At 67.3% G+C, this 112,210-nt stretch carries 108 protein-coding genes, 1 tRNA gene and 1 pseudogene (2 of these 110 only partly in view); 89 read left to right on the forward strand and 21 right to left on the reverse strand.

Features of this window, described 5'->3' with window-relative positions; translation table 11 throughout:
• Positions 1-269: the 3' portion of a GFA family protein gene (locus FHW79_RS07975; protein ID WP_183178420.1), read on the forward strand. It extends 148 nt beyond the left edge of the window; the window shows 269 of its 417 coding nt (coding positions 149-417); the start codon falls outside the window, past its left edge; its stop codon occupies positions 267-269.
• Positions 270-415: 146 nt separating this feature from the next.
• Positions 416-1,162, forward strand: a complete 747-nt coding sequence (locus FHW79_RS07980) for a class I SAM-dependent methyltransferase (protein WP_183178421.1) — start codon at positions 416-418, stop codon at positions 1,160-1,162.
• 456 nt (positions 1,163-1,618) lie between these two features.
• On the opposite strand, the gene FHW79_RS07985 is transcribed toward FHW79_RS07980, so the two are convergent.
• Both FHW79_RS07985 and ruvX read right to left on the reverse strand, forming a co-directional pair.
• Positions 1,619-2,548 (reverse strand): AEC family transporter, encoded by a 930-nt coding sequence (locus tag FHW79_RS07985; RefSeq protein WP_183178422.1) that lies wholly within the window; start codon positions 2,546-2,548, stop codon positions 1,619-1,621.
• 10 nt (positions 2,549-2,558) lie between these two features.
• Positions 2,559-3,116, reverse strand: a complete 558-nt coding sequence (gene ruvX / locus FHW79_RS07990; protein ID WP_183178423.1) for a Holliday junction resolvase RuvX — start codon at positions 3,114-3,116, stop codon at positions 2,559-2,561.
• A 138-nt stretch (positions 3,117-3,254) separates the two neighbouring features.
• Here ruvX and FHW79_RS07995 point away from each other — a divergent pair, with 138 nt between their 5' ends.
• The 13 genes from FHW79_RS07995 to FHW79_RS08055 all read left to right on the forward strand — a co-directional run bounded on the left by FHW79_RS07995 (position 3,255) and on the right by FHW79_RS08055 (position 18,929).
• A complete protein-coding gene (locus tag FHW79_RS07995) occupies positions 3,255-3,791 on the forward strand; it encodes a GNAT family N-acetyltransferase (protein ID WP_183178424.1) in 537 nt (178 codons plus the stop codon).
• Between the two features lie 154 nt (positions 3,792-3,945).
• Positions 3,946-4,233 (forward strand): Asp-tRNA(Asn)/Glu-tRNA(Gln) amidotransferase subunit GatC, encoded by a 288-nt coding sequence (gatC, locus tag FHW79_RS08000; RefSeq protein WP_014198426.1) that lies wholly within the window; start codon positions 3,946-3,948, stop codon positions 4,231-4,233.
• Entirely contained in the window at positions 4,233-5,714 is a 1,482-nt protein-coding gene (gene gatA / locus FHW79_RS08005; protein WP_183178425.1) for an Asp-tRNA(Asn)/Glu-tRNA(Gln) amidotransferase subunit GatA, read from the forward strand. Before gatC ends, gatA begins: the two co-directional genes overlap by 1 nt.
• A gap of 21 nt (positions 5,715-5,735) precedes the next feature.
• On the forward strand, positions 5,736-7,187 hold the full coding sequence (gene gatB / locus FHW79_RS08010) for an Asp-tRNA(Asn)/Glu-tRNA(Gln) amidotransferase subunit GatB (protein ID WP_183178426.1): 1,452 nt from the start codon (positions 5,736-5,738) through the stop codon (positions 7,185-7,187).
• Between the two features lie 99 nt (positions 7,188-7,286).
• Positions 7,287-9,401 (forward strand): PAS domain S-box protein, encoded by a 2,115-nt coding sequence (locus tag FHW79_RS08015; protein WP_183178427.1) that lies wholly within the window; start codon positions 7,287-7,289, stop codon positions 9,399-9,401.
• A 347-nt stretch (positions 9,402-9,748) separates the two neighbouring features.
• Complete coding sequence (locus FHW79_RS08020) at positions 9,749-11,353, forward strand: ABC transporter substrate-binding protein (RefSeq protein WP_247884230.1); 1,605 nt, start codon at positions 9,749-9,751, stop codon at positions 11,351-11,353.
• Between the two features lie 6 nt (positions 11,354-11,359).
• The gene (locus FHW79_RS08025; RefSeq protein ID WP_040133967.1) at positions 11,360-12,328 is read left to right on the forward strand and encodes an ABC transporter permease; all 969 of its coding nucleotides are present in this window, start codon (positions 11,360-11,362) and stop codon (positions 12,326-12,328) included.
• A 3-nt stretch (positions 12,329-12,331) separates the two neighbouring features.
• Positions 12,332-13,213 (forward strand): ABC transporter permease, encoded by an 882-nt coding sequence (locus FHW79_RS08030; protein WP_183178429.1) that lies wholly within the window; start codon positions 12,332-12,334, stop codon positions 13,211-13,213.
• Positions 13,210-14,217, forward strand: a complete 1,008-nt coding sequence (locus tag FHW79_RS08035) for an ABC transporter ATP-binding protein (protein WP_183178430.1) — start codon at positions 13,210-13,212, stop codon at positions 14,215-14,217. The genes FHW79_RS08030 and FHW79_RS08035 overlap by 4 nt, the downstream gene beginning before the upstream one ends.
• Positions 14,207-15,223: an oligopeptide/dipeptide ABC transporter ATP-binding protein gene (locus FHW79_RS08040; RefSeq protein WP_183178431.1), complete on the forward strand. Its 1,017-nt coding sequence runs from the start codon at positions 14,207-14,209 to the stop codon at positions 15,221-15,223. The genes FHW79_RS08035 and FHW79_RS08040 overlap by 11 nt, the downstream gene beginning before the upstream one ends.
• Positions 15,224-15,389: 166 nt before the next feature.
• A complete protein-coding gene (locus FHW79_RS08045; RefSeq protein ID WP_183178432.1) occupies positions 15,390-16,427 on the forward strand; it encodes an aliphatic amidase in 1,038 nt (345 codons plus the stop codon).
• A gap of 33 nt (positions 16,428-16,460) precedes the next feature.
• Positions 16,461-17,258 carry a CbbQ/NirQ/NorQ/GpvN family protein gene (locus tag FHW79_RS08050; RefSeq protein ID WP_183178433.1) on the forward strand — a complete coding sequence of 266 codons (798 nt, stop codon included), beginning with the start codon at positions 16,461-16,463 and terminating at the stop codon, positions 17,256-17,258.
• A gap of 6 nt (positions 17,259-17,264) precedes the next feature.
• Positions 17,265-18,929: a VWA domain-containing protein gene (locus FHW79_RS08055; protein ID WP_183178434.1), complete on the forward strand. Its 1,665-nt coding sequence runs from the start codon at positions 17,265-17,267 to the stop codon at positions 18,927-18,929.
• Between the two features lie 12 nt (positions 18,930-18,941).
• Here the strand turns inward: FHW79_RS08055 and FHW79_RS08060 are convergent, their stop codons facing one another.
• Entirely contained in the window at positions 18,942-19,892 is a 951-nt protein-coding gene (locus tag FHW79_RS08060) for a response regulator transcription factor (RefSeq protein WP_247884231.1), read from the reverse strand.
• Positions 19,861-23,340: an ATP-binding protein gene (locus FHW79_RS08065; RefSeq protein ID WP_247884232.1), complete on the reverse strand. Its 3,480-nt coding sequence runs from the start codon at positions 23,338-23,340 to the stop codon at positions 19,861-19,863. Before FHW79_RS08065 ends, FHW79_RS08060 begins: the two co-directional genes overlap by 32 nt.
• A 405-nt stretch (positions 23,341-23,745) precedes the next feature.
• On the opposite strand from FHW79_RS08065, the gene urtA (FHW79_RS08070) reads away from it, so the two are divergent.
• The 23 genes and pseudogenes from urtA (FHW79_RS08070) to leuD all read left to right on the forward strand — a co-directional run bounded on the left by urtA (FHW79_RS08070) (position 23,746) and on the right by leuD (position 48,935).
• Complete coding sequence (gene urtA / locus FHW79_RS08070) at positions 23,746-25,020, forward strand: urea ABC transporter substrate-binding protein (protein ID WP_183178435.1); 1,275 nt, start codon at positions 23,746-23,748, stop codon at positions 25,018-25,020.
• Between the two features lie 156 nt (positions 25,021-25,176).
• Positions 25,177-26,103: an urea ABC transporter permease subunit UrtB gene (gene urtB, locus FHW79_RS08075; protein ID WP_183178436.1), complete on the forward strand. Its 927-nt coding sequence runs from the start codon at positions 25,177-25,179 to the stop codon at positions 26,101-26,103.
• 13 nt (positions 26,104-26,116) lie between these two features.
• Positions 26,117-27,271 carry an urea ABC transporter permease subunit UrtC gene (gene urtC / locus FHW79_RS08080; protein WP_183178437.1) on the forward strand — a complete coding sequence of 385 codons (1,155 nt, stop codon included), beginning with the start codon at positions 26,117-26,119 and terminating at the stop codon, positions 27,269-27,271.
• Between the two features lie 13 nt (positions 27,272-27,284).
• Positions 27,285-28,031: an urea ABC transporter ATP-binding protein UrtD gene (gene urtD / locus FHW79_RS08085; RefSeq protein ID WP_183178438.1), complete on the forward strand. Its 747-nt coding sequence runs from the start codon at positions 27,285-27,287 to the stop codon at positions 28,029-28,031.
• A gap of 33 nt (positions 28,032-28,064) precedes the next feature.
• A complete protein-coding gene (gene urtE / locus FHW79_RS08090; protein ID WP_145671610.1) occupies positions 28,065-28,754 on the forward strand; it encodes an urea ABC transporter ATP-binding subunit UrtE in 690 nt (229 codons plus the stop codon).
• Between the two features lie 678 nt (positions 28,755-29,432).
• Positions 29,433-29,975, forward strand: a pseudogene (locus FHW79_RS32580) (methyl-accepting chemotaxis protein); the annotation flags it as partial.
• Between the two features lie 165 nt (positions 29,976-30,140).
• Complete coding sequence (urtA, locus tag FHW79_RS32365) at positions 30,141-31,343, forward strand: urea ABC transporter substrate-binding protein (protein ID WP_211108188.1); 1,203 nt, start codon at positions 30,141-30,143, stop codon at positions 31,341-31,343.
• A gap of 54 nt (positions 31,344-31,397) precedes the next feature.
• Positions 31,398-32,630 (forward strand): formamidase, encoded by a 1,233-nt coding sequence (gene fmdA, locus FHW79_RS08100; RefSeq protein WP_094302374.1) that lies wholly within the window; start codon positions 31,398-31,400, stop codon positions 32,628-32,630.
• 21 nt (positions 32,631-32,651) lie between these two features.
• Entirely contained in the window at positions 32,652-32,996 is a 345-nt protein-coding gene (locus FHW79_RS08105) for a zinc ribbon domain-containing protein (protein ID WP_183178440.1), read from the forward strand.
• Positions 32,997-33,201: 205 nt separating this feature from the next.
• Entirely contained in the window at positions 33,202-34,056 is an 855-nt protein-coding gene (locus tag FHW79_RS08110) for a GntR family transcriptional regulator (protein WP_183178441.1), read from the forward strand.
• Between the two features lie 5 nt (positions 34,057-34,061).
• Positions 34,062-35,297: an ABC transporter substrate-binding protein gene (locus tag FHW79_RS08115; protein WP_183178442.1), complete on the forward strand. Its 1,236-nt coding sequence runs from the start codon at positions 34,062-34,064 to the stop codon at positions 35,295-35,297.
• Between the two features lie 109 nt (positions 35,298-35,406).
• Positions 35,407-36,279, forward strand: coding sequence for a branched-chain amino acid ABC transporter permease (locus FHW79_RS08120; protein WP_014197324.1), 873 nt, complete (start codon positions 35,407-35,409; stop codon positions 36,277-36,279).
• Positions 36,276-37,274 (forward strand): branched-chain amino acid ABC transporter permease, encoded by a 999-nt coding sequence (locus FHW79_RS08125; protein WP_183178443.1) that lies wholly within the window; start codon positions 36,276-36,278, stop codon positions 37,272-37,274. Before FHW79_RS08120 ends, FHW79_RS08125 begins: the two co-directional genes overlap by 4 nt.
• Positions 37,261-38,007 carry an ABC transporter ATP-binding protein gene (locus FHW79_RS08130; protein ID WP_183178444.1) on the forward strand — a complete coding sequence of 249 codons (747 nt, stop codon included), beginning with the start codon at positions 37,261-37,263 and terminating at the stop codon, positions 38,005-38,007. The genes FHW79_RS08125 and FHW79_RS08130 overlap by 14 nt, the downstream gene beginning before the upstream one ends.
• Positions 38,000-38,713, forward strand: a complete 714-nt coding sequence (locus tag FHW79_RS08135) for an ABC transporter ATP-binding protein (protein ID WP_183178445.1) — start codon at positions 38,000-38,002, stop codon at positions 38,711-38,713. Before FHW79_RS08130 ends, FHW79_RS08135 begins: the two co-directional genes overlap by 8 nt.
• A 25-nt stretch (positions 38,714-38,738) precedes the next feature.
• The gene (locus FHW79_RS08140; protein WP_183178446.1) at positions 38,739-40,166 is read left to right on the forward strand and encodes an MmgE/PrpD family protein; all 1,428 of its coding nucleotides are present in this window, start codon (positions 38,739-38,741) and stop codon (positions 40,164-40,166) included.
• A 1-nt stretch (position 40,167) separates the two neighbouring features.
• Positions 40,168-41,070 (forward strand): isocitrate lyase/phosphoenolpyruvate mutase family protein, encoded by a 903-nt coding sequence (locus FHW79_RS08145; RefSeq protein ID WP_183178447.1) that lies wholly within the window; start codon positions 40,168-40,170, stop codon positions 41,068-41,070.
• Entirely contained in the window at positions 41,067-42,824 is a 1,758-nt protein-coding gene (locus tag FHW79_RS08150; RefSeq protein ID WP_183178448.1) for a hydantoinase B/oxoprolinase family protein, read from the forward strand. Before FHW79_RS08145 ends, FHW79_RS08150 begins: the two co-directional genes overlap by 4 nt.
• 19 nt (positions 42,825-42,843) lie before the next feature.
• A complete protein-coding gene (locus FHW79_RS08155; protein WP_183178449.1) occupies positions 42,844-44,916 on the forward strand; it encodes a hydantoinase/oxoprolinase family protein in 2,073 nt (690 codons plus the stop codon).
• Positions 44,913-45,527, forward strand: coding sequence for a cysteine hydrolase (locus tag FHW79_RS08160; RefSeq protein ID WP_183178450.1), 615 nt, complete (start codon positions 44,913-44,915; stop codon positions 45,525-45,527). Before FHW79_RS08155 ends, FHW79_RS08160 begins: the two co-directional genes overlap by 4 nt.
• On the forward strand, positions 45,524-46,933 hold the full coding sequence (locus FHW79_RS08165) for an FAD-dependent oxidoreductase (protein ID WP_183178451.1): 1,410 nt from the start codon (positions 45,524-45,526) through the stop codon (positions 46,931-46,933). The genes FHW79_RS08160 and FHW79_RS08165 overlap by 4 nt, the downstream gene beginning before the upstream one ends.
• Positions 46,930-48,336: a 3-isopropylmalate dehydratase large subunit gene (gene leuC / locus FHW79_RS08170; RefSeq protein WP_183178452.1), complete on the forward strand. Its 1,407-nt coding sequence runs from the start codon at positions 46,930-46,932 to the stop codon at positions 48,334-48,336. Before FHW79_RS08165 ends, leuC begins: the two co-directional genes overlap by 4 nt.
• Positions 48,337-48,338: 2 nt before the next feature.
• Positions 48,339-48,935 carry a 3-isopropylmalate dehydratase small subunit gene (leuD, locus tag FHW79_RS08175; RefSeq protein WP_183178453.1) on the forward strand — a complete coding sequence of 199 codons (597 nt, stop codon included), beginning with the start codon at positions 48,339-48,341 and terminating at the stop codon, positions 48,933-48,935.
• Between the two features lie 18 nt (positions 48,936-48,953).
• Here the strand turns inward: leuD and FHW79_RS08180 are convergent, their stop codons facing one another.
• Positions 48,954-49,820, reverse strand: coding sequence for a diguanylate cyclase (locus FHW79_RS08180; protein ID WP_247884233.1), 867 nt, complete (start codon positions 49,818-49,820; stop codon positions 48,954-48,956).
• A 732-nt stretch (positions 49,821-50,552) separates the two neighbouring features.
• Here FHW79_RS08180 and FHW79_RS08185 point away from each other — a divergent pair.
• The 5 genes from FHW79_RS08185 (at position 50,553) to FHW79_RS08205 (ending at position 54,954) form a co-directional block, all read left to right on the forward strand.
• Complete coding sequence (locus FHW79_RS08185; protein WP_211102405.1) at positions 50,553-50,744, forward strand: helix-turn-helix domain-containing protein; 192 nt, start codon at positions 50,553-50,555, stop codon at positions 50,742-50,744.
• 16 nt (positions 50,745-50,760) lie between these two features.
• Positions 50,761-50,997 carry a transcriptional coactivator p15/PC4 family protein gene (locus FHW79_RS32585; protein ID WP_149167088.1) on the forward strand — a complete coding sequence of 79 codons (237 nt, stop codon included), beginning with the start codon at positions 50,761-50,763 and terminating at the stop codon, positions 50,995-50,997.
• A 172-nt stretch (positions 50,998-51,169) separates the two neighbouring features.
• On the forward strand, positions 51,170-52,165 hold the full coding sequence (locus FHW79_RS08195; RefSeq protein WP_183178456.1) for a hypothetical protein: 996 nt from the start codon (positions 51,170-51,172) through the stop codon (positions 52,163-52,165).
• A gap of 781 nt (positions 52,166-52,946) precedes the next feature.
• Complete coding sequence (locus tag FHW79_RS08200) at positions 52,947-54,527, forward strand: hypothetical protein (RefSeq protein WP_183178457.1); 1,581 nt, start codon at positions 52,947-52,949, stop codon at positions 54,525-54,527.
• A 106-nt stretch (positions 54,528-54,633) separates the two neighbouring features.
• A complete protein-coding gene (locus FHW79_RS08205) occupies positions 54,634-54,954 on the forward strand; it encodes a hypothetical protein (RefSeq protein ID WP_183178458.1) in 321 nt (106 codons plus the stop codon).
• A 376-nt stretch (positions 54,955-55,330) separates the two neighbouring features.
• Here the strand turns inward: FHW79_RS08205 and FHW79_RS08215 are convergent, their stop codons facing one another.
• Positions 55,331-55,525: a hypothetical protein gene (locus FHW79_RS08215; RefSeq protein ID WP_183178460.1), complete on the reverse strand. Its 195-nt coding sequence runs from the start codon at positions 55,523-55,525 to the stop codon at positions 55,331-55,333.
• 125 nt (positions 55,526-55,650) lie between these two features.
• Here FHW79_RS08215 and FHW79_RS08220 point away from each other — a divergent pair, with 125 nt between their 5' ends.
• The 24 genes from FHW79_RS08220 to FHW79_RS08335 all read left to right on the forward strand — a co-directional run bounded on the left by FHW79_RS08220 (position 55,651) and on the right by FHW79_RS08335 (position 76,509).
• On the forward strand, positions 55,651-55,986 hold the full coding sequence (locus FHW79_RS08220) for an HNH endonuclease signature motif containing protein (RefSeq protein ID WP_183178461.1): 336 nt from the start codon (positions 55,651-55,653) through the stop codon (positions 55,984-55,986).
• Positions 55,987-56,223: 237 nt separating this feature from the next.
• Positions 56,224-56,676, forward strand: coding sequence for a P27 family phage terminase small subunit (locus FHW79_RS08225; RefSeq protein WP_183178462.1), 453 nt, complete (start codon positions 56,224-56,226; stop codon positions 56,674-56,676).
• A 166-nt stretch (positions 56,677-56,842) separates the two neighbouring features.
• Positions 56,843-58,453 carry a terminase TerL endonuclease subunit gene (locus tag FHW79_RS08230; protein ID WP_247884234.1) on the forward strand — a complete coding sequence of 537 codons (1,611 nt, stop codon included), beginning with the start codon at positions 56,843-56,845 and terminating at the stop codon, positions 58,451-58,453.
• A gap of 141 nt (positions 58,454-58,594) precedes the next feature.
• The gene (locus FHW79_RS08235) at positions 58,595-59,812 is read left to right on the forward strand and encodes a phage portal protein (RefSeq protein ID WP_183178464.1); all 1,218 of its coding nucleotides are present in this window, start codon (positions 58,595-58,597) and stop codon (positions 59,810-59,812) included.
• Positions 59,813-59,820: 8 nt separating this feature from the next.
• Complete coding sequence (locus FHW79_RS08240) at positions 59,821-60,495, forward strand: HK97 family phage prohead protease (RefSeq protein ID WP_183178465.1); 675 nt, start codon at positions 59,821-59,823, stop codon at positions 60,493-60,495.
• An 11-nt stretch (positions 60,496-60,506) separates the two neighbouring features.
• Positions 60,507-61,886: a phage major capsid protein gene (locus FHW79_RS08245; RefSeq protein WP_183178466.1), complete on the forward strand. Its 1,380-nt coding sequence runs from the start codon at positions 60,507-60,509 to the stop codon at positions 61,884-61,886.
• Positions 61,887-61,968: 82 nt separating this feature from the next.
• Positions 61,969-62,394: a hypothetical protein gene (locus FHW79_RS08250; protein WP_183178467.1), complete on the forward strand. Its 426-nt coding sequence runs from the start codon at positions 61,969-61,971 to the stop codon at positions 62,392-62,394.
• A 58-nt stretch (positions 62,395-62,452) separates the two neighbouring features.
• Positions 62,453-63,025: a hypothetical protein gene (locus FHW79_RS08255; protein WP_183178468.1), complete on the forward strand. Its 573-nt coding sequence runs from the start codon at positions 62,453-62,455 to the stop codon at positions 63,023-63,025.
• Complete coding sequence (locus FHW79_RS08260; RefSeq protein ID WP_183178469.1) at positions 63,022-63,342, forward strand: hypothetical protein; 321 nt, start codon at positions 63,022-63,024, stop codon at positions 63,340-63,342. Before FHW79_RS08255 ends, FHW79_RS08260 begins: the two co-directional genes overlap by 4 nt.
• Before the next feature lie 3 nt (positions 63,343-63,345).
• Entirely contained in the window at positions 63,346-63,762 is a 417-nt protein-coding gene (locus FHW79_RS08265) for a phage tail terminator-like protein (RefSeq protein ID WP_183178470.1), read from the forward strand.
• Between the two features lie 78 nt (positions 63,763-63,840).
• A complete protein-coding gene (locus FHW79_RS08270) occupies positions 63,841-65,007 on the forward strand; it encodes a phage tail tube protein (RefSeq protein ID WP_183178471.1) in 1,167 nt (388 codons plus the stop codon).
• A 166-nt stretch (positions 65,008-65,173) separates the two neighbouring features.
• On the forward strand, positions 65,174-65,632 hold the full coding sequence (locus FHW79_RS08275; protein ID WP_183178472.1) for a hypothetical protein: 459 nt from the start codon (positions 65,174-65,176) through the stop codon (positions 65,630-65,632).
• A 113-nt stretch (positions 65,633-65,745) separates the two neighbouring features.
• On the forward strand, positions 65,746-65,913 hold the full coding sequence (locus FHW79_RS08280; protein WP_183178473.1) for a hypothetical protein: 168 nt from the start codon (positions 65,746-65,748) through the stop codon (positions 65,911-65,913).
• Positions 65,914-65,959: 46 nt separating this feature from the next.
• Complete coding sequence (locus FHW79_RS08285; protein WP_183178474.1) at positions 65,960-66,643, forward strand: hypothetical protein; 684 nt, start codon at positions 65,960-65,962, stop codon at positions 66,641-66,643.
• Between the two features lie 75 nt (positions 66,644-66,718).
• On the forward strand, positions 66,719-70,132 hold the full coding sequence (locus tag FHW79_RS08290; RefSeq protein ID WP_183178475.1) for a phage tail length tape measure family protein: 3,414 nt from the start codon (positions 66,719-66,721) through the stop codon (positions 70,130-70,132).
• Positions 70,129-70,791, forward strand: coding sequence for a hypothetical protein (locus FHW79_RS08295; RefSeq protein WP_183178476.1), 663 nt, complete (start codon positions 70,129-70,131; stop codon positions 70,789-70,791). The genes FHW79_RS08290 and FHW79_RS08295 overlap by 4 nt, the downstream gene beginning before the upstream one ends.
• Positions 70,788-71,156 carry a hypothetical protein gene (locus FHW79_RS08300; RefSeq protein ID WP_183178477.1) on the forward strand — a complete coding sequence of 123 codons (369 nt, stop codon included), beginning with the start codon at positions 70,788-70,790 and terminating at the stop codon, positions 71,154-71,156. The genes FHW79_RS08295 and FHW79_RS08300 overlap by 4 nt, the downstream gene beginning before the upstream one ends.
• 325 nt (positions 71,157-71,481) lie before the next feature.
• Complete coding sequence (locus tag FHW79_RS08305) at positions 71,482-71,856, forward strand: hypothetical protein (protein WP_183178478.1); 375 nt, start codon at positions 71,482-71,484, stop codon at positions 71,854-71,856.
• 1,033 nt (positions 71,857-72,889) lie between these two features.
• Entirely contained in the window at positions 72,890-72,985 is a 96-nt protein-coding gene (locus FHW79_RS08310; protein WP_183178479.1) for a peptidoglycan-binding domain-containing protein, read from the forward strand.
• Positions 72,986-73,365: 380 nt separating this feature from the next.
• Positions 73,366-73,695: a hypothetical protein gene (locus FHW79_RS08315; protein WP_183178480.1), complete on the forward strand. Its 330-nt coding sequence runs from the start codon at positions 73,366-73,368 to the stop codon at positions 73,693-73,695.
• 54 nt (positions 73,696-73,749) lie between these two features.
• Positions 73,750-74,208: a helix-turn-helix domain-containing protein gene (locus FHW79_RS08320; RefSeq protein ID WP_183178481.1), complete on the forward strand. Its 459-nt coding sequence runs from the start codon at positions 73,750-73,752 to the stop codon at positions 74,206-74,208.
• 105 nt (positions 74,209-74,313) lie between these two features.
• Positions 74,314-74,670 carry a DUF6527 family protein gene (locus FHW79_RS08325; protein WP_183178482.1) on the forward strand — a complete coding sequence of 119 codons (357 nt, stop codon included), beginning with the start codon at positions 74,314-74,316 and terminating at the stop codon, positions 74,668-74,670.
• A gap of 637 nt (positions 74,671-75,307) precedes the next feature.
• Positions 75,308-76,039 carry a hypothetical protein gene (locus FHW79_RS08330; RefSeq protein ID WP_183178828.1) on the forward strand — a complete coding sequence of 244 codons (732 nt, stop codon included), beginning with the start codon at positions 75,308-75,310 and terminating at the stop codon, positions 76,037-76,039.
• Between the two features lie 149 nt (positions 76,040-76,188).
• Positions 76,189-76,509, forward strand: a complete 321-nt coding sequence (locus tag FHW79_RS08335) for a hypothetical protein (RefSeq protein WP_247884236.1) — start codon at positions 76,189-76,191, stop codon at positions 76,507-76,509.
• A gap of 19 nt (positions 76,510-76,528) precedes the next feature.
• On the opposite strand, the gene FHW79_RS08340 is transcribed toward FHW79_RS08335, so the two are convergent.
• Both FHW79_RS08340 and FHW79_RS08345 read right to left on the reverse strand, forming a co-directional pair.
• A complete protein-coding gene (locus FHW79_RS08340; protein WP_183178483.1) occupies positions 76,529-77,032 on the reverse strand; it encodes a hypothetical protein in 504 nt (167 codons plus the stop codon).
• A complete protein-coding gene (locus FHW79_RS08345; RefSeq protein ID WP_183178484.1) occupies positions 77,032-78,948 on the reverse strand; it encodes a hypothetical protein in 1,917 nt (638 codons plus the stop codon). Before FHW79_RS08345 ends, FHW79_RS08340 begins: the two co-directional genes overlap by 1 nt.
• A gap of 262 nt (positions 78,949-79,210) precedes the next feature.
• On the opposite strand from FHW79_RS08345, the gene FHW79_RS08350 reads away from it, so the two are divergent.
• Together FHW79_RS08350 and FHW79_RS08355 are read left to right on the forward strand one after the other, a co-directional pair.
• Complete coding sequence (locus FHW79_RS08350) at positions 79,211-79,450, forward strand: helix-turn-helix transcriptional regulator (RefSeq protein ID WP_211108168.1); 240 nt, start codon at positions 79,211-79,213, stop codon at positions 79,448-79,450.
• A 103-nt stretch (positions 79,451-79,553) separates the two neighbouring features.
• Complete coding sequence (locus FHW79_RS08355; protein ID WP_183178486.1) at positions 79,554-79,910, forward strand: hypothetical protein; 357 nt, start codon at positions 79,554-79,556, stop codon at positions 79,908-79,910.
• A gap of 95 nt (positions 79,911-80,005) precedes the next feature.
• Here the strand turns inward: FHW79_RS08355 and FHW79_RS08360 are convergent, their stop codons facing one another.
• The 9 genes from FHW79_RS08360 to erpA all read right to left on the reverse strand — a co-directional run bounded on the left by FHW79_RS08360 (position 80,006) and on the right by erpA (position 89,249).
• Positions 80,006-80,491 (reverse strand): hypothetical protein, encoded by a 486-nt coding sequence (locus FHW79_RS08360; protein WP_183178487.1) that lies wholly within the window; start codon positions 80,489-80,491, stop codon positions 80,006-80,008.
• Between the two features lie 524 nt (positions 80,492-81,015).
• Complete coding sequence (locus FHW79_RS08365) at positions 81,016-83,037, reverse strand: DUF3732 domain-containing protein (RefSeq protein WP_183178488.1); 2,022 nt, start codon at positions 83,035-83,037, stop codon at positions 81,016-81,018.
• A 3-nt stretch (positions 83,038-83,040) separates the two neighbouring features.
• A complete protein-coding gene (locus FHW79_RS08370; RefSeq protein ID WP_183178489.1) occupies positions 83,041-83,535 on the reverse strand; it encodes a three component ABC system middle component in 495 nt (164 codons plus the stop codon).
• Between the two features lies 1 nt (position 83,536).
• On the reverse strand, positions 83,537-84,556 hold the full coding sequence (locus tag FHW79_RS08375) for an ABC-three component system protein (protein WP_211108169.1): 1,020 nt from the start codon (positions 84,554-84,556) through the stop codon (positions 83,537-83,539).
• Positions 84,557-85,660: 1,104 nt separating this feature from the next.
• Positions 85,661-86,878, reverse strand: a complete 1,218-nt coding sequence (locus FHW79_RS08380) for a site-specific integrase (RefSeq protein WP_183178490.1) — start codon at positions 86,876-86,878, stop codon at positions 85,661-85,663.
• A gap of 231 nt (positions 86,879-87,109) precedes the next feature.
• Positions 87,110-87,199, reverse strand: a tRNA-Ser gene (locus tag FHW79_RS08385).
• A 205-nt stretch (positions 87,200-87,404) separates the two neighbouring features.
• Complete coding sequence (locus tag FHW79_RS08390) at positions 87,405-87,977, reverse strand: hypothetical protein (RefSeq protein WP_183178491.1); 573 nt, start codon at positions 87,975-87,977, stop codon at positions 87,405-87,407.
• 73 nt (positions 87,978-88,050) lie between these two features.
• Positions 88,051-88,836, reverse strand: a complete 786-nt coding sequence (locus FHW79_RS08395; protein ID WP_183178492.1) for an exodeoxyribonuclease III — start codon at positions 88,834-88,836, stop codon at positions 88,051-88,053.
• 44 nt (positions 88,837-88,880) lie between these two features.
• Positions 88,881-89,249: an iron-sulfur cluster insertion protein ErpA gene (erpA, locus tag FHW79_RS08400; protein WP_040134010.1), complete on the reverse strand. Its 369-nt coding sequence runs from the start codon at positions 89,247-89,249 to the stop codon at positions 88,881-88,883.
• Between the two features lie 204 nt (positions 89,250-89,453).
• Here erpA and FHW79_RS08405 point away from each other — a divergent pair, with 204 nt between their 5' ends.
• The 11 genes from FHW79_RS08405 (at position 89,454) to tatC (ending at position 99,883) form a co-directional block, all read left to right on the forward strand.
• Complete coding sequence (locus FHW79_RS08405; protein ID WP_183178493.1) at positions 89,454-90,653, forward strand: deoxyguanosinetriphosphate triphosphohydrolase; 1,200 nt, start codon at positions 89,454-89,456, stop codon at positions 90,651-90,653.
• A gap of 31 nt (positions 90,654-90,684) precedes the next feature.
• Positions 90,685-92,445: an arginine--tRNA ligase gene (gene argS / locus FHW79_RS08410; protein WP_183178494.1), complete on the forward strand. Its 1,761-nt coding sequence runs from the start codon at positions 90,685-90,687 to the stop codon at positions 92,443-92,445.
• Positions 92,442-93,389 (forward strand): SPOR domain-containing protein, encoded by a 948-nt coding sequence (locus tag FHW79_RS08415; RefSeq protein ID WP_183178495.1) that lies wholly within the window; start codon positions 92,442-92,444, stop codon positions 93,387-93,389. Before argS ends, FHW79_RS08415 begins: the two co-directional genes overlap by 4 nt.
• Positions 93,390-93,462: 73 nt before the next feature.
• On the forward strand, positions 93,463-94,467 hold the full coding sequence (nagZ, locus tag FHW79_RS08420; RefSeq protein ID WP_348984087.1) for a beta-N-acetylhexosaminidase: 1,005 nt from the start codon (positions 93,463-93,465) through the stop codon (positions 94,465-94,467).
• 54 nt (positions 94,468-94,521) lie between these two features.
• Positions 94,522-95,208: a site-2 protease family protein gene (locus tag FHW79_RS08425; RefSeq protein ID WP_348984088.1), complete on the forward strand. Its 687-nt coding sequence runs from the start codon at positions 94,522-94,524 to the stop codon at positions 95,206-95,208.
• A 4-nt stretch (positions 95,209-95,212) separates the two neighbouring features.
• Positions 95,213-96,019, forward strand: a complete 807-nt coding sequence (locus tag FHW79_RS08430; protein WP_183178497.1) for a ScpA family protein — start codon at positions 95,213-95,215, stop codon at positions 96,017-96,019.
• 14 nt (positions 96,020-96,033) lie between these two features.
• Positions 96,034-96,669 carry an SMC-Scp complex subunit ScpB gene (scpB, locus tag FHW79_RS08435; protein WP_183178832.1) on the forward strand — a complete coding sequence of 212 codons (636 nt, stop codon included), beginning with the start codon at positions 96,034-96,036 and terminating at the stop codon, positions 96,667-96,669.
• A 108-nt stretch (positions 96,670-96,777) separates the two neighbouring features.
• Complete coding sequence (locus tag FHW79_RS08440; protein ID WP_183178498.1) at positions 96,778-98,091, forward strand: ABC transporter ATP-binding protein; 1,314 nt, start codon at positions 96,778-96,780, stop codon at positions 98,089-98,091.
• Positions 98,092-98,190: 99 nt separating this feature from the next.
• Positions 98,191-98,484 carry a twin-arginine translocase TatA/TatE family subunit gene (locus FHW79_RS08445; RefSeq protein ID WP_183178499.1) on the forward strand — a complete coding sequence of 98 codons (294 nt, stop codon included), beginning with the start codon at positions 98,191-98,193 and terminating at the stop codon, positions 98,482-98,484.
• Between the two features lie 48 nt (positions 98,485-98,532).
• Complete coding sequence (gene tatB, locus FHW79_RS08450; RefSeq protein ID WP_183178500.1) at positions 98,533-99,057, forward strand: Sec-independent protein translocase protein TatB; 525 nt, start codon at positions 98,533-98,535, stop codon at positions 99,055-99,057.
• 22 nt (positions 99,058-99,079) lie between these two features.
• Positions 99,080-99,883, forward strand: coding sequence for a twin-arginine translocase subunit TatC (gene tatC / locus FHW79_RS08455; RefSeq protein ID WP_183178501.1), 804 nt, complete (start codon positions 99,080-99,082; stop codon positions 99,881-99,883).
• Positions 99,884-99,895: 12 nt separating this feature from the next.
• Here tatC and FHW79_RS08460 read toward each other — a convergent pair whose 3' ends face one another.
• Positions 99,896-101,059 carry a GGDEF domain-containing protein gene (locus FHW79_RS08460; protein ID WP_183178502.1) on the reverse strand — a complete coding sequence of 388 codons (1,164 nt, stop codon included), beginning with the start codon at positions 101,057-101,059 and terminating at the stop codon, positions 99,896-99,898.
• A 185-nt stretch (positions 101,060-101,244) separates the two neighbouring features.
• Between FHW79_RS08460 and serS the strand changes: the two genes are divergently transcribed.
• Genes serS through FHW79_RS08480 form a run of 4 tightly spaced genes read left to right on the forward strand, consistent with a single transcriptional unit; the run spans position 101,245 to position 105,272 of the window.
• A complete protein-coding gene (serS, locus tag FHW79_RS08465) occupies positions 101,245-102,510 on the forward strand; it encodes a serine--tRNA ligase (RefSeq protein ID WP_183178503.1) in 1,266 nt (421 codons plus the stop codon).
• Entirely contained in the window at positions 102,510-103,292 is a 783-nt protein-coding gene (surE, locus tag FHW79_RS08470) for a 5'/3'-nucleotidase SurE (RefSeq protein ID WP_183178504.1), read from the forward strand. The genes serS and surE overlap by 1 nt, the downstream gene beginning before the upstream one ends.
• 28 nt (positions 103,293-103,320) lie before the next feature.
• Positions 103,321-103,974, forward strand: coding sequence for a protein-L-isoaspartate(D-aspartate) O-methyltransferase (locus tag FHW79_RS08475; protein WP_183178505.1), 654 nt, complete (start codon positions 103,321-103,323; stop codon positions 103,972-103,974).
• A 26-nt stretch (positions 103,975-104,000) separates the two neighbouring features.
• On the forward strand, positions 104,001-105,272 hold the full coding sequence (locus tag FHW79_RS08480; protein WP_348984089.1) for a LysM peptidoglycan-binding domain-containing M23 family metallopeptidase: 1,272 nt from the start codon (positions 104,001-104,003) through the stop codon (positions 105,270-105,272).
• Here FHW79_RS08480 and FHW79_RS08485 read toward each other — a convergent pair.
• On the reverse strand, positions 105,229-106,086 hold the full coding sequence (locus FHW79_RS08485; protein WP_183178507.1) for an ATP-binding protein: 858 nt from the start codon (positions 106,084-106,086) through the stop codon (positions 105,229-105,231). The two genes, FHW79_RS08480 and FHW79_RS08485, sit on opposite strands and share 44 nt — an antisense overlap.
• 138 nt (positions 106,087-106,224) lie before the next feature.
• On the opposite strand from FHW79_RS08485, the gene FHW79_RS08490 reads away from it, so the two are divergent.
• The 5 genes from FHW79_RS08490 to FHW79_RS08510 all read left to right on the forward strand — a co-directional run bounded on the left by FHW79_RS08490 (position 106,225) and on the right by FHW79_RS08510 (position 110,454).
• Complete coding sequence (locus FHW79_RS08490; RefSeq protein ID WP_183178508.1) at positions 106,225-106,965, forward strand: hypothetical protein; 741 nt, start codon at positions 106,225-106,227, stop codon at positions 106,963-106,965.
• Between the two features lie 111 nt (positions 106,966-107,076).
• Positions 107,077-107,448 carry a preprotein translocase subunit YajC gene (gene yajC / locus FHW79_RS08495; RefSeq protein ID WP_183178509.1) on the forward strand — a complete coding sequence of 124 codons (372 nt, stop codon included), beginning with the start codon at positions 107,077-107,079 and terminating at the stop codon, positions 107,446-107,448.
• A gap of 36 nt (positions 107,449-107,484) precedes the next feature.
• Positions 107,485-109,083, forward strand: a complete 1,599-nt coding sequence (secD, locus tag FHW79_RS08500) for a protein translocase subunit SecD (protein ID WP_183178510.1) — start codon at positions 107,485-107,487, stop codon at positions 109,081-109,083.
• Between the two features lie 12 nt (positions 109,084-109,095).
• The gene (secF, locus tag FHW79_RS08505) at positions 109,096-110,049 is read left to right on the forward strand and encodes a protein translocase subunit SecF (RefSeq protein WP_183178511.1); all 954 of its coding nucleotides are present in this window, start codon (positions 109,096-109,098) and stop codon (positions 110,047-110,049) included.
• A gap of 27 nt (positions 110,050-110,076) precedes the next feature.
• Positions 110,077-110,454, forward strand: coding sequence for an Mth938-like domain-containing protein (locus tag FHW79_RS08510; protein ID WP_183178512.1), 378 nt, complete (start codon positions 110,077-110,079; stop codon positions 110,452-110,454).
• Between the two features lie 88 nt (positions 110,455-110,542).
• Here the strand turns inward: FHW79_RS08510 and FHW79_RS08515 are convergent, their stop codons facing one another.
• Positions 110,543-111,148: a superoxide dismutase gene (locus FHW79_RS08515; protein WP_183178513.1), complete on the reverse strand. Its 606-nt coding sequence runs from the start codon at positions 111,146-111,148 to the stop codon at positions 110,543-110,545.
• Between the two features lie 68 nt (positions 111,149-111,216).
• A protein-coding gene (gene hpnE / locus FHW79_RS08520; RefSeq protein WP_183178514.1) for a hydroxysqualene dehydroxylase HpnE crosses the window boundary here: on the reverse strand, positions 111,217-112,210 show its 3' portion. It continues 317 nt past the right edge of the window; 994 of the gene's 1,311 nt are visible here — the last part of the coding sequence; its start codon lies beyond the right edge, outside the window; its stop codon occupies positions 111,217-111,219.

A 112,210-nucleotide genomic window follows, 5' to 3' on the forward strand; every position in this document is an offset into this window, starting at 1 on the left:
GCGAGACGGTGGCGGTGTCCGACGCCGACGGTGCCCTGTCCTGGTATCGCTCCTCGGCGAAGGCGCGGCGCGGGTTCTGCTCACGCTGCGGGTCGTCGCTGTTCTGGAGCGGCGACGAGTCCGACCTGCTCGACGTGGCCGCCGGCAGCCTGGACCAGCCGACCGGGCTCGCCACGCTGCGGCACATCCATGTGGCGGACAAGGCGGACTATTACATGATCGACGACGGGCTGGAGCGCTTTCCCCAGGGCGCTCCCGAGCCGCCTTAAGCCGTTGGACACGTCGTCGCAGGTCGTTGCTGCAGTTCGGGAGCCCGGCTGTGGGAAATAGAACCATGGTAACCTGACCCCACTCGGATATTCTCAGCCGGATTGTTCGGGTTGCAAAAGGAATTGCTCGCGTCATTGGGGGGGCCATGGACATTCCGCGGATCTTCAACATCACGGAAAGCGCCCATCGCATCCACAACCCGATCACACCCGAGAAGCTCGCCACGCTCGGCGCGGCGCTGCGCCTGGAAGCGGGGACGCGCGTGCTCGACCTCGGCAGCGGTTCGGGCGAGATGCTGTGCAGTTGGGCGCGCGATCACGGCATCGTTGGCACCGGCATCGACATGAGCCAGCTGTTCACCGCGCAGGCGAAACTGCGTGCGGTGGAACTCGGTGTCGCCGACCGGGTCGAGTTCATCCACGGCGATGCCGCGGGCTATGTGTCGGACGAGAAAGCCAGGGTGGCGGCCTGCGTCGGCGCCACCTGGATCGGCGGTGGCGTCGCCGGCACGATCGCCTTGCTGGAGCGTAGCCTGTGCGACGGCGGGATCACCCTCATCGGCGAACCTTTCTGGCGGCGCCTGCCGCCGACGGACGAAGTCGCCAAGGGGTGTCTTGCCAACGCGATCTCCGACTTCATGATGCTTCCGGACCTTCTCGCGTCCTTTCGCCGGCTCGGCTGCGACGTCGTTGAAATGGTGCTGGCCGACCAGGACGGTTGGGACCGCTACGAGGCGGCGAAGTGGCTCACCATGCGGCGGTGGCTCGACGCCAATCCCGACGACGAACTCGCGCCGGATGTCCGGGACAAGCTGACCTCGGAGCCCGAGCGCTATGCCACCTACACGCGTGATTGCCTGGGTTGGGGTGTGTTCGCGCTGATGAAGCGCTGACCGGCTGTCGTGTGTTTTTGAATTACGGGATGAGCCCCTGAAGAGTTCGGAGTATGTTTGCGGAACTCTCTTCGGCGTCATCATCCACACCGTTTGCGATGACTATGCCAACGACGCCGTGTCCATCCTTGCCGTTCGTTATGACGTAGGCGTTGGCCGCATTGCCCGGACTCCAACCGCCCACGCTGTCCAACGACGCACCGAGGGCCGAGGCCCTGATGTTGGACAGGGCGGTTTGAACGTTCGTGCCGCCCGTCTTCAAAACCACCAAAGACGCGGAGGCGGGGGCTTCCGTCGGTGTGGAGACCACTGCAGTGGTGGTGTTCCCTATGCCTTTTCCCTGGGCCACCGATGACTGTGTTTTGCTGTTGGCCAATGCAGGTGCAAAACCCTATTGAAAACCACCAGGGGTGGTTTTGCGGGGGCGCCTAACGAATCCTTTAAGGCGACGGGCCGTCAGCCCGCCAAGGCGACGACCAGCGGCAGCGTCGCGGCGGAGGCGAGAGTCTGGACGGTGATGATGCCGGCCACGAGAGCGTGGTCGCCGCCCATCTGGCGCGCCAGGACATAGGAACTGGCCGAACAGGGCAGGGCGTTGAACAGCACCGCGATGGTCAGCGGCAGCCCGTCCACCCCCAGCCACAGCCCGGCGAGCGCCGTTGCGGCGGGAACCAGAAGCAGCTTCAGGACGCTGGACAGCGCCACGCCAAGCCCGGCGCCGCGTGCCGCAGTGAGATCCAGACCGGCGCCGACCGAGAGCAGCCCCATGGGCAGGGCGGCCCGCGCCAGAATGGCCACCACATCCCCGACCACCGGAATGCGGCCGATCCCCACCAGGTTCAGGGTGGCGCCGATGGCGACGGCGATGATGATCGGGTTGCGCAGGATGCCGGCGGCGATCGCGCCGACGCCGCTGCGCTGCGGCGTGCCGTCCGACACGCGCCCATAGCGCACCATCGCCGTGACGCAGAGCAGATTGACCAGCGGCACCACCACGGCGATGCCCACCGCCGTCAGCGTCAGCCCGGCGGACCCATAGAGCGCGCTGGCCCCCGCCAGACCCACATAGGTGTTGGGCCGGATCGCCCCCTGGAAAATCGAGGTGAAGGCCGGACCGTCCAGCCCGATCGGGCGACGGATGGCGAGCGCCAGGGCGGCGCCGGCGAAAATCCCAGCCGCCATCGTTCCGCCCATCGACCCCATGGACAGCGCGCCCAGGTCGGTCCGCGTCAGCTCGTCCACGATCAGGCAGGGAAAGAACAACAGATAGGTCAGCCGGTCGAGCGACGGCCAGGCGGACTCGGGGATCACGGCGCGGCGGCGCAGCCCCTGTCCGAACAGGATCAGCAGGAAGATCGGGGCCAGCGCCCCGGCGATGGGCAGCATGGTGCGGCGGTCAGGCGTCCCCGCCGTCGTTGTCGTCGCCTAGGTCGTTCTCGTCCTCATCGCGCTCTCGCTGCTCCCGCTCCATGCGGCGGATGTGGGCCAGCGCGTCGAGCGCGCCCTGCAGGATGTAGGCGGCGGCCATCTTGTCCACCACCTCGTCCCGGCGCTTGCGGGTCATGTCGGCTTCGCCGATCATGAAACGCTCGACGGCGGAAGTCGACAGCCGCTCGTCCCAGAAAGCGATCTCGGCATCCCAGCCCAGCAGGTCGGACCGTTCCATCAGGTTCTTGGCGAAGGCGCGGGTGGATTCGGCGCGCGGCCCCTCCGACCCGTCCATGTTCAGCGGCAGACCGATCACCAGCCCGCCGATCCCGTAATCGCGCAGCGTCCGCGACAGCTCGCGGGCGTCTTGGGTGAACTTCGTGCGCTTCAGCGTGCCGATCGGCGAGGCGACGACGAAGTTCGGGTCGGACACGGCCATGCCGACGGTCTTGGTGCCGACATCCAGGCCGAGCAGGCGCTGGCCCCGGCCCAGGCGGGCGGCCAGTTCGGGAAGCGTGTGGATCATGCCGCGAACCATAGAAGCCGCAAGCCGGAACGGCAAGCCCGGCGGCGATGTCGGGCGATGCACTGCCGCCGGCCTATGGCGGCTTGTGTCCCTTTCCCGCACCCTTATCCTGTTGCGTACAAATTCCGGAGTTCATCCATGCCCAGCGCCGCCCCCGTTCCGGGTCCCGCCGCACTCAGCCACCGCCCCTTGGCGGATTCCGACATCCCGCACATCTGCCGCTTCGCCCGCGACCGGGAGGAGCTGTATTTTCTGTTTCCCCGCGCGACGTGGCCGCTGACTCCGGAGCAGGTGCGCGACTCCCTGGCCGTGCGCCGCGATCCCACGGTGGTGCTGCGCGGCGGCGAGGTGGTCGGCTACGCGAACTTCGCGATTTTCGAGTCGGGGCGAACCGCCAGCCTGGGCAACGTCAGCGTGGCGCCCTGGGCGCGCCGGACGGGCGTGGCGAAGCATCTCGTGTCCGCCATGATGGACCGTGCCTTCGTCCATCACGGCTTGCCGGAACTTCGGCTGCGCTGCTTCAACACCAACACGCCGGGACTTCTTCTCTACGCCGCGCTGGGATTCGCCCCGATCGCCGTTGACGGGCACACGGCGCCCTGGGGCGACCGGCTTGCCCTGTTCACCCTGCGCCTCGACCGGGAAGGCTGGGCCGCGGGGCGCGGCAACGGGTGAGCGGCCCGACGCCTCCCCATCCACCGGCGCGTCTCCGCCGCCGCTCGGCGGGCGCGCACCGCTGGAAGGGATATCCCTGAATCATTGCGGTAATAGAATTCGGGTGATAGCTTCCAAGCCGTTTTTCCAGACGTTTCGGAAGAGAGTGGAAGGCATGTCGCTCGACAAGGCCACCGTGGCCAAGATCGCGCATCTGGCCCGCATCAAGGTGCCGGACGATGAACTGGATCACCTGGCGGGTGAGCTGAGCCAAATCCTGACCTTCGTCGAACAGTTGGGCGAGGTCGACACGCAGGACGTGCCGCCGATGACCAGCGTGGCCGCGCAAACGCTGCGCCGCCGCAAGGACGAGGTGACCGATGGCGGTTACCGCGACGCCGTCCTCTCCAACGGCCCGGAGACGGCCGAAGGCTTCTACGTCGTTCCGAAGGTGGTCGAGTGATGACCGGTCTTACGCATCTGACCATGGCGGCGGCCCTCGACGGCCTCGCCAAGAAGGAGTTCACCGCGGTCGAGCTGACCGAGGCCCACGTCAAGGCGGTGGAGACGATCCGCCCCCTGAACGCCTTCATCACCGAGACGCCGGAGCAGGCGCTGGCGATGGCCAAGGCGTCGGACGCCCGTCGCGCCAAGGGCGAGGCCGGCCCGATGGAAGGCCTGCCCATCGCGGTGAAGGACCTGTTCTGCACCAAGGGCGTGCCGACCACCGCGGCCAGCCACATCCTCGACGGCTTCAAGCCGGAGTATGAGTCCACCGTCACCAGCAACCTGTGGCGCGACGGCGCCGTCATGCTGGGCAAGGTGAACCTGGACGAGTTCGCCATGGGCTCGGCCAACATCACCTCCCACCACGGCAACGTGATCAGCCCGTGGAGCCCGGGCGAGGTCGGCAACTGGTCGCGCCAGCTTGTCCCCGGCGGCTCGTCGGGCGGCTCGGCCGCGGCGGTGGCCGCGCGCGCCGCGCTGGGCGCCACGGGGACGGACACCGGCGGCTCGATCCGCCAGCCCGCCGCCTTCACCGGCATCGTCGGCATCAAGCCGACCTACGGCCGCTGCTCGCGCTGGGGCGTGGTCGCCTTCGCCTCCTCGCTGGATCAGGCCGGCCCAATGACCCGCACGGTCGAGGACGCGGCGATCATGCTGCGCTCGATGTGCGGCTTCGACCCGAAGGACTCGACCTCGGTCGACATGGCGGTGCCGGACTTCCGCGCCGCGCTGACCGGCGACATCCGCGGCCTGAAGGTCGGCATTCCCAAGGAATACCGGGTGGAGGGCATGCCCGCCGAGATCGCCGCGATCTGGGACCAGGGCATCGAATGGCTGAAGCAGGCCGGCGCCGAGCCGGTGGAGATCAGCCTGCCGCACACCAAGTACGCTCTGGCCACCTACTACATCGTCGCTCCGGCCGAGGCGTCGTCGAACCTCGCGCGCTACGACGGCCTGCGCTACGGCCTGCGGGTCGAAGGCGCCAGCCTGAAGGACATGTACGAGAACACCCGCGGCGCCGGCTTCGGCAAGGAGGTCCGCCGCCGCATCCTGATCGGCACCTACGTGCTGTCGGCGGGCTATTACGACGCCTACTACAACAAGGCCCGTCAGGTGCGCACGCGCATCAAGTGGGACTTCGACGAGGCGTTCAAGACGTGCGACGTCATCCTGACGCCGACCGCGCCGAGCACCGCCTTCGCCATCGGCGAGAAGATGGACGATCCGATCCAGATGTACCTGAACGATGTGTTTACGGTTCCGGCCTCGCTGGCCGGCCTGCCGGGCATGTCGGTTCCGGCGGGCGTCGGGTCGGACGGGCTGCCGCTGGGACTCCAGCTCCTGGGCCGGCCCTTCGATGAGGAGACCATCCTGCGCGTCGGTCAGGTTATCGAGAAGGCCGCCGCCGTCACCGCCACCCCGCCGTTCATGGCCTGAGCCGGACGAGAGAAGAGACCGATGTCGTACATTCAGGGCGAAACGGGCGATTGGGAAATCGTGATCGGGCTGGAGGTCCACGCCCAGGTCATCTCGAACGCCAAGCTGTTCTCCGGCGCCGCCACAGCCTTCGGCGCGGAGCCGAACAGCCAGGTCAGCTTCGTCGACGCCGCCTTTCCCGGCATGCTGCCCGTCATCAACGAGCGTTGCATCGAGCAGGCGGTGCGCACCGGCCTGGGGCTGAAGGCGCAGATCAACCTGCACTCGGTGTTCGACCGCAAGAACTACTTCTACGCCGACCTGCCGCAGGGCTATCAGATCAGCCAGTATCTGCAGCCCATCGTCGGCAAGGGCGAGATCGTTCTGGACCTGCCGGACGGCTCCTCCCGCACGGTCGGCGTCACGCGCCTGCATCTGGAGCAGGACGCCGGCAAGTCGCTGCACGACCAGCACCCCGCCAAGACCTACATCGACCTGAACCGGTCGGGCGTGGCGCTGATGGAGATCGTGTCGGAGCCGGACATGCGCACGGCCGAGGAGGCCGGCGCCTATGTGCGCAAGCTGCGCTCCATCCTGCGTTACCTCGGCACCTGTGACGGCAACATGGAGGAAGGCTCCATGCGCTGCGACGTCAACGTGTCGGTGCGCAAGCCGGGCGCGCCCTTCGGCACGCGCTGCGAGATCAAGAACGTCAACTCGATCCGCTTCGTCATGCAGGCGATCGAGTACGAGGCGCGCCGCCAGATCGAGATCATCGAGGAGGGCGGCAAGATCGACCAGGAGACGCGTCTGTGGGACACGACCAAGTTCGTGACCCGCTCCATGCGCTCCAAGGAAGAGGCGCACGACTACCGCTACTTCCCCGATCCGGACCTGCTGCCGCTGGAGCTGGACGCGGCGTGGGTGGAGGACATCAAGCGCACCCTGCCGGAGCTGCCGGACGACAAGAAGGCCCGCTTCATAGCCGAGTACAAGCTGTCGCCCTACGACGCCAACGTGCTGGTGTCGGAAAAGGCCCGTGCCGACTTCTTCGAGGCGGTGGCCAAGGGCCGCGACCCGAAGCTGGCCGCCAACTGGGTCACCGGCGAGCTGTTCGGCTATCTGAACAAGGCCGGCAAGGAGATCGAGGAGAGCCCCGTCTCGGCGGAGAATCTCGGCGGCCTGATCGACCTGATCGCCGACAACACCATCTCCGGCCGAATCGCCAAGGAGGTGTTCGAGGCGATGTTCGAAACGGGTGAGAAGCCTGCGGACATCGTCGAGAAGAAGGGATTGCGCCAGGTCACCGACACCGGGGCCATCGAGGCGTCCATCGACTCCGTTCTGGCCGCCAACGCCGACAAGGTGGCGGAGTTCCGGTCGGGCAAGGATAAGCTGTTCGGCTTCTTCGTCGGTCAGGTCATGAAGGCGACCCAGGGCAAGGCCAACCCGGCCCTGGTCAACGAAATCCTGATGACCAAGCTGAAGGGCTGATCGGAAAGGTTTGTGACGCCGTACCAAAGCATGGTGCGGCGTCATAGCCATTGATTTTGTTCTCCCGTCGGTTTCAAGTGGGGGTCGGCGGGAGGCCCAATGATTGCAGATTCGCTGACGGTGGCGCTGTTTGCGCTGTTCGCCGGTCTCCTGGCCGGATTTCTCGCCGGCTTGCTGGCGGCGCGGCGCATGGGGCCAAAGTCCCCAGCGGAACGGTCCTCAAACGCCTCCGTCGCGACGGAAAAACGGCTGCGCGCCATCCTGGACACCGCTCCCATCGGTGTTCTCATCAACACGCGCGACGGCACGAATCTCTACCACAGCCCCAGCGCCGCCACATGTTTCAAAATCAGCGGCGAGCAGCTCCAGCGCGACGGCATGTGGCCGCTCTATCATGACCCGCTGGACCGCCGGACGGCCATCGATCGCCTCTACGCCGAAGGCCTTTTCGATGGGCAGGAGGTGCTGCTGCGCCGCGGCGATGGCGAGACCTGCATGGGCTCGCTGAGTTCGACCGTCATCGACTTTGAAGGGCAGCGCTGCCACATCAGTTGGTTCTACGACCTGACCGAGCAGAAGAAGGCCGACGCGGTGCGCCGCGATCTGGCCGACCGGTTGGAAATGGCGCTGGACGCCACCGGTGCCGCGGTGTGGGACACCGACATTCCGCGCGGGACCTGCTGGTGGTCCGACAGCTTTCCGCGCATGCTGGGCTACGCCGAGCCTCCGGAGATGCCCGCCGACTTTTGGGACGTGCGCCTGCATCCCGACGACCGGCAGCGCGTGCTGACCACCATCGATGCCCACCTGCGGGGCGAGACCGCGGCCTACGCCTACGATTACCGGCTGCGCCGCGCCGATGGCGGCTGGATCTGGATCGCGGCTCAGGGACGGGCGATCCGCGATGCCTCCGGGCAGGCGGTGCGCTATGTCGGCATCATGACCGACATCACCGAGCGCCGCCGCCAGGAAGAGGAAGTTCGCGCCGGTAAGGAGCGGCTGCTGCGCATCCTGGAGGCCAGCCCCATCGCCGTGAACATCACGCGCCGCGACGGCCTGCTGGTGTTCTGCAACACGCAGTCGGAGGTCATCCTGGGCCGGTCGCGCGACGACCTGCTGCCGATGCCCGCCGAGCGGCTGTACGCCGATCCGGCGGACCGCCAGGCGCTGATCGACCGCTTCGAACGGGAAGGCCCCTTCCGCGACGCCGAGGTGCGCTTCCGCAAGCCGGACGGAACGATGGTCTGGGTGCTGTCGAGCTGGGGCGAGATCGAGATGGACGGGGAGCCGGCGCTGCTGACATGGCTCTACGACATCAACGACCGCAAGGCGGCGGAGGCCGCAATGGCGGCGGCCCGCGACGAGGCGGAGCGCGCGCTTGCCGAGTTGCGCGCGGCCCAGGAGAGCCTGATCCAGGCGGAGGCCATGGCGTCCCTGGGGCAGCTGGTGGCCGGGGTGGCGCACGAGATCAACACGCCCATCGGCATCGGCCTCACCGCCGCCAGCCACATCGCGGAGCAGGCCCGCGACCTGCGCCTTCGTTTCGATTCGGGAACCCTGAAGAAGACCATCCTGGCCGAGTATCTGGACGCGGTGACGGAGGCCGCGCGCCTGCTGGTCTCGAATATGAACCGGGCGGCGGCGTTGGTGCAGAGCTTCAAACAGGTGGCGGTGGACCAGACCTCCGGCGAGCGGCGCTCCTTCGATCTGCGCACCTATGTCGACGAGGTGCTGTTCTCTCTGCGGCCCCGGCTGAAGCGCACGCAGGTGACGGTCGAGGTGGACTGTCCGGAGGGGCTGGAGATGGACAGCTTCCCAGGCGCGCTGAGCCAGGTTCTGACCAATCTTGTGATCAACGCGCTGATCCATGCGTATGGGGAGAACCAACGGGGAACCATCCGGATCACGATCCGTACCGACGGCGACGATGATGTCGTCATTTCATTTTCCGATGACGGATCCGGCATCCCCGAAGACCATCTGCCGAAAGTCTTCGACCCCTTCTTCACGACCAAACGCGGGGAGGGAGGTTCGGGGCTCGGGCTGCATATCGTGCACAGCACAGTGACAGGCGTGCTTGGCGGTACGGTGGCGGTTCGATCGGTGGCCGGGCAGGGCACGGGCTTCACCCTGCGTTTGCCGCGCCGCATTGCGCGGGATCCTGGTGCGAAGGCGGTTTCGGCGCCCGAACCAGGGGCGGTGGTCACGGGCTGACGAGAGGAGCGGCGCACGACCGGGCGGAGGTGCTCGCCATGGTGGTTGCCGAAGCGTCGCGGCATTTCCGGCTTCTTGAAAACGTCGAGAGAATCCCGCCAACGCCGATGGCCCACGGTTTTCGACGCGTTCCATTGCCGATTCACAACCAAGACAGGAATTCCAAGTTTAGTATTTACTGATATTATAGTTGTTTTTCTGGCATGCCAGAAATGCTTTTATGTGAAATCATGTTGACCTCCAGATGGTCGCTGGGCTTAATCGGGCGCCTTACACAGTTCGCGCCGGAGAGCAGCATGATGGGACGGGATCGGCAGGTTGGAACCGGTATTCGCCGGAGGTTGGTGATGGCCGCGGCGGCGGCGATGACAGCCGCGGTGGTGGTCGGTGTTCTTCCCGGCCCGCAGGGGAGCGCCGTTGCGCAGGAGGCGCGCCAGGGCGGCACCCTCAGCATCATCCTGCAGCCCGAGCCGGTCACCCTCACCCCGTCCACCAACATGGCGCAGCCGACCCAGGTGGTCGCCGGCAACATCTTCGACGGTCTGGTCACCTACGATTTCGAACTGAAGCCGAAGCCGGCTCTCGCCGAACGCTGGGAAGTGGCGCCCGACGGGCTGACCATCACGTTCCACCTGCGCGGTGGTGTGAAATGGCATGACGGCCAGCCCTTCTCCGCCGCCGATGTGAAATGGTCGCTGGAGAATGTCTGGAAGACCATCCACCCGCGCAACAAGTCGCTGTTCGAGAACGTCACCCAGGTCGACACCCCGGACGACGCCACCGTCATCCTGCGCCTGTCCAAGCCCTCGCTGCCGATCCTGTCGGTGCTGAACGGCGTCGGCGCCCCGATCCTGCCCAAGCACCTCTACGAAGGCACCGACGTTCTCAACAACCCCTACAACAACAAGCCGGTTGGCACCGGCCCCTTCGTCTTCAAGGAGTGGAAGCGCGGCGAGTATGTCAAGCTGACCCGCAACCCGGATTATTGGGAGGCCGGCAAGCCGCATCTCGACCGGCTGCTGTTCCGCATGATCCCCGACGCCGCCGCCCGCGCCGCCGCCATCGAGAAGGGGGAGATCCAGTACGCCCCCTACAACCCGGTGCCCTTCCGCGACGCCGAGCGGCTGGCCAAGCTGCCGCGCCTGAAGGTCGATACCCGCGGCTACGAGTGGCTGTCGCCGCTGCTCTATCTCGATTTCAACGTCGAGAATCAGCATCTCAAGGACGTCCGGGTGCGCCGGGCCATCGCCCACGCCATCGACCGCGCCGCCCTGGCGAAGATCGTCTGGTTCGGCTACGCCAAGCCGGCGATCAGCCCGGTGCCGTCGTCGCTCGTCACCTTCCACAACGCCAAGCTGCCGCAGTATCCCTTCGACGTGAAGAAGGCCGAGGCGCTGCTGGACGAGGCCGGCTTCAAGCGCGACGCCAACGGCGTGCGCTTCACGCTGACCCATGACTTCCTGCCCTACGGCGACGATTACCGACGCACCGGCGAGTTCCTCAAGCAGGCGCTGAAGCGCGTCGGCATCGAGGTGACCATCCGCTCGCAGGACAGCGCCGCCTTCATCAAGCGCGTCTATGTCGACCGCGATTTCGACTTCGCCATCTCCTACAACAACGCCTTCCCCGATCCGCAGATCGGCGTGGTGCGGGCCTTCTGGTCGGGCTGGCTCGGCACCGGCACGCCCTGGACCAACGGTTCGGGCTACCGCAACGCCAAGGCTGACGCGCTGATCCAGGAAGCCGGCGTCGAGGGCGATCCGGCCAAGCGCATCGCCCAGTTCAACGAGTTCCAGGACATCGTGCTGGGCGACGTGCCGTCGCTGCCGCTGCTGGAGCTGAACTTCTTCTCGGTCTATTCGGCCGACCTCGAGGGCATCGTCGAACAGGGCGATCAGGTCTATTCCTCGCTGAAGAACGCCCGCTTCGTCGACGCGCCGAAGGGGAACTGACGCGCCGTGCTGACCTATCTCAGGCGCAGCGCCGCCCAGGTGGTCTTCGTCCTCCTGGGCATCGCGCTGATCAACTTCTTCCTGCTGCATCTGGCGCCCGGCGACGCGGCCCAGGTGCTGGCGGGGGAGTCCGGGGCGGCGACGCCGGAGTATATGGAGGCGCTGCGGCGGCAGTTCGGGCTCGATCAGCCGCTCTACGTCCAGTTCCTGCGCTATCTCGGCAATCTGGTGACCTTCGACCTTGGCTATTCCTTCCGCCAGTCGCTGCCGGTGTCGGAGCTGATCCTGCAACGCCTGCCGGCGACGCTGCTGCTGATGGGAACTGCCATCGGCTTCGCGCTGGTCGCCGGCTGCGCGCTTGGCTTCCTCGCCGCCCGGCGGGCGGGGAAGTTGACCGACACGGTGATCTCCATCGTGGCGCTGCTCTTCTACGCCACCCCGGTCTTCTGGGTCGGCATCATGCTGATCGTCGTCTTCTCCGTCATGCTGGACTGGCTGCCGGTCGGCGGCATGACCAGCGTCGAGGCCAACCTGAGCGGCCTCGCCCTGGTCGGCGACGTGGCGCTGCATCTGGTGCTGCCGGCGGTGACGCTCGGGCTGTTCTACCTCGCCATCTACGCCCGGCTGATGCGGGCGGCGATGCTGGAGGTCTACGGCCAGGACTTCGTCCGCACCGCGCGGGCCAAGGGGGTGCGGCCCCGCCGCATCGCCTGGCGCCATGTGCTGCGCAACGCCCTGCTGCCGATCGTCACCACGCTCGGCGTCCAGCTCGGCTCCATCCTCGGCGGGGCGGTTCTGGTCGAGACGGTGTTCTCCTGGCCGGGGCTGGGCCGGCTGGCCTTCGCGGCACTCTTCCAGCGCGACCTCAACCTGCTGCTCGGCATCCTCTTCTGCTCGTCGGTGGTCGTGGTCCTCGTCAACATCGCGGTCGATCTCGTCTACACGCTGCTCGACCCCCGCATTGAACTCAACTGACCGATGGCGCTTCCCGAGACCGTTTCCCTCCCGCCGGCGCGGGCGAACTTCCGCGACACCACCGTCGGACGCCTGCTGCGCCGCCCGTCGGCGCTGCTGGGGCTGATCCTGCTGGCCGGCATCCTGGCCATGGCGGCCTTCGCCGACATCGCCTTCACCGGCGACCCGCTGGACATGGCGGGGATGCCGCTGCTGCGCCCGGGCGAGGACGCCGCGTTCCCGCTCGGCACCGACATGATGGGCCGCGATCTGGCGTCGGGCATCTTCCACGGCGCCCGCGTCTCGCTGCTGATCGGCGGGGTGGCGGCGCTGGTGTCGCTGGTGATCGGCATCGGCATCGGCGCGCTGTCCGGCTATTACGGCGGGCGGATCGACCGGGCGCTGATGCGGGTGACCGAGCTGTTCCAGACCATCCCGCCCTTCCTGTTCACGCTGGCGCTGGTCGCCATCCTGCAGCCCTCCATCGCCACCATCACCGCGGCCATCGGCATCACCTCCTGGTCGGGGCTGGCGCGGCTGGTGCGGGCGGAGGTGCTGCGTCTGCGCAACAGCGAACTGGCCCAGGCCTCGATCATCCTCGGCGCGTCCGACGCCCGGATCATCGTCCGGCACATCCTGCCGAACGCGCTGGCGCCGGTGATCGTGTCGGCATCGATCCTGGTGGCGACCGCCATCCTCACCGAATCCTCGCTGTCCTTCCTCGGCCTCGGCGATCCCAACGTCGTCAGCTGGGGCGGCATGGTCGGTGCGGGGCGCGAGACGATCCGCACCGATCCGCACGTCGCCGCGATCCCCGGCGTGGCCATCGTCATCGCCGTTCTGGCGCTGAACCTGCTGGGCGACGGGCTGAACGACGTGCTGAGCAGCAAGGGGGAGCGGCGATGAGTCCCTCTGTGCCAAACGAGCCGGTCCTGGCCGTCGACGGCCTGTCGATCGGCTTCCAGAACCGCCACGGCCTGCTGCCCGCCGTGCGCGAGCTGTCCTTTTCGGTCAAGAGCGGCGAGATGCTCGCCATCGTCGGCGAGAGCGGCTGCGGCAAGTCGCTGACCGCGTTGGCGCTGCTCGGCCTCATCCCACCGCCCGGCCGGGTGACCGGCGGCACGGTGCGGCTCGAGGGCCGTGACCTGCTGGCGCTCGACGAGGCGGCGTTGCGGCGCGTGCGCGGGGCCCGCATCGCGATGATCTTCCAGGAGCCGATGACCGCGCTCAACCCGGTGCTGACCGTGGGCGAGCAGATCATGGAGGCGATCCTCGAACACGAGACGGTCAGCCGCAAGGCGGCGCGCGAGCGGACGCTGGCGCTGCTGGAGCGGGTGCGCATCCCCGATCCGGAGCGCCGCTTCGCCGAGTATCCGCACCGCCTGTCGGGCGGCATGCGCCAGCGGGTGATGATCGCCATGGCGCTGGCCGGCGCCCCTGCCGTTCTGGTCGCCGACGAGCCGACGACCGCGCTCGACGTCACCATCCAGGCGCAGATCCTGTCGCTGATTGACGAGCTGCGGCGCGAGCAGGGCACCGCCGTGGTCTTCATCACCCACGATCTCGGCGTGGTGTCGCGCTACGTCGACCGCGTGCTGGTGATGTATGCCGGCCGCAAGGTGGAGGAGCGCGACACCCGCGACCTCTTCGCCGATCCCCTGCATCCCTACACCCGTGGCCTCATCGCCGCGCAGCCGCGCGCCGGGGCCGGAGCGGCCGGCGCGGTGCGGGAGCGTCTGGCCGAGATTCCCGGCACCGTGCCGGCGCTGGCGGCGATGCCGGCCGGCTGCGCCTTCGCGCCGCGCTGCCCGCTGGCCGACGCCCGCTGCGCCCAGGCCGTTCCGCCGCCGCGCCGGGCCGGAAGCGGCCTCGTCGCCTGCCATCACGCGGGAGAGACCCATGCCCTCTGACGCCGCCCTCGCCGCGCCCACGGTTTCCGCCGCCGTCGCCGCCACCCCGGTGCTGCGGGTGAGCGGGCTGTCCGTCGAGTACCGGACGGCGCGCGGCGTCGTCCACGCGCTGGACGACGTGTCCTTCGAACTGGCGCCCGGCGAGACGCTGGGCATCGTCGGCGAATCCGGCTGCGGGAAATCGACGCTGGCGCGGGCGGTGGTCCGGCTGCTCGACCCCAGCGCCGGGACCATCCGGCTGGGGGACACGGACATCACCCACGCCTCGCGGCGTCGCATGCGCGCGGCGCGGCGCGACCTCCAGATGGTCCTGCAGGACCCGGCGGCCTCGCTCGACCCGCGCTGGACGGTCGGCGACCTGCTGGCCGAGCCGCTGGAGATCCACGGCATCGGAAGCCGGGCCGAGCGGCGCGCGCGCGTCGCCGACCTGTTGGGGAAGGTCGGGCTGCCGCCCGAGGCGGCGCAGCGCCGGCCGCACGAGTTCTCCGGCGGCCAGCGCCAGCGCATCGGCATCGCCCGCGCGCTGGCGCTGGAACCGAAGGTCGTGGTTCTCGACGAACCCGTCTCGGCGCTCGACGTCTCGGTCCAGGCGCAGATCCTCAATCTGCTGACCGACCTGCAGAGCACGCTGGGCGTCAGCTTTCTGTTCATCGGCCATGACCTGTCGGTGGTCGAGTATGTCTCCGACCGGGTGGCGGTGATGTATCTCGGCCGGATCGTCGAACTGGGCGGCCGCGACAGCCTGTGGCGCCGCCCCGCCCATCCCTACACCCGCGCCCTGCTCGACGCCGCGCCGAGGATCGAAGGCCCCGCCGCTCCCGCCGGGCCGGCATTGACCGGCGACACGCCCAGCCCCTACGACCTGCCGTCGGGCTGCCGCTTCCACACCCGTTGCCCGATCGCCGCCGGCGTCTGCCGGCGCTTGGCGCCGGTCATGCAAACGTTGTCGCCGGGCCACCATGTCGCCTGCCATTTCCCGGTGGGTGGGACGCCGCCGTCGGATTGACCCGAGGAGGGATCGGCCATACGGGGAATCGCGTATTCCCGCGAAACAGCTGCTCCCCGATGATCGGTCGGGACAAAGAAGCGTGCGAAAACAATGCGGAAGCCGGATGCTCAACCCGCTTCCCGCGCGCGCCGCCCCATGCCCCGGTCACGCGAGGGAGATCGAGATGATCCACGGCGATATCACCAGCAGCAACGACACCGTCGGCGTCGCCGTCGTCAATTACAAGATGCCGCGCCTTCACACCAAGGCGGAGGTGCTGGAGAACGCGCAAAAGATCGCCGACATGCTGGTCGGCATGAAGACGGGCCTGCCCGGCCTCGACCTCGTGATCTTCCCCGAATACTCGACCCACGGAATCATGTACGATTCCAAGGAGATGTACGAGACCGCCGCGACCATCCCCGGCGACGAGACGGAAATCTTCGCCGCCGCCTGCCGCAAGGCGAAGGTGTGGGGCGTCTTCTCCCTGACCGGCGAGCGGCACGAGGAGCATCCCCACAAGGCGCCCTACAACACCCTGATACTGATGAACGACCAGGGCGAGATCGTGCAGAAATACCGCAAGATCATGCCCTGGGTGCCGATCGAGGGCTGGTACCCCGGCACCTGCACCTATGTGTCAGAGGGGCCGAAGGGACTGAAGGTCAGCCTGATCATCTGCGACGACGGCAATTATCCCGAGATCTGGCGCGACTGCGCCATGAAGGGGGCGGAGCTGATCGTCCGCTGCCAGGGCTACATGTACCCGGCCAAGGACCAGCAGGTGCTGATGGCCAAGGCGATGGCCTGGGCCAACAACACCTATGTCGCGGTGGCCAACGCCGCCGGTTTCGACGGCGTCTATTCCTATTTCGGCCATTCCGCCATCGTCGGCTTCGACGGCCGCACGCTCGGCGAATGCGGCGAGGAGGAGTACGGCATCCAGTACGCCCAGCTCTCCAAGTCACTGATCCGCGACTTCCGCAAGCACGGGCAGTCGGAGAACCATCTCTTCAAGCTGGTCCACCGCGGCTACACCGGCATGATCAACAGCCACGACGGGGTAAAGGGCGAAGCGGCCTGCCCCTACGACTTCTACCGGCAGTGGGTGAACGACCCCGAGGGCACGCGGGCCATGGTGGAATCCTTCACCCGCCCGACGGTCGGCACGCCCGAATGCCCGATCGACGGCATCCCGTCGGACGAGCCGGCGCACCGCTGACCCCCGGCAAGCGCATCGCGAAAGGCGGACGGCATGGCGCTCCACAGCTACCGGATCGCGCGGGAACCCTACTATCGCCCGGCCGGTGACGAGATCGCCCTGTTCGAGGCGGCCCACGCCGACCGCCTGCCGGTGATGCTGAAGGGGCCGACCGGTTGCGGCAAGACCCGCTTCATCGAGCATATGGCGTGGCGGCTCGGCCGGCCGCTCATCACCGTGGCCTGCAACGAGGATCTGACCGCCGCCGACCTCGTCGGCCGCTATCTGCTGGAGGCGGAGGGGACGGTGTGGCAGGACGGCCCGCTGACCCTGGCGGTGCGCCATGGCGCCATCTGCTACCTCGACGAGGTCGTGGAGGCGCGGGCCGACACCACGGTCGTCATCCATCCCCTGGCTGACGACCGGCGGGCGCTGCCGCTCGACAAGCGGAACGAGCTGCTGACCGCCCACCCCGACTTCCAGCTCGTCGTCGCTTACAACCCCGGTTACCAGAGCGTGGCGAAGGATTTGAAGGAATCCACCAAGCAGCGCTTCGCCGCGCTGGAGTTTGGCTATCCGACGGCCGCCACAGAGGCCGCGATCGTCGCGCACGAGGCCGGGATCGAACCGGCGATGGCGCGGCGCGTGGTGGCGGTGGCGGAGCGCAGCCGCAACCTGCGCGGCCGTGGGCTGGAAGAGGGCGCCTCGACCCGCATGCTGGTCCACGCCGGCCGGCTGATCGCCCGCGGCGTCGCGCCCGAGGCCGCCTGCCGGATGGCCATCGTCCTGCCCCTGACCGACGACCCCGATTTGCGCGACGCGCTGGCGGCGGCGGTCGGCGCCTGCTTCTGACCGGCGATGGACGGTGTTGACGGAAACATCACCCTGGCCGATGTCGAACGCCGGCTGAGGGCCTACGGGACGGCGCTGTGGGGAGTCGATCCGCCCTTGCGGCCCCTGGTCGGGGAGGGCGATCCGGCGGCGTTGCGGCCCCGTTTCGACGCCGACCTCGTCCGGCTGCCTGTGGTATGGCCGTCCCTGGACCTTTACCGGGCGGCGCTGGCGCATGTCGGGGCGCACCGCATGTTCTCGCGCCCCTGGCCGGCCAAGGGGCTGAAGCCGCTGCTGATCATCGTCGTCTCGCTGGTCGAGGACGCGCGGGTCGAGCATCTGGCGATGCGGCGCCTTCCCGGCCTGCGGCGGTTGTGGGCGCCGTTCCACCGCGTCGAACCCTCGCCGTCGCTGATGGCGGCGGACCTGCTGGAACGGCTGGCGCGCGCCCTGTTCGACGCCGGATACCGGGACGGCAACGCCTGGGTCGACAAGGGGCAGCGCCTGTTCTTCGAACGGCCGGAGCGGTGGGACGATCCGGAGTTCAGCCTGCGGCTCGGCGGCGATCTCGCCGGCGACCTCGGCAAGACGCGGGTCCAGATCAACGCCCGGGGGCACCGCGTCGATCCCGCCTACCGCGACGACAACGGCGGCCTCTGGCTCCACGACACCCCGCCGGAACCGCCGCGCGACACCGACGACCCGCTGGAGGCGGTTCGGCCGGAACCGATGGAGGGCGAAGGGACCCGCCGGACCGGACCGCCGCAGGGCTCCCCGTCGCCGCCCCCACTCGCCGTTGCCGAAAACACCGCGCTGCGGCCGGTGGCGCGCCACCCGGAGTGGGACCACCGCATCGGCCTGCACCGGCCCGACTTCGTCCAGGTGATCGAGGCCGTCCCGGAGCATGCACCGCCGCTGAGCACGCCCGCCGATGCCCGGCTCGCCCAGCGTGTCCGCGCTTTGGTCCGTCACGCGGTGGTGGCGCGGCCAGAGCGTCTGCGGCGGCAGCGCGAGGGCGACGCCCTCGACCTCGACGCCTGCATCGCGGCGAGCGCGGCCCGGCGCCATGGCCACGTCCCGGACCTGCGGGTCTACCGGCGGGTGCGGCGGCGGGGTCGCGACCTGTCGGTCCTGCTGCTGCTCGACGCCTCGCAGTCCACCAACGATCCGGCGGGGGACGGCACGGTGCTGGACCTCGAACGCCGGTCGGCCGACCTGTTGGCCGGTGCGCTGGCCGCGGTCGGCGACCGCTTCGCCCTGGCCGCCTTCCGTTCCGACGGGCGGGAGGCCGTGCACTGGCTGCCGGTCAAGCGCTTCGACGACGCCTACGACGCGGCGGCGCGCGGGCGCCTCGCCGGGCTGGACGGGCGCTGGTCGACGCGGATGGGGGCGGCGATCCGCCACGCCGGCGCGACGCTCGCCACCCAGCCGACGCTGCGCCGCCTGCTGCTTCTGGTCACCGACGGCGAGCCGTCCGACATCGACTGCCCCGACCCGCGCCATCTGGTCGAGGACGCCCGCAAGGCGGTGCGGGAGCTGGCCGGGCGCGGCATCGACGTGGTCTGCGTGGCGCTGGGCGGCGATCCGCGAACGCACCACCGCATCTTCGGCCGGCGCAACGTGCTGCCGGTCGACCGGGTGGAGCGGCTGCCCGAGATCCTGCCGGCCGTCTATGTCCGGCTGACCGGCTGAACCTGCGGGATTTTAGCGGTCGTTCAGCGCCCGCACCGCCATCGCGGCGGCGGCGGCGCGGTTCTCGACGCCAAGCTTCGCATAGATCTGCTCCAGATGCTTGTCGACGGTGCGCGGGCTGAGGCCGAGGATTTCGGCGATGTCCCGGTTGGGCTTGCCGTTGGCGACCCACATCAGCACCTCCGCCTCGCGCGGGGTCAGGGACAGCTTGTCCTTCAGCCGCGTGTCCTCGCCGGCGCCCGTTTCCTCGGCCAGTTGAAGGAGGATTTCGTCGGGACCGGTCTGGCCGACCGGGCTGAGGCGCAGACGGCGGCCGTCCGCGCCGGTGGCGATCACCACGCTGTCGGGCTTGCGCCCATGGCCGCCGGCCTGACGGTCGGCCAGCCAGCGTCGCGCCTCCTCCGGCAAAGAAACGCCGGTCGAGACGCCGTCCCCACCGGCGGTGCCGAAGGCCGCCTCCAGCATGCGGGTGGTCTGCGGCGTGCACCACAGCACCTCGCCCCGGTGGTTGGCGGCGAGCAGGGTGCGGCCGGTGACGTCCAGCGCCGCCCGCGTGCTCTGAGCGACGCGGGCGTTGGCGAGATGGGCGTACATGCGGGCGATCAGGGTCTCGGCGACGATGGGCTTGGTGACGTAATCGACCCCGCCGGCGGCGAAGCCCTTCAGGATGTGCTCCGTCTCGGTCAGGCCGGTCATGAAGATGACTGGGACATGGGCGACCTGGCTGCTGCGCTTGAGGTGACGGCAGGTTTCGAAGCCGTCCAGCCCAGGCATGATGGCGTCCATCAGGATCACGTCGGGGGTCACCTGCTCCAGCAGGGCCAGCGCCTTGCGGCCGTCCAGCGCCACCAGGACGGTTACCCCGGCCTCTTCCAGCGCGTCGGTCAGGAAGCTGAGGGCTTCGGGCGAGTCATCGACGACGAGGACGACATCACGCGGTCTGGTTACGGGTTTCATCGTCATGGCTGGACTCGTCATGGCGGGGTTTGTCATGGCGGGGCTTGGCGGGGCAGGGCTTGTCATGGCTGTCATCGCGGTACACCGCCTCCAGCGCGGCCATATACTGGTTGAGGTCGTAATTGCTGACGAGCGTGCGCATGCGGCCGACGAAGCGCTCCAGCTCCGGATGGGCAGCGGCGATCTCGGCGAGCTTGGCTTGCATGCCGCGCACGTAGCCGATGCGGCCGAGATGGATCAGTTCGGCAATGTGGTGCTGCGGCGGCAACTCCGCCGCGGCGAAGACCGGCGGCCCGGCGTCGGTGTCGGCCGGCGCCTCGTACTCCCATTCGATGCCGCGCAGCCGGCCGATGCAGGCCAGCAGCTTCGAGATGGACACCGGCTTGGCGGCGAACCCGTCGTGGGGCTGATCGCCGTCGGCGCCGGAGCGGTCCTCCCGTGTGTCGGCGGACACGAGAATGATGGTGGTGTCGCCGTGGCCGGTGGCGCGCAGCCGCCGCGCCACCTCCAGCCCGTTCATGCCGGGCATGGAGATGTCGAGCAGCAGGATGTCCGGCCGGTGCAACTCCGCCATGGCGAGGCAGGTCGGCCCGTCGGTCGCCTTGAACACGGTGAAGCCCAGCTCCGCCAGCAGATCGGCCAGCAGGTTGCGGTGGGCGAGGTCGTCGTCGGTGACCAGCACGGTCAGACGCGGGCCGCGATAGCCGCGGATCGGGTGGTCGGGCTGGCTGGCGGTGGTGGACAGCATCGCCGCCGACATCATCAGCCGCACCCGGAACAGGCTGCCCTTGCCGGGCGTGCTGGTCACGGTGATCTCGCCGCCCATCACCTCGGTCAGCAGCTTGGTGATGGTCAGGCCGAGGCCCATGCCGGGCACCATCGGGTTGGCGGCCGACCCGCGCTCGAACGGTTCGAAGATGCGCTCGCGGTCGGCTTCGGCGATGCCGGGTCCGGTGTCCTCCACCTCGAACTCGGCGATCTGGCTGCGGTGGCGCACGCGCAGGCAGACCGAGCCGGAATCGGTGAACTTGATGGCGTTGGACAGCAGGTTGATGAGGATCTGGCGGATGCGCCCCTCGTCGGTGAAGACGACCGGGGGCAGGTCCTCCGGCGCGTCGAAGCGGAAGGCGATGCCCTTGGCTTCCGCCTGCAGGTGGAACATGCCGACGAGCTGGTCGAGCAGGTCGCCGAAGCGCACCTCCCCGCGGTTCAGCTGCAGCCGGCCGCTCTCGATCTTCGACACGTCGAGCAGCCCGTCGAGCAGGCCGGCCAGATGCTCGGCGCTGCGCCGGATGACGCGGACGGCGTCGACCCGGTGCGGCGGCATTGCGGGGTCGCGCTCCAGGATTTGCGCATAGCCGAAGATGGCGCTGAGCGGCGTGCGGAACTCGTGGCCGATGCCGACCAGATAACGGCTCTTGGCGAGGTTGGCCGCCTCCGCCGCCTCCTTGGCCTTCTGGAGCTGGGCGTCGGTGCGCTCGTGGGCCTCGATCTCCCGGATCAGCAGGGCGGTCTGCTTCTGCGTCTCCTCCTGCGCCACCTTGCGGCTCTCGCGCGCCAGGACGAACAGCCAGGTAGCGACGCCGGCGACGATCATCAGGATGAAGAAGACCTTCCACAGCGTGCTGCCGATCAGCGCCTGCGCCTCGGCGTTGACCGAGGCGACCTCGACATAGACCAGCGACAGCACCGCGCCGACCGCCAGCGCCAGCATCAGCAGGACGCCCAGATAATGGCCGAGCCGCGCCTTCAGCGCCGTCGCCGCCCGCGGCGGCAGCACGGCGTCCAGCGCGCGGCGCAGCTGCACGCCCAGACGCGCGTCGGTCTTGCAGCCGTCGCCGCAGCGGGCGTCCAGCGAGCAGCAGAGCGAGCAGATCGCCCCCGCATAGACCGGGCAGTGGGCCATGTCCTCCGGTTCGAAGGCGTGCTGGCAGATGCAGCAGCGGATCGCCTCCTCGCCGTTCCAGTCGTCGAAGGGGCGGCGCGCGATGTAGGTGCCGCCGCGGGTCGCCCAGGCGATGGCCGGGGCCGCGACGAAGGCCGTGCCGAAGGCGAGGAAGGGCGCGCAGACCTTCAGCGTCGGCCCCAGCGCGTCGAGGAAGGCCAGCATCGACAGCACCGTCGCCAGCAGCATGGCGCCGACGCCCACCGGGTTGATGTCGTAGAGGTGGGCGCGCTTGAACTCGACGTGGCGCGGGCTGAGGCCCAGCGGCTTGTTCACCACCAGATCGGCGACCAGCGCGCCGATCCAGGAGGCGGCGACGCTGGAATAGAGCCCGAGCACCGGCTCCAGCGTCTTATAGATGCCCAGCTCCATCAGCATCAGGCCGATGACGACGTTGAACACCACCCACACCACCCGGCCGGGATGGCTGTGGGTCAGGCGGGAGAAGAAGTTCGACCAGGCGATGGAGCCGGCGTAGGTGTTGGTGACGTTGATCTTGAGCTGCGACAGCACGACGAACAGGCCGGTCAGGCCGAGGGCGAGCTGCGGCGACGGCGTCACGTACTGGAAGGCGACGAGGTACATTTGCGTCGGCTCCGCCGCCATCTCCAGCGGCACGGCGTTCTGCAGCGCCAGCACCACCAGGAAGGAGCCGAGCAACAGCTTGATCGTGCCGATGACGATCCAGCCCGGCCCGGCGGCGACCAGCGCCGCCCACCAGCGCAGCCGCTTGGCGCCGGTGGCGGCGGGGTCGTAGGGCAGGAAGCGGATGAAGTCCACCTGCTCGCCGATCTGCGCCAGCAGCGAGAACACCACCGACGCCGCGGCGCCGAACAGCATCAGGTCGAAGGCGCCGCCCGCGTCGGCCGCCTGACCGGTGAAGCTGGTCCAGGCGCTGAAGGCCTCGCGGTCCTGGACGGCGATGAACAGGAAGGGCAGGGCGTGCAGCGCCAGCCACAGCGGCTGGGTCCACAGCTGGAGGCGGCTGATGACGGTGAAGCCGTAGGCAACCAGCGGGATGACCAGAAGCGAGCTGACGACGTAGCCGGCGGCCAGCGGCAGGCCGAAGACCATCTCCAACGCCGTCGCCATGATCGCCGCCTCGATGGCGAAGAAGATGAAGGTGAAGGAGGCGTAGATCAGCGACGTGATGGTCGAGCCGATGTAGCCGAAGCCGGCACCGCGCGTCAGCAGGTCCATGTCCACGCCATAGCGGCTGGCGTAGTAGCTGATGGGCAGGGCGCTGGCGAAGATCAGGACGGCGGCGGCCAGGATGGCGAGGGCCGCGTTGGTGAATCCGTAGCTCAGCGTGATCGCCCCGCCGATGGCCTCCAGCGCCAGGAAGGAGATCGAGCCGAGGGCCGTGTTGGCGACCCGCAACGGTGACCACCGCCGCGCCTTCCGCGCGGTGAAGCGCAGCGCGTAATCCTCCAGCGTCTGGTTGGCGACCCACCGGTTATAGGTCCGCCGGATCGCGACCACCCTCTGGCGCCCCGCCATCGGCCCCATTCACCCTCCTGAGGATATGTTTGTATTACTGATTGTTTCTTGGGCCTGTTTCCAGGCATTTTCGCTAATAAAGCCTGCGTTCCCGCCAGTCTGTCAGGAACAGAACGGCCAGACAACAGAGTTGAATCACGTCGTTTCTTGCGAGTGAAGGCAACTGTTCCACTCGCTTCCGGGTGGTTGCGGCTGCTTGGGCGGTTGCAGCCTCCCGCGATTTTATAACGATTTGCCGATCGGCACCCCTATACGCAAATCCACGTATTGCTGCGATGCACTGTTCGGCCAACCATCGGGCTGTCCTAACGCGGAACGTTCCGCCCACCCCCCAAAAAACACCGCCTTTCCGACGGCCGCGCCCGGTTGCGCGCCGCCGTTGCAAGGCGACAACGGCGAACATCAGGAGGTTTCATGTCCTCAGACAAGTTTGATGCGGGCAAGCCCGTTGGCGGGCTGCCGTCGCCGCTCCGCCGCAAGCTCCTCCTCGGCATGGCGGCGCTGCCGGCCGTCGGGCTGCTGCCGCGCGGCGCGCTGGCCCAGGCGCTGCCGACCGACGCCGTCAACACGACGAAGCTGGCGGTCACCGACAGCACGGTGAAGGTCGGCATCCTGCATTCCACCACCGGCACCATGGCGATCTCGGAGACCGGCTCGGTGCAGGCCGAAAAGCTGGCCATCGCCCAGATCAACGAGATGGGCGGCGTGCTCGGCCGCAAGATCGAGGTGATCCAGGAGGACGGCGCCAGCGACTGGCCGACCTTCGCCGAAAAGGCGCGCAAGCTTCTGGTCGAGGACAAGGTGGCGGCGGTGTTCGGCTGCTGGACCTCGGCCTCGCGCAAGGCGGTGCTGCCGGTGTTCGAGCAGTACAACGGCATGCTCTACTACCCGACCTTCTACGAAGGGCTGGAGCAGTCGAAGAACGTCATCTACACCGGGCAGGAGGCGACGCAGCAGATCCTCGCCGGGCTGGACTGGGTGACGAAGGAGAAGGGCGCCAAGAGCTTCTTCCTCATCGGCTCCGACTACATCTGGCCGCGCACCTCCAACAAGATCGCCCGCAAGCACATCGAGATGAAGGGCCAGAAGGTGGTGGGCGAGGAGTATTTCCCGCTCGGCCACACCCAGTTCAACTCGGTCATCAACAAGATCAAGCTGACCAAGCCGGACGTCATCTACGCCTCGGTGGTCGGCGGCTCGAACGTTGCCTTCTACAAGCAGATGAAGGCGGCGGGCATCGACCTGAACAAGCAGGTGCTGATGACCATCTCGGTCACCGAGGACGAGATGCTCGGCATCGGCGGCGAGAACATCGCCGGCGCCTACGCTTGCATGAAGTACTTCCAGTCGCTGCAGAATCCCAACAACGAGAAGTTCGTCGCCGCCTTCAAGAAGATGTGGGGCGCCAACAGCGTCATCGGCGACGTGACCCAGGCCGGCTATCTCGGCCCCTGGCTGTGGAAGCTGACGGTGGAGAAGGCCCAGAGCTTCGACATCGACAAGATCGCCGTCGCGTCGGAGGGCATCGAGTTCACCGGCGCGCCGGAAGGCTATGTCCGCGTCCACGGCAACCATCACCTGTGGAGCAAGACCCGCGTCGGCCGCGCCCGTCCGGACGGCCAGTTCGACGTCGTCTACGAGACGGCGGACCTGATCGAGCCGAACCCGTTCCCGAAGGGCTACCAGTAAGGGGCGGGGGCATCGGCTTCGGTTGCCCCCTCCCTAACCCTCCCCCGCTGCGCAGGGGAGGGGATTCAGCCAGAGCGGCGACGAGGCTCCCGCCTCCCTCCCCTGCAAAAGCGGGGGAGGGCCGGGGTGGGGGCAAGTGTGACGGGAGTTCCCATCATGTTCGAGGGCTACAGCCTGGCCGAGCTCGGGTCGATCTTTGCCATGCAGGGATTCGCGGGGCTCATTCTCTTTTCCGTTTTCGTGCTGATGGCGCTGGGCCTCGCCATCATCTTCGGGCAGATGGGCGTCATCAACATGGCGCACGGGGAGTTCATGATCCTCGGCGCCTACGTGACCTACCTCTGTTCGAACTTCATCTCCAGCACCGTGCCGGCGCTGTTTCCGGCCTATTTCTTCATCGCCATGATCCTGGCCTTCTTCGCCAGCGGGGCGCTGGGGATGCTGGTGGAATGGGGGATGATCCGCTTCCTCTACCGGCGCCCGCTCGACACGCTGCTGGCGACCTGGGGGCTGAGCCTGATCCTGCAACAGGTTTTCCGCTCGGTCTTCGGCGCGCGCGAGGTCGGCGTGGTCCTGCCGGACTGGCTGATGGGCTCGGTCGCCGTCACCGACACCATCGAGGTTCCGATCAACGGCCTGTTCGTCATGGGCCTGACCATGGCCATCACCGTCGTCATCTACGCCGTGATGTTCCGCTCGCGCTGGGGCCAGGGCGTGCGGGCGGTGATGCAGAACCGCACGATGGCCGGCGCCGTCGGCATCAACACCGAGAAGGTCGACCGCTACACCTTCGGGCTCGGCTGCGGCATCGCCGGGGTGGCGGGCAGCGCCTTCACCATGGTCGGCTCGACCGGTCCCACCTCGGGCCAGCTCTACATCGTCGACACCTTCCTGGTGGTGGTGTTCGGCGGCGCCCAGAGCCTGATCGGCACCATCGCGTCGGCCTTCACCATCAGCCAGGCCCAATCGACGATGGAGTTCTTCCTCAGCGGCTCGACCGCCAAGGTGCTGACGCTGCTGACCGTCGTCGTGATCCTGATGCTGCGCCCGCAGGGCCTGTTCGTCCTCAAAGTCCGCCGCTGAGGAGTCCTTCACCATGACGCGCAACCCTCAAAACGGCCTTCTCGGGCGCATCGACGGTGACGTCGCCGGCATCCTGCTGCTGGCCGCCCTGCTGGTGATCGTGCTGCCGCTGGGGCTCGACATCTTCCGGCTGAACATGGTCGGCAAGTACCTGACCTACGCCTTCGTGGCGCTCGGCCTCGTGCTGTGCTGGGGCAGCGCCGGCATCCTGTCGCTGGGGCAGGGCATCTTCTTCGGCATCGGCGGCTACTGCATGGCGATGTTCCTGAAGCTGGAGGCCTCCAGCCCCGAGGCGACCAAGATCCAGTCCACCCCCGGCATCCCGGACTTCATGGACTGGAACCAGCTGACGGCGCTGCCCTGGTTCTGGGAGCCGTTCCACAGCCTGACCTTCTCCATCGTCGCGGTGGTGGCGGTTCCGGCGCTGCTCGCCTTCATCGTCGGGCTGGCGATGTTCAAGCGGCGGGTCGGCGGCGTCTATTTCGCCATCATCACCCAAGCCTTCGCCGCCATCCTGACCATCCTGATCGTCGGCCAGCAGGGCTACACCGGCGGCATCAACGGCATCACCGACCTGCGCACGCTGAAGGGCTGGGACATCCGCACCGACGAGGCGAAGCTGGTGCTCTACTTCGTCAACGCGGCGCTGCTGATCGGCTGCATCCTGCTCTGCCTGTATGTCCGCCGCTCCAAGCTCGGGCGCATCCTGGTGGCGCTGCGCGACAAGGAGGACCGGGTCCGTTTCTCCGGCTACGACGTCGCCAACTTCAAGATCTTCGTCTTCTGCTTCGCCGCGGCGCTGTCGGCGGTGGGCGGCGCGATGTTCACGCTGCAGGTCGGCTTCATGTCGCCGTCCTTCGTCGGCATCGTGCCGTCGATCGAGATGGTCATCTACTGCGCGGTCGGCGGCCGGCTGTCGCTGCTCGGCGCGGTCTACGGCACGCTGCTGGTCAACTGGGCCAAGACGATGCTGTCGGAGAGCTTCCCGGAGCTGTGGCTGTTCGCCATGGGCACCCTGTTCATCGGGGTTGTGATGGTGTTCCCCAACGGGCTGGCCGGTCTCTATCAGCAATACATCGCCCCGCGGCTGCGCCGCCCGATCGTCGGCCGGGCCAAGATGCCGGCCGCCGCGGCGCCGATCATCCCGCCCCACACCGCCGCCGACTGAGGAGGGACGGACCATGGCCAACAACACCGATTACCTGCTGGCGGTCGAAGGGCTGACCGTGTCCTTCGACGGGTTCAAGGCGGTCAACGACCTGTCCTTCTACGTCGACAGCAACGAGATCCACGTCATCATCGGCCCCAACGGCGCCGGCAAGACCACGGTGCTCGACCTGATCTGCGGGCGGACCAAGGCGTCCGGCGGCTCCATCAAGTTCCGCAACCGGGAACTGACCGCGATGAAGGAGCACCAGATCGTCACGGCCGGCGTCGGGCGCAAGTTCCAGAACCCGTCGATCTACGACGACCTGACGGTGTTCGAGAATCTGGAGATCTCCTACCCCCGCGGTCGCAGCGTGTTCGGCGCGCTCGCCTTCAAGCGCGACGCCGCGGTGCGCGAGCGGGTGGCGGAGATCGCCGAGATGATCTTCCTCTCCGACCATCTCGACCAGCGCGCCGAGTATCTCAGCCACGGGCAGAAGCAATGGCTGGAGATCGGCATGCTGCTGATCCAGGACCCCGAGCTGCTGATGCTCGACGAGCCGGTCGCCGGCATGAGCGTGAACGAGCGCAAGAAGACCGCCGAACTGCTGAACCGCATCATCCAGAACCGCTCGGTGCTGGTGATCGAGCACGACATGAAGTTCGTTGAGGACATCGCCCACCGCGTCACCGTCCTGCACCAGGGCAGGATCCTGTCGGAAGGCAGCATGGAGCGGGTGAAGAACGATCCCAAGGTCGTCGAAGTCTATCTGGGCCATTGAGTCTATCCAGGCCATTCAGCGGGGGATCAAGAGATGCTGTCCGTCAATCAACTCCGCGTGTCCTACGGCGAGAGCGAGGTCCTGCACGGGCTGGACTTCACCGTGGCGCCCAACGAGATCGTCGCCATCATGGGCCGCAACGGCATGGGCAAGACGACCCTGATGAAGTCGCTGATGGGGATCGTGCCGACGCGTTCCGGCGCCGTCCGCATCGGCGGCGACGAGATCACCGGGCTGAAGAGCTACGAACGGGTGGCCAAGGGCGTGGCCTATGTCCCGCAGGGCCGCATGATCTTTCCGACCATGACCGTGCAGGAGAACATCGAGACGGGGCTGAGCGTCCATGGCGGGCGCAGCGTGCCGGGCGACCTCTACGAGCTGTTCCCGGTGCTGCTCGAGATGAAGGGCCGGCGCGGCGGCAACCTGTCGGGCGGGCAGCAGCAGCAGCTCGCCATCGCCCGCGCGCTCGCCACCAAGCCGAAGGTGCTGCTGCTGGACGAGCCGACGGAGGGCATCCAGCCGTCGATCATCCGCGAGATGGCCCGCACCCTGCGCCGCATCCGCGACGAGAAGGGCCTCAGCATCATCGTGTCGGAGCAGGTGCTGAGCTTCGCGCTCGACATCGCCGACCGCGTGCTGGTGATCGAGAACGGCGAGATCGTCCACGAGGACAGCCGCGACCAGGTCGACGAGGCGAAGGTCGCGCGGCTGCTCTCGGTCTAGGTCGCGGCGGGGATTGCCCCCTCCCTTAGCGGGGATTGCCCCCACCCTAACCCTCCCCCGCTGGGCGGGGGAGGGGACTTGGTTCTCCCTCCCCTGCGTAGGCGGGGGAGGGCCGGGGTGGGGGCAAGCGCCTCCCGCACCCCACCTCCCACCACAGAAGGAAGCGCCATGACTTCCGCCAAGTCCGCCTCCACCGCCGGGGCCGTGGTCGCCCTGCTGACCGCCGTGGCGACTCCGCTGGTCGGGTCGCCCGCGGTGCCGACCGCCGGCCTCGTCCTCTCGGCCGCGTTGGCCGCCGCCGCCGCCGCGCTGGCCCACCGCCAGGGAGCCGGGCTGCGTCGGCTCGGCGAGCGGGCCGCCGCGCTGGCCGGTGACGCGGCGGGCGCGGGCAACGATCCGCAACGCGACCTCGCCGCCGCGCTCGACCGCATCGCCGCCGCCGCCGAGGCCCGCGCCGCCCACGAGGCGCAGCGCGACGCCGAGCGCACGGCGACCGAGGAGCGCGCCGCCCGGCTGGAGGCGCTGACCCGCGACTTCGAAGGCAAGGTCGGCCGGCTGGTGCAGACCGTCTCCTCGGCGGCCGGCGAGATGACCGACACCGCCACCGCGATGAGCGGCACCGCCGAGCGCAGCAACCGGCTGTCGGCGGCGATGTCGCAGTCCTCGGCCCAGGCGTCGATGAACGTGCAGACCGTGGCGACGGCGACCGAGGAGCTGTCGGCCTCGATCCAGGAGATCGGGCGGCAGGTCGCCTCCTCGGCGGCCATCGCCGGCAAGGCGGTCGCCGACACCCGCCGCACCGACGCGGTGGTGCAGAGCCTCGCCGACAGCGCGGCGCGGATCGGGCAGGTGATCGGGCTGATCCAGGGAATCGCCGGGCAGACCAACCTGCTGGCGCTGAACGCGACCATCGAGGCGGCGCGGGCGGGGGAGGCCGGCAAGGGCTTCGCCGTCGTCGCCAGCGAGGTCAAGACCTTGGCCAACCAGACCGCCAAGGCGACGGAGGACATCGCCACCCAGGTCGGAGCCATCCAGTCGGCGACGGGCGAAGCGGTCGAGGCCATCCGCGCCATCGCCGGCACCATCGCCGAGATCAACGAGATCGCCTCGGCCATCGCCGCCGCCGTCGAGCAGCAGGGAGCCGCCACCCGCGAGATCGCCCGCAATGTCCAGGAAGCGGCGCGCGGCACCGAGAGCGTGGCCTCCAACATCGTCGGCGTGTCGGACGCCGCATCCGACACCGGTATGGCGGCCGGGCAGGTGCTCGGCGCCGCCTCGCAGGTCGCCGGCCACGCCGACGAGCTGAGCCGCGAGGTCAACAACTTCCTGGCGGAGGTCAGCCTGCAATCGGCACTGCGCCGCCGCGCGTCGGTGGCCGGGCGCCTGATGGCGGCGGGCACGGCGCGGCGCGTCCAGGGCTTGGCGCCGGGCGCGCCGGCAACCGCGGCGGTGAACAAGAGCGGCATCGCGGTCACCGACGAGGCGGTGAAGGTCGGCATCCTCCATTCCGCCACCGGCACCATGGCGCTGAGCGAGGGCGGGTCGATCCAGGCGGAGATGCTGGCGATCCAGCAGATCAACGAGGCCGGCGGCGTGCTGGGCCGGCGGATCGAGATCGTGCAGGAGGACGGCGCCAGCGACTGGCCGACCTTCGCCGCCCGCGCCGACAAACTGCTGGGGCAGGACAAGGTGGCGGCGATCTTCGGCTGCTGGACCTCGGCCTCGCGCAAGGAGGTGCTGCCGGTGCTGGAGAAGCGCGACGGCCTGCTCTACTACCCGACCTTCTACGAGGGGCTGGAGCAGTCCCGCCACGTCATCTACACCGGGCAGGAGGCGACCCAGCAGATCCTCGCCGGGCTGGACTGGGTGATGCGCGAGAAGGGGGCGAAGAGCTTCTTCCTCGTCGGGTCGGACTACATCTGGCCGCGCGCGTCGAACGCCATCGCGCGCCGCCACATCGAGGCCAAGGGCTGCCGCGTCGTCGGCGAGGACTACGCCGAACTCGGTGACACCCGTTTCGAGAGCATCGTCGCGCGGATCAAGGCGGCCAAGCCCGACGTCGTCTACGCCATCGTCGTCGGCGGCTCGAACGTCGCCTTCTACAAGCAGCTCAAGGCCGCCGGGATCGAGCTGGACCGCCAGATCCTGATGACCAACAGCGTCACCGAGGACGAGATGATGGGCATCGGCGGCGACTACATCGCCGGCGCCTTCACCTGCGCCAAGTATTTCCAGAGCCTGGAGCTGCCGGCCAACCGCGCCTTCGTCGCCGTCTTCAAGGCGATGTGGGGGGCGGACAGCGTCATCGGCGACGTCACCCACAACGCCTATCTCGGCCCCTGGCTGTGGAAGCTGGCGGTCGAGAAGGCCGGCAGCTTCGACGTGGCGCGCGTCATCGCCGCCTCGCCCGGCATCGAGTTCGCCGGGGCGCCGGCCGGTCCCCTGCGCATCCACGAGAACCATCACCTGTGGACCCGGACCCGCATCGGCCGCGCCCGGCGCGACGGCCAGTTCGACGTGGTCTTCGAGACCCGGGACCTGATCGAGCCCAACCCCTTCCCGGACGGCTTCCGGGAACTGGCGGCCTGAGACCCCATCCACCCCTTCGCCACCCATCAGTCCACCAATAAGGAAGAGCAAACCATGGCTGACACCCTGATCAAGGCCGACCTGTCGCAGTCTCCTTACGAGAACGACATGATCCACAACCGCTGGCATCCGGACATCCCGATGGCGGTGACGGTGAAGCCGGGCGACGATTTCATCCTGGAATGCTACGACTGGACCGGCGGCCAGATCAAAAACGACGACGATGCCGCCGACGTGCGCGACGTCGATCTCAGCCAGGTGCATTTCCTGTCCGGCCCGGTCGGGGTCGAGGGGGCGGAGCCGGGCGACCTGTTGGTCGTCGACCTGCTGGACATCGGCGCCTTCCCGCAGCAGCAGTGGGGCTTCAACGGCTTCTTCTCCAAGCAGAACGGCGGCGGCTTCCTGACCGAGCATTTCCCGTTGGCCCAGAAGTCGATCTGGGACTTCGAGGGCATGTTCACCAAGTCGCGCCACATCCCCGGCGTGCGCTTCGCCGGTCTGATCCACCCCGGCCTGATCGGCTGCCTGCCGTCGCACGACCTGCTGGCCAAGTGGAACAAGCGCGAGCAGGCGCTGATCGACACCAACCCGACCCGCGTCCCCGGCCTCGCCAACCCGCCCTACGCGCCGACCGCGCACATGGGCCGGCTGAAGGGCGAAGCCCGCGACAAGGCGGCGGCGGAGGGTGCGCGCACCGTGCCGCCGCGCGAGCATGGCGGCAATTGCGACATCAAGGACCTGTCGCGCGGCTCGCGCATCTACTTCCCGGTCTATGTGAAGGGCGCCGGCCTGTCGATGGGCGACCTGCACTTCAGCCAGGGCGACGGCGAGATCACCTTCTGCGGCGCCATCGAGATGGCCGGCTGGGCGCATCTCAAGGTCAACCTGATCAAGGACGGCATGGCGAAGTACGGGATCAAGAACCCGATCTTCAAGCCGAGCCCGATTGTCCCGACCTACAACGACTACCTGATCTTCGAGGGCATCTCGGTCGACGAGGCGGGCGAGCAGCATTACCTGGACGTCCATGTCGCCTACCGGCAGGCTTGCCTCAACGCCATCGAGTATCTGAAGAAGTTCGGCTATTCCGGCGCCCAGGCCTACTCGATCCTCGGCACCGCACCGGTGCAGGGCCACATCAGCGGCGTGGTCGACGTGCCGAACGCCTGCGCCACCCTGTTCCTGCCGACGCAGATCTTCGACTTCGACATCACCCCGAACGCCGATGGCCCGACGAAGTTCATCAAGGGCGACGTCGACATGCCGATCGCCCAGGACCGCGTGTGACGAGAGAGGGGAGGCTGCGCCATGCCGATGTATGATTACGAGTGCCCGACCTGCGGCGACTTCACGGGACTGCGGCCGATGGCGGAAAGCGGCCTGCCGCAGCCCTGTCCCGACTGCGGGGCGTCGTCGCCGCGGGTGATCCGCATGGCGCCGGCCTTCTCCGCGCTGTCGGCCACTATCCGGACGGCGCACGCGACAAACGAGCGCAGCGCCGACCGGCCGAAGCTGCTGTCGGAGGTCGGGCCGAAGCACAAGCACGGGCCGGGCTGCGGTTGCGGCAGTGGCAAGAAGGGACGCTCGGTGCTGCGCACCCCCGACGGGGCCAAGGGTTTTCCGACCGCAAGGCCATGGATGATCAGCCACTGACGCGTTGAAAAGCGACCGACACCGAACGGCCCGCCTCTCCCGAGGCGGGCCGTTTGCTTTTCCGCCTCCGGAATCTGAAGGGACCCTGCACCAATCGTCCGTTTCCCCAACATCGCTGTTGACCAAAGCTGTATTATCGATCATACAGGTTCCTGTCTTATGAAGAGACAGACGCCGGTTTCCAGCGAGAGGGAGGCGGGGCACAGTGAAGTCGTCGGTCGAACCGCTGAAGGCGCGCCGGATCTATCTGCTGCTGCGCGACCGCATCATCGCCGGCGATCTGCCGCCGGGCGGGCGCCTGCCGGGCGAACCGGCGTTGGCCGCCGAGCACGCGGTGTCGCGGGTGACCGTGCGCCGGGCGCTCGACCTGCTGGAGAAGGAAGGGCTGGTGCAGCGCAAGCCTGGCTCTGGCACCTTCGTCCATGACAGCCGCGCGGTCCGCCCCATCGTCGCCGACCTCTCCAACGTGCTGTCGCACCTGATCGACATGGGGCGCAGCACCGACGTGAAGCTGCTCTCCTTCGGCTACGTCGCGCCGCCGGAGGCCATCGCCGAAAGCCTGGGGCTGAAGCCGGGCGAGCGGGTCCAGCGGTCGGTGCGCGTGCGCCTGATCGACGGGGAGCCCTTCTCCTACCTGACCACCCATGTGCCGGAATGGCTCGGCCTGACTTATTCGGAGGCGGAGCTGGCGGCGCGCCCGCTGCTGGAGCTGATCGAACGCTCGGGTGTGAAGACCGAGCGGGCAACCCAGGCGATCAACGCCACGCTGGCCGGGCCGGAGCCGGCGGCGGCGCTTGATCTGGAGATCGGCTCGCCGCTGCTGACGCTGACCCGCATCGTGCACGACCCGTCCGGCCGCGGGGTGGAGCATCTGCACGCGCTGTACCGGCCCGACCGCTACAGCTTCCACATGGATCTGGTGCGCATCGGCGACGACGGGGAGCGGCGCTGGAGCCCGGCGCTGGGCCGGCCGCGCGCATCCGACACCGCTAAAATCGACAAGAACAAAGCGGGCGAAAAGCCCACCCGCGGCTCGCGGGCCATCAAGCAGAGGAGTTGAGCGTTATGGGACGTTCGGTTCAGGACTCCGCACTCTCCGGCGTTTCCCGCCGCACGGTGCTCACGGCGGGCGCGGCGGCGGCCTTCGCGACGGTGGGCGCCCCGTCGATTTTGCGGGCGCAGACCCCGGCCGTGAAGATCGGCATCCTCCAGCCTGTGACCGGCGCGCTCGCCCACGACGGCGACCTCGGCCGGCTCGGCGCCGAGATGGCGATCAACGAGATCAACGCCGCGGGCGGCCTCAAGGCGCTGGGCGGCGCCAAGATCGAGATGGTCTTCGGCGACGCCCGCTCCACGCCGGAGGCCGGAACGCAGGAGGTCGAGCGCATGCAGGCCGAGGGCGTGTGCGCCATCGTCGGCGGCTTCGCCAGCCCGATCTGCCTCGCCGCCTCGCAGGCGGCGGCGCGCTACGATCTGCCCTATCTGGTCGATGTCGGCGTGTCGGATCAGATCATGGCGCGCGGCCTGACCAACACCTTCCGCTTCAGCCCCGGCTTCGGCAAGGTCACCCAGGTCGCGCTCGACAACCTGACCAAGATCAACGAGCTGGCTGGCAAGCCGGCGAAGACCGTCGTGCTGGTGCATGAGGACGGCCTGTTCGGGTCCGGCCTCGCCAAGCTGTTGCAGGCCGAACTGCCCAAGCGCGGCTTTGAAATTCTGGAGACCATCGCCCACCCGACCCCGGCGCGCGACATGTCCAACGTGGCGCTGCGCATCCGCTCGCTGAACCCGGACCTCGTCATCCCGTCCAACTACTACGGCGAGTTCGTTCTGCTCGCCCGCACCATGCAGCAGCAGCGCATCAAGCCGAAGGGCGTCTACGCGGTGCTGGGCGGGGCGGCGTCGAACGGGCGCTTCGTCAAGGAGTTTCCGCAGGCGGCCCAGAACGTCATCGACTGCAACCACTGGCACGACCCGAAGAATCCGAAGGCGTTGGCGCTGCGCAAGGCGGTGGAGGCGCAGGGCAAATCCTTCGCCTACAACGTCCCGCTGAACTACTCGAACGTGCTGCTGCTCGCCGACGCCATCGAGCGCGCCGGCTCCGCCGACCGCAAGACGATCATCGAGGCGCTGAACGGCTCCACTTTCGCCGGCCATATCATGCCTTACGGCCCGACGAAGTTCGTGAACGGCCAGAACGAGGGCGCCACCCCGATCAACACGCAGATCCAGGGCGAGGACATCAAGGTGATCTTCCCCGAAACCTTCGCGGAATCGAAGGCCAACTACCCGGCGGCGTAACCCGTCCCGCCGCCTTCGCACCTCCCGCATTTTCCCCACCCGTCCCGCGCCGCCGCGCAGCGGCCGCCCGGGCGGGTGGGGGGACCATTTCCCTCATGCGCGGGCTGCCATGTATTCACCTCAGATCATCCTGGAAGCGGCGCTGAACGGGCTGATGACCGGCGCGGTCTACGCGCTGATCGCCCTCGGCCTGACGCTGATCTACGGCGTGCTCCACATCATCAACTTCGCCCATGGCGCGCTGCTGACCTGCGCCATGTTCGCGGTCTGGGTCGCCTGGGCCTGGCTCGGCCTCGACCCCTATCTGGTGATCGTGCCGCTGGTGCCGCTGATGTTCGTGCTGGGCTACGGGCTGCAGCGCTTCGTCATCGGGCCGGCCAGCCACGGCGACGACGGCAACATCCTGCTGGTCACGCTCGGCCTGTCGATCGTGCTGGAGAATGTTCTGCTGGCGGTCTTCCAGTCGGACACCCGCACGCTCGACACCGATTATTCGTTCCAGGTGGTGGCGCTGGGGCCGCTGCTGCTCTCCTACCCGCGGGTGATCGGGCTGGGGGTGGCGGTGGTGGTGACCGGGCTGCTCTGGCTGGTGCTGAACCGCACCGACACCGGCAAGGCGATCCGCGCCGTCGCCAAGGAAAAGCTGGGCGCCAATCTGGTCGGCATCGACGTGCCGCACGTCTACGCCATCACCTTCGGGCTGGGCTGCGCCTGCCTCGCCGTGGCGGCCGGTCTGCTGATGCCGACCTTCTACGTCAACCCGCGCATCGGCAGCGCCTTCGTGCTGGTCGCCTTCACCGTCGTGGTGCTGGGCGGCATGGGCTCGCTTCCCGGCGCGCTGCTGGGCGGCCTGTTCATCGGCGTGGTGGAGAGCCTGTGCGGCCTGTTCCTCGGCGACAGCCTGGGGCAGATCGGCATCTTCCTGATCTTCATCGCCGTGCTGCTGGTGCGGCCGACCGGCCTGTTCGGAGCCAAGGCATGACCGCGCGCGACCTGATCCCGATCGTCGTCCTGGCCGCCCTCGCCGCGCTGCTGCCGCTGGTGGTGACCTCCAGCCCGGTGATGAACTTCCTCGTCTTCACGCTGATCGTGGCGCTGGGCGCGCAGGGCTGGAACATCCTGGGCGGCTTCGGCGGCCAGTTCAGCTTCGGCCATGCCGCCTTCTTCGGCACCGGCGCCTATGTGACGGCGATTTTGCAACTGCGCTTCGGCGTCAACGCCTGGGCCGGCCTGCTGCTGGCGATGGCGGCGGGGGCAGCGGTTGCCTGGACCATCGGCTTCCTCAGCTTCCGCTCCGGCCTGCGTGGCTCCTACTTCGCGCTGGTGACGCTGGCCTTCGCCGAGGTGTTCCGCATCCTCGCCAACGCGACCGCCTTCACCGGTGGCGCGGCGGGCCTTCTGATCAAGCTGGACGTCCATCCCGCCAACCTGCAATTCGCCGACCGCGCCGTCTTCTACTGGCTGGTCCTGGCCTTCGTCACCGGCGTGCTTCTGCTGACGCGCTGGATCCAGCGCTCCCGCTTCGGGGCGCAGCTCGTCGCCGTGCGCGAGAACGAGGACGCGGCCAAGGCGCTGGGCGTCGACTCCCTGAAGGTGAAGCTGCGCGCCATCGCCCTGTCGGGCGCGGTGACAGCGCTGTCCGGCTGCCTCTACGCCCAGTATTTCCTCTACATCGACGCCCACATCGCCTACGGCAGCTGGATCTCGGTGGAGTTGCTGCTCGCCCCGATCATCGGCGGCGTCGGCACCGTCTTCGGGCCGGTGGTGGGGGCGCTGACCCTGCACGGGCTGGGCGAGCTCGCCAAGCAGTTCGCCGGCCGCATCCCCGGCATCGACCTGATCGTCTTCGGCGGCGTGCTGGTGCTGGCCGTCGCCTTCGCCCGCGGCGGCATCCTGGGCCTGCTGGAGCGGCTGCGCGACCGCGGCCGCGGGATGATGACGCGCGGCGCCAAGGAGGTGTCCCATGCTGGCCGTTGAGTCCGTCTCCAAGCGCTTCGGCGGCCTGATGGCGGTGGACAACGCGTCGCTCGCGCTGGAACCCGGCGGCATCATCGGCCTGATCGGGCCGAACGGCGCCGGCAAGACGACGCTGTTCTCGATGATCTCCGGCTTCGTGGCACCCAGCGACGGGCGGATCCTGTTTGAGGGCACCGACATCACCGGCGAGGAGCCGCACCGCCGCGCCGAACGCGGCATCGGGCGCACCTTCCAGATCGTCCAGCCCTTCGCCGGGCTGACGGTGTGCGAGAACATCGCGGTCGGCGCCTATCTGCGCCACGCCAGGCGCGCCGACGCCATCGCCAAGGCGCGCGACGTCGCCCGCCGCGTCGGGCTGGCGGCCGAGCTGGACCGGCCGGCCGGCGGGCTGACGGTGGCCGGGCGCAAGCGGCTGGAACTGGCCCGCGCGCTCGCCACCGAACCGAAGCTGCTGCTGCTGGACGAGGTGCTGGCCGGCCTGAACCCGTCGGAGATCCGCGACATCATCCCGGTGATCCGGGGCATCCGCGACGAAGGGGTGACGATCCTGATGATCGAACACGTCATGCAGGCGGTGATGAACCTCTGCGAGCGCGTCTATGTGCTGGCGCAGGGCCGCATGATCGCCGAGGGCAAGCCCGCCGTCGTCTGCGCCGACCCCCGCGTGATCGAGGCCTATCTCGGCCACGGCGCCGCCGCCCGTCTGGCGGCGGAGGGGGCGACCCATGGCTGAGGCGCTTCTGAGCATCCAGGGGCTGAAGACCGGCTACGGCGCCACCGAGGTTCTGCGCGGCATCGACATGGGCGTGCTGGACGGCGAGATCGTGACGGTTCTCGGCTCCAACGGCGTCGGCAAGACGACGCTGAACAAGGTGCTGTCCGGTGTGCTGCCGCCCTGGGCGGGCGAGATCCGCTTCGCCGGCAACCGCATCGACGGCCGGTCCGCCGCGCGCATCGTCGAGGAGGGGCTGATCCAAGTGCCGGAAGGCCGCAAGATCTTCCCCAACCTGTCGATCCGCGAGAATCTGGAGCTGGGCAGCTACCGGCGCGGCAAGCCGAACCGGGCGCGGAACCTGGAGCGCATCTTCACGACCTTCCCCCGCCTGAAGGAGCGCGAGGGCCAGCTTGCCGGAACGCTGTCGGGCGGCGAGCAGCAGATGCTCGCCATCGGGCGCGGCATGATGGCCGAACCGCTGCTGCTGATCCTCGACGAACCGTCGCTCGGCCTGTCGCCGCTGGTGGTCGAGGAGATGTTCGGGCTGATCCGCCAGCTGAACGCGGGCGGGCTGGCGATCCTGCTGGTCGAGCAGAACGTCGTCCAGTCGCTGGAGGTCGCCCGCCGGGCCTACATCCTCGAAAACGGCGTCTTCGCGCTGTCGGGACCGTCCGACGAGATCGCGCGCGACCCCGAACTGAAACGCACCTATCTCGGCCTCTAGGGGCCGTCCGCTCGGGAGCGGTGACATGACAAGCCTGTCCTATGACGTGAAGCCGGCGAGCGCGCTGCTCGCCGCCGCCCGCCCGTCCTGGCTCGACCGTTGGGGGACCTTCGCCGCCGGCCTGACCTTTGCCGACCTGCCGGCCCCGGTGGTGGAGCGGGCGAAGCTGGTGCTTCTCGACTGCATCGGCGTGATCGCCGCCGGGATGCAGGAGCCGGAATGCCGCGCGCTCGCCGCCCGCCTCGCCGAGACCGGCGGGGCCGGCGACTGCGCGGCCATCGGCAGCGGCCGCGGGTTCGCCGCCGGGTCCGCCGCCTTCTTCAACGGTCTGGCCGGAACCATGCTGGAGCTGGACGAGGGCAACCAGTACGCCCGCGGCCATCCGGCGATCCACGTCGTGCCGGCCCTTCTCGCCGCCGGCCCGCTCCTGAAGGCGTCCGGCGCCGACCTGCTGACCGCGCTGGCGCTCGGCTACGAGATCGGGTCGCGCATCGGCATCGCCGCCAAGTTGCTGGTCACCACCCACCCGCACGGCACCTGGGGCACCGCCGGGGCGGCGCTGGGCGTGGCCCATCTGAACCGGGCCGACGCGGCGATGATGATCGAGACGCTCAACATCGCCTCCACCCTTGGCCTCGCCACCAGCCGGCGGACGATGCTGGAGGGCGGCACGGTGCGCAACGCCTACGCCGGGGTGTCGAACCAGCTCGGCCTGACCGCCTGGGACCTGGCGGCGAGCGGCATCATCGGCGAGACCGACGGCATCGGCAGCGTGTTCGGCGGCGTGATCGCCACCGACTTCCGGCCGGAGCTGATGGTCGAGAAGCTGGGCGAACGCTGGGAGATCGCCCGCAATTACTTCAAGCGCCACGCCGCCTGCCGCTACACCCACGGCGCGCTCGACGCGCTGGGCGACATCGTGGCGCGGGCCGGCGGGCGGATCGACCCGGCGGAGGTCGCGGCGATCGAAGTCGACACATATGTCTGGGCCGCCCAGCTCGACGGGCCTGAGCCGAAGAACATGCTGGCGGCGAAATTCTCGCTGCCCTTCGCCCTGGCGACCTTCCTCGCCAACGGCGCCGCCACCCCCGATGCCTTCCGCGACGGTGCCCGCCAGGACGCGGCGACCCGCGCGCTTGCCCGCCGGGTGACCGTGCGCGAGGACCGCGGCCTGACCGCCCGCCTTCCCGGCCTGCGCCCGGCCCGCGTCCGCCTGACCCTTGCCGACGGCCGGCGCTTCGAGGCCGAGGCGTTGACCAACAAGGGCGACACCGAGGACCCCTACAGCCCGGAGGAGGTGCGCGCCAAGTTCGCCGACCTCGCCGGTCCGGTCTGGGGTTCGTCCCACGCCGCCGCCATTGCCGACTGCGTCGCGTCGATCGACTGCGCGGCCGACCTTTCAACCCTGACCCGGCTTCTGTCGGCGCCCGCCGCCGCCGGGGGGAGCGTCTGAAATGACCCGACCCGACCTCACCTTCAAACAGCGGCTTTCCGAGGACCGCGTCGTTCTGGCCCCCGGCGTCTACGACGCCTTCACCGCCTCGCTGGCGGCGGCGGCGGGGTTCGAGGCGCTGTACCTGTCGGGTGCGGCCATCGCCTACACCCGGCTCGGCCGGCCCGACATCGGGCTGGTCTCGGTCAGCGAGGTGGCGGACACCATCGCGCTGGTGCGCGACCGCGTGCCGACGCCGCTGGTGGTCGACGCCGACACCGGCTACGGCAACGCGCTGAACGTGCAGCGCACCGTGCGCATGTTCGAGCGTGCCGGCGCCACCGCGCTCCAGCTTGAGGACCAGAGCTTTCCCAAGCGCTGCGGCCACCTGACCGACAAGGCGGTGATCCCGGCCGGCGAGATGGCCGGCAAGATCAAGGCGGCGGTCGATGCCCGGACCAGCGAAGGCACCCTGATCATCGCACGCACCGACGCGGTGGCGGTGGAGGGCGTCCCGGCGGCGCTCGACCGTGCCCGGCTCTACGTCGAGGCCGGCGCCGACGTGCTGTTCGTCGAGGCGCCGAAGAGCCGGGAGCAGCTCTCCGCCATCGCCACCGACCTCGGCGGCATCCGCCCGCTGCTCGCCAACATGGTGGAGGGCGGGCAGACGCCGATCAGCTCCGCCGCCGATCTCGGCGATCTCGGCTACCGGCTGGTGATCTTCCCCGGCGGCATCGTGCGGGCGCTGGCCCGGCAGGCGCAGGACTACTACGCGTCGCTGGCGCAGCATGGGACCACCCAGCCCTTCCGCGACCGCATGTTCGACTTCAACGCGCTGAACGATCTCATCGGCACGCCGGAGATGCTGGCGCTCGGCGAGACCTATAAGGACTTCACCTCCGCCAATCAGGAGGACGCGGCATGACCATTCAGAAAACCAACCAAAACACCACCATCGACCCCGTCACGCTGGCCGTCCTCAAGGGCCGGCTGGAGCAGATCGCCGACGAGATGGACGCGACGCTCTACCGCTCGGCCTTCAACCCGATCATCGCCGAGGCGCGCGACGCCTGCCACGGCCTCTACCACGCCGAGACCGGCGCCACGCTGGTGCAGGGCACCAACGGCCTGCCGATCTTCGTCGGCGCCATGGCCTTCGCGGTCAAGGCGGTGATCGACAAGGTGGCGCGGGAGGGCGACCTGCATCCCGACGACATCTTCCTGTTCAACGACCCCTATGACGGCGGCACCCACCTGAACGACTTCCGGCTGGTGCGGCCGATCTTCCGCCAGGGCCGGCTGTTCTGCTGGATGGCCTCGGTCGGCCATTGGCTCGACATCGGCGGCAACGTGCCGGGCAACTTCAACGCCCGCGCCACCGACAGCTTCCAGGAAGGCGTGCGCATCCCGCCGGTGAAGCTGGTCAAGGCCGGGGTGATGAACCACGACCTGCTGGCGATCCTCGCCGCCAACTCCCGCGTGCCGGTGTCCAACTACGGCGACCTGAACGGGCAGCTCAACGCGCTCGACCTCGGCGTGCGCCGCCTGACCGAGCTGCTGGACGAGCATGGCGAGGCGACCGTCGCCGCCGCCTTCGATGCCTTCACCGCGCGGGCCGAGGCGCTGATGCGCAGCGCGCTGTCCAAGCTGCCCGACGGCACATACAGCTTCGAGGATTATCTCGACAACGACGGCGTCACCGCCGACCGTCTGCGGATCGCGCTCGACCTGACCATCGCGGGCGACCGCATGGTGCTGGATTTCTCCCGCTCCTCGGCACCCTGCGCCGGGCCGCTGAACATCGCCTATTCCACGGCGGTGGCCTGCTGCTACGTCGCGCTGAAGCACGTCTTCACCGACGTGCCGGCCAACGCCGGCTGCCTCAACCCGATCACCTTCGTCATCCCCGAGACGACGCTGCTGGCGGTGAAGCCGCCCAAGCCGGTCGGCGGCTACACCGAGACCATCCTGCGCGTCATCGGCGTGGTGTTCGGCGCGCTCGCCCTGGCCGACCCGGCCCGCGCCACCGCCGCCCCCTTCGGCACCATCAACGCGCTGTCGCTGGCCGGCCACCGTCCGGACGGCTCGCGCTGGGTCATGTTCTCCTTCTTCGGCGGCGGCCTGGGCGGCAACCCGGAGAGCGACGGGCTGAACCACGCCAACAACCCGATCTCCACCGCCACCATCCCGCCGGTGGAAATCCTCGAAGCCGCTTATCCGGTGATGTTCACCCAATGGGCGCTGCGCCCGGACTCCGCCGGCGCCGGCCTGCACCGCGGCGGGCTGGGTGCCGTCTACGAGATCGAGGCGCTGACCGCCGCCGACGTCTTCCTGCTCGGCGAGCGCGGCGTCTTCGCCCCCTTCGGGGTGGCCGGCGGCACGCCTGCGGCGCTGAACCGCTTCGTCTGGCAGAGCGACGAGGGCGAGAAGTCGCCGCCGCTCGCCTCCAAGGTCACCGACGTGAAGATCCGCGACGGCCAGCGCGTGCGGCTGGAGACGCCGGGCGGCGGCGGCTGGGGCGATCCGAAGCGGCGCGACGCCGCGGCCGTGGCCCGCGACGTGCGGTTCGGCTACCTCGGCGCCGAGGCCGCGCGCGGCGCCTACGGCGTGGCGCTGACTGACGACGGCACGCTCGACGTCGCCGCCACCGCGGCGCTCCGCGAATCCTCCGCCGCCTGACGAATCCGGGACCAAGATCATGAGCAACGGCATCTCCACGGGTGCAATCGTCGGCGTCGACGTCGGCGGCACCTTCACCGACCTGTTCCATTACGACGAGGCGCGCGGCAGTTTCCGCACCGCCAAGGTCCCGTCCAACCGCGGCGACGAGGCGGTCGGCTTTCTCGCCGGCCTGCAGAGCTTCGGCGCGGTCGCCGAGCTGGGGTCGATCGTCCACGGCACCACGGTCGGCACCAACGCGCTGCTGGAGCGCAAGGGCGCCAAGGTCGGTCTCATCACCACCGCCGGCTTCCGCGACGTGCTGGAGATGCGCCGCCGCGACCGCCGCCAGACCTGGGGCCTGTGGGGCGACTTCGTCCCGGTCGTTGACCGCGACCTGCGGCTGGAGGTGGCGGAGCGCACGCTGGCCGACGGCACGGTTCGCGCCGCCGTCGATCCGGAGGAGGTGCGCGACGCTGCCCGCCGGCTGGCCGCGATGGGGGCGGAGGCGCTGGCCATCGTCTTCATCAACGCCTACGCCAACCCGGCCAACGAGCTGGCGGCGCTGGAGGCGGCGCGCGCGGTCTGGCCCAACGCCAACCTCGAATGCTCCTCGCGCATCCTGCCGGAGATCCGTGAGTTCGAGCGCACCTCGACCACCGCGTTGAACGCCTATCTCCAGCCGGTGGTCGGCAGCTACCTCGCCAAGCTCGACAACGCGCTGGCCGGGGAGGGGTTCGGCGGCCGCTTCCACATCGTGCAGTCGAACGGCGGCGTCATGTCCACCGACACCGCGCGGCGGCTGCCGGTGCGCACCGCCCTGTCGGGGCCGGCGGCCGGCGTCATCGCCGCGGCGGCGATCGCCAAGGCGGCGGGCTTCCCCAACGTCATCACCGGCGACCTCGGCGGCACCAGCTTCGACGTGTCGCTGGTGGTGGAGGGTCAAACCATGCTGGCCGCACAGACCACCATCGACTTCGGTCTGGTCGTCCGCACGCCGATGATCGAGATCACCACCATCGGCGCCGGCGGCGGCTCCATCGCCGGGGTCGATCCCGGCGGCATGCTCCAGGTCGGGCCGGAGAGCGCCGGTTCGCGGCCGGGGCCGGTCTGCTACGGCCAGGGCAACAGCCGCCCGACGTTGACCGACGCCAACGTGCTGCTCGGCCGCATCAACGCGGAGCGTCCGATCGGCGGCAAGCTCGCTCGGCTGGACGTCGACGCCGCCCGCACCGCCATCGCCACCCACGTCGCCGAGCCGCTGGGTCTCGACGTCATGGCGGCGGCGGAGGCGGTGGTGCGCATCGCCAACAGCAAGATGGCCGGCGCCATCCGCCTCGTCTCCATCGAGCGCGGCCACGACCCGGCCAAGTTCGCCGCGGTGCCCTTCGGCGGCGGCGGCGCGCTGCATGTCGGCGCCCTCATCAAGGAGGTCGGCTTGAAGGCGGCGCTGGTGCCGCGCTTCCCCGGCGTGACCTCGGCGCTCGGCTGCGTCATCGCCGACATCCGCCACGATCAGGTGCAGACGGTGAACCTGCCGCTGGCCGGCATCGACGCCGCGTCGCTCGACCGCCGCATGGTGGAGGAGGCGACCGCCGCCCGCGCCGTGGTGGAGTCCGCCGGCCTCAGCGTCGAGCGCATCGACCTCGTCTTCGAACTCGACATGCACTACATCGGCCAGACCCACACGGTCGCCGTGCCGCTGCCGGTGTCGGTGGCGAACGGGACCACCGGTGTCGACGAGGCGACCATCCGCGCCGCCTTCGAGCGCGCCTATCAAGCGTCCTTCAGCCGGCTGCTGCCGGGCGTCGGCGCCAAGATCGTCAACCTGCGCACCGCCGCCATCGGCCGCCGCCCGCATTTCGACCTCGCCGCCCTGGCCCCGGCCGCCGGCACGACGGTGGAGGGCGCCCACGCCGGCTCGCGCCCCGTCTGGTTCGACGGGGCGTGGTACGAGACGGCGGTCTACAACCGCCTCGACCTGCCGGTCGGCGCCCACATCCAGGGTCCGGCGATCCTGGAGCAGCCGGACGCCACCACCGTCATCGACCCCGACCTCAGCGCCCGCGTCGACGGCTACGGCAACGTCATCGTGGAAAGGAGCGCCCGATGAGCGGCACTGCCATTCCTTTGGAACAGACCGCCTTGCTGGTCTGCGACCTGCAGAATGATTTCCTCCACCCGGAGGGGGCCTATGGCCGCGCCGGCCAGACGGCGCCGGACATCCTGGCCCTGCCGGAGCGGGTGAAGCCGCTGGCCGACCTTCTGCGGTCGCGCGGCGGCTGGGTGATCTCCACCAACTTCACGCTGGTGCCGGGCCGCGGCGGCGAGCCGATGATCTCCCCCCACCTGAAGGCGCTTCGCCCCTTCCTGGCGAAGGGCGACTTCCAGCCGGGAAGCTGGGGGCACCGCACGGTGGACACGCTCCAGCCCGTCGACGTCGAGGTCGAGAAGATCGCCTACTCCGCCTTTTACATGTCGCGGCTGGAGTGGGTGCTTCGGAAATGCGGGGTGGAGCGGTTGCTGGTCTGCGGCATCGTCACCAACGGCGGCGTCGCCTCGACCGTGCGCGACGCCCATGTCCGCGACTTCGACACCATTTTGCTGGAGGACGGCTGCGCCGCCTTCACGCCGCAGGTCCATGACGTCTCGGTCGCCGCCCTGCGCCCGGTCTGCCGGGTGGCGACGGTCGCGGCGATGCTGGAGGAGTTGTCCGCGCCATGAGCCGCATCCTGCCCGCCGACGGGGTGACGTTCGAATTCACGGTGCCCGTCGTCGTGATCGGCGGCGGTGCGGCCGGGATGATCGCTGCGCTCGCCGCCCATGAACGCGGAGCGGAGGTGCTGGTGCTGGAGCGCGACGCGCTCCCCCAGGGCTCCACCGCCCTGTCGGCCGGGCTGATCCCGGCGCCGGGCACCCGCTGGCAACGCGCCGCCGGGATCGAGGACAGCCCGGAGCGCTTCGCCGCCGACATCATCGCCAAGGCGAAGGGGGAGCCCGAGCCGGCGGACGTGTCCCGCGTCGCCCGCGCGGTCGGCCCGGCGCTGGAATGGCTGGCCGACCGCTACGGCCTGCCGTTCTCGGTGGTCGACAACTTCACCTATCCCGGCCACAGCGCCCGGCGCATGCACGGGCTGCCCAGCCGGTCGGGGGCGGAGCTGATCGACCGGCTGCGCGGTGCCGTCGAGGCCGCCGGCATCGACGTGCTGTGCGAGGCCCAGGTGACCGCGCTCCACGCCGACGGCCCGCGCGTGCGCGGCGTGGAGGTGACCCGGCCCGACGGCAGCGTCGAGCGGGTCGGCTGCGCCGCCCTGATCCTGGCCTGCAACGGCTATGGCGGCAACCGGGCGCTGGTCGAGCGCCATGTGCCGGAGCTGGCCGACGCGCTCTATTTCGGCCATCCCGGCAACCAGGGCGACGCGCTGCTCTGGGGCGAGGCGCTGGGGGCGGCGACGCGCCACCTGTCGGGGCATCAGGGCCACGGCTCGGTCGCCCATCCCGCCGGCATCCTGGTCACCTGGGCGACGGTCACCGAAGGCGGCGTGCAGGTGAACAGCGCAGGCCAGCGCTTCTCCAACGAGGCGCAGGGCTATTCGGAGCAGGCCGCCGTGGTGCTGCGTCAGCCCGACGGCATCGCCTGGACCGTCTTCGACGAGCGCATCGCCGCCGTTGCCCGCCAGTTCGAGGATTTCCGGCAGGCCGAGGCGATGGGCGCGGTGCTCGGCGCCGACAGCCCGGCGGACCTGGCCCGTCTGATGAAGGTCGACGCGGCGACGCTGACCGCCACGCTAGCCGAGGTTGACCGGTTGAAGGCTGTGGGCGGGACCGACGGCTTCGGCCGGGAATTCACCGGTTCGGCGCCGCTGGTCGCCCCTTACCGCGCCGTCCGCGTCACCGGCGCCCTGTTCCACACCCAGGGCGGGCTGGTCGTGGATGAGGATGCGCGCGTCTTGAGCGGGCAGGGCGGGGCGCTGCCCAACCTCTACGCCGCCGGCGGGGCCGCCTGCGGCGTGTCGGGATCGAAGGCGTCCGGCTACCTGTCCGGCAACGGGCTGCTGACCGCGGTGGCGCTGGGGCGCATCGCCGGAACAGCCGCCGCGGGCGCCGTAAAGGAGGAAAGCACCCCATGACGCAGTCCCCCCGCAGCCTGTTCGACAAGGTCTGGGACGCCCATCTGGTGGCGACCCGGCCGGACGGTCAGGCGCTGCTCGCCATCGACCGCCATTTCCTGCACGAGGGCTCGTTCCACGCCTTCGGCATGATCGACCACGCCAAGCGCCCGGTGCGCCGGCCGGAGCTGACCTTCGCCGTCGCCGACCATTATGTGCCCTCGCACAGCCGCGCCAAGCCGATCGCCGACTCCGAGATCGCCAACATGGTGACGATGCTGGAGGCGAACGCCGGGCGCCACGGCCTGCGCCACTTCGGCCTGCACGACCCGGCGCAGGGCATCGTCCATGTGCTGGCGCCGGAGCAGGGGCTGACCCTGCCGGGCCTGACCATCGTCTGCGGCGACAGCCACACCTCGACCCACGGCGCCTTCGGGGCGCTCGCCTTCGGCATCGGCGCCACCGAGGTCTCGCACGTGCTGGCGACCCAGACGCTGTGGCAGCGCCGGCCCAGGACCATGCGCGTCACCATCGGCGGGACGCTGGGTGCGCATGTAACGGCCAAGGACCTGATCCTGGCGGTGATCGGCTTCATCGGCGCCGACGGGGCGGCCGGCCACGTCATCGAATACGCGGGAAGCGCCATCCGCGGCCTGTCGATGGAAGGCCGGCTGACCATCTGCAATATGTCGATCGAGGCGGGCGCGCGGGCCGGCATGATCGCCCCTGACGACACCACCTTCTCCTGGATCGAGGGGCGGACCTACGCCCCCAAAGGCGCCCTGTTCGACCGCGCCGTCGAGCATTGGCGCACCCTGCCCAGCGACCCGGATGCCGCCTTCGACCGCGAGGTGTCGCTCGACGCCGCCACCATCGCCCCGTCGGTCACCTGGGGCACCAGCCCGGAGACCGCGGTACCGGTCACCGGCGCGGTTCCCGATCCCGGTGCCGAGAGCGACCCGGTGCGCGCCGGCCAGATGCGCAAGATGCTCGACTACATGGGGCTGACCCCCGGCACGCGGCTGGAGGAGGTCGGCATCGACCGCGTCTTCATCGGCTCCTGCACCAACGCCCGGCTGGAGGACCTGCGCGCCGCCGCCGCCGTGCTGCGTGGCCGCCGCGCCGTGGTGCCGGGGCTGGTCGTCCCTGGTTCGGTCCCGGTGCGCCGTCAGGCCGAGGCGGAGGGGCTGGACCGCGTCTTCATCGACGCGGGCCTGGAATGGGGCGAGCCCGGCTGTTCGATGTGCGTCGGCATCAACGGCGACCTCGTTCCGGCCGGGGAGCGCTGCGCCTCCACGACCAACCGCAACTTTCCAGGCCGTCAGGGTCCGAACGCCCGCACACATCTGATGAGTCCGGCGATGGCCGCCGCCGCCGCCGTGACGGGGCGCCTCTCCGATGTCCGCAAGCTGGGAGCTTCGTAAGGATGGACCCCTTCGTCACGCTGACCGCGCCGGCGGTGCCGCTCGACATCGCCAACATCGACACCGACCAGCTGCTCCCGGCGCGCTTCCTGAAGAAGCCACGCAGCGCCGGCTACGGCAACTTCCTGCTCCGTGACGAGCGCAAGCCGGGCTTTCCGCTGGACGACCCCGCCTATGTGGGCGCCCGCGTGCTGGTGACCGACCGCAACTTCGGCTGCGGGTCGTCACGGGAGGGGGCGGTCTATGCGCTGGTGGACGGTGGGTTCCGCTGCGTCGTTGCCCCCAGCTTCGGCGACATCTTCGCCGCCAACGCCGCCAAGAACGGCCTGCTGACCATCACCTTGCCGGAGGAAACGGTGGCGGAGCTGCGCCGCCAGCTGCAGGAGACGCCGGGCGCCGCCGTCACCGTGGACCTGCCGGCCCAGACCCTGACCGGTCCGGACGGCCGCCCGCTGGCCTTCCCCATCGACCCGTTCAAGAAGGAATGCTTGATCGAGGGCCTCGACGACGTGGCCCTGACGCTGCGCCACCAGGACGCCATCGACGCCTTCGACCGCGCCGACGCCGCGGCGCGGCCCTGGCTGGTGCCGGGCGGCTGACGGGCTGCGCACACCGGATCACGGTGCCGCGTCGCAGACCACCCGATTGCGGCCGCCGTTCTTCGCGCGGTACAGCGCCTCGTCCGCCCGGGCAAGCACCGCGGCGATGCTGGTCTCGGCCGGCCGCAGCGCGCTGACTCCAATGCTGACGGTGAAGGAGAGGACGGACCCGGCGCCGTTGGCGATCCGCACGTCTGTTTCGGCCAGCGCCCGGCGCAGCCGCTCCGCCAGCAGCGCCGCACCCTGCGGCGGCGTCTCCGGCAGCAGGATGGCAAACTCCTCGCCGCCCAGCCGGCCCAGGACGTCGGCGCCGCGCACCAGGGACCGGCAGACACGGACCACGCTGCGGATCGCCTCGTCCCCGGTGGCGTGGCCGTAGGTGTCGTTGACCTTCTTGAAATGATCGATGTCCAGCATGATCGCCGACAGCGGCTGGCCGCTGCGCTGCGCCCGCGCCACCTCGTCGGCGGCCCGCGCCATGAAGCGCCCGCGGTTCAGCGCCCCGGTCAGGGAATCGGTGGTGGCCAGCCGTTCCAATTGGCGCTGCATGTCGACCACGCGGGAGGCGGCGAGCAGCCGGGCGCGCAGCCATGTCAGGTCCAGCGGCTTGCGCAGGAACTCGTCGGCGCCGTTCTCCACGACCTCGAAGAACTGATTGGTGATGCTGCCGGGGATCATCAGCATCAGGTAGAGGTGCCGTTCCCGCTGGGCCGCGCGCAGATGCCAGCAGATCTCCACGCCCTCCATCTCGCCAACACGGAAATCGACGAGCGCGATGTCGATGGGCTCATCGCGGCAGCGGGCCAGCGCCGCCTGACCGCTTTCGGCGAAGGCCGTCTGATGGCCGAAGCCTTCAAGCTGCTGGCAGAGCACCGTGCGCGCCATGCGCGAATCATCCACCACCAAAATCCGCATACGGCCTCCACGACCATAGTGCGAGAGAAGCACATAGCCTTGAAGGAAACATTACAACCGTATGGATTTTCGAGTGAACCCGGATCAAGGGGTTGCAAGCGCCGATTTGACTGAAAAAAGCCAAATGCAAGCGCAATGCGTTGAAAAAAGATGCTCAACGGCGGGCAGCGTTACTCATTGCATGTGGAAAGTGCGGTGGCGGAGGGGTGTCCGCTTACACTTGAATAAAAACAAATAGTTAATATCGACATGTCTCTGTTACCCATCAAAAAACCCATCAACAGGCGCCGATGAAGAGCGAAGTGCCGCGAACCTCAGCGACACTTTAGCAGCAAATGTTAGGCACCTACGGCGGCTCCTTCTCCAGGTCCTTCTCCAGGTCCTTCTCCGGCTTGATCTCCAAGTCGTTCTCCAGCTCGCGCACTATGTTGAGAACGAGCAAAAACACGCAAAACATGAGAATAGCAGATTGATTATTAAGTTGCTGAAGAGAGCGCTTCCTCAACTGGAAAATCTCAACGTCTTGAATTTCTGATGTTTTCAAAATTCTCGAAAAACAAAATGGAATTTGGGGTGGCTAGAGGCTTGACCGCGAGATTCCGACTCGCATAGTTGAACTCATGCGAACACCAGCGCTTTAAAGCGCAATCCAACAACACCCCGCGAAACATTCATATGCATGAAGTGCAAAAGGAGCCTGCAATGCAGACGAATCCTATCGCTATGACTGTTGCTGAAGCTAAAGCAAAAATTGGTGTCGGGACGACAAAGTTTTATGAGCTTCTCAATGAGGGAAAAATTGATGCTGTAAAAATTGGGCGCAAAACGCTGATTTTGACTAATTCTCTGGAGAAGTACGTGGCTAATCTTCCTCGGCGCCCCGTAAAACGATAAGCAGGGAGGCCTAGCTGTGTCCGACATAATCATCTCAGCCATCCAGAAGAACGTGGCGGAGGAACTGCGCGTTACCCTGACCGAGTTCAACGGCCATCCGCTGTGCGACCTCCGCACCTTCGTCGAGTACCGCAGCACCAGCGAAATCGGCCCCACGAAGAAGGGCGTCACGTTCGGCGTGGCGTTGCTCCCGCAGATCATCGCCGGCCTCCAGGACGCGGAAGCTGAGGCCCGGCGGCGGGGGCTGCTGTGATGGGGGCAGGCGCAACACCCGCCAGCCGGAAGTTTGCTCCCAGTCACATCGACTGTGGGCGAACTGCGGCCGGACTGTGGTCGAACTCAGACCGCCGCCTTCTCGCAATTTCAAAGAGTTGGCCGAAACCCCACCGGGCGCGGTGGGGCGCTGGTCGTGAAGGAATGGTGCGATGGGAAAGCCTTTAAGTCCGAAGATCAAGGATGTCGGCGGCCCCCCTAGCGATCAAGCTTGGGTCTGGGCGTCAACAGAATTGATGAGTTCGCCGGCATGGCGAGCTCGGTCGATTTACTGTGTTCGCCTTATCGAGTTCTTGCAAATCGAACACATGGCCCATGGTGGTTATGAAAACGGGAAGTTGAAGGCCACTTACGATCAGCTTGATAGATTCGGGATTCCCCGAAAATACATCAAGGCAACCATACAAGAAGCCGAGGGGTTGCGGCTAATTGAGGTTCAGCAGGGAGGGCAAAAGGGTGTGGTGGAGAACCACGCCAGCCTTTACCGGCTTACCTTTTATCATTCGAGCGTTAAAGGACGGCCTGGGGAGCGCTCGTACTATGTGGCGCCAAGCAACGAGTGGAAGACGATCACGGCTGAAATGGCCAGAGAGGTTGAGAGAACTGCAACTGAAGCCCGATCAGCCTCGCGTGTGGGGCGGAGTGAACGGTCTAAACGGTCGGCGGGAGATAAACGGAACGCAAGTTCCCGCGTAGGGAACTTAAACGGTTCCCGCGTAGGGAACTCCGACGATTCAGAAACCATGCAAAATCAATCACTAAACGAAGTACCCTATGCGGGAACCGCTATATATATCTTGGCCCCCCACAGCGAACCGCCCGGCGATGGACAAACGTTTACCGCCACCGCCTTCGATCTCGAGACACAGCCCGTGGTCGTTCCTCCAGATGACACCCTCCGCTGTGCCCTGAAATCCCGCCTTTTGGATCTCGGACGCGGCGGCGTCTCAGGCATCGCCAGAGCCGTAGGTGTCGAACGCTCTACGCTCTCGAATTTTGCCGCTGGCCGCACTGATCTAGGCAACGGCCCGCGCCAGAGGCTCATTGACCTGCTGACTTCGGTAGAGGAATCGTCACATGGCAAACAAGAGCAGCAACAGGATGCCACCCCGTTATGGTCGCGTCACAACATTGCAAGAGCTTCGTGAGCGCGAGCGGTTCCGGTTTAATGCCGAGATCCTGACTGGCAATTTCCCATCACCACCGGATCGTGCTGCCCCGGCCGGTCCCGAAGGCCGCAAGGGCGAACTGGTCATCGGCGCATTCCCCATCGGCTCCGCCTTGGTCATGCCGTCGGCGCGCCCCAAACCCCCACGCCGCCGCGGTCGCCGTCAAGTGCAACTCGTCTTGGACCTCCAGCCGCCGCGGGACTGATGCCTGCGGTCCCGCTTTGGTCCCTCAGCGGACTTGCCTTATGTCCTGGGATATCCCTCTGGCCGGTCTCCCATGCCTCCAACCGCCACAACCACCACGGCTCACACCACCGAATCACCTGAAGTAAAAGAGGAATTGCCGATTTCTGTGTGACCGGTCAACCACCGCCGGCTCCACCGCCAGCACCACCGAAACGGCGATAAAACGTCACGGCCGTCACGAATCCGGCACAGAGGCAGCACGCCAACCGGCACACCTCACAGCCGGACAACTGGTTGACCCAGCATGCAGAATTCTGGTCACGTCGGTGCAGCCGGCACGGTGCCGGCACAGGAGGTGAACCGGCCCCGGCACGGCGTCACCCCTCGCCCCGCCGCCCCGGCGAAATTCGGCCCCACGCCGCTGCCTTGGAGATGGGGTTTGAGTGAGGAAACTTCCCGAGGCAAGGATCTGTCGAGGAAAATTGAATTTTAGTGGTCTGGCGAGATGCGTCGTTGTTCGTCCGCGACTCGGAGGAGGCTATCCTTGCGGTGGTCTCTCAAATCATTTCGGATCATGAGCAAGCTCGACGCTCCACCTTCTGTCCCTTTGCTCGAAGCCGCCACCGCCGTGCCGGTCCCGACTGGTGACCAGCTCGTCCAGGCCGAACCGGACGCCATGCAGTGGTGCCGGACCTTCTGGCGGAGCATGCAGGACCGTCTACGCCGCAAGGCCCGGGAACTGGAGCGCGAAGCCGAACGCCGTGACGGCATCGCAGCGAACCTGAACGTCTGGGTGGCGCGCAATTTCCCTTGGGTGCACGGCTCGCGCAACGCCGCCCGCCTCGACGCGATCAGCTTCCGCGCCGCCGCGGCGATCTGTCGGGAGGGTTCTGCCTATGCTCGTTCCGCGCTGGCCGATCTGAGCGCCGATCCCGCAGGTCCGTTCATTGTGCCGGCGGCGATCCTGGAGCGCGCCGAGTCCGCGACCGAGCGCGATGGCGAATGGACCGGTGGCGACCGCCTGGCCCCAGACACGCTGTCCGCGATCCGCATTCCCGACGTCGACCGGCTGGCGCATCGCCGCGCCGACCTCGGGTTTCCGCCGACCTTCGAGATGACCGATCCGGAGCATGAGGGAGACGCCGACGCCCGGCGATGGAGCCGGTTCTTCCGTCTCGACGGCTCCGTCGACTGGCCGCGGGTGATCGACGTGACCAAGGAGGTGCAGGCCTCGCTCGCCGGCCGCCGTGCCGCGCGGGCCGCTGATGCCCAGGTTGCGGAGAGCCGAGATCGCCAGCGACTCGCTGAGGCCGCCACCGCCTCGCCGCTGCACCACCTGTGCGCCAAGTCCACCGACGGCCCGGCGCTGGTTATTCCGTTCGTGCGTGAGGGCAGCAGCGGTGAGCGCCGGAACACGCTCGACGATTCGGACGGCTACGTCGGTGCGCCGGCCGGCGAGGTGAGAACGCCGCTCCAGCAACTCGTCGCGGCCCGGCAGATTGACGCCGTCCAGGCCGCTGCCGGGGAGTTGTTTGCCCAGCAATTCGTTACCGCCGACTTCGCCCTGGGGAAGGGCACCGACTACGCCTTGGTGCGCGGCGGCGAGATGGTCGCCGAGAAGATACCCAGCACCGAGGCCGAGGAGGCCCGACGTTGGGTTTTCGCAGCCATGGACGCGCTTGGCGGCGGCGCCTCGCCGGCGGCGATGGCAGTGTGGTCGGTGGTAGGAGCGCAGACTGCGCTCGACAGGTTCGCGCGTTCACGCCACTTCCGGATGCCCGGCGGCCAGCGCTGGCTCTCCGTGGAGGAGGCGGAGGGAGTCCTGCGCCAGGGGCTGGCCGCGCTCGCTGCTTACCTTACCGCGCCGACGGTCGAGCACCAGCACCGACGCCACGGGCTGAAGGTCCGGGTGGACGGGGCGGTGGAGCTGTCCTTCCTGGTTGGCTCCAGGCGGTTCAAGGTGGTGGCGACCTATGATCCCGCTCGGAAAGCTTGGGTGGGGCATAGGATGGCGCCGCGGAAGCTCCGCGAAGGTGAGAAGACCCCTACGGAGTTCCGGCACTGGAGCGTGAAGGCGGTGAATATCGCTCAGTTGGCCGAGGCGGCTGTCGGGGCAGCGGTGTCGTACTGCCGGGCGCTGACCAAGGCGCAATAGAACGTCCGTCTTTGAGGCTCTCCTTTGCGTTGTTGAGCCCGTTCAGATCGCCATGCGACGATGAGGGGTGATCAGGTGCCTTTGAATGACGGGCTCGGAGGCTTCGATGGCGAAGGTAAAAGCTATCGGTCAGCGTGGTTCTTGGTTTGCCGACGTGGATGGCGAAAGGCTTCCCTGCGTCCACCAGCATTGGGTGGCAGGCAATCGTTACCATGACCCACAGGCGATCCCTGGCGAGAAAAAATGGGATGAATTGATTGGAGCAATAAGGCGTGGCCGTGTCATCCTAACAAAAGATAAGGTATCCGCTGATCAACGTTCTTTTAAAAGGCGCGGATATGTAGCGGTTTTCGCCGTTGATGACGTTAAAGTTTATGGGAATGATTTAACATTCCGCCTCGCAAACAGAATTTCTGAGTTAGTTTAGTAGGGAAAATTCCTGCCTGTCTGCGAGTATCCCGACTGTCCCTATCCGCAGCATCTGTTTGTAGGTGCTGACGGTGGCCTCCATCTCAATTCGGTGGGCCGACGCGATGCTGCGGAGCCTGATGACCTCGCGCAGTGCCACGACATTGAAGCCGGTCGCCTCCATCTCTGTGCCTCTACCGGCCCCGCGACACTCCGCCAGTAGCACATGTAATCTATGGGCTGAAATCAGCGCTTGAGACCTCTTGATAACCCCCTTGACAGCTCGTTCGAGAAAAAGTAGTAGTTGTCTCGATAGGCGTAGTGTGCCTGCCAAAAATTCATCCCCCTGAGAATCCGCCCGCCCGCCCGACTCGCCCGTGGCGGGTTTCGTTGTCTCAGGGAGTGGCATCCTTGCCCTGTTGCGTGACAGAAGGATCGATCTGATCGAACCGCCTCCACATCGCGAAGGCGAGCCGGGCGGTGAGGTCGGCGGCTTTGTCAACGGTCTGAGCATCATAGTTGGTCTTCGCGATGAGGATGGCGGTCGCCTGAATGCAGGCCGCCTTGATGATGGCTTCGTCCGTCGGCATCGGTCACTTCTCGCGTTAGTTTGCGCGATCAAGCTGCGGTCTGAAGGGTCGTCCTGCCCACGAGTGCATCTGGGGTGCAACATCAGGTGAGCTGAAGTTGTCCTAAGATTCGAAGGTGTGTGCCGATGCCCGGAAATCCGTTCTACCGCTCCTCCTTCTGGTTCGTTCTCCGCCGCGAGGCACTGAAGCGTGACGGGTACCACTGCACGGTGGAGGGCTGCCAGACGCCGACGCACGCCCTCCACGTCGACCACATCCAGACTCGCCCGCGGGGTGCCACCGGTCCGACGTCCGCTGACGTGCTGCCCAACCTGCGGACCCTGTGCGGCAATCACGACCGCATGGTGAAGGAGGGCGCCAGCGGGCGTAGGGGCAACGGTGGGCAGCTAATCGTCCGGGGCTGCGACGCGTCAGGCCGGCCGCTCGATCCCAACCATCCCTGGAACAAGCGGGGCGCCTGATCGGCGTCGCCGCGGTCGTTCACCCCGCGCTCAGCCTGGACCCTGCTGAGACAGACCACTCTCCGCCCTGCCGGAGAAGCCGACATCCGGAGGCACGGCCAGCATCATCAACCCGCCGGGTAGGGGGGCCTCCAATCTCGGGGGAAAGAGGGGGCTGGGACCGGTTGGGGCCTCCATTTTCACAAAACTTGAAATTCGGGGAGGGGGTTTCCGACCGCCCTTTCGGAGAAAATCGCCATGACACTCACGGTGATCGACGGTGCTGGCCTCGATATCGAGGAACCGGATTGGGATGCCCTGATCCCCAATGCCGGGCGCAGCAAGGCCGGCGACAATAGCCGGTGGCGCGCGGTGGCCGGCCAGGAATGGCGCCGGGTCACCGCGGCGATGCGCGCGGCTGGTACCCTTGGCCCGGAGAACCGGCACCAGCTCCAGCGTTTGGTCCTCAGCTACGTCCGGTACGACATCGCGGCGGCCAAGATGTTCCAGGGCGGCGCGGTGGTGAAGTCGCCCCGCACCAAGGTCCCGATGCACAGCCTGTGGCAGGCGGAGATGCGTCAGGCCGACGAAGCGGCGACCAAGGCGGAGGTGGAACTCGGGATTCCGCCGCGGCGCCGGGGCGGCGCCACCGCTGCCAAGCGCAACACGAAGAAGCGGACCGCAGCCCATGACTTCCTTGCCAGCCGCTGACACCGTCGCCCGCATCTGCCAGGAGGTCACGGCCGAACGCATCGTCGTCGGCGATCTCGTCGGGCGGGCGGTTGAACGGCATCTTCGCGACCTGAGGGACGGACCGGGACGCGGGCTGGTGTTCGATGTCGCCGCGGCGGAGCGGGCGATCCGGTGGTTCCCGTCCATGCTGACCATCACCGGCGGCGTGAAGGCGAACGAGCCTTTCAATCTGCTGTGGTATCAAGCCTTCATCACGGGCCAGCTCTTCGGCTGGAAGCGGGCGGACACCGGGTTCTGGCGGTTCCGCTCCGTTTGGGTGGAAACCGGTAAAGGACAGGGAAAAAGCCCGTGGATGGCCGGGCTTGGCCTCTATGGCTTGCGCTTTTCCGGTGTTCCGCGGGCCGAGGTCTATTCGGCGGCGGCCACCAAGGATCAGGCGCGCGTCATCTTCAAGGACGCCGTCTCGATGGTACGGGCACAGGTCCCGGACAACGACGAGACGCTGGAGCAGTTCTGCGGCATCCGCCCCCGTGGCACCGGCGACGAAACCTGGAAGCTCGAATGGGATGGGGCGGCGGAAGGGCTCGGGACCTGCACCTTTTCCCCGGTGGCGTCGTCGGACACGCAGTCCGGGCCGAAGCCGTTGCTGGTGCTGGTCGATGAGGTGCACGAGCTGAAGAGCGCGGACGTCATTGAGACCTGGGAACAGGCAATCACCAAGGTACCGGGGAACTCGTGTCTGATCATGGGCACGAACACCGCGGCGGCCGATCAGGTCGTCGGCACCGAGTACAGCGACTATTATGAGGACGTGGTGCTGGGCGCCCGAGAGGACGACACCTCGCTCGTCTTCATCGCCCGGACCGACAAGGACGACAAGCCCTTCGAGGACCCCTCTTGCTGGGCAAAGTCGCTGCCGGCGCTCGGGGTGACGTTCGAACGTTCGAACATCCAGGCGCAGGTGCAGAAGGCGCAAGGGCTTCCGTCGAAAGAGCTGGCGGTTAAACGGTTGTACTTCGGCGTCAAGGTCGGTGCCGCGGACTGCTGGATCGAATGGGGGCTGTGGGAATCGGTCCTGGGCGACATCGACGAGGCCGAATTCCGGGACTGGGACTGCTGGCTCTCCCTGGACCAGTCGAACCGCATCGACTTCACCGCCCTCGGCAAGACCTGGATTCGTCCGACGGACGGGCACCGCTTCGTCAAGGTTCGCTATTTCACGCCAGCGGACACGCTGGCGCAGCGGGCCGACGAGGACAAGGCGCCCTACGTGGCTTGGGCGCGCGAGGGCCTGATCGAAGCCGTGCCGGGCCCGACCATCCCGAAGGCCCACGTAGCGCGGGCGGTGAAGGAAGAGATGGTCCGTAACCGCGTCGTCGGCATGGCCTTCGATCCCGCCCAGATTCAGGACTTCGAGGAAGCGGCCCGGGACGTCGGGCTCGACGTCTGGCGCTACGAGGGGCCGGACAAGCCCGGTGGATCGGGGCTCAAGATGGTGCGCCACGGACAAGGGCCTCGGGGGTTCGACAGCCCCTCGTCGCTGTGGATGCCGCGGTCGGTTCGAGAGACCGAAGAGGCCATCGTCAACAAGGCCGTCACCATCCACCGGTCGCCCGTCACGAACCTGTGCAGCGCGAACCTGATGCTCGCTGATGACGGGCTCGGCAACCGGACGCCGGCCAAGCGGCGGTCCCGTGGCCGCATCGACGGAATGCTCACGGTGATCATGGGCATGGGGGCGGCGGGCGGAATGGTCAGCAAGGCAACCCAGAAATCTTGGTGGGAGGAAGACTGATATGGGATTCTGGTCGCGCCTCGGCCAAGCGGCGGTCCCGTGGCCGCATCGACGGAATGCTCACGGTGATCATGGGCATGGGGGCGGCGGGCGGAATGGTCAGCAAGGCAACCCAGAAATCTTGGTGGGAGGAAGACTGATATGGGATTCTGGTCGCGCCTCCCGTGGAACCGGAAGAACGCCACGCTGGAACTGTTCCGCGAAGTCTACGGATCGTCGCCGGTGCGCTCCGGAGTGACGGTCACCTGGAAGACGGCGCTGGAGGTGACGGCGGTCCTGCGCTGCGTCGCCGTCATCTCGGACGGCCTTTCCACCGTGCCGCTGAAGCTCTTCCAGAAGACGGGCTCCGGCCGGACGGAGGCGACCGACCATCCACTCCACGACGTCCTCACGACGGCGCCGAACGACTGGCAGGACAGCCTGCAGTTCCGCGAAACGCTGGCCTTCCACGTGGCGCTCTGCGGCAACGCCTTCGTCTTCGTCAACCGGGTGCGCGGTCGAATTTCGGAGCTGCTCCCGCTGGAGCCTGGGCGGGTGGAGGTCAAGCGCGAGTCGAATTGGCAACTGCGCTACTGGGTTACCGGTCTCGACGGTCACCGTGAGGAGGTTCCAGCCGAGGCGATCTGGCACCTGCGCGGCCCCTCCTGGAATGGCTACATGGGCCTGGAACCCGTCCGTCTCACGCGCGAGGCTATCGGCCTGTCGATGGCCCTGGAACAGTCCCATGCCCGGCTGCACAGAAACGGCGTCAAGCCGAGCGGGGTCTACAGCATCGAAGGGACGCTCGACAAACCCCAGCATGAACGCCTTCAGGAGATCATCGCCCAGCACATGGCCGGCGTCGACAACACGGGTAAGCCGCTGATCCTGGACCGTGCGGCGAAGTGGCTGTCCATCGCCATGACCGGAGTCGATGCGCAGCACCTGGAAACGCGGAAGCATCAGATCGAGGAAATCTGCCGGGGGTTCGGCGTCAACCCCATCATGGTCGGCTACAGCGACAAGACAGCGACCTACGCCAGTGCCGAGCAGATGTTCATCGCGCACGCGGTCCACACCATCCGGCCCTGGCACCGCCGCTTCGAGGCGTCCATCCGGCGCTTCCTTCTGACGACCGAAGAACGGCGCGCCGGCTTCTACCCGAAGTTCCTCGACAACGAGCTGATGCGCGGCGCCGCGAAGGACCGTGCCGAGTACTACGCCAAGGCGCTCGGTTCCGGCGGCACCAAGGGGTGGATGACCCAGAACGAGGTGAGGGACTGCGAGGAGATGGAGCGATCCTCCGATCCCGAGGCGGACAAGCTCCCGCAGCCGACCGCGAAGCCGGCGCCAGTCGCCGCTCCAACACCAACTCCATAGGACGCCCCATGCTGCATTCATCGTTCGGCCTCCGCGAGGTGAAGCTCGCGGGCGGCGACGCCATGACCTTTTCCGGCTACGGCGCCGTGTTCGACAACGTCGACTCCTATGGCGATCTGATCGTCAAGGGCGCCTTTACCGACACCCTGGCGCGGGCGAAGTCCACCGGCCAGTGGCCGGCCATGCTCATGCAGCACGGCGGCTGGGGAATGGGCGCCGACGACATGACGCCGGTCGGCATCTGGACCTCCCTGGAGGAGGACAGCATCGGCCTGAAGGTCGAGGGAAAGCTCGCGGATACCATCCGTGGGCGGGAGGCCTACGGGCTGCTGAAGATGGACCCCCGACCGGCCATCGACGGCCTGTCGATCGGCTACATCGCGAAGACCTGGGAGGCCCGGAGCAAGCCGGAAGACCCGCGCCGCAAGCTGACAAAGGTGGACCTCCTGGAAGTATCGCTCGTGACCTTCCCGGCCAACCCCAAGGCGCGCGTCGGCTCGGTAAAGTCCGCCGGCGGCTTGAGCATCAAGGATGCGGAGGAGGCCCTGCGCGAGGCCGGGTTCAGCCGCACAGAAGCCAAGGCGATCCTCGCCAAGGGCTTCAAGGCCATCGACCAGCGCGAGGCTGGTGACGGCGATCTGGGGGCCGCGCTGTCGCGGCTCGTTTCGACCATTTCCAAGTAAAGGGGAGCACAATGCCTCGCGATAGCTATGAGTACGAGATGAAGGACGCCGGTGGCGGCGACGTCGCCACGGTGATCGACCAGCTCGGACGCGCGTTCGAGGAGTTTAAATCCAAGAACGAGACCGAGCTGAAGGAGATGAAGGCCGGCATCAAGGCCGCCCCTGCGGATCTTACCAAGGTGGAGGAGGCGCTCGACAAGCTCCAGGCCGCGAAGGACGCCATCGAGGCCAAGGCGGCGGCGGAGCAGAAGCGCATCGACGATCTGGAAAAGCGGCTCAACCGGCCGGGCGGTCTCGGCACCGATGCCGGCAAGGCGGAAGCCGAACTGAAGTCGTTCCAGGTTCTGCTGAAGTCGCACAGCGCCATGTACAACCGGCCGGCCCCGGCGGAGGTCGGCGCTGACGGCTACACGGCCTACAAGTCGGCCTTCAACGCCTTCCTGCGCAAGGGCTCCCACCTCCTGGAGCCCTCCGAGGTGAAGACCCTGTCTGTCGGGTCCGACCCGGACGGCGGCTACCTCGTCCAGGCCGACGTCACCGGCCGCATCCAGACTCGCGTCTATGAGACGTCGCCGATCCGCCAGATCGCCTCCGTTCAGCAGATCAGCACCGACGCGCTGGAGGGCATCAACGACCTGGACGAGGCGGACGATCTGGTGATGCTGGGCGAGACCCAGGCGCCCGGCGACGGCAAGACGCCGAAGATCTCCAAGTGGCGCATCCCGGTGTGGGAGGGAGCCGTCGAGCCCAAGGCGACCCAGCAGCTCATCGAAGACGCCGCGGTGGACGTCGAGGCGTGGCTGGCCCGCAAGACGGCCGACAAGATCGCCCGCGGCCAGAATCGCCGCTTCGTGACGGGCAGCGGCAGTTCCGAGCCCCGCGGCTTCTGCTCCTACCCGACGGTGGCGGCCGGCGATGGCAGCCGCCCCTGGGGCAAGCTGGAGCACATCCTCTCAGGAGCGTCCGGTGACTTCAGTGGCGAGAACCCGGCGGACAAGCTGTTCGACCTGATCGGTGCCGTCAAGGACGCCTATCTGGCCAACGCGCGCTTCGTGACCCGCCGTGAGGTCATCACCAAGGTGCGCAAGTTCAAGGAGAGCGCCACCGGCAATTACCTCTGGCAGCCCGGACTCCAGCAGGGCCAGCCGCAGCAGCTCCTCAGCTTCCCGGTGACCATCGCGCAGGACATGCCGGGGCTGGGTGCCGGCTCGCTCTCGCTGGGATTCGGTGATTTCACCGAGGGCTACCAGATCGTCGACCGGCTCGGGCTGACGGTGATCCGCGACAACCTGACCCTGAAGCCGTACGTCAAGTTCTACACCCGTGTCCGCTTCGGTGGCGGCGTCCTGAATTTCGAGGCGATCAAGTTCCTGAAGTTCGCGGCGTCCTGATCGCCGGGTCCAATCCACAGTCAGCGAGAAGGGCGCCCATTGCGGCGCCCTTTCGCTTTTCGGCCTGAAGGAGGGCCACGATATGCGCGATTCCCTGAATGGCTGCCACCCGCTGGTGGCGATCCCGCCGGGTGCGGCGGTCACCGACAACACGCCGCTGATCGGCAGCGTCATCGACGTGCTGGGCTACGACTCTCTTACCTTCGCCGTCCAGGTCGGCTCTCTGGCCGACGCCGACGCGACCTTCGCCGTGACAGTGGAGCACGGCAACGCCGCCAACCTGTCGGACGCCGTGAACGTGCCGGCGGAGCAACTGGTCGGCACGCTGGCCCTGGCCGGCTTCACCTTCGCTGATTCCTACAAGACGCGGAAGGTCGGCTACGTCGGCAACAAGCGCTACGTCCGCCTCTCCGTGACACCGGCGAACAACGCTGGGGCCGCCTACATCGCCGCGGTCGCGGTGCTGAGCGGCGCCCATCAAGAGCCGACCCCGAATCCGCCGGTGTGATGGCTCCGGTTCGATGGTTGGGGCGGCTCCCTGGCCGCCCTCAATTTGTGAGGTGCCCATGCTCACCACCGCCGACGCGCTGAAGGCCGAACTCGACATCACCGGCCCGGATCAGGATCTGTCCCTGGAGCTGCTGATCAGGCAATGGTCGGCGACGATCGAGCGATACTGCCGACGGTCCTTCGCCGCGGTCGAAGCGACGGAGACGATCCGCGGCGACCGGCAGCGTGGCCGGCTGATCCTGAACCGGGTGCCGGTCGTCTCCGTCACGGCGGTGGTGCTGAACGGTGAAGCATTGCTGGATGGGGGCTGGGAGGTGGAGGATGCCGATGCGGGTTTCCTGCTCCGGATGGACGCTTCCGGCCATTCCCTCGGCTGGCCGGTCGGCAAGGTGGAGGTGACATACACCGCCGGCTTCGCCGCAATTCCGCCGGATGTGGAGCGCTGTTGCCTCGACCTCTGCGTCCGTGCCTACCACGCTCGCGGGCGTGACCCGGCGCTGCGCAGCTACGAGAACCCGGACGTTGAGAAGATGTCCTGGAGCGCGTCGGACACCGTCAAGACGGTGGGTGGCCTGCCGGAGGACATCGCCGGTCGGTTGGGTGGTTACCGGCTGGTCACCTTCGCATGAGCGCGGCAACCCGCTTCGCCGACTCCCTCCGCCGGTCCGGTCGGCCCTTGGAGCTGAAGCGCCGGGCCGGCACCGGCAGCACCTTCACCACCTGCACCGTCCACGGGAAGGACCGCGGCTATCAACCCACGGAACTTGTCGGCGGTGTGATCCAGGGCGACCGGCGCATCCGCATCGCGCAGGCCGACATCGAGGCGCAGAACTGGCCGGGGCCGCCGAAGAAGAGCGACCTCCTCGACGGCGGTACGGTGCAAGGCGCCCAACCGCTTCATGACGGAGCCGAACTCGTCGGCTTCGTGGTTTGGGTCAGGGGATAATCCATGAGCAGCCCTGAAGTCTGGCTCGATGCCTGCGCCCGCATCGATGCGGCGGCGCTCGTCCCGCCCGACCACATTTCCTGGCCGAACGAGGCCTTCGACCTTCCCGATCCCACCGCCGACCCGGCGCCGCTGTGGATGGCGGTGACGGCGAGCGGGAATCTGTCTTCCCCCATCGAACTCGGCGGCGGTGTCTGGCAGGAGGACGGGGCGATCTGGGTCCACTGCTTTACCCCAACCGGAACCGGTGAACTTGCCCTGCGCCAACTGGCCAAGGCCGTCGCCAACACCTTCCGCGATCTGCCGCCGGGGCCAGTCGTTTACACCGGCGCCGAAATCGGCATGGGCGAACCGGGCGACGAGAACGGCAACTGGTACCGCCTCTCCGTTCGCATCGAATATCGATTCCAAGACCTGTAGGCGCCTCGGCGCCGACCATCCCATCCAAACCAGCCGCCTCCGGGCGGCTTTTCTTTTGCCCGAAGGAGGGGCACCGACATGGCGACCACCGGGTACCAAGCCGGCCTTGAGGCCAACGACGTCCAACTGTCTTACGGCCTCGAAGCCGTCTGGGGGCAGGCGCCCGCGACGGCCTTCCAGGCGGTCCGCTACACCAGCGAGGGGTTCGCCGGTTCGAAGACGCGGCAGCGGCCCAACGAAATCAACGAATCCGGCCAGGCGTCGGCGGCGGTGACGACTGAAGAGAAGGCGGATGCCAGCGTCAACTTCGCCCTCTCGTACGGCACCTACGACGACCTGCTGGCCGGCATGCTGAACGGCGACTGGTCCTCCAACCTGAACATCACCGGCACCGACATCGCCGCGACGGCAACGGGGCTCACCTCCGCCACCGGCAACAAGTTCCAGAACGTCCGGATCGGCCAGTGGGTCAAAGTCACCGGCTTCGCCACGGCGGAGAACAACGGTTTCCGGCGCGTGACCGCCAAGGCGGGCAACGACGTCACTCTGGCCGGCGGCATGGCGGTGGAGGCGGCGGGCGCGGCGGTGATGGTGATGGGCTCGGTCCTGACCAACGGCACCACCTTCCAGAGCTTCTTCTTCCAGAAGCGGTTCAGCCCGAACATGTTCCTGACCTATCCGGGCACCTACCTGACCGGCGGCACCCTCAACGCCGGCCGCGGTCAGTTCATGCAGGGTGATTTCAAGGGCGCCGCGCAGTCGGAGCAGAAGGCGACCACCAACAGCTCCACCGGCGCCGTGCTCGCCGCGCCGACCGGCCGCGTTCACGACACCGTCGCCGGCTTCCAGGCGCTGCAGCTCAACGATGCCATCGTTCCGGCGGTCGTGGACAGCTTCAGCGTGTCGATCACGAAGGAGGGCGCCGGGGCGCAGTTCGGGCTCGGCGCGGCGGCGGCGCAGGGCATGACCCGCGGCACCTTCACGCTGTCGGGCAGCATGCGGACGTACTTCAAGAACTTCACCCTCTACGACCTCTTCCGGTCGGAGGCGCTGGGCGTCCTGAGCTATCGCACCCTCGACGCCGCCGGCAACGCCTACGTGCTGACCATTCCGGCTGCCGCGATCATGAATCCGAAGATCGTTGCCGGTGGCCCCGGACAGCCAGTGATGGCCGAGTTCCAGCTCGAAGGGAATCCGTCCCCGACGCTCGGCTACACCTTTCAGATCGACCGCCTCGCGGCCTGAGGTTGCCTCTGACCACCTGAACACCGAGACCCCGGCCCGACAGCCGGGAAACCTGCCTGCCCCTGGCCGGCGGGGTGACGGCGCTCGTCCATCACGAGCGTCACGGGGCGGTGTGTCGGCACCGCCCCGACCCCTTCAACCAACTGACATTGGAAAGACCAACACCATGGCGAAACTCTCCTCCTTCAAGCGCGACACCACCGCCTTCAACGACGGCGACTGGGTCCGCCCGGACCCCGGTGAGGATTTCGAGATCCGGACCCGCGGCCTGGGCGATGCCTACGCCGACGCCCAGGCGGCGAAGCAGCGCCGCGCGGCCAAGGGCTTCGGCGGCGACGCCGAGAAGCTCCCCGTGGCGATGAAGCGGCGGATCAATGTGGAATGCCTCATCGACCACGCCCTCCTCGACGTCCGCGGCCTTGAGCATGACGACGGCCGGTCGGTCAGCTTCTCCGAGTTCTGCGACATGCTGCGCTCCGACGAGTACCCGACCCTGGTCGCGGCGGCCTTCACCGCGGCCACCATGGTCGGCGATGCCCAGCGCGCCGACGTCGAGGACGCGGCGGGAAACTCCGCGCCCGGCTCCGCTTCGAGCTCGAATGGAGCCGCCACGCCGCCCTGCTGAACGACCTGCCGGACGAGGACAGGCCCGCGGCTCCCGCATTGGAGCCGTGGGTCCTCTGGGTCTGGCGGGCGTGGCACCGTCTCAGCGATGACCGGCCATGGATCGGGGGCGGCATGGCCGCCCCGACTCCGGGCCGCATCCCCTGGTCCACCGTCATGGAGTGGGCCGACCGCCACGGCTACGGCCCGGAGGCGGCCAACGTCCTGGACCGGCTCATCGGCGAGATGGAGGCGGAGTACCAGGACTGGAACGCCTCCCGGCGGGACAGCGGCGGAACCTGATGCCCCCCCACCCGGCCCGGGAGCCCCTTTCTCCCCGGAGATCGCCATGGCATCCGCCGCTGCTTTCCGCCGCTCGCTCCAAGTCTTCGCCAACCGCACCCTGTCGCCCGCCGCGCAGTCCGCGCACTTGGCCCAGGTCGCGAAGACGGAACTGGCGGGCCTCGTCCAATCCGGTCGGGCGCCGGCCTCCCACCGGCGGTTCGTCGATGGGCGCGAGGGGGCGCCGGAGGAGGCCGTGGGGCCGGCTCCTTCGGGCCGCATCATCTACCGCTTCAACCACCTCGGCGCCGTCTGCACCTTCGCTTTGTCGTTTCTGGTCAACCGCTCGCCGGAGCGCACCGGACGATTCCGCAAGGGCTTCTACCTCGGCATCGACGGCAAGTTCGTGCCGATGGCGCAGTTCAATCCGGCGGCGCTGACCGCGGATGTCCGGCAGGTCGTGATCGGGAACATCGAGCCCTACTCGCGTAAGGTCGACGTTCAGCTTGTCGGTGGCGAACCCCTGTCCTTCAGCGTGCCGGCGGGCCTGTTCGAAGATGCCGTGCAGGCGATCAAGGCGCGGTTCGGCGTGCTCGTGGACGTGAAGCGCGTCTACACGATGTCGTTCCCGGGCCAGTACATCCTCCAGACCGAGCAGCACCACCGGTCTGGCCGGTACCAGGGCCGGTCCCGCAAGCGCGCCGGAAAGCCGGTCGAAAGCCCGGCGATCATCATCACCCCGCGCCGGTGACGCCGGCCTTCCCAACACCCCGATCCCCTTCGGCGCCCGGCTGGTCCGTGGCGCCTTTTCCGTTTGGAGCGATCCATGGCCCAGAACGTCGAAAGTCTTGCGGTCGGGTTCGACGACCAGATCTCCGCCGGTGCCAAGGCGGCTGAGCAGGCACTCCAGAATCTCGGGACCGCCGCCGTCGCCACGGAGGAGCGCGTCACCCGGACGGCGAAGAGCGGCGAGGCTCTGGCGAAGCAGTACGACCGCACGGCCCGCGAAGCCGCTGCCGTCGCCCGCGCCACAGCCGGGCTGCGCCGCGACCTCGAAGACCTGGAACGCAGCGAGGCGAGCCTCGAGGCCAAGGAGAAGCAGCGCGCCATCATCCTCGGCCAGATCGAGGTCGCCACGCAGCGGGCAAAGGCCAGCGTGGAACGCTACTTTGCGGCGGCGGAAGCGGGTGCGGCGGCCAGTACAGCCGCGGCGAACGCGCAGTCGGCGGGGATGGCTGCGGCCACGGCGTCGACGAACTCCTGGGCCGGCGCCATGGCACGGGTCTATGAGACGGCCACTTCGGTCTCCACCGGCGTCAACGGCACCGCCCGGGCCTTGCAGGCGCTGAACGCCGATTTCCAGGCCGGTCGCGCCAGCTTCGCGGAGTGGACGGCGGGTGCCCGCGGGTTGGAGACCGCGCTGCGCGGCATCAGCGCCGCCCAGAAGGCCATCAACGACAACACCGGCGTCTCCCGGTCGCCGGTCAACACCGCCACCATCGGCGAGCTGCGCTATGCCACCACCGGAAAAGGAGCCGGCAGCGGCAACACGCTGGCGCTGGTCACCGGGGACGCTGAGGCGTCGGCCCGGCGGCTGAAGGACATCGAGGCGGCCTTCGGCGCGATGGACGCCACCCTGGAGGGCTACCGCGAGGAACTCGGTCTCGTCGATGCCGCCCAGAAGCGCTACGAGGCCGGCCTTGCCGAACTGGAGGCGATAGTGCGCCGGGCCGGACTCGCCGAGGAGGAGGGTGCGGCGCTGCTCCGTGCCTACGCTGCCGCCCACGATCCGGCAATTGCGGCGGCCAAGCTTCTGGCCGATGAGGAGAAGGCGGCACTCGCCCGCATGTCGGCGGATTGGGACGCGGCGGTGCGGGAGCGCGAGGCTGACGCGGCGATGATCATCGCCGACGAGCAGGCGACCGCCCGCGCCGCTGCCCAGACGGCGGCGGAGAACGCCCGCCTCGCCGCCTCCTACCGCGCCGTGATGGCCGCGGTGGACCCGACCGCCGCCGCCCAGCAGCGTTTCGACCAGGCCCTGACCGATCTGCGCGCGGGCGCCGTTGCCGCCGGAAGGTCGGTAGAGGACCTGGCCGCGGACGAGGAGCGCCTGACCGCTGTCCTCTCGCCGGCTGCCGTCGCCGTGCAGAAGGAAGAGACCGCGCTGCGTTCGCTGGTCGGGAGCCTGGACCGGACCTTCGGTGCCGAGGAGCGCCTGACCGCTCAGCAGCGCCTGCTCTACCGGGCGATGACGGAGGGCATCGGCGGGATTCGGCTGACCAGGGAGCAGCATGAGGCGCTGTCCCGCACCCTGCGCGAGCAGCACGAGATTGCCACCCGCACCGCGACCAGCACGAAACTGGCGGCTCATGAAAGCGTGAACCTTGGCTTCCAGGTTCAGGATTTCGTTGTGCAGGTCGGCAGTGGGCAGGGCCTTCTCATCCCCTTGCTGCAGCAGGCCCCTCAGGCGGTCGGTGCGGTCGGTGGCGTTACCCGCGCCATGGCGCTGCTGGGCACGGCGGTCGGAGCGGTGCTGTCGCCGGTCGGGCTGGCGGCCACCGCGCTGGTCGGCTTGGCGGTCGCGTCGGTGGCGGTTGGGGTGCGCGCCTTCGAGGTGTCGTCGCAGACACGCGAGTTCGGCGTCGCGATCCGCGCCATGGGCCGGGATGCCGAGCTGACCACCGGCCAACTGCGCGCCATGGTCTTCCAGATGCAGGCGGCTGGTGCCGGCGGTGACGAATCCCGTCAGGCCGTCTCGTCGCTGGTCCGCAACCCGAAGCTCGCCAGCGGCGCGATCCCCATCATCACGGCCCTGACGCCGGACGTCGCCGCCGGGACCAACCAGGGCGTCGCCGAAACCGCGAAGGCGCTGGGCGACGCCTTCGCCGGCGGCTACGAGGCGATTAAGCGATTCGACGAGGCCACCGGGGCGCTGACCGCCAAGCAGCTCGAATCCATCCACGCCTTCGCCGAGCAGGGCGATCAGGCGCAGGCTCTGGCGACTTTCGTGGATGCGCTGACCGGGCGCTACAAGGGGTTGGCGGAGCAGGCGCTGTCCCCGGGCGAACGGGCGGTCAAGGCTATCGGCACCGCCTGGCGCTCCTTCGCCGACAGCGTCATCGACAGCGGGCCCGTGGTCGCGGTGATCAGCGCCATCGCTGACAAGCTGCAGACGATCGCCGACTACTTCAAAGGCCCGACCGCCCAGCAGATGGCGGCGCGGGGCCGTGACAGCATCCGCGCGGCGCTCGATCAGGCACAGGCCGATTACGCCCGCTTCCAGCAGGAAACCGCCTCCTACAAAGACAAGGACAATCCGGACACCATCATTTCCGGGTTCGCCGGCAGCGGGTCGGTCAACCAGCGCGCCGAGCAATACCGCCAGACCATCGCCGCCCTGACGGCGGAGTACCAGAAGGCCGATCAGGCGGCCCAGGCTGCCACGGCCACGGCGACCGCCGGCGCCACCCAGGCCGCGGGCGCCACCGGCAAGTCGGTGGAGGCCCAGCAGAAGTACGTCGACGCCGTCGCTGCAACGGTCAAGGTGGAGGGCGCGGCACTGTCGGTCAACGCCGCCAGTCGGGCGGCCACGGTGGCCAGGGCGCAAGCCGAAGTGGAGGCCACGGCCAACGGCATCGAGGGCGGCGAGCGTGAGCGTCTGATCAGGCTGCGGGTGGCCGAGGCCACACGCGGGCAGACCACGGCTGCCATGGATCAACTGGCCGCCCTGTCCCAGTCTGCCCAGGGCAACCTCGCCCTGGCCGACGCTTACGGCATCAGCGAGGCGGCAGCGATCCGCCAGAAGGCGGCCAACGACGCCGTTGCGGCGGCGGCGACCAACGCTGCGGTAAATGTCGCCGAACTGACTAGGCAGAACGTTGCCGCAGCGGGGGCCGCCGCTGGCGCGGACCTGTCGAAGCAGGCGGCTGACCTCATGCGCACGGCGGATCTCCAACAGCGTGTTGCAGCCGCCGCCGGCCTCAGTGGAGCGGCCCGTCAGGAGGCGCAACGGCAGGCCGACGTGTACCGCAACACCGCGCCCGCCATTGCCGCGGCACAGGCCGCCGAAGCGCAAGGTGATTTCGAGTTGGCGCAGCGGCTCCGCGATCTTGCGAGCGCGTATGACATCGCTTCGCAGGCAAAGGAACGCGCGGACGCGGTGACGCCGGTCAACGAATTCCCTGCCGAGTTCCTGGAGTCGGCGGAGGCCATGGACATTGTCGAGGAGGTGCTGGGATGACAGTCATCAACGTTCATGTCGGCGAACAGGCGATCCACATCCTGTCCGACACGCTGGTCTATGCCGGCGACACGCCGATCGCGCTCTGTGGGACGAAGTGCGACCCGATCGGGGACCAAGCGGTCATGGCGTGCCGCGGGCAGGTTCGGGTTGCCCGCCTGCACCGGGAGCTGTTCACCGATGTCGGAAGTCTCGACGCCTATGTCGAACGCCTTCCCATGATCCTGGCGGAGTACGAGGCTGCCGGCTTCATCGACGCCGAGGGGCATGAGATCGTCGCCAGCGGATATTCTCCAGCCCGGAGGCGATTGCTTGCCGTGCTCGGGAGGGTGGATGCGGACACCCGATCCGTGACCGTCGAGGAGTTCGGGCCTGGGTGGCATATGGCCCCAGATCTCGGGGCGAAGATCATGCAACGGGTTCCCTCCGCCTACAGCCAGACCGTCGCCGAGCGGCTGGCGCTGGCGCAATGGAAGCTCAGCAGCACGGCCGGATGGGGGTTCTGCATCGGGGGCTGCATGACCCTGACGACCATCACCGAAATCGGGACCTTGCAACGGATCATCGGAACCTATCCCGACTACGCGGAGCACCTGGATCGCTTTGGCGATCCGAACGAATCGGCTGTCGCCGGTTTTGCTGAACGGGTGGCCGCATGAGTGGCGCCGCTCTGGAAATCGCCTACCTCGCCGAATTCGACCGGTTCGGCGAGGCTGTGCGCCCGCTGGAGGATCGATACTGGCGCCGTGAAGCCACGGGTGAAGAGCGTGCCGAAATCGTCGCGCGGATAGGCGCCTTGCTCGAAGAGCACGGGAAGGCGCTCCACCGCATCATCGCGGAATCCGGCGCCCCGCGGAAAATGCGGCGGCGCCTGAACGCGGCGGTCACGAAGCGGCTGTTCGACCTCCAGACCAAACTGAAACGGCGCGGCACCTGGGAGAAGAGCAACCCGTTCGCCTTCGAAGAGAACGCGGACGCCTTCCTCGCCGGAGAACTGGAAGACATCCTGGAGGCGACAGCATGACCTCTCCTTTCATCGCTGACCTCGGCGCGCGGATGCAAGGCGAGATCCGCCCTCTGTCCGGTTCCGAATGATGGGCCGGTCCCGAAATGCCGACCGTGCGCTGGAGGACATCCTTCTCCGCACCGCTGGCCTCCGGCGAACGCTAGCGGATCTCGCCATCTTCGCCATGAGCAGACCGGACCTGCCGCCGGGTTTCCCACCGCTGATCACGGAGGCGGCGATTCAGTACGTCGCCGCGCTCCGCGGCTTGGCCGCTGAAACCCTGCCTCTCAGCCCTGCGGATCGCCATGGCGTCCGTCTCACCCCGCACCCCAAGGAGACTCCCATGTCCAAACTGGACGCGGCTTGCCGCCGCTCCCTTCACCGTGCCCGCGCCCAGCGCGCCGAGCGGAAACTCGCCGAAAAGACGTTGCCGGATTTGGTGGATCTGTCCGACACGGTGAGCGTCGGCTTCCAGGATCTGGCCGGGATGCTGGAGCAGTTCAGCGAGTCCCTGGGCGAGGACAACACCCTGCACCTGTACCTGACCGACGTGTACCGCGCGTTCGGAGCCGCCGCCCTGGCGCACAGCCATCTTGCGAATAGCCTCCGTGCTGCCCGTGACGGTCAACCGGCACCGCCGCCGGACGGGGACCAGGCCGACGCGCTTGCCGCGCTTGACGATCTGAAGCGGGCTGTGCTTGCCGAGGCCGCTACCTGAGCGTGGCGACGACGACGAGAAGCTTGCCACTGCTATCAGCGGGTGCGCGCCACCTCGGGCGACGGCATGCCGGGGATCGGCGAAGTGGTCGATGTCATCCCGGAGGTGACCTACTGGTAAGATGCCCAAGGCACCCACGCCGACCTAGCCATCATACCGCCGGAGGCCTTCGAGCCGCAACGCACTGTGCTCCTGCCGAACGGTGGCGACATCCGAAGCGTCAACCCACCGGTCGACGCCGGCCGCGGATTGACGAGCTGGTGCCGGTCGAACTGGTGACCGCCGGGGCGTGACGCCATCGCGGCCAGACGCTACAATGCCGGCATGACTGATTGCGCACCCGCCTCCGCCAAGAAACGATAGCCCCGGTAGCACCGTCCATCGTCGGACGGAATGCGCCGGGGCATCGAGCTTGGAGAGGCACGATGTTCAAGGACATGAAGCGGGCGCGCCGCCGCCACGACCGTGCGCGCATGGTCGCTAAAGCTGCTCGGCTGCGGCCATGGGCTGCATTCCCCCAGAAAGGCGCAGACAATCTGGCGTCTTGCAGTTGTTGGATGTGCGGAAATCCCCGCCGTTATTGGCTCGAGCCGACCATGCAGGAGCGCCGAGCGGATCAGGCAACCTGGGCAGATGAATAAACGCCGGGGTACGGCTTGCGGAGCCTGATCGTTGCGCCTACTTCCGATCCTGGCAGGCCTGCCTTGAGAGTGGAAACGCTCGCCTGCCTCCGCCGGGGCGAAATGCAGGATGGGCTGCCGCCGCGGGGTTCGCCGGCTTTCCTGACACAAAAAAAAGCCGGCACTTCGTATCGCCCAGCTTCTGGCAGCAACGCGCATGGTGCCTCGGGGCCATTGGGTCAAGTCGATGACTTCTTCGACACGGTAGTCCCGCATCGAGCGGCATGACGATGTATCGCCACCTCGAAGCCTTGTCTTGGTGGTTCAGCACGGCAGGCAGCCACCACCTTCAACGCCTTTCACGTGCGGTCTGATGATGAGCCCGCGGCGCCGCGGGCGACGTCGGGCCGGACGTGGCCGTCCTGCAGCGGGCGCTCCAGCGCTGCGGCTTCCCGGCCATTGTGGAGGACGGCGACTTCGGGCGGTGGACGGCCAACGCGGTCGAGTAGGTTCAGGCCATCCACAGGCCACCCCTCACAAGGCGGCTTTCCCAGGGTCGGGCGCTACTACACCTTCGTGCACGTGGACCTGGGGCCGGTTTGGTCCTGGGACGAGCGGACCAAGGGACGTGAGCGCGTGCACCACCTAGTGAGAGGCAGCCTTCGTGAGGGCTAACATGCCACATCTCTCGTCGGGCGCCTCTATGATAGCAAGTTTCACGCGCATACAGAGAAGATCGTCATATCCTATATCAGAAACCTGATATGACAATGTGGAGATGCATCTGCTCATCGCGTAATGGACACCGACTTATCACCATGATAAGTTCGGACTTGCGAAACTGGGCTGGAGCGAGTAACAACCGCTCCGGTTCGCACGGATGAACTAGATGGGCGCACTAACATCGTCGTTAATGCCACAGCCACTCACCCCAGAGGTGGCCACGGCACGCATAAATGCGGTTGCAAGCAGAGGGTTTACGCTCGTTTGGGATGAGGATGTTCCAAGTAAGCTTCGAGAAAAAGAACTTATCATTGGAGATCTTCATTATGTACTGAGGGTTGGCAAGGTATCGCTTCCTGGGATGGCGTGCTCAACGGCGCTAACTTTCAAGTACATTGTTGAAACAAAAACTCCGAACTGGATCGGTAAGAATCTCAGGATAATGGCTATACTCGGCAATACTGATGAAATTCGCGTCTGCGACGTTCTTGATTAGATCGCTCTCAGGCGTGTTGACGTCAGTGCTACGAGGTGGCGAGAGGGGACCGCTATGACTATAACTCCGTATCACTATACCGAATGCGGCTTAGACGACGTTTGGATCGAAGGCATTGAATTGCACGTCGATCTTGCCGGTAAAGCCGTCTATCGCATTCCGAATTTCCCTGGCCTGCATCGGGAAATTGCTCGCTCGATTGTGTGCGACGGCGTCGGTATGACCGGCCCGGAGTTGCGTTTCTTGCGCACTGAGTTGGGCCTGACTCAGCAGGAATTGGGCAACATTCTGCATGTCGAAGCCCTGACCATTAGCCGTTGGGAGCGCGGAGAGAACCCGATTCACCAGAACGCGATGACGGTCATTCGACTCCTGGCTGTTGAGCGATTGAAGCTTGAAGAGATTGGTATTGAGCGCATCTCTCGGCAGAGTGTTAGTGATGCAAAATCAGCGCGGGTTGTAGTTGATGGGACAGATCCAGAAAACTATCGCGCTCAGAGAAAAGTCGCCTGAGATCAGGAAACTGGAGAAGCATTCAGAAGGCTAGCCCCTTCTGACAGTTTTCCACTTTCAGCCGCCCGGCCCTCGCCCGGCGGCTTTTCCTTTTTCAGAGCCGCCATGACCCAGATCCTCAGCCCCAAGCTGATCCGCCGCCAGTACGGCGACTTGGCTCTGCACGAGCAATGGCGCCCCGGCTGCAACGCCATGCACCAGATCGCCGTGGATACCCCGTTCTGGAACGGTGCCCGGTGGACTTGGGACGGCAACGCCGCGGCGCCGACCTTCAGCCCTTCGGTGAACATCACCCTGCGGTTCGCACTGAACAGCGGGCGGGCCGCGCAGATCTGCCACTACTTCACCGCTCGGGCCGTATCGAGTTCTGCGGCGCCAGTTCGCACGCTCTCGCCGGCCAGACGGTGGACCTGTCGGACTTCCCGGCGGACGAACTGGATTGAGGGCGTGACCGCTGGCTAGGGACGTCACCCCCTAGGTTCGGTCGAGCCATCCGAAGATGGGCCGGCGCCGGCCCGCATTGTCCGGTCCACACAGCGGTCATTGTCCGCGACGTGTGCGTGCTGAGCCGAGGTTCCCGCCACCCAACGTCCGAAACGTCTTCGCAGACTGCCCCAGAGCCTACAGCACCGAGATTTCATCCACCAGCCGCCCGGCCCCCGCCGAGGCGGCATTTTTCATGCCCGAAGGAGGGGCATTCATCATGCTGCCACGGCTCATCCCCACCATCTCAGCCTGTGGCTATCCCTCCGCGGCTTCCTTGTGTGCGCAAGCGAAGAAGCAGCATCCAAGCCCTTGATTTTGGCTGGGGAAAAGTGACGCTCCTCGTGCGCACGTACGAGGAATCAGAATTGCTATTACAGCAACGCAAATCGACAGATGTGGATCGGTAGTCCCTTCGTGATGGCAGCCAACACGCTGTGCGTGGCCGAGATGGTCTGTGGGGCGCTGCGCGAACGTCGAGCGCCTGTCGCAACCTGACGGCCTCCTGCGCGTCGATCGGCTGAAGGGTGGGTACAGATTGTACATACCCTCTGCACCGGCCTAACCGCTCCTCACCCCCTTCATCATCACCATCAAGGACTCCACCGTGAACGCCATGTTCCCGGCGCGCAACGTCGCGCCCGACTATCGCCTTGTCGAAACCCTTAACCTGGGCGTCGGCCCGCTCGTCCCGGCGCTGGGCGCCGCGCGTGACCGTCTCTGCGCCGAGCTGGTCGCCCGCGGCGCCACGCCAATCCTGTGCGAGTCCTGGCCGGACATGCAGGCGCTGAACGCCCGGCACCGCAACAGCTGGTTTCCCCTGCTGCCCACGCCGTCCAGTGCCCCGGCCTTTTGGCTCGGGCTGGTCGACTGCGAAGGGGAGGTGGTCGCCACCCACGCCGCGGTGCTGCTCGACTGCGCCGCGTCCAGCTTTGGCGCCCGGCTGGCGGATCTGTCGGCGCTGCACGATCCCGGCTCGGCGCCGGCGGACGAGTGGGCCTTCGTCGCCAGCGAGGCCGCGCACGACACCCGTGGGGCGGTGGCCTGGATCGTCGCCGGCTGGACCCGCCCGGACTGGCGCGGCGCCGGGCTGTTCCACCGGCTCGGCGAGCTGGTGCGGCTGGTCGCCCTGGCTCGCTGGAACCCGAAGTGGGTGGTGGGGCTGGTCGATCCGGAGACGGTTCCGGTGTGGAGCGGGCGCGGTGGTGGCCGGCGGCGGCTGGAGGAGCGGCCCGGCATCCTCTATCATCAAAGCGGCGTCGGGCGGCTCCCGTTGCACCTCATGCGGTGGGGCCGCCCGGCGGTGCTGCTGGACCTGGAAATCATCGCGCACATGTCCACGGTCTGACGCGCCTGGGACATGGAAGCCTCGTTCCTGTTACCCCTGAAGAATGGGCCGGCGTGTAGGAGGGCTGTGTGGTGGAGAGCCGAAGGATTGGAAAATCGATGCCTTTCCGGGCGGTGGTTCGGGGAGGGAGCATCGCGTCGGCTTTGCTCATGGCGGCCTGCGCCAACCTGAACCCGCCACCACAGGCCGCTCCGGAACCCGGTGCGGTAAGCACCCTGGATCGGCTGGCCTCGAACCCGTGCAATGAGATGGTTGCGTCGTCTCTCGCCGGGGTGCAGATACCGGTGAGCGATGTTCGCTACCTCACCTACGGTCTGTATCGCGACATCAGGAGAGGGGAGATCGTCGGCTATGATGCCTGGATGGGGTTGAACAGCCAGCCTGGAGCCGTCGTGGTGCAACTCGATTCGCTTTGCGCACCACAGCAGATCTATGCCCGTGGGGGCGCCCGCCTTCCGAGCGCCCCATGACGAGTTGGCCGGCTGCGATTCAGTGAACGGTCTGGACGTCGATGCAGGCCAGCACGGCACGCCGCCCGCCGTCCGACCAGCCGAACAGGGCCTGCACGTAATCGAAGGGCCGGCCGAGCCCGGCGACGGAGAAGCGGTTGACCAGCGCCTCCCCGCCGGCCATGGCCTCGACGTACTCCGCCCCGACGCGGCGGGCGAACTCGGTGTGCGGGTCCCGGTCCACAGGCTGGTCGAGGACGGAGCGCGCCCACGCGCGCCCCAGCACCGCGACCGTGGGCGCCCCGATGTAGCAGAACCGGAGCGGGTCCGCCGGCCCTTCGGATGCGAGGAAGGTGCACCGGCTCAACAGGCCGCTGTCCTTCAGGAACCGGAACACGGCGGGGGTCAGGGTCCGCTGCCGCCGGCACTCGGCCACGATCTGCTGTTGCCAATCCGCGGCGTTGCGCATGGTCAGGCGCCGGGTGTCGATGACGACTTCCGCCGGGCGCCGGGTGCCCTGGTCGGGGAAATGGAGGACGGGCATCACGCGGCCTCCCGATGATAGGCGTCAACCATAGCGGCGAACATCGTTCGGACCTGCTCCGGACGGCACCCGCCCGCAGCGGCGCCGGCCTGCACCATGGCTTCGGTGGGGGTGTCGGGGATTGCCAGGGACGCCGGCGCCTCCGTCCGGAACGCCGCGATGGTTTCCGCGAAAGCGTCGGTCTCCGGTGCCGTGGGTGTGACGCATGGCCCGGTGGCGACCGTGGCGCCTTCGAGGTGTTCAATGAGCCGCCACAGCGCCACGAGATCCCCGGCCGAATTCAGCACCGCCGGCATCGGCCCGCCGAAACAGGACGGAGTGACCGCGGCATCTTCCGCCAGCCCGATCAGGTGCAGTTTCAGCCGTACCGCGACGCCGGCCAGGGTAATGGGCATGGTCGCCTCGATCTCGTCCCGGAGGGCGTCCACCGCGAGCCAGGACGGCTCGTAGTCCTCATCGGTCAGTCCGTCGGGAAGCCCGTCGTAGGCACTCACCGCAGCGGTGTAGCGCTCCCACAGCGTCAAGAGGCGGGCGTCGGGGTGCTGGCCGTTGGGTGCCGCTGCGGTCGGCGCCGATGGGCAAGGAGCCCACCACCACAGCCGCCGCAGATCACGGGCCAGCGTCCACAGGACGCGGCTTGCACAGTCGTCTTCGACATCCTCCGGCATCGGGCCTTCGAGCGCGTCGGGGCTCCGGCCAAGGACGAGCTGCACGACGGCCATCGCCTTCACCGCGGCGCCCTGCGGTGTCCGGGCCGGGACGGTCTCGATGGTGACTTCCGCCTGCGAGGCGGCGGTGATGGCGGCTTGCCGTTCCGGGCCGTCCGGCATGGTGTCCGGCCGGCACCAGAGGCCCCATGCCGCCAGCAGTTCCGCGTCGGGTTGGGGGCAATTTTGCACCGGCCCGGCCAGGACGGCGGAGAGGAACGCGGCGGCCCGAAGCAAGGCACCGAACAGCGCCTCAGCGGTCGAGCCTTCCGCGTGCACGTCACAGAACGGCAGGGTGGATGACGGGTGGCTGGCGATCCGCAGCACCGCCAGGGCGTCGGTGATGGTTTGCGGCGCCGTGGCGGAGACGGCGAGCGCGATCGTGTTCCATTCATCCACCAACCGGTCGGCGCTCTCCTCGTCTTCATCCGGAAGAGCGAGGTGTTCCGCATAGTTTGTGGCGATCCGGTCGGCCGCCTGGGTGAAGGTCATCCCGAGCGACGGGAGGATGGTGCTGCCGGTCCCAGCCGCCGCGATCCCGGACGGCACCCCCGCAAGCACCGCGTAGACACGCCGGATTGTGGCGGCGTCCGTCTCGTTGGAGCTTTCGCCAACCGCCATTCCGGTGTCCGGATCGGCCAGCAATTCGATCTGTGCCAGAGCGTCGGCCGGGGTCCTGGGGTCGGCCTTCAGCACCGCTTCCATGATGCGGATCGCATCGGCAGCGATCTTGTCCGATTCGGTGTCGTCTGCCTCTGCGGCCTCACGCCACCGCCGCCGGATCGAGGCAACGGCATCCGCGAAGGTCATGGCAAGCGCGGGGATGGTACTGCTCCCCTCCGTAGCCTGAACGGTGGACCGCACTTCCGACAGGTAGGCGTGCAGCCCTTCCGCGAGGGCCTGAGCCACCGCTTCCGGGACCGCATGCGCGGTGACGTCCTGCCGCGCCAGATTCAGATATTGGCCGGCGGCGGCCACGGCATCGGCGAGGCTGCGGACGGGGACGGCACACACGCGCTTGGTGAGGGTATTGTCCTGGTCCATCCAGAGCGCAATGCGCTGGTCCGCGGTGAGCGACGGGTCCGCTTCGGTCGCCCGATAGTCGTTTTCCCACTCGGACAGCGCGTCGGACAGCGGCGCTGCGGTGCCGAGCAGCAGGGCGCGCAGCGACGGTAAGGCGGGCTGCCCGGAGTCGTCACGTTCAGTCATGACGCACCTCCGCCGGCACGAACACGGTGGTCAGCACCGCGAGTGGTAGGCGCCATAAAGGCAAGGGTGTGGTATTCTCGGAATCAGCCATGATCCGTAGCTCCAGACAGCTCGATTGTGGTTAGGCCGGGCCGGGTGGTCGCAACACTCGGTTCGGCCGCCGGCATTGCTGCCGTGATTGAAATTCAATCACGATGCTGGCCTTGCGTCAAGGACGCCGTGATTGTAATTTGATCACGCTATGACACCAGCCCAATGCCGCATGGCGCGTGCCGCCCTCGAATGGAATGCCTCTCAGCTCGCGGCGTCAGCCGGAGTTGGAGTTGCTACCGTCAACCGCTTTGAGCGTGGGGGCGTAGTCACCACAGAGGAAACCGTTACCAAGCTCCGCATCGCCCTGGAGGGGGCCGGCGTCGAGTTCATCCCGGAAGGCCCCTATCAAGGCGACGGGGGGCCGGGAGCCCGGTTGCGACAAAATGAAGCAACGCATCCCAGGAATTGAAATCAATCATAAAATATTATTTTTTAAGTTACGAGCTTCATGACAAAACGTGAGCCTTCGCGTAATCTTATAAGATGCGTAAATCAAATAAGGAGATCTCAGAATGCCCTGGCTGGCAATAGTTAGCGGAATAATTTCTATTTATACTGCAATTGGGTTCTTCATAAGCATAGATGAATGGCAGAAAGTCAGAAAATACACAGAAAAATGCCAAGAAGAAATAGATAGGAAGGGCACAGATGAGGAGAAGGCAGCCGCGCTAATAGGTTTCTACGGAAGAAACAACAAAGGACTTTTTGATATACTCCTGAATAATCTATCGATGCCTGACAAAATATTTCTTCTTTCATCCGAGCCAAACTTGATAATCGAAGCCAATAGCGCTAGTGCCGCCACCGAGAAGGAAACCGGGATAGCAACGCTTGAGCAAAAATATTGCTCTGATATTAAGCGCCCGTAGCTTGTGAGCACACATACAGTGAGTCCGCCGCGGGAGACCCGGCGGGCTTCGGCGTGCCTGGGGAACTGGTGGACCGGCCCAGACGGAGATGAGGTTCATACCTCCGCCAAGCGGTCGCGCCAGAACTCCAAAGCTGCCTCGACCAAATCAGCGAGTAGCCAGAGTTCACCCCCCTCAACCTCAACCATCTCCTGATTGCCGTTGATTGGCCACCCAGCCCGCAGATTGGCGCACGTAATCGGTTGCGCGGAAATGTCTTGATACCCGACGCGTCCTGTTAGGCGCACCACATGCTTGGTAGCGTTGGCAACCCCGATCACCTGCCGCACAGCCCAATGGGACTCACCGATCTTCCGCCGGAAACCATTGGGATCAGCACGTTCATCCCGCATTCTCGGCCGAGCATGGAAATAGTGGTCCGCCATGCTCGCCAGACACAGGCAGGCCAAACAGCCCAGCCGCCGATCATCCGGACGATCGAGAAACTCAGCGACGGTCGGTTCGACCATTTCCCGAAAGAACTCGACTGCGCCGTCGCCCTCACTCAAAGCGTCCAGCATGTTAGGTGCGTCGTCGCTCATCTGTTTCTCCGGCTGGCTTCCCGGCGACGTTAGCAGGCTCAGCAGGAGCGACACCACTCCATCGCAGGAGAAGCCGCAGACCACACCCACGGCCCACAGAATCGCGATCTACCGGGCAACCATCAGCCGGTCGCCGGTCGAGACGACACCCAGCGCCAGAGGGGCGGACAGAGCCCCCGGCCGGCTGGCGAGCTGCGTCACCATCATCATGCAGGTGCGGCAGCTCCGGGCCGGGCGGGCGAGTGCCCCGATGGGGTCGGGGTTATCGGGGCTTAGCCGTTGGTCTCGTACACGCTCTGGCCGGTGTCGACTCCCAGGAATCGGAAGGGGAAGAAACGCACTTCCGCCCCAGCCCGCCTGCCCAGCTCCTGCGCGCCTTCAGTTTCGAGCAAGAGGACGGCCACCAAACTGGCTCGGTCTTGGCCGACTCCAGCCTGTCGCATCCTACTGTCGACTATGCGCCAAAACTGGACGCCGCGCTCAGTTGGAAACGAACAAGTTGGTTGTTATGACCTACCCATTAATCATTGCTGATCGTCGGCTTCGTTGTTGTCCTCGGGAATCCACGCGGAAGGGATCAGAAAATCAATGTCGCCACGCCAGTTGGCAACCTCCACGACCCCATCAACGGATCCCCAAGCGTGTCGGTCAGCATGGTCCAAAACTATAATCTGTAGCCGCCCCTCAAATGCAGCATGGGCTCGAGCAAGACTCGAAAAGATGCGGTTAGTGCTTTCGATGTCTGATAGGTGGCGGCGGCGACGTGGGTTTTCATCGGGCTGCCCCTCCTCTTTTTTCTTAATAAAATTATCAAAAGTGTCGCTCGGAAAATAAACTTGACTTGGCTGATCGATGATTAGAAATGTTGGAACTGGATTGTTAGCCCCACGGCTAAGGAATACACCATGCAGAGCTAGCAGGGTAGCAATATGATATGCCATCCAGTTTTCTCCACTTCCAATCTCCCACAAATAATCATGGCGCACCTCTCCATCTCTATCGAATCTAATATTTAACTCTCGTTCATCTATAACTGGCTTACCATCTGCTCCAGCAACGCCGAGCGCGGAAATAATCTTAGGGATATAGGTGGATATTTGATCATGTACGCGCTGCGCCCGATTCCGTCGATCTTCTTCGTTCGCCATTCCACTGAGGTCACGTACTTCCTTGCGCAGCGCTTCTGCGCGAGCGGCGATGCCACCTTCGCCTTCGACCTCATTAAGCATTCGTATAGCCTGTTCAGTCGAGCCAATAAACCGGTAAACACTCTCAAGGCTTTGGCTCTGACCTCGTTCAGCATCCACCTCCGCTTCAAACACCTGACGCATCCGCCGCAAAGATAGTAGTTCGCGCTCGTCCGTTAAGAGGCTCTCCTGAATTGCAACGATATCGCGATCCACCATAGGCTTAGTGGAAGTAGCACCGGCTGCAAGAGCCGAAAGTTCGGCAATCGGACCATCAAGTTCTGCAAGAGCCTGTTTTGCAAGCTCTGTATCAGACCCACAGAGGATGCAACTACCTGTGGGAGTATGTGCCTTGAACCACCCGACCCCCACAACGCTGGCCGATTGTTCCTTCAAAATCTCGTCATAATCGTACACAGAGCGCGAGAGGCTTCTAAGCTTCCGAAGACGGCGCCTGTCCGTAGCTATCTTGACATCTAAAGCCTGCTCACGACGCCTGATCTCATCCAGACGATTAACGGCCGCCGTCACTCGCCCCGTTGCGGCAACCGTTCTTCCACCGGCTTGGACCATCTCCCTGAGCAACCCAATCAATGTGGGCAAACTGTCAGGGGGCTCACCTGAAGGCAACAAGCTCAATTCCTGGGCGCGAAAGAACACTCCATGAGCGGTGGTGCGCCAGTTGTCTGTAGCATTGCGACGCGCTCGGAGCTCAGTTTCAACACGTCGCAGCTCATCGCGCAGGAGCCGAATTCTATGGGCACGGACGAGATCATCGTTGGTGATAATGCCCATCGCCAATGGAAGCACATGTTGGAGTTTATTTCTATGGTCTGATGAATCGGCTTTAAACAACAACGTATAGGGATTGGCAACAACATGCTGTGGTAGAAAATTGAACGATGCCATGTCTCGAAAACTGGCCCGATCCTGTGCTCCTTCTGGCACCACACTCAGATTGGATAACCCCGACAATGTATCGAACATCGCCTTGAGACGCGCAACGTTGGTCGTTGCCGTTGGACGCTGCGGCAACGAGTTTTCTGTATCAGTGCCTTGCTGAAGCCAGATATCATCCGAAACTTGTCGGGCTGCTGGTTTGGGACGAGCAATCCGCATGAGCCCAGCGTCGGTCTCTATTTCTAAGCCGTACCATGAAGCCGAATCGCGAATAACGCCGACTGGGATCGAGCACACGCCTGAGCCAAGAACGTAATTAATAATATCAATAATTGATGATTTTCCCGTGCTACTCCACCCAGTAACAATAGAAACGCGAGATGGATCAAAAGGTAGCACTCTTGGCTCGTGCGCTGGATCTTCAGGCCAAATGATAATGGATAGTATGAATAGCTTCATGTCTTAAAACTCTAACGACAATTGACGTTGGATGGTTTCGAAGGGTTCTAACGCGAACCAAGCACCGAGCCGCTTCGCTGCGGCGATCATTGGGCCAAGGGAAGAGTTTGCCTCGCGGAGAGCAATTGGCAGATCAGTACCTCCAACTGCCCGGAAGGTCGGAAATCCTTCTCCTCCATCGCGCTGCAGCAAACCTGAAGAAACACCGAGTTGGAGGCCGCACAACGCAGCAGGCGAGGCACCTTCAATACGGGCCTGCAGCCCTGCGATGAGGTCAGGGCGTTCAACCACAACCTTTAGAAATCGACTATCAAATTTCATCCGGTAGATCTTCTCGACAGTTTCGCGATGGAATAGCAAGCCAGTGCCCACCAGAAAGACGGGCAGAATTGGCGATCCCCCCTTAGCTGTCTCGCTATATTTTTGTGCTAAATGCCAATATAGGCGAGCAAGTAGCGCTGGATTTCTTGCAATCAACTCTTCATGATCGTCCCTCATTTCAGCCCCTTTGCTGGAATGTTGGATCCCACCAAATCTCGTCTTCGTCCGCTAGGCGATGATAGTGGCCCGAGGTCATGTAGAGTTCATCGCAGGCGTGGCCGTCGAGGTTCTCACGATGATCATATGTCACATCAGCCAGCACGGTTTGGCCGATCTCTGTCTTTGACCGTTCGGCAAGCTCGCGTCTTCTGCGGCGCATCACCCCCGCCCATCGTTCGCGCAACCGAGCAGAACGATTTCTCCATTCGACGTCCGGCACATCACCTGCTCGTACGAGTCGATGCTTTTCGATACTGAACTTTAGAAAATGGTCGACAGCTTGAACGACGTCCTCATCCTCAGCTTCAATCCGCCCTAGGTGTTCCACAAAATTCCTCGAAAGCGCACCCTGCCGGACTTTCTCATCGATAACAATTTCCGCAGCGGCACGGGGGAGAAACCGGCTGCTGGCTTGTTTTGCTTGCAAAGCATGGCTTTGAATAAGGATTTCCGTTCGGGTGATCACACCAGCGCGTCCCTCCGACCAGTCAGCTCGCATGCGATTGGTCAGCCAACCGAACAAGCCGTCAAGGATGTCTTCCGCGTCTGCACGGGGGTTTAGGCCCAAGCCGTTTGCTATCGACTTCCGTTCGCTTATTTGATCACTAGCTTCAACAATCTCTATTTTCGAAACGATGAACAGAAGTACGTCATCACTCCTTCTCAGAACGTCATCAATTATCTCTTGGATTTTTGATGAACTTCGCTTACTGCCAATTTTGCGCAGGGCCTGAACGACGTCAGTCGCCTGTATTTGACCAGCGCTTTGCTGCTTGAGAAGCGTTGCGATCGGCGATGAGACCCACTGATTGACAAAGAAAATGTATCGCATGCAGCAATCACCGCCGGGCGCCTCATAGTGCCTGAGCCAAATCTGCAAGGTGCGCCATACCGCTCGAGTCCGGTCACCTAAAAGTCGCGCACCTGTGCGGGTTGAGCTCTTATCTTGCTCGAGAACAACAACCTTGCCGTCCTTCATGACAGCAACATCGTCAACGTGCTCGACCGCGACGGCTGTTTCTCCGCTCGCCGCATGCGCGAGGTGGTAAAGCGCCCTATCCAGCTGAAGGATGTAACCCGCGGCCTGAGCAGGCGCAATATTGTCAGCTAGCCGTCTCAAGTTCCCCTATACCGAATCAGCTTCACCCCAGGACCACATCGAATTGTAAGGATTTTTTGCGGTAACGCAACCTACGTTGCGGCGCTTGGCCTCAACCCACAACCAGAGCCAGCCTCCATCCTTGATCCTGCCTTCGTAATTACCATGGTTCCTGTCACTGCGCAGGGCGTTGGTTGAGCATGGTGGGTGGTGCCATGGGCTTGAATCGAAAGGGGCGGAACCGCAGTCCCGCCCCTACCTGCCGGGCCAACTCCTGCCGATCCCTACGCATCTGCGTTGCTCACACCGTCCAGCCGCATGGTCAAGGGGCTGGTTCCGTTGCACGAGCCCACTGCGTTAACAGGTCTTCAGGAAGCCTGTAGGGTTTTCGTCGGCGCTGTAGTGTTCAGGCCAGCGCATTGCCAGCCAGGAAGCGCCGGCTGGTCTGTGACATCCGGTACGTTCGCAGTGCCGGCCTGGGCAGGGCCGGCAAGCCCGCGGGCGTGACCTATGGACTGTGATCGAGGTGCAGGCTGTCCGTTGTGTGTCCGTCACGGATTGCAAACGGATTCATGACGGATCGCACCGCCGTCCGTAACGGTGCGGCACCCGTTCCATCGGCCGTGGCGACGGATCGGAAACGGCCGTTGACCGGGTTCGCCGGGCGGCCAATGGGTTGTCCCTTAGCTCGGGGAAGGGGCGGTGGCGGCTTCTCCGGTCGCTGTGGCCCGGCGGCTGCGGGAGGGGGCTCCATAGTGCGGACGCCCTGGCAGCGAGCCGATGGGGGCAAGGAAGGCTGCAAGCGGAATCGAGTGGTGACCGTGCCGGGATATCCCGCAACGGAGCAGAATCAAGTGCCTCACTTTTGAGAAAGTTGCGCCGGCTCCTGACTTTTCAGGAACCGACGGTCTGAACCAAGGGGTTCTTGCCACGATGGCAAGAACCGTCTTTACGGCGGAGAGGGGTTTGCCTCACGGTGGGGCGTTACCCATCGGCCTGTTCGGTTTCCTCGTCCAACCCGGTAACGAACTGTGCCCATGCCTGCATCAGCAGGCGCCGCTTTTCGAACAGATCCCCGCGCTGATAGGCGGCCACCACCTTGTTGCCCTGTGTATGGGATAATGCTGCCTCCGCCACATCGTCTGGGAAATGGGTCTTCTCGGCAACCCAGGTCCGGAACGTGCTGCGGAATCCATGAGGGGTGACGTCCAGCTTCATCCTGCGGAGCGTCATGTTCATCGCCATGTTGGAAAGCGGACGGTCCTTGGTCTGCCCGGTGAACACCAGCTCTCCCCTTCGGATCGCGCCCATCTTCCTCAGCAGTGCGAGGGTCGGTTCCGTCAGCGGCACCCGATGTTCGACACCAGGCTTCATCCGCTCTGGCGGGATGATCCAAACCCGCCTCTCTGTGTCGACCTCTGACCATTTCGCGCCCAGAACCTCGCTGGTTCGTGTGGCGGTCAAGATGGCCAACTCCAGCGCCCGCGCTCCCATGCCGTCCTGAACCTGGAGCTTCGGCCAGAACGACGGCATCGAGGCGTAGTGCAGGGCGGCGTGATGCTCGACCTTCACCACATCGTTCTTGGCGGGCAAGATGTGGTCGAGGTGGCCGCGCCACCGGGCCGGGTTCTCGCCGGACCGATGTCCGCGGACCTTGGCGTAATCGAGAATCGATTCAATGCGTCCACGGACCCGGCTGGCCGTCTCCGTCTTGGTGGTCCAGATCGGTTCCAGAACCTTGAGCACGAGGTTGGTGTCGATGGCGTTGATGGGTAGGCTCCCGATCAACGGATAGGCATAGGTTTCGAGCGTCGACGTCCATTGCGCTCCATGCTTGGCGCTCTTCCATCCGGCCTGCATCGATTCGATATAGCTGGCCGCGCACTCTTTGAATGTCACGGCACGGGCCGCCTCCAGCGCTTGTGCGGCTTCCTGAGCTTTCCTGGCTTCGAGCGGGTCAGTTCCCGCCGCTACGACCTTCTTCGCTTCTACGGCCTTGTCTCGGGCCTGCGCGAGGCTAACGACGGTGGTCGAGCCCAGCCCCATGTCCCTTCGTTTCCCGCCTATGGAGTAGCGGAAAATCCAGGTCTTGGCCCCCGTGGCGGTGACCTGGAGGTAGAGGCCATTGCCATCGGCGAAGAGGCCTGGGGTCCGAATCGTTTCAACTTTTCGAGCTGTTAGGCCGACGGCTTTTTTCGGCATTTTCCGCTCCGGATCAGCAGGTTAGCCCCATGTTGATGGGTATCCTATGATGGGTAACGTAGCAGCGTCAGGATGGCGGTGATGGGTACGAGGCGCTACCCGCTATCCTACCCATCATCAGGGGCCGGCTTCCGGCGGTCAAGGGCGATGGTTGGCGAAGGAGGTGCCGGGCTAAAAGCCAGCAAACATGCGGGTTTGGCGGGGTTCAGCGAAATTCGACGAAGAAGAAATTGGCGGATGGGGTGGGATTCGAACCCACGGTGGGGTTGCCCCCACGCCAGTTTTCAAGACTGGAGCCTTAAACCGCTCGGCCACCCATCCAATCAACGCTTTCAAGGGCTTAGCCTTGCGCGTCTAAGGACCATCGCCCTCTGGTCCCCGCTCTGATCCCCAAAAACAAAGCCTGATCTCGGCTCGCCGCTTGCTGGGGATCGGAAGCGGGGGGAACATGCCGTGTCCCTGGTCCGGGGTCAACTCGCTTTTGAGCCCCGTTGTGCAGCGAACACCAACGTTAAACGTGAGGGCCTCACATCCTGATCGGGCGGCCCAAATTCGACAACCGCTTCGTCGGCTTCGGGGGCGTCGGGGAGTCGGAGAAATCGGGAAGGCTGGAGGCTCGGCTGATGACCTTGCGGATCATGACACCGGTCGCCTCCAGGTCTTCGATCACCGTGGCCGAAACGCGGCCCGCGTAGTGCGGGCGATCCAGCTTGCTGCGCATCTCCTCGATGATCTTCAATTCCGGCTCGAACAGTTCGCGGGCGCCGATGGGAAGCGCCTGATCGTCCCGCATCCGTTCGAAATAGTTCCGCGTAGCGCGGGTCAGCAGGCCGGTCAGCAACAGGTCGATCCGTTCGAATTCCGTGCGCAGGTCGGACAGCTTCGCCGTGTTGACGGTCGTCAGGCGCTCTTCCGTCAGCGCGACGAGGGCGCGCACCTCTTCCACCTTTCGGCGGAAGCCGAGGAAGGAGGCGAAGCGGTCCTCCTGAATGTCGCGCTGCGCACGCGCGCCCAGAGCGACCGCCTCGCCGGCCTGCTGCTCAATGGCCGCCAGCAGTTCTTCGATCGCTCTGCGGCCGCTGTCCTGTCCCCAGACCATCGTCTTGCCGCCTCTTCCCGCGGATGGGCGCTCGCTCGGCTTCCGAGTCGGCCTTGAGGATGCGTAAAAAAATTTAAGAAATGTCTGATCCGTCGCGCAGCTCGAGCAGGACGGGCGTGTGGTCGGACGCCTTTTCCGCACCGCGTGGCCGACGGTCGATGCGGCATTCCACCAGACGGTCGGCGGCCTGTGGGGACAGCAGGAAGTGATCGATGCGCAGCCCCAGGTCCCGCGGCCAGCAGCCCGCCTGATAATCCCAGAAGGTGTAAGCGTGGTCATCGTCGTGAAGCGCGCGGTAGGCCTCGGTCAGCCCCAGATTCAGCAGGGCGCGGAACTTCGCCCGCGATTCGGGCTGGAACAGGGCGTCGCCGGCGAAGGCCACCGGGTCGAAGACGTCGCGCGGCTCCGGAATGATGTTGTAGTCGCCGCCCAGCACGAAGGGCATCTCCTGCGCCAGCAGACCGCGGGCGTGGGCGTGCAGCCGGTCCATCCAGCGGAGCTTGTAGGCGAACTTCTCCGTCCCGAGCGGGTTGCCGTTGGGCAGATAGAGCGAGGCGATGCGCACACCGGCCACCGTGGCCTCGACATAGCGGGCCTGCTCGTCCTCCGGCTCGCCGGGCAGGCGGGTCAGCACGTCCTCGTGCGGCGCCTTGGAGAGGAACGCCACGCCGTTGTAGGACTTCTGCCCCACCGGCGTGACGTGATAGCCCAACTCCTCGAAGGCGGCGCGGGGGAAGGCCGCGGTCTCGCACTTGATTTCCTGGAGCAGCGCGACGTCCGGGGACTCCGCGCGCAGCCAGTCGGTGATCAGCGGAAGGCGGGCCTTCGCCGAATTGACGTTCCAGGTGGCGATCTTCACGTCTTGTTCTTCTTGTTCGGCAAAGGCCGGGGAGAAAGGAACCGTCAGGCGGCGAAGGAGTTGCCGCAGCCGCAGGAGGCCGTGGCGTTCGGGTTCTTGATCTGGAAGGCGGCCCCCATCAGGTCCTCGACGTAATCGAGGGTGGAGCCGGCCAGCAGGTCCAGCGAGACGTCGTCGGTGACGACCTTCACGCCGTTCTTCTCGAACACATGGTCGTCCTCGTTCGCCGTGGCGTCGAAGGCGAAGCCGTACTGGAAGCCGGAGCAGCCGCCGCCCGACACGGTCAGGCGCAGCATCAGGGCCGGATCGCCCTCGTGCTCGATCAGGAAGGCGACGCGCTTGGCGGCGCTGTCGGACACGGTCAGAACGCGCGCACCCTCTTGCGCGGTGGCGGGAAGGGCGGTGTCGGGCATGGGACGGACCTCAGTGTTTCGCGGGGCGTTTCGCGGGACAGACGACACAACGACGAATGTAAGGGGGCGTCCGCCTTTCGTCAAAGGCATGTCCGGCGAACTCATGCCTGACCTGCGGTTCGCCTGGACGCGGCTGCCGGATGTCTCGGCCGGTCTCCGCCTTCGCCGTTGCGCAGCGCGGTTTGCGTCGGTAGTGTCCGCGCCATGACGGCGGACTTCTCCCAGGATCGCCCGGCGCCCCATGGCTGCGACCCCGCACAGACGCGCGGCCGGCTGTTCCCGGAGCCGGAAAGCCCGACGCGCTCGTGCTACCAGCGCGACCGCGACCGCATCGTGCATTCCGGTGCCTTCCGCAAGCTGAAGTACAAGACGCAGGTCTTCGTCTATCACGAGGGCGACTATTTCCGCACCCGCCTGACCCACAGCCTGGAGGTGGCGCAGATCGCCCGCTCGATCAGCCGCGCGCTGGGGCTGAACGAGGATCTGGCCGAGGCGGTGGCACTCGCCCACGATCTCGGCCACACGCCGTTCGGCCATGCCGGCGAGGACGCGCTGAACGCCTGCATGGCGCCCTACGGCGGCTTCGCCCACAACGACCAGACGCTGCGCATCCTGACTATGCTGGAGCGGCGCTACGCCGATTTCGACGGGCTGAACCTCACTTGGGAAGCGTTGGAAGGCGTGGTCAAGCACAACGGCCCGCTGCTTCCTATCGGCGATGGTGAAAAGCTGCCGACGACCCTGGCCGCCTTCCAAGAGCGCTGGGACCTTGAGCTTCACACCAACCCGGGCGCCGAGGCGCAGGTGGCGGCCCTGGCCGACGACATCGCCTACAACAACCACGACATCGACGACGGGCTGCGCGCCGGCCTGTTCACGGTGGACGAGGTGGCGGAACTGCCGCTGGTCGGCCCGGTGGTGCGGCAGGTCTGCGACCGCTATCCGGGGCTGGAGCGCTCCCGCCTGATCCACGAGACGATCCGGCGGATGATCAACAACATGATCGTCGACCTGCTGGCCGAGACGCGGGAGCGGCTGGACCGCCATCGTCCGGGCAGCGCCGCCGAGCTGCGCGCCCTGCCGGAGGCGGTCGTCAGCTTCTCCCCCGCGATGGTCGAGGCGCAGCGGCCCTTGCGCGCCTTCCTGAAACAGCGCATGTACCGCCATTACCGGGTGAACCGGGAGATGAGCAAGTGCAAGCGGGTGGTCACCGCCCTGTTCGACCTGTTCATGGCCGAGCCGAACACCCTGCCGACGCAATGGCAGGAGGATGTTGCAAAGCAGGGAGGGCAGGGAGACCGGACGGTGCTGGCGCGGCTGGTCGCCGACTACATCGCCGGGATGACCGACCGCTACGCGCTCGCCGAATACGCCCGCCTGTTCGACATGGACGCCAAGACCTAACCGGCCCAGACCTAAAGCAAGAATTGAAACGATGAACATCTTCAAGGTCTTCGAGAACGACATCCGCAAGCTGCTGGACGAGCTGGCCGCCGAAGGCCAGATCCCGGCGGGGCTCGACACCGCGCGCCTGACGGTGGAGCCGCCGCGCGAGGCGGCGCACGGCGACCTGTCGACCAACGCGGCGATGATCCTGGCCAAGCCGGCGGGCAAGCCGCCCCGTGCGCTGGCCGAGCTGCTGGTGGCGAAGCTGAAGACCCGCCCCGACGTGGCGAGCGCCGAGATCGCCGGTCCGGGCTTCGTGAACCTGCGCCTGTCGGCCGAGGTCTGGCGCGACCGCATCCGCGACGTGCTGACCGCCGGCACCGCCTATGGCGAGAGCACGCTGGGCGGCCAGCGTCCCGTGAATGTCGAATACGTGTCGGCCAACCCCACCGGCCCGCTGCACGCCGCCCACGGCCGCGGCGCCGTCTTCGGCGACGCGCTGGCCGCGCTGCTGGAGAAGGCGGGCTACGCCGTCAGCCGCGAATATTACATCAACGACGCCGGCGCCCAGGTCGACGTGCTGGGCCGCTCCACCTTCTTGCGCTACCGCGAGGCGCTGGGCGAGGACATCGGCGAGATTCCGGCGGGCCTCTATCCCGGCGAGTATCTGAAGGAGGTCGGGCAGGCCCTGGCCGAGCGCGACGGCAGCAAGTGGGTCGGCGCGGACGAGGCCGACTGGCTGCCCGCCTGCCGCGACTTCGCCATCGCCACGATCATGGAATGGATCAAGGAGGACCTCGGCGTCCTCGGCGTCCGCATGGACGTCTACAGCTCGGAGCGCGCGCTGGTGAAGGCCGGGGCGGTGGACACGGCGCTGAAGGCGCTGGAGGACCGCGGCCTGATCTATGTCGGCGTGCTGGAGCCGCCCAAGGGCAAGAAGCCCGACGACTGGGAGCCGCGCCCGCAGACCCTGTTCAAGTCCACCGACTTCGGCGACGACGTCGACCGCCCGCTGAAGAAGTCGGACGGGTCCTTTACCTACTTCTCCAACGACATCGCCTATCACTACGACAAGCACCGCCGCGGCTTCGACCTGCAGATCGACGTGTGGGGCGCCGACCATGGCGGCTACGTCAAGCGCATGCAGGCGGCGACCACGGCGATCACCGAGGGCAAGGCGTCGCTGGACGTGAAGCTCTGCCAGCTCGTCCATCTGATGAAGAACGGCGAGCCGGTGAAGATGTCCAAGCGCGCCGGCACCTTCGTGACGCTGCGCGACGTGATCGAGGAGGTCGGGCGCGACGTCGTCCGCTTCATCATGCTGACCCGCCGCAACGACCAGACGCTGGACTTCGACTTCGCCAAGGTCGTCGAGCAGTCGAAGGACAACCCGGTCTTCTACGTGCAGTACGCCCACGCCCGCTGCCGCTCGGTCCTGCGCCACGCCGCGACGGCGCTGCCGGGGGCCGACCTGTCGCTGGCGGCGCTGGCCGCCAGGGCCAACCTTGCCCGCCTCGACAGCGAGGAGGAGATGGCGCTGGCCAAGCGCATGGCGACCTGGCCGCGTCTGGTCGAGTCCGCCGCCGAGGCGCACGAGCCGCACCGCGTGGCCTTCTACCTCTACGACCTCGCCAGCGACTTCCACGCGCTGTGGAACAAGGGCCGCGACGACACCAGCCTGCGCTTCCTGATCGACGGCGACGAGGAGGTGACGGTGGCCCGTCTGGCGCTGGTCAGCGCGGTCGCCACGGTGGTCGCCTCCGGCCTCGCCGTGATGGGTGTGGAGCCGGTGGAGGAAATGCGGTCATGAGGTATGAGGGCGATGCCAACTACGCCAGCGATCCCTACGGCACGCCGCCGCAACGGGGAGGTCGGCGCGGTCTGCTCGGCCTCGGTCTGGCGGTGGTCGGCATCGTGGCCTTCGCCGGTGCGATCGTCGTCGTCTACAGCGGCAAGGGGCAGAGCACGCCGGACGGCGGCCCGCCGCTGTTGATGGCCGACAGCGCGCCGACCAAGGCCCGTCCGGAGCAGCCCGGCGGCATGGAAGTGCCGCATCAGGACAAGTTGGTCTACGAGCGGCTGAACGACCGCGGGTCGAAGTCGCAGATCGAGCGCCTGCTGCCGCCGCCGGAGGAGCCGCTGCCGCGTCCGGTCGTGGCCCCCCAGGTGCCGCCGTCGCCGACCCTGCCGGAGGCGCCCGCGGTGGCCCAGCTTCCGCCGCCACCGCCGGGCTCCACCACCACGGTGCCGCGCCAGGACGGGGAGGGGGTTCCGCCGCCCGCCGCCGCTCCGGCTCCGCCGCCCGCCGTGGCCGCCCTTCCGGCCCCGGCTCCGGCCGCTCCGGCCGCTCCGGCGCCCAAGACCGCCCCGCCGCCCGCCGCCAAGCCGGCGCCCGCTCCGCCGCAGGCCCAGACACCGCCCGCGGCGCCCAAGCCGCAGCCCGCACCGCCGGTGGCCGCCGCCCCGGCTCCGCAGCCGGCCCCCGTTCCGGCGAAGGCGTCGGGTGGGGGGAACTGGCGTGTCCAGCTTGCCGCGGTGCGCAGCGAAGCCGAGGCATCGACGGAATGGAAGCGGCTGACCAGCCGCTACGGCGCCGCGCTCGGCGGGCTCTCGATGCAGGTCGCCAAGGCCGATCTGGGCGAGAAGGGCATCTTCTACCGCATCCAGGGCGTCGGCCTCGACGAGGAGCGCGCCAAGTCGGTCTGCGCCCAGCTCAAGTCCCAGAATGTGGGGTGTGTGGTTGTCCGTCCCTGATCCGGCTTTGCCGAACGCCCGAAACGCGTCCGGACCTCGTCGCGCGGCCCATCCTGCGCCTCACCGTGCGGTGGTGTTCGGCGCCGCCGGCACCGCGCTGACCGCGGACGAGCGCGCCTTCTTCCGCGACGCCGACCCGCTGGGCTTCATCCTGTTCCGGCGCAACTGCGAGACGCCGGAGCAGGTGCGCGCGCTGGTGGCAGAGATGCGCGCGGCGGTGGGCCGCGCCGACGCCCCCGTGCTGATCGACCAGGAGGGCGGTCGGGTGGCCCGCATGCGCCCGCCGCACTGGCCGGCCTTTCCGCCGATGCGCGCCTTCGGCGACCTCGCTGCCCGCGACGCCGACGCCGGGCGGGAGGCCGCCCGGATCAACGCCCGCCTGCTGGCGCTGATGCTGGCCGATTGCGGCGTGACGGTCGATTGCGCCCCGGTCTGCGACGTGCCGGTCGAGGGTGCCCACGACATCATCGGCGACCGCGCCTTCTGCGGCGATCCGGCCCGCGTGGCCGATCTGGCGCGGGCGACCTGCGAGGGGCTGATGGCCGGCGGCGTGCTGCCGGTCGTCAAGCATCTGCCCGGCCATGGCCGGGCCTTCGCCGACAGCCACGCCGAGCTGCCGGTGGTGGACGCCCCGCGCGCGGCGCTGGAGGCCACCGACTTCGCACCGTTCCGCGCCCTGGCCGACATGCCGCTCGGCATGGTCGCCCATGTGGTGCTGAAGGCCATCGACCCGGGCCAGCCCGCCAGCACCTCCGCCATCGTGGTGCGCGACGTGGTGCGCGGCGCCCCTATCGGCTTCGACGGTCTGCTGTTCAGCGACGACCTGTCGATGGGCGCGCTGGCCGGCGGCATGCGCGGCCGGGCCGAGGCGGTCCTCGCCGCCGGGCTGGACGTCGTGCTCCATTGCAACGGCGTGATGGAGGAGATGGTGGCGGTGGCCGAGGGCGTTCCGGCGATGAGCGGGGAAGCCGTCCGCCGCTGGGCGAGGGCCGAGGCGCTGCGTTGCCCGGCGCAGCCGGCGGACGCCGACGATCTGCGGGCGCGTCTGGCGGAATTGCTGGGAACTCCCCAGGTTTAGAGCCATGCTCAGGCTTCCCGGACCGGTCCGGGGAGCGCAACGGGAGAGACGTGCGTGCTGGAAGGTCTGATCGACCGCATACCGATGATCTTCGCGGTCGCCATCCCCGCGATCCTCGCCATCACCATGCACGAGGCGGCGCACGGCTTCGTGGCGATGTGGCGCGGCGACGACACGGCGTGGCGGCTGGGCCGGGTGACGTTGAACCCGCTCCGCCACATCGATCCCCTGGGCACGGTGGTGCTGCCGGCGGTGATGTATTTCACCACCGGTTTCGTCTTCGGCTGGGCCAAGCCGGTGCCGGTGAATTTCGGGCGCCTGCACCACCCGCGCCGCGACATGGTCTGGGTGGCGCTGGCCGGGCCGGGGGTGAATTTCGTCCTGGCGCTGGTCTCCGCGATCGTCTGGGGCTTCACCAGCCCGCAGGGGGGAGCGACGGAGATGTGGGTCCGCGCCGCCCTGGAGGTGTCGGTCCTCGTCAACGTCGTGCTGATGGTCTTCAACATGATCCCGCTGCCGCCGCTCGACGGCGGGCGCGTGGCGGTCGGCATCCTGCCCGACGCGCTGGCCTTCCCACTGGCCCGGCTGGAGAAGTACGGGATGCTGATCCTGATCGGCGCCTTCTTCCTGCTGCCCTTCATCGGGCGGGAGCTGGGCATGGACCTCAGCGTCTTCTCCTGGGTGCTCGGCCCGCCGGTGGATTACATGATCGAACTGATTCGCATCCTCAGCGGCAACTGACGGCATGGTCGGCAGGAAACCCCCGGATCATAAGGACGAGGGCGCCGAGGCGGTGAGCCCGGCGGAACAGCTCGTTCTCGTCCTGGACGGGTTCGAGGGGCCGCTCGACATGCTGCTGGCGCTGGGGCGCGAGCAGAAGGTGGACCTGACGAAGATTTCCATCCTCCAGCTCGCCGACCAATACCTCGCCTTCATCGCCGAGGCGCGGAAGGTGCGGCTGGAGCTTGCGGCGGATTATCTCGTCATGGCGGCGTGGCTGGCCTACCTGAAGTCCCGCCTGCTGATCCCGGAGGTCGAGGACGAGGAGCCCTCGGGCGAGGACATGGCGGCGGCGCTGGCCTTCCAGTTGCAGCGGCTGGAGGCGATGAAGGGGGCGGCGGCCCAACTGTTCGCCCGCCCGCAGCTCGGGGTGGACCGTTTCGCCCGTGGCGCCCCGGAGGACCTCGACATCCTGCGCAAGTCGGTCTTCCAGGTCACGCTCTACGACCTGCTGAAGGCCTATGGCGAGCATAAGAAGCGGCAGGAGGGCGGCGTCCTGCACATCGAGCCGGTGCGCCTCTATTCGCTGGAGGACGCGGTGCGCCGCCTGTCGGAGCTGCTGGGCCGCATGCCGGACTGGGCCACCCTGTCGAGTTTCCTGCCGGACGGTGTGCGCGGCGGGCTGCTGACCCGCTCGGCGCTGGCTGCTCATTTCGCGGCGACGCTGGAACTGGCCAAGGCGGGACGGGTGGAGCTTCGCCAGGACGGCGCCTTTTCCCCCATCTACGTCCGCCGGGCATCGCGCCGGCATGAACAGGGCGACGAGGAATGAGCGGACCCGACGGCATGATCCAGGAGATCGACAACCCGGAGGAGGTCGAGCAGCGATTGCGCGATCTGCGCCTGCTGGAGGCGCTGCTGTTCGCCTCCGCCGACCCGCTGGACGAGGAGACGCTGGGCCGGCGGCTGACGCGCGGCGCCGACGTCCGCGCCCTGCTGGAGGAATTGCGCGTCCATTACGCGGCGCGCGGGGTGAACCTGATCCGCACCGGCGCCGGCTGGTCCTTCCGCACGGCGGTGGACCTCGCCCCGCTGCTGCGGCAGGAGGAGGAGGTTTCCAAGAAGCTGTCCCGCGCCGCCATCGAGACGCTGGCCATCATCGCCTACCACCAGCCGGTGACCCGTGCGGAGATCGAGGCGATCCGCGGCGTGGCGACCAGCAAGGGCACGCTGGACATCCTGATGGAGAACGGCTGGATCCGGCCGGGCCGCCGCCGCGAGACGCCGGGGCGCCCGCTGACCTGGATCACCACCGACCATTTCCTCGATCATTTCGGCCTGGAGACGCTGCGCGACCTGCCAGGGGTGGAGGACCTGCGGGCCGCCGGCCTGCTCGATTCGCGGCCGGTGTTGCTGGGCATCGGCGGGGCGGGCCTGGAGGACGCCGAACCATCGGAAAACACTGACGATTCCGATACCTGAGCGAAACGCTCGAAAATAAGAACCATTTGCATCTGGGTCGGCGCGCCGGTACTAAGGTCAATCGACCGCCATCAAACGACCCCCGGGCCGCTTCAGACTGGGACCGCCATGGATCGTCCGTCCGTCACCGACGCCCGTCCTTTCTCCGCCTCAGGAGACGCCGTCTCCGAACCGCGCCCGCCCCGCCTGCGCACCGCGCTGCGCGACAAGGCGTCGGCCCTGTTCGGCCGCGGCGGCGCCGACCCGCGGGAGGGCGCGCCCTGCGAGGCCGCGCCCGTCACGCTGCCGGCCAACGGGCGGCATCTCGACGCCTTCGGTCCGCAGGGCGGCGGTGCCGCCATCGCGGTGGAGGCCCTGGCGCTGGACGCCGTCACCCACCGCTACGGGCGCGTCGTCGCCGTCGACGACGTCAGCGTGACCATCGGGGCGGGCGAGATCGTCTGCCTGTGCGGGCCGTCCGGTTGCGGCAAGTCCTCGCTGCTGCGCATCGCGGCGGGGCTGGAGCCGGTGCAGACCGGCTCCGTCCGGATCGGCGGAACGGTGGTGGCGGACGAGCGCGGCGCGGTGCCGCCGGAACGCCGCGGCGTCGGTCTCGTCTTCCAGGATTACGCGCTGTTTCCGCACCTGTCGGTGCTCGACAACGTGCGCTTCGGCCTGACCGCCCTGTACGGCGAGGCGCAGCGCAAGCGCGCGCTGGAGTCGCTGGGGCAGGTCGGCATGGCCGGCTACGCCGACTCCTTTCCGCACCATCTTTCCGGTGGTCAGCAGCAGCGCGTGGCGCTCGCCCGCGCCCTCGCCCCGAACCCGGCGGTTCTGCTTCTTGACGAGCCCTTCTCGGGACTGGACGCCCGGCTGCGCGAGCAGGTGCGCGACGAGACGCTGCACGTGCTGAAGCAGAACGGCGCCGCCACCATGCTGGTCACCCACGACCCGGAGGAGGCCATGTTCCTGGCCGACCGCATCGCGCTGATGCGCGCCGGCAAGGTCGTTCAGGTCGGCAACCCGGTGGACCTCTACACCCGCCCGGTCAACGCCTTCGCCGCCGAGTTCTTCGGCGAGGTCAACCGGCTGGCGGGCATCGTGCAGGACGGGGCGGTGGACACACCGGTCGGCCCGATCCCCACGGAGATCGCCGACGGCACCGCCGTGGACGTGCTGATCCGCCCGGAGGCGCTGAAGCTGTCCGCCCAGCCCGCCGCCACGGTGCCCGCCGGCGACCTGCCGGTCCTGGCGCGCGTGATGGCGGCCCGTCTGCTGGGCCGGACCAGCCTGGTCCATCTCGACGTGCCGGACGGAAAGGGCGGGTCGGTGCATCTGCACTCCCGCATGCCGGGCCAGTTCCTGCCCGCCGAGCAAAGTCACGTTTCGGTGTGCATGGACCTGTGTCAGGCCTTCGTTTTTCCAGCCGGTGCACCCACTTAGTCGTTTGAGCGGTTTCGCCCGACCGATCGTTGCGGGAGGGGAACCTTTCTGCCATAGTGCCGCCCCGCCATTGGGCTGCCTGTTCAGGAAACGTGTGTCATGGGATTCTCCAGCGTCTGGCATTGGGTCATCGTCCTTCTGATCGTCCTGCTCCTGTTCGGCGCCGGCAAGCTGCCGAAGGTCATGGGCGACCTCGCCAAGGGCATCAAGAACTTCAAGGCCGGCCTGAAGGACGAGGAGGAGGGCACCGCCCCCGGCGCCGACTCCAAGGTCCTGCCGAACCAGCCGGTCCCGCCGGCCCAGCCGGTGTCCTCGGTCCATCCGGTTCCGCCCGCCCCGGTTCCGCCCGCTGCCGACCCCGGCGTGAAGAAGGACGAGACGGCCCGCACCTGACCGTCCGGCGCCGCCCATCCCCGCGCCGCTTCGAAAGGCTGAGGAGCCATGTTCGACATCGCATGGTCGGAACTGATGGTCATCGCGGTCATCGCCCTCGTGGTGATCGGCCCGAAGGACCTGCCCAAGGCCATCTACACCCTGGGAAAATGGGTGAAGAAGGCGCGCGTCGTCGCGCGTGATTTCCAGGGCCACATCGACGACATGATGCGCGAGGCGGAGCTCGACGAGCTCCGCAAGGAGGCGCTGAAGGTCCGCGACACCAACCTCCAGAAGATGGTCGAGAACACGATCGATCCGAAGGGGGAACTCAAGGGCGCGTTCGACGTGGCGGCCGACATCGGGGCAAACAACGGCCATTTTGGCAGCCCGCCGGAAGACGGCCCGGCCCCTGTGACTCCCGTCGGTTCGCCGCAAGTGACGGCGGCCCAGCCGCAGCCGGCGACCGAACCGCCGGTCACGGCTCCTCCACCTCCGGCTCCGCCCGCGGAATTCGTTCCGGCCCCGGCCCAGCCGCCGGTTCCGGCCTCCGCCGACGCCGCTGCGGCGGCAACCACGAACAAGCAGGCGTGACCCAGTGTCCGGTGAAACGCGCATGACCGGCGAGACCGACGACGAGCTGGAAGAAAGCAAGATGCCGCTGATCGACCATCTGGTCGAACTGCGCAACCGTCTGATGTACGCGACGCTGGCGATCTTCATCGCCTTCTTCGTCTGCTACGCCTTCTCGGACCGCATCTACAACTTCCTGGTCCAGCCCCTGGCCGACATCCTGGCCGGGCAGGGGCGGCGGATGATCTACACCGGCCTGACCGAAGCCTTCTTCACCTATGTGAAGGTGGCCTTCTGGGCCGGCTGCTTCCTATCCTTCCCCATCGTCGCCAGCCAGATCTGGATGTTCGTCGCGCCCGGCCTCTACAAGCATGAGCGCAAGGCCTTCCTGCCCTTCCTGGTGGCCACCCCGATCCTGTTCTTCCTGGGCGGGGCGATGGTCTACTACTTCATCTTCCCGCTGGCCTGGCGCTTCTTCCTGGGGTTCGAGTTCCACCCGGGCATGGACGCCGGCGCCCTGCCGATCGAGTTCGAGGCCCGCGTCAGCGAGTATCTCGGCCTTGTGATGCACCTGATCTTCGCCTTCGGTCTGGCCTTCCAGCTTCCGGTCCTGCTGACCCTGCTGATCCGCGCCGGGCTGCTGACGACGGAGACGCTGGCGACCAAGCGGCGCTACGCCATCGTGTTCGTGTTCGTCGTCGCGGCGGTCCTGACCCCGCCGGACGTCATCAGCCAGGTCGGCCTCGCCATCCCGCTGCTGGCGCTCTACGAGGTGTCGATCCTGATCGGCCGCCGCATCGAGAAGACGCGCGGCGACGCGGACGAGACGGAAGCCGAGCAGGCGTAAGGCCGTCGCGCCTTACGCCGTCGCTTCGTCGACCATCACCTGATTGCGGCCGTTCCGCTTGGCCCGGTAGAGGGCCAGGTCGGCGGCGGCCAGTGCCGCGTCGATATCCTCCCCGCTGCGGCAGGCGGCTATTCCGATGCTGACGCTGGCAGCGATCTCGTGGCCCTGGAAGGGCAGCGGCCGCGCCGCCACGTCGCGGCGCAGCGCCTCCGCCAACGTCGCCGCCCCGGTGCGGTCGGTGTCGGGAAGCAGCAGGCAGAACTCCTCCCCACCATAGCGCCCGAACAGGTCGGTGCGGCGCAGCCGCGCCGTGACGGTCTCGGAGAAGAGCCGGAGAAGAGCGTCGCCGGCGAGATGGCCGAAGGTGTCGTTGACCCGCTTGAAGCGGTCGAGATCGAGAAGCAGCAGGGTCAGCGGCGCGCCGTTGCGTTGCGCTCGCAGCAACTCCCGCTCGGCGTGCTTCAGGAAGGCCCGGCGGTTGTAGGCGCCGGTCAGCGGGTCGATGGTGCCGATGCGGTCCAGATCCGCCTGAAGCTTCTCGCTGGTCATGGCGAGGAAACCGAATCCCCAGGCCGTAACCGCAAGGATGGCCTCCAGGAATCCGGCGCTTTGCACCAGGCTGGGTGTCAGGATGCTGTCCACCGGCCCACCCCAGGCGGTCAGCACGGCGCGCCCGGCCACGAACAGGGCGTGGAACAGGAACACCAGGGCGGTGACGCGCTGCGCCCGCCGAGGCTTGTCCGCCGGCCCCATCCACCACAGCTCCAGGGCTGCCAGCAGCGACAGGCCGGTGATTCCGGCGGACATGATCAGGATGCGCGCCGTCACGTCGTTGGTTGCCACCACGAACCACGCGATGCCCGTGGTCAGTACGGCGAGCAGCGCCATCCCGAAGCGCCAGGGGATCGACCGCCCGGCGAAGCTGCGCACGCCGAACCAATTCAGGATGTAGGTGGCGGCCACCAGGGCGTTGCTCAGCGGCACGGCGGCGGCGGGCGGCCAGACCCCGTAAGCGGTGACCATGGCCATTCCGACGGTGCCGGTCAGCGCTCCCACGGCCCAATAGGCCAGCGCGGTGATGTGGCGGTGCGCCCTCCAGGTCAGGAAGGCGGCGATGGACAGCAGAACGCCGATGCCCACCAGGACGATGACGAGGGTGCGGGTGTCGAGGATCATGTCCGGAGTGGGGAGGGCAGCGGTCGATTTCGGGGTTCTGCACGCATTCGCGTTCCCGGCGCCACCGATAAGTATAGGACACCAATCATTTCAGGGTCTTTCCCTTCGGCGCGGCTCCGCCTCTGGACCTTCACCCGACGGCGGACTATAACCAGCCTCCCACCCATTCCGTATCGCCGTGAGCCATGCACGACCTTCGCGCCATCCGTGAGAACCCCGAATCCTTCGACCGCGGCCTCGCCCGCCGGGGCCTTGAGCCGATGTCGCCGACGGTGCTGGACCTCGATTCGCGCCGCCGCGCCGCGCAGACCCAGTTGCAGGAGATGCAGGCGCGCCGCAACGAGGCGGCGAAGGAGATCGGCCTCGCCAAGCGGGAGGGTCGCGACGCCCAGTCCCTGATGGACGAGATGGCGCAGCTCAAGGAGCGGCTGCCCCAGGTCGAGGAGGAGGAGAAGGCGCTGGGCGCCGAGCTGGACGGCCTGCTCGCCTCCATTCCGAACCGGCCTGCTGACGACGTGCCGGAAGGCCCGGACGAGAGCGCCAACGTCGAGATCCGCCGCTGGGGCGAGCCGAAGGCCATCGCCGACGCCAAGCAGCATTTCGAGCTGGGCGAGGCGCTGGGCCTGATGGATTTCGAGGCGGCGTCGCGCATGTCCGGCGCCCGCTTCACCGTCCTCAAGGGCGGGCTGGCCCGGCTGGAGCGCGCGCTCGCCGACTTCATGCTGGACATCCACACCGGCGAGCACGGCTACACCGAGATCGCGCCGCCCCTGATGGTGCGCGACAACGCGCTGTTCGGCACCGGCCAGCTTCCCAAGTTCGAGGAGGACCTGTTCCGCACGGGCGACCACTATCTGATCCCGACCTCGGAAGTGCCGCTGACCAACCTCGTCAACGACCAGATCGTTGCGACGGAAGAGCTGCCCCACCGCTACACCGCGCTGACCCCCTGCTTCCGCGCCGAGGCGGGGTCGGCCGGGCGCGACACGCGCGGCATGATCCGCCAGCACCAGTTCTGGAAGGTCGAGATGGTCAGCGTCACCGCGCCGGACCAGTCGGAGGCGGAGCACCTGCGCATGACCCAGTGCGCCGAGACCATCCTGCAGCGGCTGGGGCTGCCCTACCGCGTGGTAACGCTGTGCACCGGCGACATGGGCTTCTCAGCGCGCAAGACCTACGACATCGAGGTCTGGCTGCCCGGCCAGAACATGTACCGCGAGATTTCGAGCTGCTCGAACTGCGGCGACTTCCAGGCCCGCCGCATGAAGGCCCGCTGCCGCCCGAAGGGTGAGAAGCAGACGCAGTTCGTCCACACGCTGAACGGCTCGGGCGTTGCGGTCGGGCGCTGCCTGATCGCGGTGCTGGAGAACTACCAGCAGCCCGATGGCTCCATCCTGGTTCCCGAAGCGCTCCGGCCCTACATGCGCGGGCTGGAAAGGATCACCGCCTGATGTTCGATCACCCGCTCGACCTGTCGAACGCGCGCATTCTCGTCACCAACGACGACGGCATCCACGCGCCGGGCCTGAAAATCCTGGAGGCCATCGCCCGCTCCATCTCCGACGACGTTTGGGTGGTGGCGCCGGAGATGGAGCAGTCGGCGGCCAGCCATTCGCTGACCATCAACCGGCCGCTGCGGCTGCGCCAGCTGGACGAGCGGCGCTACACGGTGGACGGCACGCCGACCGACTGCGTCCTGCTGGCCGTCAACCACATCATGAAGGACGCCCGTCCGACGCTGGTCCTGTCCGGCGTCAACCAGGGCTCCAACATCGGCGAGGACGTGACCTATTCGGGCACCATCGCGGCGGCCATGGAGGCGACCCTGCTGGGCGTTCCGGCCATCGCGCTCAGCCAGCATTACGAAAACCGCGCCCAGATCGACTGGTCGGCGGCGGAGCGCTGGGGGGCGGAGGTGATCCGCAAGGCCGTCTCCACGCCCTGGCCGAAATACGTCCTGCTCAACGTGAACTTCCCGGCCTGCCCGGCGGCGGAGGTCACAGGCATCCAGGTGGTCCGCCACGGCAAGCGCAAGATCGGCGACGAGCTGGTGGAGCGTGTCGATCCGCGCGGCAAGCCCTATATTTGGATCGGAACCCTGCGCGGCGAGGCCGACGTGGCGCCCGACACCGACATCCATGTGGTCTTCCACGGCGGTATTTCGGTGACGCCGGTCTATCTGGACCTGACGCACACGCCGACGCTCCAGACCTTGCGGCACGCGTTCGAGTAAGATGACTTCCGAGGTGAATGGGTAGGATGTGACGGTCGAGGCTCGCAAGATCCGGCTTCTGATGGCGTTGCGCCGCAATGGCGTGACCGACACCCGGGTTCTGGCCGCGATCGAGCGAATCCCGCGCGAGCGCTTCGTCCCCGCCCCCTTCCAGGATCAAGCGTGGGAGGACACGGCGCTTCCCATCGACCTTGGCCAGACCATCAGCCAGCCTTTGATCGTGGCGCTGATGACCCAGGCCCTGGAGTTGGGGGAGCGGCAGACGGTGCTGGAGATCGGCACCGGCTCCGGCTATCAGGCGGCGGTTTTGTCGCGGCTGTGCCGACGGGTCTACACCGTCGAGCGGCTGCGGCCGCTGCTGACCGAGGCGGAGGCGCGATTCCAGGCTCTGCGCCTGAACAACATCACGACCCGCCACGGCGACGGGACGAAGGGCTGGCCCGAGCAGGCGCCGTTCGAGCGCATACTGGTCACGGCCGCCGGAGGCCCCGATGCGCCAAAGGACTTGACGGATCAGCTCGCCGTTGGTGGTGTCATGGTCATCCCGCTGGGGGGCGACTACCGCGGCCAGCGGGTCGTCCGCATCCGGCGGACCGAAACCGGTCTTACACGGGAGGACTTGTGGCCCGTCCGCTTCGTACCGTTGCTGTCCGACCCTCCGTCCCCCGCCGGAACGGAATAGCCGGCCCGTTCGGCGTGCCATTCGGCGTGACAGGACGCTCCCTTGTCGCGGCGCTGGCGGTGATCCCGCTGCTCGCCGCCTGCCAGCAGCGCACCGGCGATCTCGCGCCGGTCACCTCGGTGTCCAACACCCCGGATTCGATCGGAGGCGCCGTCATCGTGCAGCGCGGGGACTCCGCCTATTCGCTGTCGCGGCGCTACAACGTGCCGCTGCGCGACCTGCTGGAGGTCAACCACCTGTCGCCGCCTTACCAGCTCCAGGTTGGGCAGCGCCTCGTCCTGCCGGTGTCGCGCCAATACATCGTCCAGCGCGGTGACACGCTGTACGGCATCTCCCGCATGTTCAGCGCGGACATGAGCGAGTTGACCCGGCTCAACGGTCTGACCGCGCCCTACGCGGTTCAGGCCGGGCAACCGCTGCGCCTGCCGGGCGGTGATGCCCCGGGCGGCACCGCGGTGGCCCAGGCGCCGTCCTCCAGCGCGGGGGCCGCCGTCGGCGGCGTGGTGGCCTCGGCGCCGGTCAAGCAGGTGTCGCGCGGGTCCATCCAGGCGGCGGAGCTGCCGCCGCCGGGCGCATCGGCATCGACACCGGCCCCGGTGGAAAGCCCCTCACAGACCGCGACCGTCCTCGCGCCGGCGCCCGGTGCCAAGCCGTCCGGCGCGCCGGAGGTGGCGTCGGCGGCGCCCGTCTATCAGCCGGGGCAGGCCCCGACCTCGCTGCGCCCGCCCGGCCAGAAGCCCGCCGTTCCGGAGCCGGCACCCGCGCCGCGTGCCGTCGAGGCCGCTCCGGTCCCGCCACCGCCGCCGGCACAGGAGGTCGCCGCCGCTCCGCCCCCGCCGCCGAAGGCCGCGGAGCAAGCGACGTCGCAGCGCGCCACCGGGCGCCTGCTCTGGCCGGTGAAGGGGAAGGTGATCTCGACCTTCGGGCCGAAGCCGGACGGTCTGCACAACGACGGCCTGAACATCGCCGCCAGCAAGGGAACGGCGGTGGTCGCCGCCGACAACGGTGTCGTCGCCTACGCCGGCAACGAACTGCGCGGCTTCGGCAACCTGCTGCTGGTGAAGCATTCGGACGGCTTCATCACCGCCTACGCCCATCTCGACCGCATCGACGTCGAGCGGGGCGTGGCGGTGAAGCGCGGGCAGGCCATCGGCACGGTCGGTCAGACCGGATCGGTGACGAGCCCGCAGCTTCATTTCGAACTGCGCAAGGGCAGCCAAGCGGTCGATCCGCGCGACCGCATGGAGCCGCGGGTCAGCGAAGGGGCTTCCCCAGACGGCCAGCCAGGTCCTGGATGAACTGCCAGGCCACCCGGCCGGAGCGGCTGCCGCGGGTCACCGACCATTCCACGGCCTCGGCCCGCAGCTGCTCCGCCGGGATGTCCAGCCCGAAGCGGGCGGCGTAGCCCTCGATCATCGCGAAGTAGGTCGGCTGGTCGCAGTTGTGGAAGCCCAGCCACAGGCCGAAGCGGTCGGACAGCGACACCTTCTCCTCGACCGCCTCCGCCGGGTTGATCGCGGTGGAGCGCTCGTTCTCGATCATGTCGCGCGGCATCAGGTGGCGGCGGTTGGAGGTGGCGTAGAACACCACATTCTCCGGACGCCCCTCGATCCCGCCCTCCAGGACGGCCTTCAGCGACTTGTAATGCGCGTCGTCATGGTCGAAGGACAGGTCGTCGCAGAACAGGATGAAGCGGCGCGGCTCGTCCTTCAGCCGGGCGAGCAGGCGGGGCAGGGTGGGGATGTCCTCGCGATGGATCTCCACCAGCGCCAGCGTGCCGGGATGGTCCTGCGCCACCGCGGCGTGAACCGACTTGACCAGCGAGCTCTTGCCCATGCCGCGCGAGCCCCAGAGCAGGGCGTTGTTGGCCGGCAGGCCGGTGGCGAAGCGGGTGGTGTTGTCCAGCAGGATGTCGCGCTGGCGTTCGACGCCGCGCAGCAGGCCGATCTCCACGCGGTTGACGGCGGGCACCGGCTCCAGCCGGTCGGGATCGGCGTGCCAGACGAAGGCGTCGGCGGCGCCGAGGTCGAGCCGGCCCGGCGGCGGCGGTGCGAGCCGTTCCAGGGCCTCGGCGATGCGGGTGAGGAGGGGCAGCAACTGGGCGTCCGACATCGTGTTCCTTCGCAGGCGTTTCTTCCGGTTTCGTTGCGCCGACCCTAACCCGCCGGCGCGCCGCCGGACAAGGAGGCGCGCTTGCGGGGGAGGCGTGCGCGCCGTTATGGTGCGCCCAGCGCGAACCGAGGGCCGGCCATGCACGCAGAACGTTCCACCGATCTCCCGAAGCCGGCGGGGAGCGCCGACCATGTCCTGCGGCGGCTGGAGGAAACGCCCCTTCGCGAAGACCCTTTCCCGCATCTGGTGGTGCCGGACGCCCTGCCGGCCGACCTCTACGCTCGCGCGGTCGCCCAATGGCCGCGGTTCGAGGCGTTGGCCCTCCTGCAGATGGACACGCTTCCCCAGCGCCATCAGATGGTGCTGACCGACCGCAATCTGCGGGAGATGGAGCCGGAGGCCTCCGCGGTCTGGCGGGAGGTCCGCGATTCCCTGTTCGGGCCGGAGACGCTGAAACGTCTCGCCCCGCGCTTCCCCTCGCTCGCCGCCAAGCTGGAGACGCCCGTCGCAGCCCGGCCGGCGACGGTCTATGCGCGGCTGGTCGAGGACCATGCGGGCCATTCCATGCTGCCCCACACCGACGTGTTCGGCACCTTCCTGTCCATGCTGCTCTACATGCCGGCGGACGGCAGCCGCCCCGATCTCGGGACGGCGCTGTACCGGCCGCGCGATCCGTCCTTCACCGCCAACGCCGGGCGGTCGACGGAGCGGTTCCCGCGCGAGGATTTCGAACTGGCCGGCACCGCGCCCTTCCTGCCGAACCATCTGCTGGCCTACGCGCCGTCCGACCGGTCCTTCCATGGAGTGGAGCCGGTGGAGGCGCCCTGCACGCGCCGCTTCCTGCTTCTCTTTGCCGTGATGGACAGCCGCGGCCCTTGAAGCCCGGCGGGCGTACCCCTATTCCATTGCATCGACGGCCCGGACCGTTATAGTCGCCGCGTCCGCGAGCGCCCGCTGCGCCTTCGGAACCAAACCACAGGGAGCCTCCAGATGTTCGTTTCGACGGCCTATGCACAGACCGCCGCGCCCGCCGCCGGTGGGGCCGACATGATCGTGCAGTTCCTGCCGCTGATCCTGATTTTCGTCGTCTTCTATTTCCTGCTGATCCGTCCGCAGCAGAAGAAGATGAAGGAACACAAGGGCATGCTGGAGGCCATCCGTCGCGGCGACCGCGTGGTGACCGGCGGCGGCATCATCGGCACGATCACCAAGGTCGGCCCGGACGACGAACTCCAGGTCGAGATCGCCGAGAACGTCCGTGTCCGCGTCATGCGCTCCACCGTGAACCTCGTGCTGTCGAAGTCCGAGCCGGCCAAGAGCGCCGACGACAAGGCTGAAGAGAAGGTCGTGGACCGCAAGTAACGCGGTTCTCCGGTAGCGAACGGGACTGGTTTACGAATGCTGTATTTTCCGCGCTGGAAGATTTTTCTGATCGTCGCGATCTGCGTGCTCGGGACCATCCTCACGCTGCCGAATTTTTTCAGCCGCGAGACGCTGTCGGCCCTGCCGAACTGGTACGCGCACAGCCGGGTCAACCTCGGCCTCGACCTGCGCGGCGGGTCGCACCTGCTGCTCGAGGTGGACATGGGCGCGGTCATCCGTGACCGCGTCGAAAGCCTGGTCGATTCGGCGCGCACCCAGCTGCGCAACGACAATGTCGGCTACACGGCGATCAACCCGGGCGACCGCGGCATCACCGTGCAGCTCCGCGACCCGGCGCAGGGCGACACGGCGGTGCGGGCGCTGCGCCAGCTCGCCAACACCATCGGCGGCGGACCGCTCGGCGGCGGCCAGCCCGACCTGGAGGTCACCGCCAGCGGCGGCAGCGTCACCGCCCGGCTCAGCGAGATCGCGCTGCGCGAGCGCGCCACCCAGGCCATCGAACAATCCATCGAGATCGTGCGCCGCCGCATCGACGAGACCGGCGTCAACGAGCCGACCATCGCCCGCCAGGGCGCCGACCGCATCCTGGTCCAGCTTCCCGGCGTCGAGGACCCCGACCGCGTGAAGCGGCTGCTCGGCACCACGGCGAAGATGACCTTCCGGCTGGTCGACATGAACGCCGACCCGAGCGCCGGCCGCGCCCCTCCGGGCACCGACATTCTGCCCTCGGCGGAAGGCGGGCGGGCGCAGAGCGCCTACGTCATCCGCAAGAAGGTCGAAGTGGACGGCGCCAACCTGACCAACGCCACCGCGGGCAGCAACCCACAGACCGGCGAGTGGGTGGTCAATTTCGAATTCGACAGCATCGGCGCCCGCCGCTTTGCCGACGTGACCCGCGCCAACGTCGGCCGGCCCTTCGCCATCGTGCTCGACAACAAGGTCATCAGCGCCCCGGTGATCCGCGAGCCGATCACCGGCGGGCGTGGCCAGATCAGCGGCAGCTTCACCGCCGCCGACGCCAACGACCTCGCCGTCCTGCTGCGCGCCGGCGCGCTGCCGGCCCCGCTGAAAGTGATCGAGGAGCGCACGGTCGGCCCTGACCTCGGCGCCGACTCCATCCGCGCCGGCCTGATGTCGGTGGGCATCGGCTTCGTGCTGGTCTGCGCCTATATGATCGCCGCCTACGGCCTGTTCGGTGCCTTCGCCTGCTTCGCCCTGCTGGTCAACACCATCCTGACGCTGGCCGCGCTGTCCCTGCTCCAGGCGACGCTGACGCTGCCGGGCATCGCCGGCGTCCTGCTGTCGCTCGGTCTGGCGGTCGACGCCAACATTCTGATCAACGAGCGCATCCGCGAGGAAACGAAGAAGGGCCGCGGCGTCTTCGGCTCGGTGGAGGCCGGCTTCAACCGCGCCTACTCCACCATCGTGGACGCCAACCTGACCACCGCCATCAAGATGGCCATCCTGTTCGTGCTGGGCACCGGCGCGATCAAGGGCTTTGCCGTCACCATCACCTTCGGCATCCTGATTTCGCTGTTCACGGCCACCGTGCTCGTGCGTCTCATGATGGTCAGTTGGCTGCGCAAGACGCGGCCGGCCGCCCTGCCGGTGTAAGAGGTCATTCCCATGTTCCGGCTTCGTCTGGTCCCTGACAACACCAACATCCAGTTCATGCGCGGGCGACACGCCGGCCTGATCGTGTCGGCGTTCCTGTCGATCGCGTCGGTGGTGCTGTTCTTCTATCCCGGGCTGAACTACGGCATCGACTTCCGCGGCGGCATCGTCATCGAGGCGCGCACGCCGCAGGCCGCCGACTTCGCCTCGCTGCGCCACACGCTGACCCAGCTCAACATGGGGCAGGTGGCGTTGCAGGAGTTCGGCTCGCCCCAGGACGTGCTGATCCGGCTGGAACGCCAGCCGGGCGACGACGCGGCCCAGCAGGTGGCCGCCGACAAGGTGAGGGCCACGCTCGCCCAGGAGATTCCCGGCACCACCGTGCGCCGCGTCGAGGCGGTCGGCGCGTCGGTCAGCGGCGAGCTGTTCTTCAACGGCATGCTGGCGCTCGGCCTCGCGCTTCTGGCGATGCTGGTCTACATCTGGTTCCGCTTCGAATGGCAGTTCGGCTTCGGCGCCATCGTGACGCTGCTGCTGGACGTGACGAAGGTGGTCGGCTTCTACGCGATCACCGGGATGCAGTTCAACCTGACGGCCATCGCGGCGATCCTGACGATCATGGGCTATTCGACCAACGACAAGGTCGTGGTCTATGACCGCATGCGCGAAAATCTGCGCATCTACAAGAAGATGCCGTTGCGCGAGCTGATCGACCGCTCGATCAACGAGACGCTGAACCGCACGCTGGGCACCTCCATGTCGACGCTGCTGTCGATCCTGCCGCTGGCCTTCTTCGGCGGCGAGGCGCTGCAGGACTTCGGTATCGTGCTGATCTTCGGCATTTTCCTGGCGACCTCCTCGTCCATTTTCATCGCCGCCCCCATCTTGCTGTTCCTGGGCGAGAACCGGCTGCGCCGCAACGCGCCGGCGGACAACGCGGCCCCGGCCGCCAACCCGACGCCGTGATCGGAAAGAACAGGAAACGGACAAGAGATGGCGGACATCACGCCGATCATCCCGTCGGACCGGCAGGTCATCGACGGTTACGGGGAAGGGCAATTCTGCGTGTCCGGGCAATGGCGCACCGGTGCGGTGGTGGTGCTTCCCGACCGCACGGAGCCCTGGCGTCCCCAGGACTTCGCCGCCCTGACGGCGGAAGACTTCGCCCAAGTCATCGCAGCGGAGCCGCGGGTGGAGTTTCTGCTGCTCGGCTCCGGCACCCGGATGCAGCTTCTGCCCAAGGCCCTGCGCCAGAGCCTGCGCGACGCCGGTCTGGTGGTCGAGGTGATGGACACTGGGGCGGCTTGCCGGACCTACAACGTCCTGCTGGCCGAAGGCCGGCGGGTGGGGGCGGCGCTGCTGCCGGTGTGATCCGTTTCGCGCGCTTCGCACCGAATGACCAAACGAAAAAAGGCCCCCGGATCGGGGGCCTTTTCCGTTCTGGCGATCCGATAAGGGATCAGGCCGGGGCCTTCGACAGGCGCTCGGCCACGAACTCCCAGTTCACCAGGCTCTCCAGGAACGCCTTCACGAAGTCCGCGCGGCGGTTCTGGTAGTCGACGTAGTAGGCGTGCTCCCACACGTCGGCGGTCAGCAGCGGAAAGTGGCCCTGGGCCAGCGGGGTGTCGGCGTTGGAGGTCTTGGTGACCTTCAGCTTGCCGCCGTCGATGTACAGCCAAGCCCAGCCCGAGCCGAACTGGGTGATGGCGGCGTTCGAGAACTCTTCCTTGAACTTGTCGACGCTGCCGAAGTCGGCGATCAGGCGCTTCTCAAGCTCGCCCGGGATGGCGCCGCCACCGTTCTTCTTCATGCTCTGCCAGTAGAAGGTGTGGTTCCAGACCTGGCCGGCGTTGTTGAAGAGGCCCTGCTTGGAGGCGTCGCCGTAGCTCTGCTTGATGACGTCTTCCAGGCTGGCGTTGGCCAGCGGGCTGTCCTTCGTCAGGTTGTTGAGGTTGGTGACGTAGGTCTGGTGGTGCTTGTCGTGGTGCAGGTGCAGCGTCTCCGACGACATGAACGGCTGCAGAGCATCATAGCCATACGGGAGCGGCGGCAGTTCGAACGCCATTGAGTTACCCTCTCTTCTTGGATTGTCCCATCTCGGGCCGTGCCTTGCGGCACGGCACCTCCGTCCGCTCAAATAGGCCCGCGGCGCGGCAAAGTGAAGGCTGGAAAAAGGCCGAGACGCGAAAAGGTGGTAATCCCTGCGGTCAGCACCGCCTGAGCGGCGATCTCGCCGGAGCGGACCGCACCTTCAAGCGTCGCAGGAAGCCCCATCTTCGTCCAATCGCCGGCCAGAACAAGGTTTTTCAAGGCGGTCTGGGGACCGGGGCGATTCGCCGCATGGACAGGGGACTGGTCCGGAGTCGCCCGGCGCTCCTTGATGATTCGGTGCGGCGGCAGGGCTGCGCCGGGCGTGCCGAGCGCCCGCGCCACGTCGCGCCACAACGTGGCGGCAACCGCGTCAGCGGGCAGGGTGGCGAGCGCATCGGCGTCGCTGACCGTCACCGACAGCACGTCGCCGCGCCGGAACAGCCAGTCCGCCGTTCCGCCGACCAGCCCCAGGAAGGGCAGGCCGCCGGGCAAGTCGATCGGGGCTGGCAAACGGAAGTGGGCATTGACGATGGCCCGGCCGTTCGCGGAGATGGGTACGGCCTCGGGAAGCAGGCGTCCGGCGATCCAGGCCGGCACCGCCAGGACCACCGCGTCGTCGCTGCCGAGCGCGATGCGTTCGCCGTCCACCGACAGGGCGGCGACGCGCTCCCCCGCGCGCTCCAGCCCGTCCACCCGCGCGCCGGTGCGCAACTCGGCGCCGTGCCGCGTCAGCCACGCCACCGCGGGTTCGACCAGCGCGGCGGACAGGCCCTTCTCGGCGAACAGCGGACGGCAGGCGGCCTCGCCGCGCAGCAGCGTTTCCCGCAGCACGGCGCCGAACAGGCGGGCGGACACCCGCTCCGGTGCCCCGTTCATCACCGACACGGCCAACGGGCGCCACAGCCGCTCGTAGAGCGGTCCGCCAGGAGGCAGGGCGTCGGCCACCGACGCACCGGGGCCGGCGGTCAGGGTGCGTAAGGCGGCGAGGTAATCGGCGGGGCGGCTTCCCGGCACGCGGCGCGCCGTGTCGAACAGC

The organism is Azospirillum sp. OGB3 (assembly GCF_014192915.1).
Taxonomy (GTDB): Bacteria; Pseudomonadota; Alphaproteobacteria; order Azospirillales; family Azospirillaceae; genus Azospirillum.

Excerpts from the sequence above, each read along its gene's own strand:
- FHW79_RS08265 (WP_183178470.1), top strand. The coding sequence starts at position 63,346 with ATGAGCAGCCCTGAAGTCTGGCTCGATGCCTGCGCCCGCATCGATGCG.
- FHW79_RS08030 (WP_183178429.1), top strand. The coding sequence starts at position 12,332 with ATGGCGCTTCCCGAGACCGTTTCCCTCCCGCCGGCGCGGGCGAACTTC.
- fmdA (WP_094302374.1), top strand. The coding sequence starts at position 31,398 with ATGGCTGACACCCTGATCAAGGCCGACCTGTCGCAGTCTCCTTACGAG.
- FHW79_RS08315 (WP_183178480.1), top strand. The coding sequence starts at position 73,366 with ATGGGCGCACTAACATCGTCGTTAATGCCACAGCCACTCACCCCAGAG.
- FHW79_RS08295 (WP_183178476.1), top strand. The coding sequence starts at position 70,129 with ATGACAGTCATCAACGTTCATGTCGGCGAACAGGCGATCCACATCCTG.
- FHW79_RS08360 (WP_183178487.1), bottom strand. The coding sequence starts at position 80,491 with ATGAGCGACGACGCACCTAACATGCTGGACGCTTTGAGTGAGGGCGAC.
- FHW79_RS08240 (WP_183178465.1), top strand. The coding sequence starts at position 59,821 with ATGCTGCATTCATCGTTCGGCCTCCGCGAGGTGAAGCTCGCGGGCGGC.
- gatB (WP_183178426.1), top strand. The coding sequence starts at position 5,736 with ATGTCGTACATTCAGGGCGAAACGGGCGATTGGGAAATCGTGATCGGG.
- FHW79_RS08180 (WP_247884233.1), bottom strand. The coding sequence starts at position 49,820 with ATGGCGCGCACGGTGCTCTGCCAGCAGCTTGAAGGCTTCGGCCATCAG.
- erpA (WP_040134010.1), bottom strand. The coding sequence starts at position 89,249 with ATGCCCGACACCGCCCTTCCCGCCACCGCGCAAGAGGGTGCGCGCGTT.
- FHW79_RS08040 (WP_183178431.1), top strand. The coding sequence starts at position 14,207 with ATGCCCTCTGACGCCGCCCTCGCCGCGCCCACGGTTTCCGCCGCCGTC.
- FHW79_RS08045 (WP_183178432.1), top strand. The coding sequence starts at position 15,390 with ATGATCCACGGCGATATCACCAGCAGCAACGACACCGTCGGCGTCGCC.
- FHW79_RS08015 (WP_183178427.1), top strand. The coding sequence starts at position 7,287 with ATGATTGCAGATTCGCTGACGGTGGCGCTGTTTGCGCTGTTCGCCGGT.
- FHW79_RS08345 (WP_183178484.1), bottom strand. The coding sequence starts at position 78,948 with ATGACTGAACGTGACGACTCCGGGCAGCCCGCCTTACCGTCGCTGCGC.
- FHW79_RS08300 (WP_183178477.1), top strand. The coding sequence starts at position 70,788 with ATGAGTGGCGCCGCTCTGGAAATCGCCTACCTCGCCGAATTCGACCGG.
- FHW79_RS08325 (WP_183178482.1), top strand. The coding sequence starts at position 74,314 with ATGACCCAGATCCTCAGCCCCAAGCTGATCCGCCGCCAGTACGGCGAC.
- urtE (WP_145671610.1), top strand. The coding sequence starts at position 28,065 with ATGCTGTCCGTCAATCAACTCCGCGTGTCCTACGGCGAGAGCGAGGTC.
- FHW79_RS08260 (WP_183178469.1), top strand. The coding sequence starts at position 63,022 with ATGAGCGCGGCAACCCGCTTCGCCGACTCCCTCCGCCGGTCCGGTCGG.
- FHW79_RS08355 (WP_183178486.1), top strand. The coding sequence starts at position 79,554 with ATGCCCTGGCTGGCAATAGTTAGCGGAATAATTTCTATTTATACTGCA.
- FHW79_RS08225 (WP_183178462.1), top strand. The coding sequence starts at position 56,224 with ATGACACTCACGGTGATCGACGGTGCTGGCCTCGATATCGAGGAACCG.
- FHW79_RS08275 (WP_183178472.1), top strand. The coding sequence starts at position 65,174 with ATGGCGAAACTCTCCTCCTTCAAGCGCGACACCACCGCCTTCAACGAC.
- FHW79_RS08370 (WP_183178489.1), bottom strand. The coding sequence starts at position 83,535 with ATGAGGGACGATCATGAAGAGTTGATTGCAAGAAATCCAGCGCTACTT.
- FHW79_RS08065 (WP_247884232.1), bottom strand. The coding sequence starts at position 23,340 with ATGGGGCCGATGGCGGGGCGCCAGAGGGTGGTCGCGATCCGGCGGACC.
- FHW79_RS08125 (WP_183178443.1), top strand. The coding sequence starts at position 36,276 with ATGACCGCGCGCGACCTGATCCCGATCGTCGTCCTGGCCGCCCTCGCC.
- FHW79_RS08365 (WP_183178488.1), bottom strand. The coding sequence starts at position 83,037 with ATGAAGCTATTCATACTATCCATTATCATTTGGCCTGAAGATCCAGCG.
- argS (WP_183178494.1), top strand. The coding sequence starts at position 90,685 with ATGAACATCTTCAAGGTCTTCGAGAACGACATCCGCAAGCTGCTGGAC.
- serS (WP_183178503.1), top strand. The coding sequence starts at position 101,245 with ATGCACGACCTTCGCGCCATCCGTGAGAACCCCGAATCCTTCGACCGC.
- tatB (WP_183178500.1), top strand. The coding sequence starts at position 98,533 with ATGTTCGACATCGCATGGTCGGAACTGATGGTCATCGCGGTCATCGCC.
- FHW79_RS08415 (WP_183178495.1), top strand. The coding sequence starts at position 92,442 with ATGAGGTATGAGGGCGATGCCAACTACGCCAGCGATCCCTACGGCACG.
- FHW79_RS08130 (WP_183178444.1), top strand. The coding sequence starts at position 37,261 with ATGCTGGCCGTTGAGTCCGTCTCCAAGCGCTTCGGCGGCCTGATGGCG.
- FHW79_RS08165 (WP_183178451.1), top strand. The coding sequence starts at position 45,524 with ATGAGCCGCATCCTGCCCGCCGACGGGGTGACGTTCGAATTCACGGTG.
- FHW79_RS08330 (WP_183178828.1), top strand. The coding sequence starts at position 75,308 with ATGTTCCCGGCGCGCAACGTCGCGCCCGACTATCGCCTTGTCGAAACC.
- FHW79_RS08235 (WP_183178464.1), top strand. The coding sequence starts at position 58,595 with ATGGGATTCTGGTCGCGCCTCCCGTGGAACCGGAAGAACGCCACGCTG.
- FHW79_RS08200 (WP_183178457.1), top strand. The coding sequence starts at position 52,947 with ATGAGCAAGCTCGACGCTCCACCTTCTGTCCCTTTGCTCGAAGCCGCC.
- FHW79_RS08350 (WP_211108168.1), top strand. The coding sequence starts at position 79,211 with ATGGCGCGTGCCGCCCTCGAATGGAATGCCTCTCAGCTCGCGGCGTCA.
- secD (WP_183178510.1), top strand. The coding sequence starts at position 107,485 with ATGCTGTATTTTCCGCGCTGGAAGATTTTTCTGATCGTCGCGATCTGC.
- FHW79_RS08290 (WP_183178475.1), top strand. The coding sequence starts at position 66,719 with ATGGCCCAGAACGTCGAAAGTCTTGCGGTCGGGTTCGACGACCAGATC.
- FHW79_RS08205 (WP_183178458.1), top strand. The coding sequence starts at position 54,634 with ATGGCGAAGGTAAAAGCTATCGGTCAGCGTGGTTCTTGGTTTGCCGAC.
- FHW79_RS08405 (WP_183178493.1), top strand. The coding sequence starts at position 89,454 with ATGACGGCGGACTTCTCCCAGGATCGCCCGGCGCCCCATGGCTGCGAC.
- FHW79_RS08215 (WP_183178460.1), bottom strand. The coding sequence starts at position 55,525 with ATGCCGACGGACGAAGCCATCATCAAGGCGGCCTGCATTCAGGCGACC.
- tatC (WP_183178501.1), top strand. The coding sequence starts at position 99,080 with ATGACCGGCGAGACCGACGACGAGCTGGAAGAAAGCAAGATGCCGCTG.
- FHW79_RS08380 (WP_183178490.1), bottom strand. The coding sequence starts at position 86,878 with ATGCCGAAAAAAGCCGTCGGCCTAACAGCTCGAAAAGTTGAAACGATT.
- FHW79_RS08185 (WP_211102405.1), top strand. The coding sequence starts at position 50,553 with ATGCAGACGAATCCTATCGCTATGACTGTTGCTGAAGCTAAAGCAAAA.
- FHW79_RS08320 (WP_183178481.1), top strand. The coding sequence starts at position 73,750 with ATGACTATAACTCCGTATCACTATACCGAATGCGGCTTAGACGACGTT.
- leuC (WP_183178452.1), top strand. The coding sequence starts at position 46,930 with ATGACGCAGTCCCCCCGCAGCCTGTTCGACAAGGTCTGGGACGCCCAT.
- FHW79_RS08035 (WP_183178430.1), top strand. The coding sequence starts at position 13,210 with ATGAGTCCCTCTGTGCCAAACGAGCCGGTCCTGGCCGTCGACGGCCTG.
- FHW79_RS08055 (WP_183178434.1), top strand. The coding sequence starts at position 17,265 with ATGGACGGTGTTGACGGAAACATCACCCTGGCCGATGTCGAACGCCGG.
- gatC (WP_014198426.1), top strand. The coding sequence starts at position 3,946 with ATGTCGCTCGACAAGGCCACCGTGGCCAAGATCGCGCATCTGGCCCGC.
- FHW79_RS08390 (WP_183178491.1), bottom strand. The coding sequence starts at position 87,977 with ATGGTCTGGGGACAGGACAGCGGCCGCAGAGCGATCGAAGAACTGCTG.
- FHW79_RS08430 (WP_183178497.1), top strand. The coding sequence starts at position 95,213 with ATGGTCGGCAGGAAACCCCCGGATCATAAGGACGAGGGCGCCGAGGCG.
- urtA (WP_183178435.1), top strand. The coding sequence starts at position 23,746 with ATGTCCTCAGACAAGTTTGATGCGGGCAAGCCCGTTGGCGGGCTGCCG.
- FHW79_RS08485 (WP_183178507.1), bottom strand. The coding sequence starts at position 106,086 with ATGTCGGACGCCCAGTTGCTGCCCCTCCTCACCCGCATCGCCGAGGCC.
- urtC (WP_183178437.1), top strand. The coding sequence starts at position 26,117 with ATGACGCGCAACCCTCAAAACGGCCTTCTCGGGCGCATCGACGGTGAC.
- FHW79_RS08020 (WP_247884230.1), top strand. The coding sequence starts at position 9,749 with ATGGCCGCGGCGGCGGCGATGACAGCCGCGGTGGTGGTCGGTGTTCTT.
- FHW79_RS08375 (WP_211108169.1), bottom strand. The coding sequence starts at position 84,556 with ATGAAGGACGGCAAGGTTGTTGTTCTCGAGCAAGATAAGAGCTCAACC.
- FHW79_RS08285 (WP_183178474.1), top strand. The coding sequence starts at position 65,960 with ATGGCATCCGCCGCTGCTTTCCGCCGCTCGCTCCAAGTCTTCGCCAAC.
- FHW79_RS08145 (WP_183178447.1), top strand. The coding sequence starts at position 40,168 with ATGACCCGACCCGACCTCACCTTCAAACAGCGGCTTTCCGAGGACCGC.
- FHW79_RS07980 (WP_183178421.1), top strand. The coding sequence starts at position 416 with ATGGACATTCCGCGGATCTTCAACATCACGGAAAGCGCCCATCGCATC.
- FHW79_RS08510 (WP_183178512.1), top strand. The coding sequence starts at position 110,077 with ATGGCGGACATCACGCCGATCATCCCGTCGGACCGGCAGGTCATCGAC.
- leuD (WP_183178453.1), top strand. The coding sequence starts at position 48,339 with ATGGACCCCTTCGTCACGCTGACCGCGCCGGCGGTGCCGCTCGACATC.
- FHW79_RS08195 (WP_183178456.1), top strand. The coding sequence starts at position 51,170 with ATGGGAAAGCCTTTAAGTCCGAAGATCAAGGATGTCGGCGGCCCCCCT.
- FHW79_RS08160 (WP_183178450.1), top strand. The coding sequence starts at position 44,913 with ATGAGCGGCACTGCCATTCCTTTGGAACAGACCGCCTTGCTGGTCTGC.
- FHW79_RS08445 (WP_183178499.1), top strand. The coding sequence starts at position 98,191 with ATGGGATTCTCCAGCGTCTGGCATTGGGTCATCGTCCTTCTGATCGTC.
- urtD (WP_183178438.1), top strand. The coding sequence starts at position 27,285 with ATGGCCAACAACACCGATTACCTGCTGGCGGTCGAAGGGCTGACCGTG.
- FHW79_RS08335 (WP_247884236.1), top strand. The coding sequence starts at position 76,189 with ATGGCGGCCTGCGCCAACCTGAACCCGCCACCACAGGCCGCTCCGGAA.
- FHW79_RS08305 (WP_183178478.1), top strand. The coding sequence starts at position 71,482 with ATGTCCAAACTGGACGCGGCTTGCCGCCGCTCCCTTCACCGTGCCCGC.
- FHW79_RS08140 (WP_183178446.1), top strand. The coding sequence starts at position 38,739 with ATGACAAGCCTGTCCTATGACGTGAAGCCGGCGAGCGCGCTGCTCGCC.
- FHW79_RS08490 (WP_183178508.1), top strand. The coding sequence starts at position 106,225 with ATGCACGCAGAACGTTCCACCGATCTCCCGAAGCCGGCGGGGAGCGCC.
- FHW79_RS08230 (WP_247884234.1), top strand. The coding sequence starts at position 56,843 with ATGCTGACCATCACCGGCGGCGTGAAGGCGAACGAGCCTTTCAATCTG.
- ruvX (WP_183178423.1), bottom strand. The coding sequence starts at position 3,116 with ATGATCCACACGCTTCCCGAACTGGCCGCCCGCCTGGGCCGGGGCCAG.
- FHW79_RS08440 (WP_183178498.1), top strand. The coding sequence starts at position 96,778 with ATGGATCGTCCGTCCGTCACCGACGCCCGTCCTTTCTCCGCCTCAGGA.
- FHW79_RS07995 (WP_183178424.1), top strand. The coding sequence starts at position 3,255 with ATGCCCAGCGCCGCCCCCGTTCCGGGTCCCGCCGCACTCAGCCACCGC.
- FHW79_RS08280 (WP_183178473.1), top strand. The coding sequence starts at position 65,746 with ATGGCCGCCCCGACTCCGGGCCGCATCCCCTGGTCCACCGTCATGGAG.
- FHW79_RS08250 (WP_183178467.1), top strand. The coding sequence starts at position 61,969 with ATGCGCGATTCCCTGAATGGCTGCCACCCGCTGGTGGCGATCCCGCCG.
- scpB (WP_183178832.1), top strand. The coding sequence starts at position 96,034 with ATGATCCAGGAGATCGACAACCCGGAGGAGGTCGAGCAGCGATTGCGC.
- secF (WP_183178511.1), top strand. The coding sequence starts at position 109,096 with ATGTTCCGGCTTCGTCTGGTCCCTGACAACACCAACATCCAGTTCATG.
- FHW79_RS08255 (WP_183178468.1), top strand. The coding sequence starts at position 62,453 with ATGCTCACCACCGCCGACGCGCTGAAGGCCGAACTCGACATCACCGGC.
- FHW79_RS08220 (WP_183178461.1), top strand. The coding sequence starts at position 55,651 with ATGCCCGGAAATCCGTTCTACCGCTCCTCCTTCTGGTTCGTTCTCCGC.
- FHW79_RS08120 (WP_014197324.1), top strand. The coding sequence starts at position 35,407 with ATGTATTCACCTCAGATCATCCTGGAAGCGGCGCTGAACGGGCTGATG.
- FHW79_RS08135 (WP_183178445.1), top strand. The coding sequence starts at position 38,000 with ATGGCTGAGGCGCTTCTGAGCATCCAGGGGCTGAAGACCGGCTACGGC.
- FHW79_RS08150 (WP_183178448.1), top strand. The coding sequence starts at position 41,067 with ATGACCATTCAGAAAACCAACCAAAACACCACCATCGACCCCGTCACG.
- gatA (WP_183178425.1), top strand. The coding sequence starts at position 4,233 with ATGACCGGTCTTACGCATCTGACCATGGCGGCGGCCCTCGACGGCCTC.
- FHW79_RS08340 (WP_183178483.1), bottom strand. The coding sequence starts at position 77,032 with ATGCCCGTCCTCCATTTCCCCGACCAGGGCACCCGGCGCCCGGCGGAA.
- FHW79_RS08515 (WP_183178513.1), bottom strand. The coding sequence starts at position 111,148 with ATGGCGTTCGAACTGCCGCCGCTCCCGTATGGCTATGATGCTCTGCAG.
- yajC (WP_183178509.1), top strand. The coding sequence starts at position 107,077 with ATGTTCGTTTCGACGGCCTATGCACAGACCGCCGCGCCCGCCGCCGGT.
- surE (WP_183178504.1), top strand. The coding sequence starts at position 102,510 with ATGTTCGATCACCCGCTCGACCTGTCGAACGCGCGCATTCTCGTCACC.
- FHW79_RS08155 (WP_183178449.1), top strand. The coding sequence starts at position 42,844 with ATGAGCAACGGCATCTCCACGGGTGCAATCGTCGGCGTCGACGTCGGC.
- FHW79_RS07985 (WP_183178422.1), bottom strand. The coding sequence starts at position 2,548 with ATGCTGCCCATCGCCGGGGCGCTGGCCCCGATCTTCCTGCTGATCCTG.
- FHW79_RS08115 (WP_183178442.1), top strand. The coding sequence starts at position 34,062 with ATGGGACGTTCGGTTCAGGACTCCGCACTCTCCGGCGTTTCCCGCCGC.
- FHW79_RS08270 (WP_183178471.1), top strand. The coding sequence starts at position 63,841 with ATGGCGACCACCGGGTACCAAGCCGGCCTTGAGGCCAACGACGTCCAA.
- FHW79_RS08060 (WP_247884231.1), bottom strand. The coding sequence starts at position 19,892 with ATGACGATGAAACCCGTAACCAGACCGCGTGATGTCGTCCTCGTCGTC.
- FHW79_RS08050 (WP_183178433.1), top strand. The coding sequence starts at position 16,461 with ATGGCGCTCCACAGCTACCGGATCGCGCGGGAACCCTACTATCGCCCG.
- urtA (WP_211108188.1), top strand. The coding sequence starts at position 30,141 with ATGGCGGCGGGCACGGCGCGGCGCGTCCAGGGCTTGGCGCCGGGCGCG.
- FHW79_RS08105 (WP_183178440.1), top strand. The coding sequence starts at position 32,652 with ATGCCGATGTATGATTACGAGTGCCCGACCTGCGGCGACTTCACGGGA.
- urtB (WP_183178436.1), top strand. The coding sequence starts at position 25,177 with ATGTTCGAGGGCTACAGCCTGGCCGAGCTCGGGTCGATCTTTGCCATG.
- FHW79_RS08245 (WP_183178466.1), top strand. The coding sequence starts at position 60,507 with ATGCCTCGCGATAGCTATGAGTACGAGATGAAGGACGCCGGTGGCGGC.
- FHW79_RS08460 (WP_183178502.1), bottom strand. The coding sequence starts at position 101,059 with ATGATCCTCGACACCCGCACCCTCGTCATCGTCCTGGTGGGCATCGGC.